At 72.5% G+C, this 113,090-nt stretch carries 110 protein-coding genes, 3 pseudogenes and 1 riboswitch (1 of these 114 running past the window's edge); of the genes and pseudogenes, 69 read left to right on the top strand and 44 right to left on the bottom strand.

The genetic code is table 11. From position 1 onward, the window contains the following. The 3 genes in view from pstA to phoU are tightly spaced (at most 58 nt apart) and all read left to right on the top strand, a layout consistent with a single transcriptional unit that may run on beyond the window. On the top strand, positions 1–478 hold the 3' portion of the coding sequence (gene pstA / locus KIT14_24285) for a phosphate ABC transporter permease PstA (GenBank protein ID MCW5893645.1). 428 nt of this gene lie to the left of the window's left edge; 478 of the gene's 906 nt are visible here — the last part of the coding sequence; its start codon lies beyond the left edge, outside the window; its stop codon occupies positions 476–478. Between the two features lie 58 nt (positions 479–536). Next, positions 537–1,334, top strand: a complete 798-nt coding sequence (locus KIT14_24280) for a phosphate ABC transporter ATP-binding protein (protein ID MCW5893644.1) — start codon at positions 537–539, stop codon at positions 1,332–1,334. Then, complete coding sequence (phoU, locus tag KIT14_24275; GenBank protein ID MCW5893643.1) at positions 1,334–2,017, top strand: phosphate signaling complex protein PhoU; 684 nt, start codon at positions 1,334–1,336, stop codon at positions 2,015–2,017. The genes KIT14_24280 and phoU overlap by 1 nt, the downstream gene beginning before the upstream one ends. Positions 2,018–2,100: 83 nt before the next feature. On the opposite strand, the gene KIT14_24270 is transcribed toward phoU, so the two are convergent. Both KIT14_24270 and KIT14_24265 read right to left on the bottom strand, forming a co-directional pair. Next, complete coding sequence (locus KIT14_24270) at positions 2,101–3,936, bottom strand: PAS domain-containing protein (protein MCW5893642.1); 1,836 nt, start codon at positions 3,934–3,936, stop codon at positions 2,101–2,103. Next, the gene (locus KIT14_24265; protein ID MCW5893641.1) at positions 3,899–4,609 is read right to left on the bottom strand and encodes a response regulator transcription factor; all 711 of its coding nucleotides are present in this window, start codon (positions 4,607–4,609) and stop codon (positions 3,899–3,901) included. The genes KIT14_24270 and KIT14_24265 overlap by 38 nt, the downstream gene beginning before the upstream one ends. Positions 4,610–4,779: 170 nt before the next feature. Between KIT14_24265 and KIT14_24260 the strand changes: the two genes are divergently transcribed. The 3 genes from KIT14_24260 (at position 4,780) to KIT14_24250 (ending at position 10,341) form a co-directional block, all read left to right on the top strand. Next, positions 4,780–5,529, top strand: coding sequence for a gamma-glutamyl-gamma-aminobutyrate hydrolase family protein (locus KIT14_24260; GenBank protein MCW5893640.1), 750 nt, complete (start codon positions 4,780–4,782; stop codon positions 5,527–5,529). Between the two features lie 163 nt (positions 5,530–5,692). Then, positions 5,693–7,093, top strand: coding sequence for a hypothetical protein (locus KIT14_24255; GenBank protein MCW5893639.1), 1,401 nt, complete (start codon positions 5,693–5,695; stop codon positions 7,091–7,093). Between the two features lie 236 nt (positions 7,094–7,329). Continuing rightward, the gene (locus tag KIT14_24250) at positions 7,330–10,341 is read left to right on the top strand and encodes a hypothetical protein (protein ID MCW5893638.1); all 3,012 of its coding nucleotides are present in this window, start codon (positions 7,330–7,332) and stop codon (positions 10,339–10,341) included. Positions 10,342–10,347: 6 nt separating this feature from the next. On the opposite strand, the gene KIT14_24245 is transcribed toward KIT14_24250, so the two are convergent. The 5 genes from KIT14_24245 to KIT14_24225 all read right to left on the bottom strand — a co-directional run bounded on the left by KIT14_24245 (position 10,348) and on the right by KIT14_24225 (position 14,269). Next, positions 10,348–11,130 (bottom strand): SDR family oxidoreductase, encoded by a 783-nt coding sequence (locus KIT14_24245; protein MCW5893637.1) that lies wholly within the window; start codon positions 11,128–11,130, stop codon positions 10,348–10,350. Positions 11,131–11,265: 135 nt separating this feature from the next. Next, complete coding sequence (locus KIT14_24240; GenBank protein ID MCW5893636.1) at positions 11,266–11,745, bottom strand: hypothetical protein; 480 nt, start codon at positions 11,743–11,745, stop codon at positions 11,266–11,268. Between the two features lie 269 nt (positions 11,746–12,014). Continuing rightward, on the bottom strand, positions 12,015–12,911 hold the full coding sequence (corA, locus tag KIT14_24235) for a magnesium/cobalt transporter CorA (GenBank protein MCW5893635.1): 897 nt from the start codon (positions 12,909–12,911) through the stop codon (positions 12,015–12,017). Positions 12,912–12,992: 81 nt separating this feature from the next. Then, on the bottom strand, positions 12,993–13,460 hold the full coding sequence (locus KIT14_24230; protein MCW5893634.1) for a hypothetical protein: 468 nt from the start codon (positions 13,458–13,460) through the stop codon (positions 12,993–12,995). Further along, entirely contained in the window at positions 13,457–14,269 is an 813-nt protein-coding gene (locus KIT14_24225; protein ID MCW5893633.1) for a hypothetical protein, read from the bottom strand. The genes KIT14_24230 and KIT14_24225 overlap by 4 nt, the downstream gene beginning before the upstream one ends. 145 nt (positions 14,270–14,414) lie before the next feature. Between KIT14_24225 and KIT14_24220 the strand changes: the two genes are divergently transcribed. The 13 genes and pseudogenes from KIT14_24220 to KIT14_24160 all read left to right on the top strand — a co-directional run bounded on the left by KIT14_24220 (position 14,415) and on the right by KIT14_24160 (position 25,514). After that, positions 14,415–15,476, top strand: coding sequence for a patatin-like phospholipase family protein (locus tag KIT14_24220; protein MCW5893632.1), 1,062 nt, complete (start codon positions 14,415–14,417; stop codon positions 15,474–15,476). Positions 15,477–15,583: 107 nt separating this feature from the next. Continuing rightward, complete coding sequence (locus KIT14_24215; protein ID MCW5893631.1) at positions 15,584–16,408, top strand: hypothetical protein; 825 nt, start codon at positions 15,584–15,586, stop codon at positions 16,406–16,408. Between the two features lie 10 nt (positions 16,409–16,418). Beyond that, positions 16,419–18,470: a type II secretion system secretin GspD gene (gene gspD / locus KIT14_24210; protein MCW5893630.1), complete on the top strand. Its 2,052-nt coding sequence runs from the start codon at positions 16,419–16,421 to the stop codon at positions 18,468–18,470. 79 nt (positions 18,471–18,549) lie between these two features. After that, a complete protein-coding gene (gene tadA, locus KIT14_24205) occupies positions 18,550–19,935 on the top strand; it encodes a Flp pilus assembly complex ATPase component TadA (protein MCW5893629.1) in 1,386 nt (461 codons plus the stop codon). Next, complete coding sequence (locus KIT14_24200) at positions 19,935–20,246, top strand: hypothetical protein (GenBank protein MCW5893628.1); 312 nt, start codon at positions 19,935–19,937, stop codon at positions 20,244–20,246. Before tadA ends, KIT14_24200 begins: the two co-directional genes overlap by 1 nt. Further along, positions 20,170–20,487: pseudogene (locus KIT14_24195) on the top strand (type II secretion system F family protein). The gene KIT14_24200 and the pseudogene KIT14_24195 overlap by 77 nt, the downstream one beginning before the upstream one ends. After that, a pseudogene (locus KIT14_24190) lies at positions 20,423–20,887 on the top strand (type II secretion system F family protein). Before KIT14_24195 ends, KIT14_24190 begins: the two co-directional pseudogenes overlap by 65 nt. 229 nt (positions 20,888–21,116) lie before the next feature. Then, positions 21,117–21,863 (top strand): prepilin-type N-terminal cleavage/methylation domain-containing protein, encoded by a 747-nt coding sequence (locus KIT14_24185; GenBank protein MCW5893627.1) that lies wholly within the window; start codon positions 21,117–21,119, stop codon positions 21,861–21,863. 693 nt (positions 21,864–22,556) lie between these two features. After that, positions 22,557–22,976, top strand: a complete 420-nt coding sequence (locus KIT14_24180) for a PilN domain-containing protein (GenBank protein ID MCW5893626.1) — start codon at positions 22,557–22,559, stop codon at positions 22,974–22,976. Then, positions 22,973–23,524: a hypothetical protein gene (locus KIT14_24175; GenBank protein MCW5893625.1), complete on the top strand. Its 552-nt coding sequence runs from the start codon at positions 22,973–22,975 to the stop codon at positions 23,522–23,524. Before KIT14_24180 ends, KIT14_24175 begins: the two co-directional genes overlap by 4 nt. Beyond that, the gene (gene gspN, locus KIT14_24170) at positions 23,521–24,354 is read left to right on the top strand and encodes a type II secretion system protein GspN (protein ID MCW5893624.1); all 834 of its coding nucleotides are present in this window, start codon (positions 23,521–23,523) and stop codon (positions 24,352–24,354) included. Before KIT14_24175 ends, gspN begins: the two co-directional genes overlap by 4 nt. Beyond that, a complete protein-coding gene (locus KIT14_24165; protein ID MCW5893623.1) occupies positions 24,329–24,691 on the top strand; it encodes a prepilin-type N-terminal cleavage/methylation domain-containing protein in 363 nt (120 codons plus the stop codon). Before gspN ends, KIT14_24165 begins: the two co-directional genes overlap by 26 nt. Further along, positions 24,675–25,514 carry a general secretion pathway protein GspK gene (locus tag KIT14_24160; GenBank protein ID MCW5893622.1) on the top strand — a complete coding sequence of 280 codons (840 nt, stop codon included), beginning with the start codon at positions 24,675–24,677 and terminating at the stop codon, positions 25,512–25,514. Before KIT14_24165 ends, KIT14_24160 begins: the two co-directional genes overlap by 17 nt. Before the next feature lie 4 nt (positions 25,515–25,518). Here KIT14_24160 and lpxC read toward each other — a convergent pair whose 3' ends face one another. From lpxC to KIT14_24145, 3 genes are all read right to left on the bottom strand, one after another. Further along, entirely contained in the window at positions 25,519–26,805 is a 1,287-nt protein-coding gene (lpxC, locus tag KIT14_24155; GenBank protein ID MCW5893621.1) for a UDP-3-O-[3-hydroxymyristoyl] N-acetylglucosamine deacetylase, read from the bottom strand. 14 nt (positions 26,806–26,819) lie between these two features. Beyond that, positions 26,820–29,069: a HAMP domain-containing protein gene (locus KIT14_24150; GenBank protein ID MCW5893620.1), complete on the bottom strand. Its 2,250-nt coding sequence runs from the start codon at positions 29,067–29,069 to the stop codon at positions 26,820–26,822. 87 nt (positions 29,070–29,156) lie between these two features. After that, positions 29,157–29,372 carry a DUF2905 domain-containing protein gene (locus KIT14_24145; GenBank protein MCW5893619.1) on the bottom strand — a complete coding sequence of 72 codons (216 nt, stop codon included), beginning with the start codon at positions 29,370–29,372 and terminating at the stop codon, positions 29,157–29,159. Positions 29,373–29,465: 93 nt separating this feature from the next. Here KIT14_24145 and KIT14_24140 point away from each other — a divergent pair, with 93 nt between their 5' ends. Further along, entirely contained in the window at positions 29,466–30,773 is a 1,308-nt protein-coding gene (locus KIT14_24140) for an NAD(P)/FAD-dependent oxidoreductase (GenBank protein ID MCW5893618.1), read from the top strand. Beyond that, positions 30,770–31,735 (top strand): sigma-70 family RNA polymerase sigma factor, encoded by a 966-nt coding sequence (locus KIT14_24135; protein MCW5893617.1) that lies wholly within the window; start codon positions 30,770–30,772, stop codon positions 31,733–31,735. The genes KIT14_24140 and KIT14_24135 overlap by 4 nt, the downstream gene beginning before the upstream one ends. Positions 31,736–31,791: 56 nt before the next feature. Here KIT14_24135 and KIT14_24130 read toward each other — a convergent pair whose 3' ends face one another. From KIT14_24130 to KIT14_24110, 5 genes are read right to left on the bottom strand one after another with little or no spacing between them, the layout of a single operon-like run. Then, positions 31,792–33,198 (bottom strand): glycosyltransferase family 39 protein, encoded by a 1,407-nt coding sequence (locus KIT14_24130; protein ID MCW5893616.1) that lies wholly within the window; start codon positions 33,196–33,198, stop codon positions 31,792–31,794. Between the two features lie 26 nt (positions 33,199–33,224). Next, on the bottom strand, positions 33,225–34,265 hold the full coding sequence (gene ruvB, locus KIT14_24125) for a Holliday junction branch migration DNA helicase RuvB (GenBank protein MCW5893615.1): 1,041 nt from the start codon (positions 34,263–34,265) through the stop codon (positions 33,225–33,227). Beyond that, positions 34,265–34,858: a Holliday junction branch migration protein RuvA gene (gene ruvA, locus KIT14_24120; GenBank protein MCW5893614.1), complete on the bottom strand. Its 594-nt coding sequence runs from the start codon at positions 34,856–34,858 to the stop codon at positions 34,265–34,267. The genes ruvB and ruvA overlap by 1 nt, the downstream gene beginning before the upstream one ends. Beyond that, the gene (gene ruvC / locus KIT14_24115) at positions 34,855–35,358 is read right to left on the bottom strand and encodes a crossover junction endodeoxyribonuclease RuvC (protein ID MCW5893613.1); all 504 of its coding nucleotides are present in this window, start codon (positions 35,356–35,358) and stop codon (positions 34,855–34,857) included. The genes ruvA and ruvC overlap by 4 nt, the downstream gene beginning before the upstream one ends. A 27-nt stretch (positions 35,359–35,385) precedes the next feature. Then, a complete protein-coding gene (locus KIT14_24110; protein ID MCW5893612.1) occupies positions 35,386–36,135 on the bottom strand; it encodes a YebC/PmpR family DNA-binding transcriptional regulator in 750 nt (249 codons plus the stop codon). 132 nt (positions 36,136–36,267) lie between these two features. On the opposite strand from KIT14_24110, the gene KIT14_24105 reads away from it, so the two are divergent. Both KIT14_24105 and KIT14_24100 read left to right on the top strand, forming a co-directional pair. Continuing rightward, a complete protein-coding gene (locus KIT14_24105) occupies positions 36,268–37,002 on the top strand; it encodes a septal ring lytic transglycosylase RlpA family protein (protein ID MCW5893611.1) in 735 nt (244 codons plus the stop codon). Further along, entirely contained in the window at positions 36,999–38,264 is a 1,266-nt protein-coding gene (locus tag KIT14_24100; GenBank protein MCW5893610.1) for a hypothetical protein, read from the top strand. The genes KIT14_24105 and KIT14_24100 overlap by 4 nt, the downstream gene beginning before the upstream one ends. 11 nt (positions 38,265–38,275) lie before the next feature. On the opposite strand, the gene KIT14_24095 is transcribed toward KIT14_24100, so the two are convergent. The 8 genes and pseudogenes from KIT14_24095 to KIT14_24060 form a co-directional block, all read right to left on the bottom strand. Then, complete coding sequence (locus KIT14_24095; GenBank protein ID MCW5893609.1) at positions 38,276–38,929, bottom strand: MBL fold metallo-hydrolase; 654 nt, start codon at positions 38,927–38,929, stop codon at positions 38,276–38,278. Continuing rightward, positions 38,857–39,162, bottom strand: a pseudogene (locus tag KIT14_24090) (MBL fold metallo-hydrolase). Before KIT14_24090 ends, KIT14_24095 begins: the two are co-directional and overlap by 73 nt. A 243-nt stretch (positions 39,163–39,405) precedes the next feature. Continuing rightward, positions 39,406–40,536, bottom strand: coding sequence for a glycosyltransferase (locus tag KIT14_24085; GenBank protein ID MCW5893608.1), 1,131 nt, complete (start codon positions 40,534–40,536; stop codon positions 39,406–39,408). Next, positions 40,533–41,294 (bottom strand): hypothetical protein, encoded by a 762-nt coding sequence (locus KIT14_24080; GenBank protein ID MCW5893607.1) that lies wholly within the window; start codon positions 41,292–41,294, stop codon positions 40,533–40,535. The genes KIT14_24085 and KIT14_24080 overlap by 4 nt, the downstream gene beginning before the upstream one ends. Beyond that, positions 41,291–41,626, bottom strand: coding sequence for an NUDIX domain-containing protein (locus KIT14_24075; protein ID MCW5893606.1), 336 nt, complete (start codon positions 41,624–41,626; stop codon positions 41,291–41,293). Before KIT14_24075 ends, KIT14_24080 begins: the two co-directional genes overlap by 4 nt. A gap of 26 nt (positions 41,627–41,652) precedes the next feature. After that, complete coding sequence (gene cutA, locus KIT14_24070; protein MCW5893605.1) at positions 41,653–43,017, bottom strand: divalent cation tolerance protein CutA; 1,365 nt, start codon at positions 43,015–43,017, stop codon at positions 41,653–41,655. Then, a complete protein-coding gene (gene plsX / locus KIT14_24065; GenBank protein MCW5893604.1) occupies positions 43,014–44,030 on the bottom strand; it encodes a phosphate acyltransferase PlsX in 1,017 nt (338 codons plus the stop codon). The genes cutA and plsX overlap by 4 nt, the downstream gene beginning before the upstream one ends. Beyond that, positions 44,030–44,272 carry a glutaredoxin family protein gene (locus tag KIT14_24060; protein ID MCW5893603.1) on the bottom strand — a complete coding sequence of 81 codons (243 nt, stop codon included), beginning with the start codon at positions 44,270–44,272 and terminating at the stop codon, positions 44,030–44,032. Before KIT14_24060 ends, plsX begins: the two co-directional genes overlap by 1 nt. 79 nt (positions 44,273–44,351) lie before the next feature. On the opposite strand from KIT14_24060, the gene rplU reads away from it, so the two are divergent. From rplU to KIT14_24035, 5 genes are all read left to right on the top strand, one after another. Next, positions 44,352–44,663 (top strand): 50S ribosomal protein L21, encoded by a 312-nt coding sequence (rplU, locus tag KIT14_24055; protein MCW5893602.1) that lies wholly within the window; start codon positions 44,352–44,354, stop codon positions 44,661–44,663. 12 nt (positions 44,664–44,675) lie between these two features. After that, positions 44,676–44,942: a 50S ribosomal protein L27 gene (rpmA, locus tag KIT14_24050; GenBank protein ID MCW5893601.1), complete on the top strand. Its 267-nt coding sequence runs from the start codon at positions 44,676–44,678 to the stop codon at positions 44,940–44,942. A 328-nt stretch (positions 44,943–45,270) separates the two neighbouring features. Further along, positions 45,271–46,314, top strand: a complete 1,044-nt coding sequence (obgE, locus tag KIT14_24045) for a GTPase ObgE (GenBank protein MCW5893600.1) — start codon at positions 45,271–45,273, stop codon at positions 46,312–46,314. Continuing rightward, positions 46,311–47,471, top strand: a complete 1,161-nt coding sequence (proB, locus tag KIT14_24040) for a glutamate 5-kinase (GenBank protein MCW5893599.1) — start codon at positions 46,311–46,313, stop codon at positions 47,469–47,471. The genes obgE and proB overlap by 4 nt, the downstream gene beginning before the upstream one ends. Positions 47,472–47,520: 49 nt before the next feature. After that, entirely contained in the window at positions 47,521–48,420 is a 900-nt protein-coding gene (locus KIT14_24035; protein ID MCW5893598.1) for a TIGR03619 family F420-dependent LLM class oxidoreductase, read from the top strand. Between the two features lie 3 nt (positions 48,421–48,423). Here KIT14_24035 and KIT14_24030 read toward each other — a convergent pair whose 3' ends face one another. Beyond that, a complete protein-coding gene (locus tag KIT14_24030) occupies positions 48,424–49,401 on the bottom strand; it encodes a TIGR03619 family F420-dependent LLM class oxidoreductase (GenBank protein ID MCW5893597.1) in 978 nt (325 codons plus the stop codon). Positions 49,402–49,480: 79 nt separating this feature from the next. On the opposite strand from KIT14_24030, the gene KIT14_24025 reads away from it, so the two are divergent. The 19 genes from KIT14_24025 to KIT14_23935 all read left to right on the top strand — a co-directional run bounded on the left by KIT14_24025 (position 49,481) and on the right by KIT14_23935 (position 69,056). Beyond that, the gene (locus KIT14_24025; GenBank protein ID MCW5893596.1) at positions 49,481–50,752 is read left to right on the top strand and encodes a glutamate-5-semialdehyde dehydrogenase; all 1,272 of its coding nucleotides are present in this window, start codon (positions 49,481–49,483) and stop codon (positions 50,750–50,752) included. An 11-nt stretch (positions 50,753–50,763) separates the two neighbouring features. Then, positions 50,764–51,438 carry a nicotinate-nucleotide adenylyltransferase gene (nadD, locus tag KIT14_24020; GenBank protein MCW5893595.1) on the top strand — a complete coding sequence of 225 codons (675 nt, stop codon included), beginning with the start codon at positions 50,764–50,766 and terminating at the stop codon, positions 51,436–51,438. After that, positions 51,435–51,833, top strand: a complete 399-nt coding sequence (gene rsfS / locus KIT14_24015; GenBank protein MCW5893594.1) for a ribosome silencing factor — start codon at positions 51,435–51,437, stop codon at positions 51,831–51,833. Before nadD ends, rsfS begins: the two co-directional genes overlap by 4 nt. Before the next feature lie 11 nt (positions 51,834–51,844). Then, positions 51,845–53,164, top strand: a complete 1,320-nt coding sequence (locus tag KIT14_24010; GenBank protein ID MCW5893593.1) for a DUF1049 domain-containing protein — start codon at positions 51,845–51,847, stop codon at positions 53,162–53,164. 86 nt (positions 53,165–53,250) lie between these two features. Further along, the gene (locus tag KIT14_24005; GenBank protein ID MCW5893592.1) at positions 53,251–53,904 is read left to right on the top strand and encodes a cytochrome c3 family protein; all 654 of its coding nucleotides are present in this window, start codon (positions 53,251–53,253) and stop codon (positions 53,902–53,904) included. After that, positions 53,883–56,960, top strand: a complete 3,078-nt coding sequence (locus KIT14_24000; GenBank protein ID MCW5893591.1) for a TAT-variant-translocated molybdopterin oxidoreductase — start codon at positions 53,883–53,885, stop codon at positions 56,958–56,960. Before KIT14_24005 ends, KIT14_24000 begins: the two co-directional genes overlap by 22 nt. Next, complete coding sequence (gene nrfD, locus KIT14_23995; GenBank protein ID MCW5893590.1) at positions 56,957–58,351, top strand: polysulfide reductase NrfD; 1,395 nt, start codon at positions 56,957–56,959, stop codon at positions 58,349–58,351. Before KIT14_24000 ends, nrfD begins: the two co-directional genes overlap by 4 nt. Continuing rightward, positions 58,348–58,884 carry a DUF3341 domain-containing protein gene (locus tag KIT14_23990; protein MCW5893589.1) on the top strand — a complete coding sequence of 179 codons (537 nt, stop codon included), beginning with the start codon at positions 58,348–58,350 and terminating at the stop codon, positions 58,882–58,884. The genes nrfD and KIT14_23990 overlap by 4 nt, the downstream gene beginning before the upstream one ends. Beyond that, on the top strand, positions 58,884–59,465 hold the full coding sequence (locus KIT14_23985; GenBank protein MCW5893588.1) for a cytochrome c: 582 nt from the start codon (positions 58,884–58,886) through the stop codon (positions 59,463–59,465). The genes KIT14_23990 and KIT14_23985 overlap by 1 nt, the downstream gene beginning before the upstream one ends. Further along, the gene (locus KIT14_23980; protein MCW5893587.1) at positions 59,465–60,646 is read left to right on the top strand and encodes a hypothetical protein; all 1,182 of its coding nucleotides are present in this window, start codon (positions 59,465–59,467) and stop codon (positions 60,644–60,646) included. Before KIT14_23985 ends, KIT14_23980 begins: the two co-directional genes overlap by 1 nt. A 3-nt stretch (positions 60,647–60,649) precedes the next feature. Next, a complete protein-coding gene (locus KIT14_23975) occupies positions 60,650–61,042 on the top strand; it encodes a hypothetical protein (protein MCW5893586.1) in 393 nt (130 codons plus the stop codon). Further along, a complete protein-coding gene (locus KIT14_23970; protein ID MCW5893585.1) occupies positions 61,039–61,929 on the top strand; it encodes an SCO family protein in 891 nt (296 codons plus the stop codon). Before KIT14_23975 ends, KIT14_23970 begins: the two co-directional genes overlap by 4 nt. After that, positions 61,926–62,903 (top strand): cytochrome c oxidase subunit II, encoded by a 978-nt coding sequence (gene coxB / locus KIT14_23965; GenBank protein MCW5893584.1) that lies wholly within the window; start codon positions 61,926–61,928, stop codon positions 62,901–62,903. Before KIT14_23970 ends, coxB begins: the two co-directional genes overlap by 4 nt. Next, positions 62,903–64,570, top strand: coding sequence for a cytochrome c oxidase subunit I (ctaD, locus tag KIT14_23960; protein ID MCW5893583.1), 1,668 nt, complete (start codon positions 62,903–62,905; stop codon positions 64,568–64,570). Before coxB ends, ctaD begins: the two co-directional genes overlap by 1 nt. Continuing rightward, positions 64,563–65,231: a cytochrome c oxidase subunit 3 family protein gene (locus KIT14_23955; GenBank protein MCW5893582.1), complete on the top strand. Its 669-nt coding sequence runs from the start codon at positions 64,563–64,565 to the stop codon at positions 65,229–65,231. The genes ctaD and KIT14_23955 overlap by 8 nt, the downstream gene beginning before the upstream one ends. Before the next feature lie 10 nt (positions 65,232–65,241). Then, positions 65,242–65,568: a cytochrome C oxidase subunit IV family protein gene (locus tag KIT14_23950; GenBank protein ID MCW5893581.1), complete on the top strand. Its 327-nt coding sequence runs from the start codon at positions 65,242–65,244 to the stop codon at positions 65,566–65,568. Positions 65,569–65,701: 133 nt separating this feature from the next. Beyond that, positions 65,702–66,370, top strand: coding sequence for a succinate dehydrogenase cytochrome b subunit (locus tag KIT14_23945; protein MCW5893580.1), 669 nt, complete (start codon positions 65,702–65,704; stop codon positions 66,368–66,370). After that, positions 66,367–68,280, top strand: a complete 1,914-nt coding sequence (locus tag KIT14_23940; GenBank protein MCW5893579.1) for a fumarate reductase/succinate dehydrogenase flavoprotein subunit — start codon at positions 66,367–66,369, stop codon at positions 68,278–68,280. Before KIT14_23945 ends, KIT14_23940 begins: the two co-directional genes overlap by 4 nt. 29 nt (positions 68,281–68,309) lie before the next feature. Next, complete coding sequence (locus KIT14_23935; protein ID MCW5893578.1) at positions 68,310–69,056, top strand: succinate dehydrogenase/fumarate reductase iron-sulfur subunit; 747 nt, start codon at positions 68,310–68,312, stop codon at positions 69,054–69,056. Positions 69,057–69,162: 106 nt separating this feature from the next. On the opposite strand, the gene KIT14_23930 is transcribed toward KIT14_23935, so the two are convergent. The 4 genes from KIT14_23930 to fabF all read right to left on the bottom strand — a co-directional run bounded on the left by KIT14_23930 (position 69,163) and on the right by fabF (position 73,045). Next, positions 69,163–69,330: a hypothetical protein gene (locus tag KIT14_23930; GenBank protein MCW5893577.1), complete on the bottom strand. Its 168-nt coding sequence runs from the start codon at positions 69,328–69,330 to the stop codon at positions 69,163–69,165. 312 nt (positions 69,331–69,642) lie between these two features. Then, on the bottom strand, positions 69,643–70,791 hold the full coding sequence (locus KIT14_23925) for an ArsA family ATPase (protein ID MCW5893576.1): 1,149 nt from the start codon (positions 70,789–70,791) through the stop codon (positions 69,643–69,645). Beyond that, the gene (locus KIT14_23920) at positions 70,788–71,786 is read right to left on the bottom strand and encodes a P-loop NTPase (GenBank protein MCW5893575.1); all 999 of its coding nucleotides are present in this window, start codon (positions 71,784–71,786) and stop codon (positions 70,788–70,790) included. Before KIT14_23920 ends, KIT14_23925 begins: the two co-directional genes overlap by 4 nt. Beyond that, positions 71,783–73,045 (bottom strand): beta-ketoacyl-ACP synthase II, encoded by a 1,263-nt coding sequence (gene fabF / locus KIT14_23915; GenBank protein ID MCW5893574.1) that lies wholly within the window; start codon positions 73,043–73,045, stop codon positions 71,783–71,785. Before fabF ends, KIT14_23920 begins: the two co-directional genes overlap by 4 nt. A gap of 102 nt (positions 73,046–73,147) precedes the next feature. Here fabF and KIT14_23910 point away from each other — a divergent pair, with 102 nt between their 5' ends. The 10 genes from KIT14_23910 (at position 73,148) to KIT14_23865 (ending at position 81,174) form a co-directional block, all read left to right on the top strand. Next, complete coding sequence (locus KIT14_23910) at positions 73,148–74,029, top strand: outer membrane protein assembly factor BamD (GenBank protein ID MCW5893573.1); 882 nt, start codon at positions 73,148–73,150, stop codon at positions 74,027–74,029. Between the two features lie 79 nt (positions 74,030–74,108). Further along, a riboswitch (SAM riboswitch) is annotated at positions 74,109–74,222 on the top strand. Positions 74,223–74,263: 41 nt separating this feature from the next. Next, the gene (locus KIT14_23905; GenBank protein MCW5893572.1) at positions 74,264–74,992 is read left to right on the top strand and encodes a HesA/MoeB/ThiF family protein; all 729 of its coding nucleotides are present in this window, start codon (positions 74,264–74,266) and stop codon (positions 74,990–74,992) included. Further along, positions 74,989–76,242: a threonine synthase gene (locus KIT14_23900; protein MCW5893571.1), complete on the top strand. Its 1,254-nt coding sequence runs from the start codon at positions 74,989–74,991 to the stop codon at positions 76,240–76,242. Before KIT14_23905 ends, KIT14_23900 begins: the two co-directional genes overlap by 4 nt. Before the next feature lie 51 nt (positions 76,243–76,293). Then, complete coding sequence (locus tag KIT14_23895) at positions 76,294–76,569, top strand: MoaD/ThiS family protein (GenBank protein ID MCW5893570.1); 276 nt, start codon at positions 76,294–76,296, stop codon at positions 76,567–76,569. 13 nt (positions 76,570–76,582) lie between these two features. Then, complete coding sequence (locus KIT14_23890; GenBank protein MCW5893569.1) at positions 76,583–77,560, top strand: cysteine synthase family protein; 978 nt, start codon at positions 76,583–76,585, stop codon at positions 77,558–77,560. Next, the gene (locus KIT14_23885) at positions 77,557–77,841 is read left to right on the top strand and encodes an NIL domain-containing protein (GenBank protein ID MCW5893568.1); all 285 of its coding nucleotides are present in this window, start codon (positions 77,557–77,559) and stop codon (positions 77,839–77,841) included. Before KIT14_23890 ends, KIT14_23885 begins: the two co-directional genes overlap by 4 nt. Continuing rightward, the gene (locus tag KIT14_23880) at positions 77,842–78,411 is read left to right on the top strand and encodes a hypothetical protein (protein ID MCW5893567.1); all 570 of its coding nucleotides are present in this window, start codon (positions 77,842–77,844) and stop codon (positions 78,409–78,411) included. Beyond that, positions 78,408–79,598, top strand: a complete 1,191-nt coding sequence (locus KIT14_23875; protein ID MCW5893566.1) for a hypothetical protein — start codon at positions 78,408–78,410, stop codon at positions 79,596–79,598. The genes KIT14_23880 and KIT14_23875 overlap by 4 nt, the downstream gene beginning before the upstream one ends. Positions 79,599–79,685: 87 nt before the next feature. Beyond that, complete coding sequence (locus KIT14_23870) at positions 79,686–80,942, top strand: sulfate adenylyltransferase (protein MCW5893565.1); 1,257 nt, start codon at positions 79,686–79,688, stop codon at positions 80,940–80,942. A 55-nt stretch (positions 80,943–80,997) separates the two neighbouring features. Then, complete coding sequence (locus KIT14_23865) at positions 80,998–81,174, top strand: hypothetical protein (protein MCW5893564.1); 177 nt, start codon at positions 80,998–81,000, stop codon at positions 81,172–81,174. A gap of 245 nt (positions 81,175–81,419) precedes the next feature. On the opposite strand, the gene KIT14_23860 is transcribed toward KIT14_23865, so the two are convergent. From KIT14_23860 to polA, 5 genes are read right to left on the bottom strand one after another with little or no spacing between them, the layout of a single operon-like run. Continuing rightward, positions 81,420–81,722, bottom strand: coding sequence for a hypothetical protein (locus KIT14_23860; protein MCW5893563.1), 303 nt, complete (start codon positions 81,720–81,722; stop codon positions 81,420–81,422). 8 nt (positions 81,723–81,730) lie between these two features. Then, entirely contained in the window at positions 81,731–82,252 is a 522-nt protein-coding gene (locus tag KIT14_23855; protein MCW5893562.1) for a hypothetical protein, read from the bottom strand. Continuing rightward, on the bottom strand, positions 82,249–82,746 hold the full coding sequence (locus tag KIT14_23850) for a zf-HC2 domain-containing protein (protein MCW5893561.1): 498 nt from the start codon (positions 82,744–82,746) through the stop codon (positions 82,249–82,251). Before KIT14_23850 ends, KIT14_23855 begins: the two co-directional genes overlap by 4 nt. 22 nt (positions 82,747–82,768) lie before the next feature. Continuing rightward, entirely contained in the window at positions 82,769–83,353 is a 585-nt protein-coding gene (locus tag KIT14_23845) for a sigma-70 family RNA polymerase sigma factor (protein ID MCW5893560.1), read from the bottom strand. Between the two features lie 56 nt (positions 83,354–83,409). Beyond that, positions 83,410–86,019: a DNA polymerase I gene (gene polA, locus KIT14_23840; GenBank protein MCW5893559.1), complete on the bottom strand. Its 2,610-nt coding sequence runs from the start codon at positions 86,017–86,019 to the stop codon at positions 83,410–83,412. A 124-nt stretch (positions 86,020–86,143) separates the two neighbouring features. Between polA and KIT14_23835 the strand changes: the two genes are divergently transcribed. From KIT14_23835 to KIT14_23805, 7 genes are all read left to right on the top strand, one after another. After that, a complete protein-coding gene (locus KIT14_23835; GenBank protein MCW5893558.1) occupies positions 86,144–86,872 on the top strand; it encodes an ATP-binding cassette domain-containing protein in 729 nt (242 codons plus the stop codon). Next, a complete protein-coding gene (locus tag KIT14_23830) occupies positions 86,872–87,645 on the top strand; it encodes an ABC transporter permease subunit (protein ID MCW5893557.1) in 774 nt (257 codons plus the stop codon). The genes KIT14_23835 and KIT14_23830 overlap by 1 nt, the downstream gene beginning before the upstream one ends. Positions 87,646–87,649: 4 nt before the next feature. Next, positions 87,650–89,212: a GldG family protein gene (locus KIT14_23825; protein MCW5893556.1), complete on the top strand. Its 1,563-nt coding sequence runs from the start codon at positions 87,650–87,652 to the stop codon at positions 89,210–89,212. Then, a complete protein-coding gene (locus tag KIT14_23820; GenBank protein MCW5893555.1) occupies positions 89,191–90,645 on the top strand; it encodes a DUF4340 domain-containing protein in 1,455 nt (484 codons plus the stop codon). Before KIT14_23825 ends, KIT14_23820 begins: the two co-directional genes overlap by 22 nt. A gap of 130 nt (positions 90,646–90,775) precedes the next feature. Next, positions 90,776–92,203, top strand: a complete 1,428-nt coding sequence (locus tag KIT14_23815; protein MCW5893554.1) for an MBOAT family protein — start codon at positions 90,776–90,778, stop codon at positions 92,201–92,203. Between the two features lie 2 nt (positions 92,204–92,205). Beyond that, on the top strand, positions 92,206–93,375 hold the full coding sequence (locus tag KIT14_23810; GenBank protein ID MCW5893553.1) for a hypothetical protein: 1,170 nt from the start codon (positions 92,206–92,208) through the stop codon (positions 93,373–93,375). 132 nt (positions 93,376–93,507) lie between these two features. Continuing rightward, on the top strand, positions 93,508–96,240 hold the full coding sequence (locus tag KIT14_23805) for a right-handed parallel beta-helix repeat-containing protein (protein MCW5893552.1): 2,733 nt from the start codon (positions 93,508–93,510) through the stop codon (positions 96,238–96,240). A 34-nt stretch (positions 96,241–96,274) separates the two neighbouring features. Here the strand turns inward: KIT14_23805 and KIT14_23800 are convergent, their stop codons facing one another. Genes KIT14_23800 through KIT14_23785 form a run of 4 tightly spaced genes read right to left on the bottom strand, consistent with a single transcriptional unit; the run spans position 96,275 to position 99,606 of the window. Continuing rightward, positions 96,275–97,054 (bottom strand): adenylate/guanylate cyclase domain-containing protein, encoded by a 780-nt coding sequence (locus tag KIT14_23800; protein ID MCW5893551.1) that lies wholly within the window; start codon positions 97,052–97,054, stop codon positions 96,275–96,277. Continuing rightward, positions 97,048–98,151: a carboxymuconolactone decarboxylase family protein gene (locus tag KIT14_23795; GenBank protein MCW5893550.1), complete on the bottom strand. Its 1,104-nt coding sequence runs from the start codon at positions 98,149–98,151 to the stop codon at positions 97,048–97,050. The genes KIT14_23800 and KIT14_23795 overlap by 7 nt, the downstream gene beginning before the upstream one ends. 34 nt (positions 98,152–98,185) lie before the next feature. After that, positions 98,186–99,217: a histidinol-phosphate transaminase gene (hisC, locus tag KIT14_23790; GenBank protein MCW5893549.1), complete on the bottom strand. Its 1,032-nt coding sequence runs from the start codon at positions 99,215–99,217 to the stop codon at positions 98,186–98,188. A 23-nt stretch (positions 99,218–99,240) separates the two neighbouring features. Continuing rightward, positions 99,241–99,606 (bottom strand): hypothetical protein, encoded by a 366-nt coding sequence (locus KIT14_23785; protein ID MCW5893548.1) that lies wholly within the window; start codon positions 99,604–99,606, stop codon positions 99,241–99,243. Between the two features lie 268 nt (positions 99,607–99,874). Between KIT14_23785 and KIT14_23780 the strand changes: the two genes are divergently transcribed. From KIT14_23780 to KIT14_23765, 4 genes are all read left to right on the top strand, one after another. Further along, positions 99,875–100,132, top strand: a complete 258-nt coding sequence (locus KIT14_23780) for a type II toxin-antitoxin system RelE/ParE family toxin (protein ID MCW5893547.1) — start codon at positions 99,875–99,877, stop codon at positions 100,130–100,132. A gap of 62 nt (positions 100,133–100,194) precedes the next feature. Then, positions 100,195–102,849, top strand: coding sequence for a hypothetical protein (locus KIT14_23775; protein ID MCW5893546.1), 2,655 nt, complete (start codon positions 100,195–100,197; stop codon positions 102,847–102,849). Between the two features lie 156 nt (positions 102,850–103,005). Next, on the top strand, positions 103,006–103,818 hold the full coding sequence (locus tag KIT14_23770; GenBank protein ID MCW5893545.1) for a hypothetical protein: 813 nt from the start codon (positions 103,006–103,008) through the stop codon (positions 103,816–103,818). A gap of 146 nt (positions 103,819–103,964) precedes the next feature. Then, entirely contained in the window at positions 103,965–104,414 is a 450-nt protein-coding gene (locus KIT14_23765) for a hypothetical protein (protein MCW5893544.1), read from the top strand. A gap of 13 nt (positions 104,415–104,427) precedes the next feature. Here the strand turns inward: KIT14_23765 and KIT14_23760 are convergent, their stop codons facing one another. Then, the gene (locus KIT14_23760; protein ID MCW5893543.1) at positions 104,428–104,583 is read right to left on the bottom strand and encodes a response regulator transcription factor; all 156 of its coding nucleotides are present in this window, start codon (positions 104,581–104,583) and stop codon (positions 104,428–104,430) included. Positions 104,584–104,950: 367 nt separating this feature from the next. Here KIT14_23760 and KIT14_23755 point away from each other — a divergent pair, with 367 nt between their 5' ends. Beyond that, on the top strand, positions 104,951–105,478 hold the full coding sequence (locus KIT14_23755) for a hypothetical protein (GenBank protein ID MCW5893542.1): 528 nt from the start codon (positions 104,951–104,953) through the stop codon (positions 105,476–105,478). On the opposite strand, the gene KIT14_23750 is transcribed toward KIT14_23755, so the two are convergent. From KIT14_23750 to KIT14_23725, 6 genes are all read right to left on the bottom strand, one after another. Further along, on the bottom strand, positions 105,453–107,348 hold the full coding sequence (locus KIT14_23750; protein MCW5893541.1) for a sulfatase-like hydrolase/transferase: 1,896 nt from the start codon (positions 107,346–107,348) through the stop codon (positions 105,453–105,455). The genes KIT14_23755 and KIT14_23750 overlap by 26 nt on opposite strands. A 33-nt stretch (positions 107,349–107,381) precedes the next feature. Next, on the bottom strand, positions 107,382–107,771 hold the full coding sequence (locus KIT14_23745; protein MCW5893540.1) for a DUF814 domain-containing protein: 390 nt from the start codon (positions 107,769–107,771) through the stop codon (positions 107,382–107,384). Between the two features lie 50 nt (positions 107,772–107,821). Then, positions 107,822–110,365 carry a HAMP domain-containing protein gene (locus KIT14_23740; GenBank protein ID MCW5893539.1) on the bottom strand — a complete coding sequence of 848 codons (2,544 nt, stop codon included), beginning with the start codon at positions 110,363–110,365 and terminating at the stop codon, positions 107,822–107,824. 20 nt (positions 110,366–110,385) lie between these two features. Further along, on the bottom strand, positions 110,386–111,789 hold the full coding sequence (locus KIT14_23735) for a M48 family metalloprotease (protein ID MCW5893538.1): 1,404 nt from the start codon (positions 111,787–111,789) through the stop codon (positions 110,386–110,388). After that, the gene (gene hemB / locus KIT14_23730; GenBank protein MCW5893537.1) at positions 111,786–112,766 is read right to left on the bottom strand and encodes a porphobilinogen synthase; all 981 of its coding nucleotides are present in this window, start codon (positions 112,764–112,766) and stop codon (positions 111,786–111,788) included. Before hemB ends, KIT14_23735 begins: the two co-directional genes overlap by 4 nt. Beyond that, the coding region (locus tag KIT14_23725; GenBank protein ID MCW5893536.1) for a uroporphyrinogen-III synthase at positions 112,763–113,090 on the bottom strand (328 nt) is incomplete at its 5' end. The genes KIT14_23725 and hemB, both read right to left, overlap by 4 nt.

The following is a 113,090-nucleotide window of genomic DNA, read 5'->3' as shown; positions in this document are numbered from 1 at the left end:
GACCGGCGGACGCAGCGTGCTCGCCGGGTCGCTGACCATGTCGCTTCTGGTGATGCCGATCCTCATCATCGCGTCGCGCGAGGCGCTGCGCGCCGTGCCGGATTCGCTGCGCCAGGGCGGCTACGCGCTCGGGGCCACCCGCTGGCAGGTCGTGAGCCGGCTCGTCGTCCCGGCCGCCCTCCCCGGCATCCTGACGGGCACCATCCTGGCGCTCGCCCGGGCCATCGGCGAGACGGCGCCGCTGATCACGATCGGCGCGCTCACCTACGTCGCCTTCGTACCGGAGCTGTCGCTGAGCGGCCTCCAGACGCCGTTCACCGCGCTCCCGATCCAGATCTTCAACTGGATCTCGCGCCCCCAGGCCGAGTTCCACGTCAACGCGGCGGCCGGCATCGTCGTGCTCCTCGTCGTGCTCATCACCATGAACGCCGCCGCGGTGGTGATCCGCAACCGCACCCAGCGGCGCGGCTTCGACTGAGGTTTTCGGCCTTGGCAGCGTCGGGAGCCCGGTCTATCCTCGGCAAACGTCCGAACCCATGAGCGCCAACGCCGCCCACGTCGCCCCGCTCGCGTCCGACTGCTCCATCAAGATGTCGGTGCGCGATCTCGCCGTCCACTACGGCCCCTCTCTCGGCCTCGACCGCCTCTCGCTCGAGATCCCGGAGCACCGCGTGACGGCGCTCATCGGGCCCTCGGGATGCGGCAAGTCGACGTTCCTGCGCTGCCTCAACCGCATGAACGACCACATCCCGAACGTGCGTATCGACGGCCAGGTGTTCCTCGACGATCAGCCGATCTACTCGCCCGAGGTCGATCCCGTCGTGCTCCGCCGCCAGGTCGGCATGGTCTTCCAGAAGTCCAACCCGTTTCCGAAGTCGATCTTCGAGAACGTGGCGTTCGGACCGCGTATCCACGGCATCCGCGACCGCCATGCGCTCCAGGAGATCGCCGAGCGCAGCCTGCGCCAGGCGGCGCTGTGGGACGAGGTGGCCGATCGGCTGGAGAAGTCGGCGCTCGAGCTCTCCGGCGGCCAGCAGCAGCGCCTCTGCATCGCGCGCGCGCTCGCGGTCGAGCCCGAGGTCCTCCTCATGGACGAGCCCGCGTCGGCACTCGACCCGATCGCCACCGCCAAGATCGAGGAGCTGATCCAGGAGCTGAAGGAACGCTACACGATCGTGATCGTCACCCACAACATGCAGCAGGCGGCGCGCGTCTCGGACTACACCGCCTACTTCTACCTCGGCCGCCTCATCGAATTCGGGCCTACCGACCGGCTCTTCACCACCCCGGCGCGGCCCGAGACCGAAGACTACATCACGGGACGGTTCGGCTGATGCCGCAGCACACGGATCGCGCGTTCGAGAGCCAGCTCGCCCAGCTGCGCAAGCACGTCCTCGAGATGGGCGGGCTCGTCGAGAGCCAGATCGCACACGCGATCAAGGCCCTCACGGAGCGCGACGAGACGCTCGCGAAGCAGACGATCGAGCGCGATCACACCGTGAACCGGCTCGACGTCGAGGTCGACGAGCTGTCGATCCGCCTCCTCGCCCTGCACCAGCCCGCGGCGCGCGACCTGCGCCTCATCACCACGGCCCTCAAGATCACCACCGACCTCGAGCGCATCGGCGACCTCGCGACGCACATCGCCGAGCGCGCCCTCGAGCTCGCGGCCGAGCTGCCGATCAAGCCCTACATCGACATCCCGCGCATGGCCGAGCTGGCCAGCACCATGGTCCACCAGAGCCTCGACGCCTTCGTCAACGAGGACGTCGAGCTGGCCCTGCGCGTCCTCGACGCCGACGACGCGATCGACAAGCTGCACGGGCAGCTCTTCCGCGAGCTGCTGGGGTTCATGGTCGAGGATCCGACCGCGATCAGCCGCGGCATGCGCATGCTGTTCGTGTCGAAATACCTCGAGCGGATCGCGGACCATGCGACGAACATCGCCGAGATGGTCGTGTTCCTGGTGAAGGGGCAGTCGATCCGCCACATGGACACCGTGCCGCGGGATCTGTAGCGGCGGGGGCGCGGGGGGCCCCGGGGGGCCGTGGAGCGCCGTGCGGGCTCCCGTCCGCGCGCCAAGGGCGCGCCCGATACCGACTAACGCCGGACCAGGCTGAGTTGGGTGCGTTGCTCCTGTGGGGGGGCGGCAGCAGGGAAGAAGACGCGGACCGTGGTGCCTTGGCCGAGGGCGCTCGAAATGGCGAGCGAGCCGCCGTGGGCCTGGACGATGTGCTTCACGATGGCGAGGCCGAGGCCGGTGCCGCCGAGCTCGCGGGAGCGGGCTTTGTCGACGCGGAAGAAGCGCTCCGTCAGACGCGGGAGATCCTGCGCGGGGATGCCGATGCCGGAGTCCTCGATGGCGATCTCGACCATGCCGGCGTGCTCGGGGCCTGCGGCCGCCATGGCGCGGACGAGGACGTGGCCATCCTTCGGCGTGTACTTGATGGCGTTGTCGACGAGGTTGATGAGCACCTGGCGCAGGCGGTCGCCGTCGGCCTGCACCATCGCGAGGCCGGGGGCGACCTGGGCTTCGACGCGGACGCCGGCGCGGGCGACGGGCTCGGCGAAGATCTGCAGGACGTCGTCGACGACGGGGCCCATCGCCACCGCACCGATGCGCAGCGGCGTACGGCCGAGCTCGAGGTCGGAGAGGGTCAGCAGATCGTCGATGAGACGGCCCAGCCGCTCGGAGTGACGGTCGATCACGGCAAGGAAGCGGCGGGCGGTTTCGCGGTCGTCGCCGGCGGCGCCGAGCAGGGTCTCGGCGTAGCCCTTGATGGCGGTGAGCGGCGTGCGCAGCTCGTGCGAGACGTTGGCGACGAAGTCGCGCCGGATGACCTCGAGTCGGCGCAGCTCGGTGACGTCGTGCAGCACGATGACGAAGCCGAACACCTGCCCGTCGGCGGCGCGCAGGCGGGCGCCGTTCACCTGGAGCGTCGGCCCCTGCCCGCCCCCGAGCGTGACGTCGCGCGACGCGATCGCCGCGCCCGCCTCGAGCTCGCGCAGCAGGTCGCCCAGCGCGGGATCACGCGTCAGGTCGACCAGCGGGCGACCGGGCGTGGCGTCGTCGATCGCGATGCCGAGCACCTCGCGGGCGCGGGCGTTCATGAGGACGACGTTCCCGCGCATGTCGGTGACGAGCACGCCCTCGACCATGCCGCGCAGGATGGCTTCGAGCCGTTCCTGCTCCACGCGCAGCTCGGCGATCGTGCCCGCCACCCGCCGCGCCATCTCGCTCAGCTGCGCCTCCAGCCCGCCGAGATCGTCGCGCCGCTCCGGTGCGAGGTACGGCGCCGGCTCGCCGGCGGCGAGCCGGCTCGCGAAGCCGACGAGCCGCTGAAGCCGGCGCAGCATGCGGGCCGACAGCAGGACGGCCACGAGCACCGCGAGCGCGAGCGCCACTGCAACGACGACGAGCGCCAGCCGACGCGCCCACGCCGCGCCGGCGCTCAACACGTCCGCCGGCATCGCCACGCGGATGACGCGCACCGCACCGTCGCGTTGCTGCCGCACGGCGGCGTAGACGAGATGCGCCTGCGCCGTATCGCTCCAGCGCGTCGCCGTGCCCGACCCCATGGTCAGCGCCTGCCGAACTTCGGGCCGATCGGCGTGCGAGCCCAGCTCCGACGACGCCCGCGAGGACTCGCACAAGACCGCGCCATCCGCACCGAGCACCGTGACGCGCACCTCGAGCCCCGACGACAGCTGCGCGCAGGCGTCGTCGAGCGCCGTGCCGCCGTCCCAGGGCAGCAGCTCGCCGGCGACGCGCGCCTCCGCGGCGAGCCGGCGCGCCACCGTGTCGACCTGCTCGCGCTCGAGCACGACCGAGACGTACGGACCCGCCGCCGCCCCGACGAGCACGACGAGGGCGGGCGCGAGGAACTGGAGAACGAGCTTAGGGCTCCAGCGCTTCGGGATTGAATTTGTATCCAACGCCGCGGACGGTGACGATGAGCTCCGGCGCGGCATCGTCCCGCTCGATCCGTTTGCGGAGGCGACGGATGTGGACGTCGACCGTCCGGGGCTCGACGTGTACGTCCTGCCCCCACACGAGGTCCAGCAGCTGGAGGCGGTCGTAGACACGATAGGGGTTGCGGACGAAGAACTTCAGCAGCTCGAACTCGCGCAGCGAGAGGTTCGCCGGCTTGCCCTCGATGAAGACCTCGTAGGTGTCGAAGTCCATGCGCAGACGACCGCGCTCGAACGTCTCGTGGGGCTGCGGAACCTCCTCGCCATGGGTCCGGCGGAGCACCGCCTTCACGCGCGCGACCAGCTCGCGCGGGCTGAACGGCTTCGTGATGTAGTCGTCGGCGCCGAGCTCGAGGCCGATGACGCGGTCGACCTCCGCCGCCCGCGCGGTCAGCATGATGATGGGGGTGTTGTGCGTCGCCTCGGCGTTGCGCAGCCGGCGGCAGACCTCGAGGCCGTCGGTCCCCGGCAGCATGAGATCGAGCACCACGAGGGCGGGACGCTCGACGGCGACCTGGGCCAGCGCGGCCTCGCCCGTGTCCGCCTCGCGCACCGCGTACCCTTCCTGCGCCAGATGGAACCGGACGAGCTCGCGGATGTCGCGCTCGTCCTCCACAACCAGAATCGTCCGCTTCACTGCCACGGCGTTACTCGCGGTTGAACGCTTACCCGGGTGCTGTGACCCTCGCGTTACGGCGGCGTGAACGTTGCCCGGGCGCTGTCTACCGAGGGAGACCGCGCGGAGCAAGGGTTCTTCCGTGCAGGACACGCCTTGACTGGCGTCGAGGGCTTCTGAAATGAAAGCCCATGGCTCGGCGGGGTGAGGACGGGGATGCCTCTGGGGAGGGAACGTCCTGGCTCGTGCTGCGGAACGCGCCGGCCGAGGGTCTCGGGCTCCTCGCGAACGCCATGCGCGATTACGGGGTGCATCATCGCACGCTCGATCCGCCGCGCGGCGACGCGCTCCCGAAGGACCTGCGCGGGATCGGCGGCTTGATCGTCCTCGGCGGTCCGCAGGCCGCGTACGACGTCGACAAGCACCCCTGGCTCGCCGCCGAGGCCGCGCTGATCGAGCGCGCCGCCACCGCCGGACGTCCCGTGCTCGGCGTGTGCCTCGGCGCGCAGCTGATCGCCCAGGTGCTCGGCGGACGCGTCTTCGCCGGCGAGCGGCGCGAGGTCGGCTGGCTGCCGATCACGCTCACCGCCGACGGCCAGGACGACCCGCTCCTCGCCGGCGCGCCCACGCAGCTCACCGTCTTCCACCTCCACGGCGACACCTACGAGCTCCCGCCCGACGGCGTGAACCTGGCGACGTCGGCCGCCTACGAGCAGCAGGCGTTCCGCTGGGGCGACCTCGTCTACGGCTTCCAGTTCCACCTCGAGTTCACCGAGGCGATCATCGGCCGCCTCGCGACCGAGCCCGACTCGCAGCGCTACATCGCGGACGCCGGCGCCGACGCGAAGCAGCTCGTCGCCGAAGCGCCGAAGCGCGTGGCGGCGCTGACCGAAGTCGCCGAGCAGGTCTTCGGACGCTTCTTTCAGCAGTGCGGGCTCTGACGCGGCCCTGAGCGACCGTCGGGTGGCATCGACGCCGCGCCGCCGTTAGACCGCTACGGTGGCGTTCGTCGTCCGACCGGGTACGACGCCGGTCGTGCTGGTGGCCCCGCACGGAGCACGGCGGGACCCAGCCCGCCGCCCCTGGGGTACCGGCCCGCTGCGGATGAACGACCTCCACACGGCCGACCTCGCCGCCGCGCTCGCCGACGCGAGCGGCGCAGCGGCGCTGATCAACGTCGACGTGGACCGCAACGACGTCGACCTGAACCGGCTCTCGGCCGCCCACGACGCGATGCCGCGGTTCCTCGAAGCGCTCGCCGATCTCGTCGAGGCGGCCTGCGCACGCCACGGGCGGGCGACGCTCGTCACCGTGCACGGATGGAACGTCGTCGAGCCCCGCGTCGACGTCGGCCTCGGCTGCCTGCCCGGCGCGGAGCCGCTCGCGGTGCCGCCGACGGCGGCGGTATCGCCGGCGTTCGCGCGCACCGGGGTCGGCGCCCTCGTCCGCGCCTGCGACGCGCACGACATCCACGCGACCGTCGGCGCTCGCTATCCGGCCCGCGCGCGCGAGAACCTGGTCCAGCTCTTCACGCGCCGGCACCGCGACGACCCGCGCCCGCTCGTGCGACGCCTGGTGGCGTCGCACGAGCGCTGCGACGCCCTCCAGCTCGAGCTCGGCATCCCGCTGCGCTGGCCCGGCGCCTGGCGCGACCGACTCGCCGGCGCCTGGGCCGCGGCGCTGCCCGCCCTGTGCGGCGCGGCGGCCCCCGTGGACGACGTCCTCGCCGTGCCCCTCGCGGCGCCCGCGCCGCGTGCCCTGTCGCTCGCGGGCCGCGACGCGCGCGCGCTCCTCGCCGTCGACCCGCTCGGCGCCCGCCTGCTGCTCTTCCCCGGCGACGGCACGCTGCTCCTGTTCACCGCGGAGCACGCGGGCAGCGCGCATCCCGCGCTCGGCCTGCACATCGTCGACGACGGCGACGGCGTCGTGGCGTCGTTCCGCGGCCCGGTCGCACGCTGCCCCGACACCACGCCCTTCGTCGACCTCGAGCACGGACTCGCGCGTGCGACGATCGTCGACGACGTCCACCTCGCGCTGCGCTTCGCGCCCGACCTGACGGCCGACGGCGGCCGCTTCGGCGTCGTGCGCGGAGCCGTACACGTCGGCCCGCAGCGCATCGCGCTCGACGGCACGGGCTTCCTCGGCACGGCGATGCGCGGCGCCGGCACGCGCGGCGATCTCCGCCTGACGCTGCGGCTCGGCCCCGAGCGCGCCGTCGCGGTCACCGTCTCGGCCGGCGGCGCCGCCGAGGGCAGCGTCGCCGGGCCTGCCGGCACACGCCGCGTCCGCTCGGGCCGCGCCGTGCTCGGCCCCGCCCACGATCCGCTCGGCCGCATCCGCGTCGCCCTGGCTCTCGACGACGAGACGCTGAGGCTCGATCTCGTCGCCGTCGACCGCCTACCGGTGGTGCGCAGCAGCGCACCACCGAACCGGCACCTGTGGGCCTCGTGCCGGCTGGCGGACCATGCGCAAGCCGTGGGATGGTGCGAGCTGGCGGCCAGCTGACCCCGAGGGCAGAGTCGTGCACCCCCGCCACAGCCATGCATCCGTGCCCAGCACGACCCCCCGAAACATCGCGATCTCGCACGCGGTTCGCGGGCACCCGGGTTGCTCGATACGGGCAGCCCGTGCTGTCCCCAAGCCTGCATCGCAGTCGCGCGGCGGCCCTCCTCTGTCTGGCGGCCGCTCTCTGTTTCGGCCCGCTCCCGGCCCGTGCAGCCTCGAAGATCACCATCGCCGCGATGGGCGACGCCGCGCCGGGCGGCGGCGTGTTCGCCGGCCCCAGCTTCGTCGGTACGCCGTCGGCGGCCGGCGACGGTTGGATCGCCTTCCGAGCTCTGGTCGCGGAGGGCAACACGACCGAGCAGATCGTCGCCACGAACCTGCGTACGCGCGAGCGGCGCGTGGTCGCCAACCTCGGCCAGACGGTCAACGGCCAGGTCGGACGGCTGAAGCAGTTCCTCGGCCGGCCCACCGTCAACGCGCGTGGCGAGGTCGCCTTCGCGGCCATCGTCACGCCGCCCGACGGGGTGAAGCAGGATCCGCTGGCGCCCACGCCGGGCGGCATCTTCCTGTCGACGGGCGGGCCGAGCTGGCATCTCGACGTCGTCGCGGCGCCGGGGCTCGACACCGGGCTCGGCATCCTCGACCTCACCACGACGGTCAACGTGCTCGCGGAAGGCGGCAGCGACAGCCCCGAGCGCACGCCCGCGCTGAACGACGCGGGTGACGTGGCCTTCGTCGCCAGCACTCTCGACAGGACAACCTCCGGCGCCGCGATCTTCGTCCGCCGCGCCGGCGGGCCGCTCACGCACCTGGTCAAGCTCGGCGACCCCTTCGGCGACGGGAAGTTCAGCATCCTCGGGCCGCCGGCGCTGAACAACACGGGCGCGCTGGCCTTCCGCGGGCTCGCGGACGGGAACGGCCTCCTCGACGGCATCTTCAAGGTCCAGGCCGGCGCGACGACGTTGCTCGCCGCCAACGGCATCGTTCCGCAGCGGCCTTCCGCGCCGTTCCCGAACGACCAGCAGCTGTTCGAGTTCGGCGATACGGTCACACTGAACGACGCCGGGGACGTGCTCTTCACCGCCGGCCCGCTCTTCGACTTCTCCGACGACGCGAGCCAGAACGACGAAGGCGGCGCGGGCGTCGTGGTCTGGCGCGGCGGCGCGACCTATCTGGTGGGGTTCCCCGGCCAGCCGATCGCGGGTCGCGGCCGCATCACGAGCATCCAGCTCGGCCCCGACGGCGGCTCGCGTCTCGCACCGCCGGCCTTCGCGGCCGACGGCCAGATCATCTTCTTCGCCTCGCTGAACGGCGGCAGCAGTGAGATGATCATCCGCACCGGCCTCCTCGACCAGGCGCCGGGAGCCGTCGTCAATCTCGGCGGTCCCACTGCCGATACGACTCCGGTCGGAGGCACGTACCTCACCGCCGCCTCGGCGCCCGTCGTCGACGCCCTCGGCACCGTGGTGTTCTTCGCCCGCATCGCCGGCAGTCCGGTGAGCCAGGCGGTGATCGCGCTGCCGCCCGATCGCCCCGGCGAAGCGATCAACATCGGCGATCCGGCGGCCGGCGGCAGCGACGGCTTCTTCGGCGGCCCGCCGTTCTTCGCGCCCGTGCTGAACGACGCCGACGACGTGGTCTTCAAGAGCTTCGTCGCCCGCGGACCGGCGCTCGGTATCTTCCGCTGGCGCGCCGGCCAGCTCGAGGCCCTGGTGCGCGTGGGCGACATCGCTCCGATCAAGGACGGGCGCGCGATCACCAACCTGGTCGGTGATCCGAGCCTGAACGCGAGCGGCGACATCGCCTTCGCCGCCACCGCGGTCGGCGTCGCCCGCGGCATCTACACCGCCGGCAGCGGCGGACTTCGTGCCGTCGCCCTGCCCGGTCAGCCGCTCGAGCCTCCCGACCCGTCGCGCAAGGACGCCTACTACCGCACGCTGGCTCCGAATCCGGCGATCGGCGACACCGGCGCCGTCGTCTTCCGCGGCACCATCGAGTACGACGACCCGTTCGATCCGATCTTCTCGAGCATCAAGGAGGAGGTCGTGCTCCTCGCCGACGCGAGCGGCGTGCGCATCCTGGCGGCCCGTGGCCAGGACTCGGGCGTGGGCGAGAAGTTCTTCAAGTTCCGCGATCCGAGCACCCGCGGTGGGCCGGTCGTCTTCCGCGCTCCGCTCGGCGACATGGTCGAGAAGAGCACGGGTCTCTTCCTGGCCGATCCGTCGGGCATCGCGCCGCTCGCCGTCAAGGGCGCGGACATCGGCGGCATGACGATCACCGACCTCACGGGCCGGGCCCAGATCGACGCCGCCGGCAACGTCGTGTTCGGCGGCAAGCTGCGGCGCCCGGGCAGTACCGAGGTCGCGGCCCTCGTGCGCCGCACACCGGCCGGCTTCACCTCGATCGTCGAGACCCGGCAGACGGGGCCGATGGGAGGCCGCTTCCGCAGCCTCGGCCGCCCGACGGCGGCGAGCAACGGCAACATCGCCTTTCGCGGTAACTTCGAGCCCTTCACGGGCGGCACCGCGGGCTTCTTCCTTTCCACGCCGGCAGGGCTCTCCCAGCTCGTCCGCGTCGGCGAAGGCGCCGCCACGACGGTCGGCGGCCGCATCACCACCCTCAACCAGTCCGGCTCGCTCAACGCCCGCGACCACCTCGCCTTCCTGGCCGGCATCGGCGGCGGGAGGACCCGCAGCGCCATCTTCCTGGCGGCTCCGACGACGACGGCCGTCTCGAACCTGCGCGTCCGGCGCAAGCTGCCCTCGAACGATCTCGATTTCGTCCCCAAGGATCGCATCGTGGTCAACGCGACGCTGGCGCCGGCGACGAACCTCCCCGGCCTCACGAGCGCGCCGACGCAGGGAGGCAAATCGCGCCGCCGCCGCGAGCGCCTGCGTCCGCAGGCGGTGAGCATCGCCGTCGGCGACCTGCGCGGGACGCTCTGGTCCGTCAACCTGCCGGCCAGCTCGATCGACGCCCGCGGCCGGGCGCTGGTCGCGAAGGCCGGCGTGGAGCAGCCGATCGCCGGACTGCGGGTGCGAATCGCGAAGAACGGGACGATCCGTGTGAAGGCGCGCTCGACCCCGCTCGACTTCGCCTTCTCCTCGAGCGTCTCGCGTCCGTTCGACGAGGTGGGGATGCCGAAGCTGTTCCCTCCGTTCAACGTGCGGGTCGACGTCGGCGCGGACGGAGGCTCCGCCCCGGTGCCCTGCAACCCGAAGAAGCTCAGCTTCCGCTGCGGCCGCTGACCTCGGTCACATCGTGCCGAGCGCCGCGGGGCGCTTGAACGCCGTCCAGCCGCGATCGCACGTCAGCACCGCTCCCGTGAAGCTGCGGGCCGCGTCGGACGCGAGGAAGACCACCACGTCCGCGATCTCGTCGACGCTCTGCAGCCCGGTCGCGTGGTCGCGGGCGAAGGCCGCCTTGAACGTCTCGTCGCCGAAGATGAGCGCGTTCATCGGCGTGTCGACGTAGCCCGGGCAGATCGCGTTCACGCGGATGCCGAGCTGGCCGCAGGCGGGCGCCAGCGAGCGCGTGAGCCCGGCGACGCCCGCCTTCGAAGCGGCGTAGGCGTCCATCATGCCGAGCGGCTGCACCGCCATCGACGAGGCCGTGTTGACGATCGCGGCGCCCGGCCGCCCCGCCATGGCCGGGATGGCGTACTTGCAGCACAGGTAGACGCTCGTGAGGTTCGTGCGGATCACCCAGTCCCAGTCGTCCTCGTCGATGGCGGGGACGAAGCCGTCGCGGCCGACCGGCGCGACGCCGGCGTTGTTGTAGAGGACGTCGAGACCGCCGAAGCGGGCCACGGTCTCGTCGACCAGCCGCTTCGCCTGGGCGCGATCGCCGGCGTCGGCGGGAATCGCGATCGCCTCGCCGCCCGCGGCGCGGATGGCGGCCGCGGTCTCCTCGGTCGCGTCGGGGCGGAGATCGCTCACCGCGACGCGGGCGCCGGCGGCGGCGAGCGCGAGGGCGCCGGCACGGCCGAGGCCCGAGCCGGCTCCGGTGACGACGGCGATGCGACCGGTGAGCGACATCGGCCGGCCATACCACGCGCCGCGGCCGAACGAGAACGCCGGACGACGCGTCCTGCGTCGCCCGGCGTCGCCCTGAAGGCGGCGTCGCACGGGGCGACGCCGCCGAGGGGACGAAGCGAGCTCCTCAGTGCAGGGCTAACGCTTGCTCGCGCAGGCCTGGAGGCAGTTGCTGAACACGTTGCCGCAGGCCTGGAGGGCCGGCTGCACCGTCAGGGCGCAGGCCTGGCGGCAGGTGAACTGATCGAGACGCGCCTGGCTCGCGCAGTCGAGGCGGGCTTCCGGAGTATCCTTGAGACGACAGGCGTCGAGTGCGGCCGAGAAGGTACCGGCGCAGCCGTCGTTACAGCCCACCTGCACCGAAGCAGGACCGGACTGGCAACCCGCCTGCTCCTGCGAGCACGCCGTCGCGCACGCCGCCCCGGGACCGAAGCAGCCCTCGAAGGTCGTCTGGAACGTCTGGCGACACGCCGCGATCGCGTCTATCCGGCAGGTCTTCAGCGCCCCGCGTGAGTTCTTGATGCAGGTTCGCGTCTCCTGCGTCAGCGCGCTGGCGCTCTGCACGCTCAGCATCACGCCGAGCGCGGCGACCGCGAGTACGGTCAATCGTCGAGTCATTCTGTCTTCCTCCTTAGTCGATTCGAGTCGCAGCGGAGGACCCCCCTCCAGACGAGCGGGCCGTACCTACCGCAGACATCCTGCGACGGTAAAGCAGAAGCGGTGCCAAGAAGGATGGAAATTATCTCGACGGATCCACGTCGGAGCGCGTCGTCATGCGTCGACGGTTCGTGCGCGCACGCAGACGTTTGCAGTGGCGTTCGCGAACGCCACGTCGGCTCGTCGAAGGTCGTACGACCTTCGGGCCTACGACCTTCGGGCAGCGACGCTCAGAGCCAGCCGATGCGGCGGAAGTTCCAGAACAGCGCGCCGGCGCCGGTGAGCATCGACGCGAGCGCGAGCGGATAGCCCCACGGCACCTTCAGCTCCGGCATCGAGTCGAAGTTCATGCCCCAGATGCCGGCCATCATCGTCGGCAGCGCGAGGATCGCGGCCCATGCGGCGAGCGCCTTCATGACCTCGTTCTGGCGGATGCCGACGAGGGCGAGGTTGGCCTCCAGCGCCCCCGTCAGCAGCTCGCGCAGGCCGTCCGCGGTCTCGTTGATCCGCACCACGTGGTCGTAGACGTCGCGGAAGTACGGCCGCGTCTCGTCGCCGACGAGGCGGCTGTCGAAGCGCACCAGCCGGTTGCAGACCTCGACCAGGGGCGACACCGCCCGCTTGAGGCCGATCAGCTGGCGCTTCAGCCGGTAGATGCGCCGGGTGATGTCGCCGCGGCCCTTCTCGCCGAAGATCACCTTCTCGAGCTGCTCGACCTCCTCCTCGAGCTCGTCGAGGACCGGGAAGTAGTGGTCCACGACGAAGTCCATGATCGCATAGAGGACGAAGTCCGTGCCGTGGACGAGGAGGTGCGGGTTCGACTGGCAGCGCAGCCGGACCGACGAGTACGACGGCGACTTCCCGTGGCGCACCGAGACGACGTACTTGCGCCCGATGAAGAGGTGCGTCTCGCCCTTGTCGACCGCGCGCCGCGTCCCGTCCCACTGCGCCGTACGCAGGACGACGAACAGCGACTCGCCGTACTCCTCGAGCTTGGGCCGCTGGTGGGCGCTGTGGGCGTCCTCGACGGCCAGGTCGTGCAGCCCCAGCTCGGCCTGGACCGCGCGCAGCTCCTCCTCGCTCGGCTCGTAGAGCCCGACCCAGACGAAGGTGTCGTCCTTCGCCATCCACTGGTCCAGCTCGTCGATCCCGACGTCGGCGACCCGGCAGCCCGCGATGTAGGCAGCGCAGTCGACGAGCACCGCCGGCTACTCCCGCCCCGCACAGTCGAGCAGGCACTGCTTGAAGGCCGCGTTGCAGCGCTGCTTCGCGGGCGCCGCCTTCTCCGAGCAGCGGTTCTTGCACTTGAGCGCCTGGAGACGGGCCGTCGCCTGGCAGGCCTTGGTGTCGACCTCGACCTTGCATCCCTGGATCGCCGCCTTCAGGTCGGCGCTGCAGGCGATGCGGCAGCCCTCGAGGTTCGCGAGCGGGTCGACCTGGCACTTCCCCTCGTCGGTCTGGCAGCCGCGGAGGCAGGTGTTGTCGGCGCCGAAGCAGCGCTTCAGGTCGGCGTCGAAGGCCTCGTCGCACTGCTCGCGGGCACGTTTCAGGCACTGGCCCTGCTGGCGGCGCGACTCGTTGAGACACTGCCGCCGGTCGCCGGCCGCAGCGGCGCCGCCGGGCGCGGCGGCGAGGAGGACGGCGACGACGAGCCCGCACCACACGGCCCGGGTCACGGCAGCGCCTCCACCGGCGGCGTGGTCGGGGTGACGGCCGCCGGGCCGGTCGTGGTCGTCACCGCCGCGGGCGGGCTCGTCGAGGTGGTCGTCGGGGCGGCGAAGGCCCAGGCGACGGTCGCCTCCGCCTTCGCCGGGATCGACACCCGCTCCGTGCGCCGGCCGAGGGTCTCGTGCCACAGCTCGACGTCGTACTCGCCGGGCGGCAGGTCGGCGATGGTGAAGGCGCCGTCGGGTCCGGTGACGGCGTAGTACGGCTGGTCCATCGCCAGCCAGTAGGCGCGCATCCAGGGGTGGGCGTCGCACTTCACCACGATCGGCCACTCCGGCTTCTCGACGATCCAGTCGATCTTCTTCTGGAACTTCGGCATGGCGCGGTTCGCCTCGGGGTTCGTCTTGCCCATGACGTGCACGTTGTGGAGCACGCCGTCGGGGTTCAGCACGGCGATCGTGCTGCCCGCCGGGAACGCCAGGACGCGCGGCGCGTACTCGCAGCCGCGCTGGTCGAAGGTCACGGGCTGGGCGGGGATCTCGAGCGCCCGTCCCTTCGTCGCCTTCACCACCACGGCCACGTTGGCGATGCCGCCGGCGGGGCCGACGATCAGGTCGGCGCGGGTCTTCTGCTCGCCGCAGACCGCCTTGTCCTTCGTCACCGCGAACGCCTCCGGTGCGGGCGCGGAGCCCGCCAGCGTGATCGTGCCGCGCAGCGTCCCGCCGTCGGTCACCGCCTCCACCTCGTAGGCGCCGCCGTCCACGGCGACGGCCAGGACCGCCAACGCGACCCCGGCGACCAGCCCCCAGCTCCTCATCGTGTCCGCCTCCTTGCTCCCCGGAACATTCCCGGACGCGGCCCGGCACTCAAGCTCTCGCGCGACTCCGCCGAGATTCCGGCAGGCTATGCCATCGGGTCAATACGGGCCGGCTCGCCGGGCGCTCGTCCTGGCCGGTGGTGGCGTGGTCGGCGGCCTCTACGAGCTCGGGGCCCTCATCGCCCTCGACGGCCTCTTCCAGGACTTCGGCGCCCGCGACTTCGACCTCTACGTGGGCACCAGCGCCGGCGCCCTGGTCTCGGCCCTGGTGGCCAACGACGTCTCCCCCCTGCGCATCCGCGAGACCCTGGAGGGCGACCCCAGCACGCTGCCGCGCCTGTCGGGCTCGCGCTTCCTGTCGATCCCCTGGGCGAGCCACCTCGGCACCCTCCCCCGCCTCGCCGCGGCGCTCCCCGGCGTCGCCCGCGACCTGTGGAACAACTGGCGTGACGTCCTCGTGCTCGACACCCTGGCCGGCCTCGTCCGGCACCTCCCGGCCGGCATCTTCTGCCTGGACGGCCTCGAGGCCTACGTGCGCGAGATGCTCACCCGCGACGGCCGCTCCGACGACTTCCGCCGCCTCCGCCGGCGCCTCCTCATCCCGGCCACCGTGCTCGACACCGGCGCCATCCACGTCTTCGGCGGCACGCGTACCGAGCGCACGCCGATCTCACGCGCGGTCGCGGCGTCAGCGGCGATCCCGATCGTCTTCGAGCCGGTGCGCATCGACGGGGTCGACTACGTCGACGGCGCGGTCACGAAGACCGCGCACGCCGGCCTCGCCATCGAGCGCGGCGCACGGCTCGTCGTGCTGGTGAACCCGCTGCGGCCGCTCATCATGGGCGACGTCGCCGGCGGCATCCGCGAGGGCGGCCCGCTCACCATCGCCAGCCAGTCGTTCCGCATCGCGCTCCAGCGCCGCCTGCGCGAGGGCCTGAAGCGTCACGCCTGGGAGCACCCCGACGCCGACGTCGTGCTCTTCGAGCCCTACGAGGCCGACCTCGACCTCTTCGACGTGCCGCTCATGACCTACGGCCTGCGCCAGGAGGTCGTGCGCCGCGGCTACCGCACCACGGTGAAGACCGTCCTCAACGACTACGACCGCTACCGGGCGATCTTCGGCCGGCACGGCGTGGCCCTGGCGCCCCGCGCCGAGATCGAGCACCGCGCGCATCGCTGGAGCACCGCGGCCCGCAAGGTCGCGTAGCACGCGGTCTCCGCCCGCTCGGCGAGGCCACGGGCGGATCGCGCCGGAGGCGCGTCCGGGCACTGGTCAAGCGGCGTGGGAGGCGCTAAACCCCCACGCCTCGCTCCATGCCAGCCTTCCCCACGCGGCTCGCGATCGAGGTCGCCCTGCTCGCGTGCGTCGTCGCCCTGCTCGCGGTGGGCGTGAGCACGACGCTGCGGCTCGCGACCTGGTCGGTCCCTCCGGCGGCGATCGCCCGCTCCCGCCCGGCCGCACCGGCGCCGCTCGAGCAGTACGCGGTGATCGCCGCGCGCGACCTCTTCAATCCGGTCGCGCCGCAGGTCGCCGGCGCCGACACCGGCGGCCTGCGCCTGCGCGGCGTCGGCTTCCACGGCGGCATCGCGCACGCGATCATCGACGACGACGCCACCGGCCGCCAGGAGCTCTACCGCGTCGGCGACGCGCTCCGCGCCGCCCGCATCGCCGCGATCGCCTGGGATCAGGTGACGCTGCGCGCGCCCGGCGGCGAGACCGTCCTCGAGCTGGCCACGGCCGAGGCCGCGCCCGCGGACGCGGCGCCCGTCCCGATCGTCGCCGCCGCGACCCCGGGCGCGACCATCCGCCGCACCGGTGCCGACGCCTGGATCGTCGACCGGCGCGAGCTCGCCGGCGCGGTCGACAACATGAGCGGCCTGCTCACCCAGCTGCGCGCGGTGGCCGAGGTCGAGGACGGGCGCCCGAACGGCTTCCGCCTCTTCCAGATCAAGGACGACAGCATTTTCCGTCGCCTCGGGCTCGAGGACGGCGACGTCGTCCAGCGCGTCAACGGCACCGCCGTGGGCGACCCGGCGACGCTGCTCGCTTTCCTCCAGCGCCTGCGCACCGAGCCGCGCGTGGCCCTCGACATCGTGCGCGCCGGGGCGCCCCGCACGCTGGTGTACGATCTGCGATGAGCCGCCTGCGATGAGCCGCCGCCTCCCGGTCCTGCTCCTCGGCGCGCTGCAGCTCGCCGTTCCGGCCGTCGCCCGCGGCGCCGACGAGGCCACCGTCGCGCTCAACTTCCAGGACGTCGAGCTGCCCGTGCTGGCGCGCTTCGTGAGCGAGGTCACCGGCCGCAACTTCATCGTCGACGACCGCGTGCGCGGCAAGGTGACGATCATCTCGCCGACCCGCATCACGCCCGAGGAGGCCTACCTCGTCTTCCAGTCGGTCCTCCAGGTGAAAGGCTTCACGACCGTGCCGAGCGGCGGCTTCACGAAGATCGTGCCGGCGGATACGGCGCGCGAGAGCGCCGTGCCGATCGGCCGCGGCCGCGGCGACGAGTTCGTCACCCGCATCCTCGTGCCGCGCCAGGCCGAGGTCGCGACGCTGGTCCCGGTCCTCCAGCCGCTGGTGTCGAAGGAGGGCGTGCTCACCGCCTATCCCGACACGAACCGCATCGTCGTGGTCGACGGCGCCGCCAACGTCGAGCGCCTCGCCGCGCTCATGGACGAGCTCGACGGGCCGGCGGGCAGCCGCCACGTCGAGACCGCGTCGCTGCGCCACGCGCCCGCCGCCGACATGGCCGACCGGCTGCGCGACGCCCTCGTCGCCGAAGGCAGCGGTGCGACCTTGCGGGTGGTGCCCGACCCGCGCACGAACTCGCTGCTCCTCGTCGGCCCTCCGTCCGAGGTGCGGCGCGCCCGCACGCTGGTGGCGCGGCTCGACGTCGCGACCCCGGCGGTCGCCTCGCAGCTGCACGTCTACCGCCTCAAGTACGCCCAGGCCGACGCGCTCGTGCGCGTGCTCTCGCAGCTCCTCGGCCTGCCCGCACCGCCGCCCGAGCCCGAGAAGGCGCGCGGCAGCCTGCTCTCCCGCAGCCGCTCGAAGGAGATCGTCGTGCCCTACGGCTACGACGCCGGCCTCGGCGAGCCGCCGCTGCAGCCGCCGCCGGCGCGGGCCGAGCCGGTCAGCGCCGGGCACGCCGGCGCCGTCCCGCTCGAAGCGCCGGTGCGGCTCACTGCCGATCCGGCGACCAACGCCCTCATCGTGAGCGCCACCTCGGCCGACTGGCAGACGCTGCGCCGCGTGGTCGCCGAGCTCGACGTGCGCCGCCGCCAGGTCTTCGTCGAGGCGATCATCGTCGAGACCACGGCCGACAAGCTGCGCGCGCTCGGCGTCGAGCTCCAGGGCGCGGCGTCGACCGGGGCGGGCGTCGGCATCGGGCAGGTGAACCTCTCCGCGCTCGGCACCGCGGTGCAGGACCCGACCTCGCTGCCGGGCCTGATCCTCGCCGCCGCCAGCAGCCAGACCGTGCGCCTGCCGAACGGCAAGGAGGTGCCGGCGTACACGGCGCTGCTCACGGCCCTGCAGACCGATAGCGAGATCAACGTGCTGTCGGCGCCCAACATGGTGACGACCGACAACGAGGAGGCCGAGATCGTCGTCGGCCGCAACGTCCCGTTCGTCGCCAGCCGCGCGACCAGCGCCTCGAACCTCTCGAACCTCTTCACCACGATCGAGCGCCACGACGTCGGCATCACGCTGCGGCTGACGCCGCAGATCACCGCCGACGACTACGTGCGCATGACGCTGTTCGAGGAGGTGTCGGACATCGACCCCGTCCCCGATCCCGCCGTCGGCGACCCGAACCTCGTCGGCCCGACCACCACCGTGCGCTCGGCGAGCACCGTCGTCGGCGCGCGTCACGCGCAGACGGTGGTCATCGGCGGGCTCCTCGCCGACACCATCCGGCTGCGCGACCGCGGCGTGCCGTTCATGCAGGACATCCCCGTCCTGGGCGCCCTCTTCCGCCGCGAGGAGCGCACGCGCGTGAAGACGAACCTCCTCGTCTTCCTGACCCCGCACGTGCTCGCCACCGACGCCCAGCTCACCGAGCACGCCCGCGCGCAACGCGAGCGTATGCCGCGCCTGCTGCGCGACGGCTCGATCATGCGCGGCCCGACCTGGGACGACCCGCCGCCGCCCGACGCGGGCGACTGGCCCGACGACACCCCGCCCACCGAGGCGCCATGAGCGCGCCCGTGCACGCGGCCACGCTGCCGCGGCGCGTGCCGCCGCCGCCCCGGCGCGCACGCTGCTCGCCGCCGTGCCGATGCAGTGGGCGCGCCGGCACCTCGTGCTGCCGCTCGCCGACGAGCCCGACGCCGTCCGCGTCGCGATCGCCGACCCGGGCTCGGCGCTGGCGGCGCTGGACGACCTGCGCTTCGTCTTCGGCCGCCCCGTCCGCATCCAGCGCATGGCCGCCGACGCCCTGCGCGCCGCCATCGACCGGGCCTACGACGACGCCGCCGGCGCGGCGGCGAGCGACGCCGCGCTCGGCGAGCGCCTGGAGCTGCCCGAGGCGCCGCTCGAGGACGTGCCCGACCTGCTCGAAGCCGGCGACGACGCGCCCGCGATCCGCTTCGTCAACGCCGTCCTCTGCGAGGCGGTGCGCGCCGGCGCCAGCGACGTCCACGTCGAGCCGTCGGAGCGGCGCGTGGGCGTGCGCTTCCGCATCGACGGCGTGCTGCACGACGTGGTCGAGGCGCCGCTCGCGCTGCACGGCGCGGTGGTCGCGCGGACCAAGATCATGGCCGGCCTCGACATCGCCGAGCGCCGCCTGCCGCAGGACGGCCGCATCGCCGTGCGCGTCGGCGGGCGCGACGTCGACGTGCGCGTCTCGGTCGTGCCCACCACCGGCGGCGAGCGCCTCGTCCTGCGCCTGCTCGACCGCGCCAGCATCCGCCGCGACCTCGGCGCGCTCGGGCTCGGCGCCGCCGCCCTCGCCGGCTTCGAGACCCTGCTCGCCCGCAGCCACGGCTTCGTCCTCGTCACCGGGCCCACCGGCAGCGGCAAGACGACGACCCTCTACGCCGCGCTCGCACGTCTCGCCGCCGGGACGCGCAACGTCCTCACGATCGAAGATCCGGTCGAGTACCGGCTCGCCGGCATCGGCCAGATGGAGGTGCGCCCGCGCATCGGCCTCGACTTCGCCGCCGGCCTGCGTGCGATCCTGCGGCAAGACCCCGATGTCATCCTGGTGGGCGAGATCCGCGACCGCGAGACGATGGAGATCGCGATCCGCGCCGCGCTGACCGGGCACCTCGTGCTCGCGACGCTGCACACCTCGGACGCCGCCGGCGCCCTCACGCGCCTGCTCGACATGGGCGCCGAGCCCTACCTCGTCGCCTCGGCGGTGACCGGCGTGCTGGCGCAGCGTCTCGTGCGCGTACGCTGCGCCGACTGCGACGGCCGCGGCTGCGGCGGCTGTCGCGGCACCGGCTACCGCGGTCGCACCGGCCTCTACGAGCTGCTGCTCCCCGACGACGGCCTGCGCGCGCGTCTCCTCGAGCGCGCCGACACGGCGACCCTGCGCCGCCACGCGGGCGCCGCCGGCCTGCGCACGCTCGACGACGACGGCCGCGACAAGATCGCCGCCGGCGTCACCACCGCCGCCGAGGTGCGCCGGGTGATCGAGGACGGCGAGGTGCGCGGCTGATGCCCGTCTTCGCCTACCGCGCCTTCACCGACGCCGGCCGCGCCACGCAGGGCGTGATCGACGCCGACAGTCGCCAGGGCGCGTGGGAGGCGCTGCGCGCCCGCGGCGTCTTCCCAACCGTGCTCGACGAGAGCCGGGCCGCGGGCGGCGGCCGCGTCGCCGCGGCCGAGGTCGCGGGCCTCCTGCGCCAGCTCGCGGTGCCGTGCGCGGCGGCGTGCCGCGCTCGCCGAGGCGCTGGAGGACGCCGCCGCGGCCACCCGCGAGCGCACGCTCGACGCGGCCCTGACCCTGGCCCGCGCCCGCGTGCGTGAAGGCGGCACGCTGGCCGACGCCTTCGCCGCCAGCCCGCACGTCTTTCCGCCCGCCTGGTGCGCGCTGATCCGCGCCGGCGAGACCGGCGGCACGCTCGGCGACGTCCTCCTGCGCGTCGCCGTCCACGCCGAGGCGATGGCGGCGCTGCGCGCGCGCCTGCGCGCCGCCCTCGTCTATCCCGCCGTGGTCGGCGTCGTCACGCTCGGCACGCTGGTCGCGCTGCTGGTGTGGGTCGTGCCGCAGATGGGCGCGCTCGCGGCCGAGACCGGGGCACGCCTGCCGCCGGCGAGCCGCGCGCTCCTCGCGCTCGCGGGCGGGCTCGAGGCGACCTGGTGGCTGGCGATCGCCGCCGTCGCCGGGACGGCCGCGCTCGCGACCTGGCTGCGCACGCCCGCCGGCCGCGCGCGGCGCGACGCCCTTCGTCCGCCTTCCCGTCGCCGGTCCCATCGCCGTCGCCGCCGCGCACGCCCGCGCGCTGCGCACGCTCGGCACGCTGCTCGCGAGCGGCGTGCGGCTGGAGGACGCGCTCGAGCTGGCGGCGGCTGCGACCGGCGGCGGCCCGGCGGCCGACGCCGTGCGGGCGGCGCGCGACGCCGCCCGCACCGGCGGGGCGCTCGCACCGGCCCCAACGCGCATCCCATCGTGGCGCCGTCGGTCGTGCGGCTGGTCGCCACCGGCGAGCGCGGCGGCACGCTGCCCGAGGCGCTCGAGCACGCGGCAGCGGCACAGGACGCGGAGGTCGAGCGCCGCGTGGTCGCGGCGACGGCGCTGCTCGAGCCGGCGCTCGTCCTCGCGCTCGGCGCCGCGGTGCTCGTCGTCGTGCTGACGGTGCTGGTCCCGCTCCTCTCGCTGGATCCGTTCACCACCCCATGAGACACGCGCGCCCCAGCCCCCGCCGCGCCGGCTTCACGCTGCTCGAGCTGTCGCTCGCCCTCGCCGCCACCGCGGCCTTGCTCCTGCTCGCGGCGAGCGCCGTGCGCGAGGCCGACGCCGCGCGGGCCCGCACGGCCGCGCGCACGGCGGCGCTGGCGCAGACCGAGGACGCCCTCCAGGCGCTGCGCGACGACCTCGCCGCCTGCGTCGTCGAAGCCCTTGCCGTGTCGGGCGCGGCGCCGGCGACGACCTTTTGCCTCGCGCTGCGCGAGCCGGTGCCGGCGGTGGTCACCTGGGGCCCGAGGACGGCGCGCTGGTGCGCCGGGCACGCGTCGGCCGGGGCGGCGGCGCCGCGGGAGCCCGACGTGCGGCCTGCAGGCGTCGTGACGGGCTGCGGGCTAGCTGCGCGGGCGCCGACGGTTGGGCGCCTGACTGCACCGGCGCCGTTCGCGCCGTCGCGTCGTGTCGAGGTCCAGCTTTTCTCGGCGAGCGGCGCGCCGCTCGCGGTCCACGTGCGCCTGCGGGACGACAGGGCTGACGATGGCGCGGCGCCTGGAGATCGGCCTCGACCTGGCCCCACGCGCTGCGCATCGCGCGCGCCGAGCGCACGCTCGGCGGCGGCTGCGGCCGCTCGGCGTCGAGCGGCACGCGGCGGTGCCGACGACGGCGACGCGATCCCCGCGGCGCTGGCCGCCGAGCGACCCGCGGCGGTGCACGTCGCCCTTTTGCGCCCCAGCGTGTGACCCACCGCATCCTGGAGCTGCCCTTCGGCGATCGCAGCCGTCTCGCCGAGGTCGCCCCGCTCGAGCTGCTGGGACGCCTCCCTTCCACGCCGGACGGCACCCGCGTCGCGAGCACGCGGGTCGACGCCGGCGCCGGCCGCGGCCGCGTCCTGCCGCCGCCGTGCGCGACGCGGACCCTCGACGCGATCCGCGCCCGCCTTCGCGCGCGCCACGGTTCGCCTGCCGGCCGCATCGAGTCCTCGCGCCGCTGCCGGCCTGGGTTGAGCCGGCGCGCGGCTCGCCGACGCGACCCTCGTCGTCGCCGCCGACGGCGCGCACAGCGCCGTCACCTGCCGGCGCGCCGGGCGACTCACCGCGCTGCGCGGGCTCGACGCAGCCGACCTGCGCTCGCGGCCGAGCTCGCGTGGACGCTGGCCGCGCTCTCGACGCGCCCGGCGCCGCTGCTCGTCGCCGGCCTGGACGCCGGGGCGCTCGTCGCCGCCCTCGACGCCGCCGGCCGCGCCGCGCCGGCTCGCCGACGCGCTCGACACGGCCGACGCGACGCCGGCGCGGTCGCGCTCGGCCTCGTCACCGACGCCGCGGTCACCAGCGCCCGTCCTGACCGCCACCCCGCGGGCGGACGCGGCTGGCGCCCGCGCCTGCGTGCCGTCTCGCCGTCGCCGCCGTCCTCCTCGGCGTCCTCGACCCGCTTCCGTGCACGTCGACCTCGCCCGCCGCGAGGCGGCGCTCGCGCGCGCGGCCGACGCCGCCGCCGCCGCGGCCCTGCCCAACGTGCCGCCGGCCGAGGCGCGCGCGCGGCTCGGCGAGGCGTCCGAGCTGCGACGCCGCGTCGGCACGCCGTCGCACTCCGTGCTGGAGGTGCTGCGCGACCTCAGCAGCCGCGTGCCCGCGGCGTTGGCGCTCGATCTCGACGAGGTCGGCATCGACGGCGAGACCGTGCGCATGCACGGCCGCTGCGCCGCGTTCGACGCCGTCGACGCGCTCCGCCGCGCGCTCGCGGCGTCGCCGTTCGTGCGCGAGGTGATCGCGGAGGAGACGCGCAGCACCGTCGACGGCCGGGGCGTGGAGTTCCGGCTGCGCATCGAGCGCTGGGCGGGAGGGGCACCGTCGTGAGCGTCCTCGTCGCCGGCCGCAGCTGGCTCGCCGGCCGCGCCCCGCGCGAGCGGGCGCTCGTCCTCGCCGTCGCCGGGGCCGCCGCGCTCGGGCTCGCGCTGCTCGTCGCCGGCGCGGTGCGTGACGACCTCGCGGCGCGACGGGGACGCGTCGAGGCCGCGATGCGCGAGCTGGCGCGCATCCGGGCGCTCGCCGCCGAGATCGCCGCGACCCCGGCCGCGGGCGATCCCGTTGCCGCCGGCTCGCTCCTGACGCGCCTCGAGACCACCGCCGACGCCGTCGTCGGCCGCCAGCGCATCGCCGGCATGGCACCGGTCGCCGGCGGCCGGACGGCGGGCGGGCTGCGCGAGGAGGGCGTGACGCTGCGGCTGGCCGGCGCCTCGCTCGACGAGACGGTGCGCCTGCTGCACACGCTCGGCGAGGCCAGCCCGCCGCTCGGGGTGAGCCGCCTCGACCTCCAGAAGCATCCCGACGACGGCCGTCGCTTCGACGTCGTGCTCGAGATCCGCACGCTCGTGCGCGATACCCAGCCGGGAGTCCCCCGATGAGATGGCTGCGCCGCTTCCTGATCGCGCTGGTGGTCTTCACCGTCGTCCTGGCGGTCACCTTCCCGACCGACACGGTGATCCGCTGGGTGCTCGATCGGGTGATCCCGCCCGGCACCCAGGTCCTCACGTTCTCGCACGCGCGGCTGCGCCCGTGGGGCATCATCTTCGACGACCTCGTCGTGCGCTCGCCCGAGGGTCGCGAGGTGCTGGCGGCGACGTACTTCCGCTTCCGGCCGTCCTGGCTCGCCTTCCTGCACGACCCCCTCGGGCGCCCCTGGCACGTCAGCGCCGAGATGTGCCTCGGCGAGATCGGCGGCTCGTTCGACCTGCAGAACAACGTGCGCACGTTCGACGTCGACTGGAAGAACGTCGACCTCGCCACCTGCCTGCCGATGTTCGGCCAGCCGCTGCCGCTCTCGGGCCGCACCACCGGCGAGACACGCCTCGTCCTGCCGGTGACGAGCCCGGCGGAGGGCGACGGCGAGCTCGAGATACGGCACGTCACCTTCGAGCCGCCGCTGCCGCAGTTCGAGGACCTGCCGCTGCGCGCCGACCGCGCCGGGCTGCGCTGGACGCTGAAGGATCAGCGCCTCGTCGTCGGCGACGTCGGCGCCGAGGGCCCCGACCTCCAGCTGACGGCCCAGGGCGAGATGCGCCTGGCGCAGAGCTTCGAGCAGAGCACGCTGCGCCTCCGCGTCACGCTGACGCCGCAGCCCGGCGCGCCGCCGCGTCTCCTGCGCCTGCTCGAGAACCTGCCGCGCGGCGCGAACGGCACGCGCGACTTCCTCATCGTGGGGACGCTCAATGTGCCCGAGATCGCGCGCCCGTAGCCGCGGCTTCGGCCTCGTCGAGGTGCTGGTCGCCTGCCTCGTGCTCGCCGCGGGGGTGACCGCGGCGCAGCGCCTCGTGGCGGCCCGCGTCGACGGGCTCGCGCACGACGCGGCGCGACTGCGGGCCGCGCGGGCCGCCGAGGGCGTCCTGACGGCGGCCGCGCTCGCGACGCCGGGCCCCGGGACCCATCCGGGCAGCGTCCAGGGGCTGCGTGCCGAGACCGAGATCGCCGGCACGCCGCACCCCGCCCTGCGCCTCGTCCGCGTGCGCGTCTGGCCCGACGACGGCGGCGAGCCGGTCGAGCTCGTGGAGGTGATGCGTGTCCCGCCCGGCTGAGCGCGGCGCCGCGCTGGTCGCCGTCACGGCGGCGCTCGCGGCGCTGGTCGTGGTCGCGCTCGGCGTCCTCGCCGGCACGCTGCGCGCCGAGCGCCGCACGCGTGCCGCGCTGGCGACGCTCCAGGCCGACGCCCTCGCGCGCTCGGCCGCCGCCACCGCCGCCGCCCTGCTCGCGGACTGGACGGCGCTCGACCAGCCCGACGACGTCCACGCGCCGTGGGCGCAGCCGATCGCGCCGCAGGAACTCGGCGGCGGCCGCGTCGAGGTCATCGTCGAGGACGAGGCCCGCCGCCTCGATCTCGGCACCGCCGAACCCGACGCCCTGCCCCGCCTGCTCGAGGCCCTGGCGCTCGACCGCGCGCTCGCCGACGCGATCGCCGACTGGACCGATCCCGACGACCGCCCGCGCCCGTACGGCGCGGAGCGCGCAGCCTACCGCGACGGCACGCCGCCGCCGAACGCCCCGCTCCGCAGCGTCGGCGAGCTCGGGCTCGTGCGCGGCGTCGACGCGCGCACGCTGGCGCGCCTGCGGCCGTTCGTCACCGTCGCCGGCGAGGCCGGCGTCAACCCGAACACGGCCCCGCGCGAGGTGCTGCTCGCCTGGCTCGGCGACGCCGCCCGCGCCGACGAGATCCTCGCCCGCCGCGCGACCGTGCCGATCGCCTGCGACGATCTCCCCCGCTGCACGACGCGCGCGCGCAACTTCGCGCTCGCGATCACCGTGCGCGTCGGCTCCGTCCGCCGCCGCGTCGACGCCACGGTGTGGGCCGCGGCGGGACGTGCCGACGTGGTGGCCTGGCGGCTGGTGCCGCCGCCGGCGTAGCCGCCTACGCGCCGCGCAGCGGCGGCAGGCCGAAGCGCTCGCGCAGGATCCGCAGCAGCGCGGCGTTGTCGCCGTGGCCCGTCCGGCGCGCCGAGATGCGGCCGCGGATCGGACGGCCGAGCAGGTAGAAGTCGCCGAGCACGTCGAGGATCTTGTGGCGCACGAACTCGTCGGCGAAGCGCAGCGGCGCGTTCACGACGCCCTCGTCGCCGACCAGGATGAAGTTGTTGAGCCGTCCGCCGGCGGCGAGACCCATCGCCTCGAGCGTCTCGATCTCCTTCACGAAGCCGAACGTGCGCGCCGGCGCGATCTCGTCGCGGAAGGCCTCGGGACCGGTCAGGCGGAAGGTGTACTCCTGACGGCCGACGGGCTGTGGGTAGTCGAGGACGTAGTGGACCTCGAAGCAGTCGGCAGGCTCGATGGAGATGCCCTTCTGGCTCGGGTCGTCGGAGCCGACGGCGTAGCGGCGGTCGACGGCGAGCTCCTCGATGGTGGCGTCCTGGTCGACGATACCGCCCTCGGCGACGAGGTCGCAGAGCTCGAGGGCGGAGCCGTCGAGGATCGGCACCTCGGCGTGCATCTTCACGAGCAGATTCGTGATGCCGTGCGCGTGCAGCGCGGCCATCAGATGCTCGACGGTCTTCGCGACCATGCCGCCGCGCACGAGCGTCGTCGCATAGCCGGTCGAGTCGACGTGGTCGACGAGCGCGGGAACCGTGTCGGCGCTCGTGATCGCGCCGAAGACGATGCCGCTGCCCGGGGGCAGCGGCTGGAGGATCACGCCGGTACGGACCCCCGAGTGGAGCCCCTGGCCGTTCACCACCACGCTGCGGGCGATCGTGCGCTGCGGCAGCGCCCGCGGCGGCGCCACGGCGGGCTCGCTGGCGGCGGCGAGCGGCTCGACCTCGGCGACGGCCGCCTCGGCGAGCGGGCCGCCGAGCGCGCGGCCGACGACCTTCAGCAACGCGTCGAGCTGGAACGGCTTCTCGAGGAAGTCGAACGCGCCCAGCTGGATGACGCGCACGGCGGTCTCGATCGTGCCGTGGCCGGAGATGACGATGATGGGCAGCTCGGGCACCTGGCTGCGCATGCGCTGCACCAGCTCGACGCCGTCCATCTCCGGCATCCAGATGTCGACGATCGCCAGGCGCGGCACCTGGTGCGCGAGCGCATCCAGCGCCGCGCGGCCGTTGTCGGCCTCCACCACGTCGAACCCCTCGTCCGTCAGCACGCCGCGCAGCGTCTGGCGGATCTTCGCCTCGTCATCCACCACCAGGATCGTCTCGGACATCGTTTCTCCTTCCCTCAGGACCCGTATGCCCCATGGCGCGCACGCGCCACCAGCTGGGCGGGGTCGGTCCGCACCGGGAACTCCATCACGAAGCGGGTCCCCTGCGGGGCGTCCTCGCGGACGCGGATGAAGCCCTTGTGGTCGGCCACGATGGCCTGCACGATCGCGAGGCCGAGGCCGGTGCCGTCGGGCTTGGTCGAGTAGTAGGGCTCGAAGAGGCGCGCGCGCGCCTCGGCCGAGAGGCCGACGCCGTCGTCGGCGATCTCGAGCCGCGCGATGCCGAGCCCGGCATCGTACGTGGTCTGGAGCGACACGCGGCGGCGCTCGCCCGGCTCCGTCGCGGGGCGGGCCGTGCAGGCGGCGACGGCGTTGTCGAGGATGTTGATGATGGCGCGCTTCAGCCCCTCGCGGTCGAGCTCGATCGGCGGCAGACCGGCGTCGGGCGTCCACACGAAGTCGATGGCGGGATGGCCTTCGCGGAACAGAACCAGCGCGTCCTCGACGACGCGGTTCAGGTCCTGGGGCGTGTGCTCGGCCTGCGGCATGCGCGCGAAGGTCTGGAACTCGTTGACCAGCGCCTTCAGGTCTTCCACCTGCTGCACGATGGTGCGCGTGCACTCGTCGAAGACGCCGCCGTCGCGCAGCGTGGGACCGTAGCGCCGGCGCAGGCGCTGGGCGGCGAGCTGGATCGGCGTCAGCGGGTTCTTGATCTCGTGCGCGATGCGGCGCGCGACCTCGCGCCACGCCTCCATGCGCTCGACGCGCAGGAGGTGCGTCACGTCCTCGAGGAAGAGCAGCAGGCCCTGCGTGTGGCCCGCCTCGTCGACCAGCGGCGAGCCGGTGAGCAGCACCGCGAGCTCGCTGCCGTCGGGGCGGCGGAGCGCGAGCTGCTGCTCGTGCTTGGTCGGCGCCGACGCGAGCAGCGCCCCGACCTCGTCGCGCAGCGCGCGGTGGACGTCGCCCTCGAGCAGGCTCGTCAGCTGGCGGCCGATGACGGCGCCCGGCGAGAGTCCGAGCAGCTGGCGCCCGGCGCGGTTGATCGTGGTCACGCGGCCGGCGGGGTCGAGCGCGATGACGCCCGCGCCGATGTTCGCGAGCACGGTCTCGAGCGCGCGGCGGCGGGCGTCGAGCTCGGCGCGGCTCGCCTTGATGTCGCCCGTCATGTGGTTGAACGCCTTCACCAGCGTGCCGAGCTCGTCGTCGCCTTCGCCGGGTATGCGGAGGTCGAGGTCGCCTTGGGCGACGGCGCGTGTGCCTTCGGCGAGACGTTGGATGGGCACCGTGATGCCGCGTGCGACCCAGAGCCCCACCCACGTCGCCGAGAAGAGGACGACGAGGCTCACGAGCACGAGCGTGATGGTGTAGGCGGTGCGGATCGGGCGGCGCTGGATCTTGAGGCGCAGGTACTCGCCGAACGAGCGGTCGATCTCCTCGCGGCGCTTGACGACGCTCTTCGGCACCCAGGCGTCGACCACCACGACGGCGACGATGCGCCCGCCCTCGTCGACCGGCACGGCGGCGCGGATGACGTCGGCCTGGCCGACCGCGTCGACCGCCGTCGCCTCCTCGCCGTTGAAGGCGCGCTTCACGAGCGGCGACCACGGCTCGGCGCCCATCTTGCGCTCGGGCAGCTTCGGGCGGCGGCTGCGTGCGAGCGGCTGGCCGTCGGCGAACACCTCGAGGAGGTCGACCTGGTACTCCTCGCGGCGCTCGGCGAGGAACTGGCGCAGCGCTTGCCGGCTGCCCGGGTCGAGGAGCTTCGAGCCCGCGAGCCGCGCCGCCGTCTGGCGTGCGAACCCGAGCGAGTTCGCGGCGAGATCCTCGTAGTAGGCGTGCGCGACGTCGAGCGAGCCCTCGAGCGCGCTCTCGACCTGATCGTTGAACCAGCCCTCGATCGAGTTGGAGACGAACACCTGCGCGACCAGGAAGAGCAGCGTCGCGGGCAGCAGCGCGATGCCGATGAACGCCACCACGAGCCGCGTGCGCAGGTGCGAGCCGAGGATGCGCCGGCGCCGGTCGAGGAACAGCTTCACCAGGTTCCGGCCCACCAGGAAGACCAGGAGGACCAGGAGGATCAGGTTCAGGTTGATGAGGAGGACGAGGATCGCGTCGGTGCCGAGGGAGCCGCTGCTCGCGAACTGCGGCAGGCGGGTCTCGAACAGTGCGAACGCGATGACGGCCAGCGCCGTGGCGAGGATGATCCCCGCCTCCCGCCAGCGGCGTCGCACGTCCGGGGCGGACCCCGGCTCGGCTGACTCCGACATGAGCCGCGCGATGATAGGGGGGCGAGGGGTCGAAGGCAAGGCGCCTTCGAGCAGGTAACTGTGCGTAAAACCTGAAAACTCGACTCGCTAGCGGCGGAAGAGCAGGTTCAGGAGGAGGGTCAGGACGAGGCTCACCACGATCGAGGTGACGATCGGGAAGTAGAACGTGCCCCGCTCCCGCTGCACCACGACGTCCCCCGGCAGGCGGCCGAGCCATGGGAAGCGCGCTCCGACGAGCAGGAGGACGCCGATCGCGATCGCGACCACCCCGAGCAGGATCAGCACGCGTCCGACGTCCTGCACCGCTCCGGCTTGCCAGCGCCCCGGGGCCGCGGCAAGCCGCCTGTAACCTCCGGACCGCCCCGCGCGTGGAGTGGGCAGAAGGAGGAACGACCCATGGACGACTACATTCCTGCCGCGGACTGCGCGGTGATCGGCGGCGGCCTTTCCGGCCTCGCGGCGGCGGCGCTGGTCGCCCGCGGCGGCGCGCGCGTCGTGCTGCTGGAGCGGGCACCCGCCCCCGGCGGGCGCGCCGCGACCCGCGTCGAAGAAGGCTTCCACCTGAACCTCGGCCCGCACGCGCTCTACCGCGGCGGCCCGGCCGAGACGCTGCTGCGCGAGCTGGACGTCGCCATCGACGGCGGCATGCCGCCCGTCTCGGGGGCCTTCGCGCTCGACCGCGGGCACACGCACGCCCTCCCCGGCGGCCTCGTCTCGCTGCTCACGACCGGCCTCTTCGGCCTCGGCGCGAAGCTCGAGACGGCACGCCTGCTGGCCGGCCTCGGCCGCGTCGATCCCGAGCCGTGGCAGGCGCGGCCGCTCGCCGAGTGGGTGGCGACGAGCGTGCAGCATCCCGACGTGCGCCGCCTCGTGCTCGCGCTGACGCGCGTCAGCAGCTACGCCAACGCGCCCGACGCCCACAGCGCCGGCGCCGCCATCGGGCAGCTCCAGCACGCGCTCCGCCGCGGCGTCCTCTACCTGCACGGCGGCTGGCAGACGCTGGTCGACGGTCTGCGCGACGCCGCCGTCCGCGCCGGCGTCGAGATACGCACCGGCGCCGCGGCGACCGCGCTCCTGCGCGACGCCGCCGGCGACGTCATGGCCGTCCGCCTGCGCGACGGCACGACGATCCCCGCCCGCAGCGCCATCCTCGCCCTGCCCGCCGCCGACGCCGCGCCGCTTCTCCCCGAGGGCGAGGTGCGCCGGGCGGCGGCGGAGGCCGTCCCCGTGCGCGCCGCGTGCCTCGACGTCGCGCTGCGCGCGCTGCCGCGGCCGGGCGCCGTCTTCGCGCTCGGCGTCGACACGCCGTCGTACCTGTCGGTGCACACCGCGGTGGCGCGCCTCGCGCCTGCCGGCGGCGCCGTCGTGCACGTCATGCGCTATCTCGAGCCCGATCCGCCGCCGGCGAAGGTCGTCGAGCAGTCGCTCGAGGCGACGCTCGACCTCGTCCAGCCGGGATGGCGCGCCGCGGTCGTCACGCGGCGCTTCCTGCCGGGCATGCTTGCGGCCAGCGCCCTCGTGCGCGCCGCGCAGGGCGGCCTCCGCGGCCGTCCCGGGCCGCAGGTCACCGGCGCCGCCAACTGCGCCGTCGCCGGCGACTGGGTCGGGCCCGAGGGCTGCCTCGCGGACGCGAGCCTGGCGAGCGCGCGGCGAGCCGCGGCTCTGGTGACGGCGCGCCTGCGCCCGGCGGCAGCCGCCGCATGACGGCGCCCCCGGCAGCGGCGGCGGACGCGGTATTCGCTGCGCACGAGCGCCACCTCTGGGCGCTGTGCTACCGCATGTCCGGCGTCGCCGCCGACGCCGACGACCTCGTGCAGGAGACGTTCCTGCGCTTCGTCGAGCGCCCGCCGCGCGACCCGGCGGGGCCGCTGCGCCCCTGGCTGGTGCGGGTGGCGATGAATCTGGCGCGCGATCTCCTCCGTCGTCGGCGGCGGCGGCGCTACGTCGGCCCGTGGCTGCCGGCAGCCGTCGAGACGGATGCGGCGGAGGCGTCCGTGCACGAGCCGTCGCACGAGCCGGCGTCGACCGAGGGCCGCTACGACCTGCTCGAGAGCGTCGGCTTCGCGTTCCTGCTCGCGCTGGAGGCGCTGACGCCGCAGCAGCGCGCCGTGCTGCTTCTCCGCGACGTGTTCGATTATCCCGTGCGCGCCGCCGCCGCCGCGCTCGGCACCAGCGAAGCGAACGTGAAGGTGCTGCACCACCGCGCCCGCCGCCGCATGGCCGCCTACGACCGTACCCGCCGCCCGCCCACGCGGGACCTCGCCGACGCCACCCGGGTGGCCCTCGTGACGTTCGTCGCCGGCATCACGCGCGGCGACGTCGCCGCGGTCGAGGCGCTGCTCGCCGCCGACGTGCGCGCGATCAGCGACGGGGCCGGCGAGTTCCATGCCGCGCGGCGCATCGTCGTCGGCCGCACGCGCGTCGCACGCTTCTTCATCGGCCTCGCCCGCCGCCGGCCGGCGACGCTCGCCACGACCCTCCGCACGGTGAACGGCCTGCCCGCGCTGGTCGTCGAGTTCGGCCCCGGGCTCCGCGGCGACCCGCCCCGCGGCGTGATCCGGCTCGACCTCGACGCCGACGGCCGCATCGCCGCGGTGCACGCCGTCCTCGCGACGCGCAAGCTCGCGGCGGTGCGCTTCGCCGACCCGCCTCCCGTGGGTCGGTAGTCGCGCTCGGGCCGCGCGACACGGGTGCTAGCCGACGCGAACCGCCGCGGAGCCGCTCACGGCGCCGGCGCGCTCCACAGCGAGACGCCCACGCCGCGCCCCGGCCACTGGCGCTCGCGCACGTGGCCGGTCGCGCCCAGACGCGCCTCCAGCGCGTCCAGGTCCGAGCCGCGGTCGGCGCGCCCGACGCGGACGTGCGAGGTGACGAGCCAGACCCGGGGCTCGGCCGCGAGCGCGGCGACACGGCCGGCCACCGGCGGCGACGCGCCGACGGCGGCGAGCTCGTCCACGATCAGGACCTGCCGCGGGCGCACGCCGGCGGGCTGGCGGGCGAGGTAGTACGCCAGCGTCGCGCAGCCGGGCGCCGTCCAGCAGGTGTAGACGTCGCCGGGCTGCGCCCCCGCGGCGATGACGCGGGCCGCGCCGCGCCAATCCTCCTTCGGCATGTGCTTCCACAACCGCTCCAGGCCCTGCGCCTGCACGGCGAGCAGGGCCGCGAGCAGCGCGCCGCACAGCGGCCAGGCGCCGAGGCGCGCGACGCCGGCACCGGCCAGCAGCGTCGCCGCCGGCAGCGCCACCAGGAGATAGCGATCGAGGAACACCGGCTTGCGGAACGAGACGAGCCACGCCAGCAGCGGCGGCAGGGTCGCCCACGCGACCACCAGCGCCGTCTCCCACCGGCGCGTGCCGTAGAAGACGCCGGCGGCGCCGAGCAGCCATGCGAGCGCCGCCAGGGCGAGGCCGAGCGTCTCGCCGTAGCCCGAGAAGCCCAGCAGCACCCAGCGCACGTCGCCCGCGGTCGGCGGCCGCAGCCAGTCGATCTGGCCGGCGTCCTGGGTGAGGACGAAGCCGATGAGCGGCAGGGCGGCGACGACGATCAGCGCCGCCGCCGGAGCGACGTACCGCCACGGCACGCGCGACGGCCCGCGCAGCAGGATCGCCACGCCGTGCGCGACGCCGACCAGCGCCGCGAAGAAGTGCAGGTAGAGCCCGACCACGAGCGCCCCGGCCCACGCGGCCCAGGCCGCCGGGCGACCGCCGTCGAGCCCGCGCACCAGCGCCAGCGTCGCGAGCGTGACGGCGAGCATGACGACGCCGTAGGTGCGCGCCTCCTGGCCGTACTGCACGGCGAGCGGATGCGTCGCGAACAGGATCGCCGCCGCGCCGGCCGCCACGCGGCCGAGGAGCCGGCGGCCGAGCCCCCACAGGACCGGCACGGTCGCGATCACCGCGGCGCCCGCCAGCCCCCGCACCCACGCCTCGGAGTCGCCGCAGTGCAGCCACAGGCGCAGGAGCAGGTAGTACAGCCCGGCGTTGATCTCGCGGGTGCGCACGATCCGCCACAGCTCGTCGGCCGGCGCCCGGGCGAAGTAGACGCTCAGCCCCTCGTCGAACCAGAGGCTCTTCTCGCCGATGTCGTGGAGGATGCACGCCGCCGCCAGCAGCGTGGCGCCGAGCGGCACGAGGACGTCCGCCGCGCGGCGCGCGCTCAGAGCAGCTTGCCCTGGACGGGCGCGGCAGGCGTGCCCGGACGACGCCCGAAGTGCTCCCACGCGAGCACCGTCGCGACCCGACCCTTCGGCGTGCGCGCGAGGAACCCCTCCTGGATGAGGAACGGCTCGTACACGTCCTCGATCGTGTCGCGCTCCTCGCCGATGGCCGCGGCCAGCGTGTCGAGCCCGACGGGACCGCCGGAGAACTTGTCGATGATCGTGAGCAGCAGCGCGCGATCCATGCGATCGAAGCCGGCCTCGTCGACGTCGAGCAGGCGGAGCGCGTCGCGCGCGACGTCGCGCGTGACGCGGCCGCTCGCCCGCACCTCCGCGAAGTCGCGCACGCGGCGCAGGAGCCGGTTGGCGATGCGCGGCGTGCCGCGCGAGCGGCGCGCGATCTCGGCTCCGCCGTCGGGATCGAGGGCGACGCCCAGGATGCGCGCCGAGCGCACGAGGATGCGCTCGAGATCGGCGGTGGCGTAGAAGTCGAGGCGGAAGGTGGCGCCGAAGCGATCGCGCAGGGCCGAGGTGAGGAGCCCCGCGCGTGTGGTCGCACCGACGAGACAGAAGCGCTGGAGCGGCAGGCGGATCGAGCGCGCGGTCGGCCCCTGCCCGACCACGAGGTCGAGCTGGAAGTCCTCCATGGCCGGGTAGAGGGTCTCCTCGACGACGTGGCTCAGGCGATGGATCTCGTCGATGAAGAAGACCTGCCCGCGCTCGAGGTTCGTCAGCAGCGCCGCGAGGTCGCCGGGGCGCTCGAGCACGGGGCCCGAGGTCGGCCGCACGGCGGCGCCCAGCTCCGAGGCGATGACGTGCGCCATCGACGTCTTGCCGAGCCCGGGCGGCCCGCACAGCAGCACGTGATCGAGCACGTCGCCCCGCGCCCGCGCGGCGGCGATCTGCACGCGGAGGTTCTCGCGCACGTGCTCCTGCCCGACGTACTCGTCGAGCGTGCGCGGCCGCAGCGGCATCTCGCTGACGAGGTCCTCGTCGAGCGCCTCGGGAGCGATCGGGCCGTCGGTCGCGCGCGCAGCCATCAGCCGCCGAGCCCCTGGAGCGCCGCACGGACGACGTCCTCGAGCGTACCCTGCGTGCGGCCGACCTGGCGCACGGCACGCTCGGCCTCGCTGCGCGCATAGCCGAGGTTCACGAGCACCGACACGGCCTCCTCCGTTTCGCCGCCGGGCGCGTCGAGCGGCAGGCGCGGCGAACCGGACGAGACGGCCAGCGCCGCCGCCGCCTCGCGGCACTCGACGACGATGCGCTCCGCGGTGCGCCGGCCGATGCCCGGGATGGCCTCCAGTCGCGCGCGGTCGCCGGCCGCGACGGTGCGCGCCAGCTCGTCGGCGGGCATGCCGGAGAGCACGGCCAGCGCGAGCCGCGGGCCGATGCCCTTCACCCGCCGCAGGAGATGGAAAAGCGTGCGCTCCCGCGCCGTGCCGAAGCCGAAGAGCTCGATGGCGTCCTCGCGCACCTCGGTGTGGATCAGGAGGTGGACCGCCTGCCCGACGGGCGGCAGCGCGGCGAGCGTCTGGAGCGACACGTGGACGGCATAGCCGACGCCCCCGGCGTCGACCACCACGAGGTCGGGCTCGCGCTCGAGGAGCGTCCCGGCGAGACGTGCGATCACCGCCGCACCCCCGCCCGCGCCAGCGCGGCCAGGTACGGCGCCTGCTGGAGATGGCAGAGCGCGAGGGCCAGCGCGTCGGCGGCGTCGACGGCGGGACGCTCGCCGAGGCGGAGCATCGCGGTCACGCCGCGGCCGACGCTGTCCTTGTCGGCGCCGCCGTGGCCGACCGCGGCGAGCTTCACCTGCGCCGGGGCATACTCGTGCAAGGTCACGCCCGCGGCGGCGACCGCGGCCAGCACCGCCCCGCGGGTCTCGCCGAGCCGGAACGCGCTCTGCACGTTGCGTGCGACGAACGCCCGCTCGAGGGCCACGGCGTCGGGCGTCCACTCGCGGACCAGCACGGCGATGGCCGCGTGCAGCCGGGCGAGACGCGGGGCGACGGCGTCACGCGCGTCGAGCACGATCGTGCCGCTCGCGACGTGGCACAGGCGCGACCCTGCCTGCTCGACCACGCCCCACCCCGTCCGCCGGGACCCGGGGTCGATCCCCAGTGCCCGCACCGCCACCTCCCCGCCGCGACCGCGGCGTCAGGCCGAGAGCCGCTCCAGCTCCTCCGCCGCGATGTCCGCGTTCGACGACACCTTCTGGACGTCGTCGTGATCGTCGAGCGCCTCGAGCAGGCGCACCATCTGCTCCGCCGGCTTGCCGGTGATCGCCTGCGTCGACGAGGGGATCATCGTCACCTCGGCCGAGGCGAGCGCGACGTTCGCCGCCTCGAGCGCCTCCTTCACGCCGACGAAGCCCTCCGGCGTGGTGTAGACCTCGAGCATCTCGCCCGCGTCGGTGACGTCCTCGGCGCCCGCCTCGAGGGCGATCTCCATCACCGCGTCCTCGTCGATGCCGGCGCGCTCGACGGCGATGAGGCCGCGCTTGGTGAACATCCAGCCGACGCTGCCGGTGGTGCCGAGATTGCCGCCGTGCTTGTCGAAGACGTTGCGGATCTCGGCGACCGTGCGGTTGCGGTTGTCGGTGACGACCTCGACCATCACCGCGGCACCGCCCGCCCCGTACCCCTCGTAGATGATCTCCTCGTAGCTGACGCCCTCGAGCTCCCCGGTGCCCTTCTTGATGGCGCGCTCGATCGTATCGTTGGGCATGCTGCTCTTGCGCGCCTCGAGGACGGCCGTGCGCAGCCGCGGGTTGCCCTTCGGGTCACCGCCGCCCATGCGCGCGGCAACCGTGATCTCCTTGATGAGCTTCGTGAAGACCTTACCGCGCTTGGCGTCCTTGGCGGCCTTCTTGTGCTTGATCGTGCTCCATTTGGAATGGCCCGACATGAACGCCTCCGAACCCGGCGGCGCGGCGCACGCGCTCGGCCGGCAGAATGGGCGGGAGGTAGCACAGGGCCGAATGCGGAACAACCTCGCGACCTTGCGCCCTGGGTACGGCGCGGGCACAATCCCGCCCGGATGTGGTGGGGTGGAGCGGCGGGGCTGCTCGTGGCGGTGCTCGTGGCGTCGGGCTGCTCGCTCGGCGGACGCGCGACGCCGCCGCCCGTCATCGGCGGCACGCAGGAGGGCGTCGCGTCGTGGTACGGGCCCGGCTTCCACGGCAAGCGCACCGCCAACGGCGAGATCTACGATCAGCACGACATGACCGCCGCACACCCGTCCCTGCCGCTCGGCACGCGCGTCCTCGTGACGAACCTCTCGAACGGGCGCGCCGTCGAAGTACGCATCAACGACCGCGGGCCGTTCGTCGGGCGGCGCGTGATCGACCTGTCCTACGCGGCGGCGCGGTCGATCGACATGATCGGTCCGGGTACGGCCCGCGTACGCATCGGCGTCATCACCAACGACACCGACACGCGCCTCGCCGCGGCGACACCCGCCGCCGGCATCGTCCCCGCCGCCGCCCGGCCGCGCACGGTGCCGCCCGCCGCGCAGGTGCCGTCCGAGCTGCCGCGTGCCGCCTTCGTGGTCCAGGTGGCGACCTTCAGCGACCCGAACAGCGCCGAGCACCTGCGCCGCACGATCGCGCTCCGCTTCCCCGACGCCTACGTCGATCCGCTCGACACCGCCGACGGCCGCTACCATCGCGTACGCATCGGGCCCTACCCGCTCCGCCGCGTGGCGGTCGCGCGCGCCGAGCTGATCAACCGCCTCGGCTGGCCGGCGATCATCATGGAGCACCCCGGCCCGTGACCCGCGCCGCCCGTCGGGCGGTCGTCCTGGTCCTGGTCGGCTGCGCGCTCGCGGGCACCGCCTGCGGTCCGGGTCCCGTCGTGCGTCGCGGGGTCGTGAACCCGAGCGCGCTGCGCCAGGTCGAGGACCGGCTCGTGCGCGCGCGCGGCCTGCCGCTGCGCCAGCCGGTCGAGACCCGTGCGCTCGACGACGCCGCCCTCTCCGCGGCGCTCGCCCAGGAGCTCGACGCGAGCTTCCCCGGCAACGACCTCGCGACGCTCGAGGCGGTCTACGTCCGGCTCGGCCTGCTGCCGGCCGGGACGGCGCTGCGCCCCGCGCTGCAGACGTTCTACGAGGGCCAGGTGGCCGCCTACTACGATCAGCGCCGCAAGCAGCTGACGCTCGCGAGCGGCCAGCTCGAGGAGGCCCGGGCCGGCCTCGGCCTCCTCACGACGCTCACCGGCCGCGACGTCGTCGGCGAGACGTTCGTCGCCCACGAGCTCATGCACGCGATCCAGGACCAGCACTGGCCGCTCCCGCTCGATCCGGAGCCGCTCGTCGACGCCCATTCCGATCGGCTGCTCGCCCGCCGCGCGCTCCTCGAAGGCGACGCCGTGCTCGCGTCGCTGGCCGCGCTCGCCGGCACGCTGCCGGACGACGACGCCCGCGCCGCGATCCTCACCGCGCTCGATCGGCTACCGGACGAGCTCGCGACGACCTACCCCGACGTGCCCGCAGTGCTGCGCGAGCAGCTCGCGTTCCAGTACGCGGCCGGCGCGCACTTCGTCGACCGCGGCCTCACGCTCGGCGGCTGGGCCGCCGTCGACCGCGCGCACGACGACCCGCCGACCTCGACCGAGCAGATACTGCACCCCGAGCGCTACTTCGCCGAGCGCGACCGTCCCACCGCGATCACGCTCGGCGGCACCGCCGACCTCGAGCGCGCCGGCTGGCAGAAGCGCCTGGAGGACACGCTCGGCGAGCTCGACGTCGCGATCCTCGCGACGCACGCGCTGCCGCCCGGCGAAGCGGCCGAGGTGGCGGCCGGCTGGGACGGCGATCGCCTGCGCGCGCTCCAGCGCGGCGACGATTGGCTGCTCGTGTGGATGACGACCTGGGACTCGCCGGCGGACGCCGCGGCGTTCGCGGCCGCGGCGCCGCGCCTCGTCCCCGGCGCGGTCGTCGACCATCGCGGCGAGCGCGTGCTCGTCCTCGTCGGCGACGGCGGCGACCGCGATCTGCGCGCGCGCGTCTGGGCGACGACGCGCTTCGCACCCGAGTGAGCGGCGGCGCGTCAGGCCGGGCGCCAGCGGCCGTCGGCGGTGACCGCTGCGCCGCCGTCGCGTGCAAGCTTCGTGAGATGCGCCTGCACCGTCAGCGCCGCCGCCCAGCGCAGCCCCGGGTGCAGGTCCGGGTAGCAGTGCGCGACGAGCGCGGGGATCGTCTCCACGCCGGCGGCGACCGCGGCCGCGATCTGCGCCTCGCGCGCACGGCGATGCGCCAGATACCGGTCCAGGACCGCGGTCGGATCGGCGAGGGGCGGCCCGTGCCCCGGGAAGATCGTCGCCGCGCCGAGCCCGCGCAGCCGCTCGAGCGACGCCAGGTACGCCTGCATGTCGCCGTCCGGCGGCGCGATGACGGTCGTGCCCGTGGAGAGGACGGTGTCGCCGGTGAACAGCCAGCCGCGCGTGGGCTCGAAGAGGCAGCAGTGCCCCGACTCGTGCCCGGGCGTGTGGACGACGCGCAGCGTGCCCTCGGCCCACGGGATCTCGTCGCCGTCGTGGAGCAGCCGCTCCGGCGCGAGCGGCGTCCCGGCGACCGCGAACGCCGCCCGGCTGGCGTGGAGCGCGACCGTGCCGCCGCAGCGGGCGCGCCATGCCGCAGCGCCGCCGACTCGGGCAGCCCGTGGTGCCCCGTGCCGCCGATCGGGCCGCAGCGGGCGCGCCATGCCGCAGCGCCGCCGACGTGGTCGGGGTGCACGTGCGTCAGCACGAGTCGCCGGGGGCGCGCGCCGCTCGCGTCCAGCCGGCGGACGTTCTCGGCGTCGAGCGGCGCGCAGTCGATCTGCACGGCGGCGTCGCCGTCGCCGAGGACGTACTGGTTCGTGCCGGGCCCGGTCATGAGCCCGGGGTTCGGCGCGAGCACCACGCGCAGGCCGGGCGGGAGCGGCGTCGGGCTCATGCCGTCCGCCCGCCGTGCAGCAGCCGCAGCGCGACGCGCGCCAGACGGCCGACGCCCGGCACGCGCAGCATCCCGTCGCGCAGACGCACGGTGAGCGAGCGGCGCAGCGCGGCGTGCTCCTCGGCCAGCTCGTGGTGGCGACGGGTCAGGCGCTCGTGGCGCTGGCCGAGCGCGTGCAGCTCGCCGAGCAGCCGCTGGCGCTCGTTGCCGGCGTCGCGCCGGTCGGCGCGCAGGCGGGCGACGTCACAGCGGAGCTCGTCGCGCGCCGCCGCCGGCCGCCTCCGCCGCCGCCAGCCGGCCGTCGTGCCGCTCGCGCGCCAGCGCGTCGGCCTCGCGCTGCAGCCGTTGCTTCACCATCGCACCGAGCCACGCGAGGTAGGACGCCGTGGCCGCCCCTTCCGCCGCCGCGTCGACCGGCAGCGGCGCCGCGACGGCCTCGCGATAGAGGCCCTCGAGGACGTCGATGGCGGCGTCGAGCCCGGCCTCCGCGCGCACCCGGCGCGAGACCTCGGCGACGTCGGCCGCGTTCCAGCGCGCGATCTCCGCGGCCAGCAGCTCCGGTGTGAGCGGTCGCCCGAGCGTCCGCACGCCGAGGTTCAGACGGCGCAGCGCCGCGAGCACGTCGCTGGTGACGAGGCCGCCCGTGCCGCGGGCGTCGCACAGGATCACGCCGGCGCCGACCGCGAGCGCTTCGAGCGCCGAGCGCGCCTTCGCGAACACCAGATCGTAACGCGGCAGCAGCGCCTCGGGCGCGGGCGTCGGGTTTCCCGCGCCGTAGCCCACGACGTCGACGACCGGCACGCCGGCGCGCGCGCAGGCCGCGCGGACGACCGGCACCCAGGTGTCCTCGCTCGCCGTGTAGCCGAACACGAGCGCGCGCTGCGGCCGCGTGGGCGGCGGCGTCGCACGCGCCGGGAAGCGGTGCAGATCGACGAAGTTGAGCAGCAGGCGCGTGCGCGCCGGTGCGATGCCGTGCTCGCAGACGAGGCGGTCGCGGCACACCTCGTCGACGGCCACCCAGGCGTGGATGCGCGGATGGAGCGGCGGCGCCTCCTGCCACGGCAGCCAGCCGTGGCACACCGAGATCGCCGGGACGCCGGGGAAGCGCAGCAGCGCGCTCATGGTTTCGAGGTGGTGATGCCCGTGGATCACGTCGGGCGGCGTGGCGAGCGCGCCCAGCTCCGAGACGACCGGGACCGTCGCCCGCCGCAGCTCGTCCGCCAGCTCGCCGAGGACCGGGCTGTAGACCACCGGCCGGTGGCCGCGCGCCTGGAGCGCGAGCGCGACGTCGCGCACCCACAGCTCCGTGCCCGCGCGGATGGCGAGCGCGCCGTTGGTGAGGAGCACGCGCAGCGAGGTCGCGTCCGCGCTCACGCCGCCCCCCTCGTGCGCTCCAGCGCCGCCGCGAGCGGGCGGACGTGCTCGTCCTGGCGGATCACCCGCGTGTAGACGCCGCTCGCCACGCGCACCGCTCCGTAGGCTTCGTAGAGCACCTGCGCCGGCAGCACCGCGGGTCCGGCCGAGACGGGACGCAGGCACTCGCCCAGGTGCGCCGCGACGCCGTCGCGTGCGAGCTGATAGGCGACGTCCGCCGCCAGCTCCGGATAGTCGCGCACGGCGGTACGCTTGCGGGCGAGCGCGTCGCCGTCGAGCAGAAAGGTGATCGCCCCCGGCGGCGGCGCCGGCTCGGGGGGACCGTCGAGAAGGAAATCGAAGCGGCGCGGCGGCCCGCCGCCGCGCCGCCGTGCAGCGACGCGCGCGGCGGCATCGGCGAGCAGCCGGCACACGTCGTGGGCCGGGTTCGTGCCCTCGATCGCGTCGCTCGCCAGCAGCGTGACGCCGGCGGCGGCCAGCGCATCGCCGAGCCGCGCGACGAGCGCGAGGAACGGCGCGTGGTCGCCGGCGAGCAGCGCAGCGTAGAGCGCCCGGTCGGTGAACGGCGCCTGGATCGGCCCGAGGGTCGCACCGGCGTGCGCGAGCAGACGGTGCATCGACGCCAGACGCGAGACGCCCCCCGCACCCGATCCGTCGGTGAGCACGCAGACGAGGGGCCGCGTCTGCTCGACCCAGTGCCAGACGCGCAGCTCGTGACCGGGATGCGCGACGAAGAGCGCGGTGCGCTCGGAGGTCACATCGGCTCCGGCTGCCCGAGCAGCGCCGCCGCAGGTCGCCCGAGCCGGCGCTCGTTCGTGTGGCGCATCATCGCCGCGGCCTCGTCCCAGCGGACGTCGTCCGTCCCGCAGCCGCGGGCGGCGACGCGGCCCGACGGCTGCTCGATCGCCGCGTCCAGACCCGTCTCCTCCCGCACCTCGCGTACGGCCGCCTGCTCGTCGTGCTCACCCGCTTCGACATGCCCGTTCGGGAGGCTCCAGACGAGCGCACCGTCCTCGAGTCGCCGCCGGGCTGCCGGCGGCACGCGCCGGCCGGCGCCCTCGCGGCGGTCGACGAGAGCGCCCGCGGACACCTCGCGTGGAGCGGCCCCCGCCGGGCTCAGCCGCGGCGGTCTGTCGCGTCTGCGAGCCACGCCAGGTACGGCGCCGAGCCGGCTTCGACCGGCAGCGCGATGATCTCCGGAACCTCGTAGGAGTGCAGGGCCCGCACGCGCGCCTCGACCGCGGCGAGGTCGGCCGCGCGCGCCTTCAGGACGAGGAGGTACTCGGCCGCGTCCTCGACCGCGCCCTGCCAGCGATAGATGGAGCGCACCGGCCCGACCACGTTGGCACAGGCGACGAGCCGCTCGCCGACGAGCGTGCGCGCCAGCCGCTCGGCCTCCTCCGCGCTGCCGGCGGTGACGAGCACGACGACGAACGGCGTCACGACCGAGCCTCCACCGCGACCGGCGCGCGCGGCGGCCGCAGGCGCGCCAGCACGGCCTCCCAGTCGAGCGGCGCCGCGGGCGGCGTGCCACGGGGCGCGCGGCAGGTGCGTCTTCACCCATTCGATCCAGCGCGGGCCCGGCACCGGCGGCAGCAAGCCGGCGTCGCGCAGCGGCAGCGCGAGCCGCCGCGCCGCCGCGCTCTCGAGGAGCCCGCGCCGCACGCAGTCGGCGAGCGAGTTCTCGAGCCGGCGCGGCGTGTAGCCGCTGCGCGCGACGAGGGCGCGCGCGACGGCCGCGACGTCCTCGACCGCGAGCCAGCCGTCGGCGGCCAGCACCACCGCGGTCTGGAAGTAGTTGAACGTCGGCACGAGCCGCGGCCCGAGCAGGCGGAAGACCGCCGGAGGCGTGCGCCGCTCGAGGTTGATGAAGAGGCGCTCGACGCCGCCGCGCCCCTGCGCTTCGCGCGCGAGGCCGACGACGGCGAGCACCGCCTCCGGTGCGACGCCGAGGCGGGCCAGGATCGGCGTCAGGTCGTCGGGTGCGAGCGTTCCGGCGAGCACGTCGGCGTAGAGCGAATACGTGAGCGGGTCGGACTCCCAGTCGTCGCCGAAGAGGAGCTCGCGCGTCTCCGCGGGGACCGCGAGCCGTCCGGCGAGGAGCTCGCGCAGCTTGAAGCCGACGTGCTCGCGCAGGCGCGTGAACTGCCCGCGGGTCAGATGCTGGAGCTGGTCCTTGAAGACGATGCCGTCGTAGGGAACGCCGTCGAGTGCGAGCTTGTCGCGGATGGCCCTGCCGATCTGCGGCGGGCTCGCCGACACGAAGTGGATGCCGATCGCGCGCCCCGTGCGGGACGCCGCAGCCTTGAGACCCTTCAGCACCTCCGGCACGCCGGGCACCTCGACCTTGTCCTCGCCGCGCTCGCGCACGGTGCGCCAGAGCTGGCGGAGCGTATCGAACTCGCTGCGCAGGTAGGTCTTGTCGAGGTCCCAGCGGCAGAGCAACGGCGGCGGAAGCGTGCGGCGGCGCAGGAGGCTCATCGCAGGGCTCCGAGGGCGTCGGCGATCTCGGCGGGCACGCGGTCGCGTACCGCCTTGGCCGCGACCTTGACGGCGTTGCCGAGCGTCTTCGCCGCGGCGTCGTGATGGCAGGTGAGCAGCAGCTGGCGGAAGCCGAGCACCGGCGCACCGCCGTAGCGGCTGTCGTCGGTGAGCTGCTGGGCGCGCTCGACCCCCTGCGAGAGGAGGCGCAGCCCCACCCGCCACATGAGCCGCCGCTCGGCCGCCGCGCGCGCGACGTCGTCGAGGATCGCCGCCACGCCCTCGAACAGCTTGATCGCCACGGCGCCGACCATGCCCTCGCACACGACCACGTCGGCGGTTCCACGCACGAGATCGTCGCCCTCGACGTTGCCGACGAACTGGAGGCTCGGCTGCTGGCGCAGCCGGCGGTGCGCCTCGATGAGCACCTCCCCGCCCCGCGTCTCCTCCTTGCCCATGTTGAGGAGCCCGACGCGCGGGCTCGGGATCTTCGAGATGCGCCGCGCCCACGCGCCGCCCATGACGGCGAACTGGACCAGCTCGGCCGGCTCGCAGTGCACGGTCGCGCCGGTGTCGAGAAGGAGCCCGAGCGGATCCTGGCCCGGATACTCCGTGTGCCGCGGCAGAACGCCGGCGAGCGCCGCGCGGCGAATGCCCGGAAGCAGCTCGAAGTGGCGCGTCGCGCCGAGAATCGCCGCCCCCGGGTTGCCCGCCGACACCAGCGCCTCGGCGCGGCCCTCGGCCACCGCACGCAGGCCGACGAGGAGCGACGCGTCCTTGCGCAGGCGCAGCGCCTCCTTGGGGTCGTCGTCGCGGGCCAGCGCGTCGCGACAGTGGAGGACGCCGATGCGCTCCGGATTGTAGGCAACCTCCTCGAGCGCGGCCTGGATGCGGGTCTCGTCGCCGACCAACAGGCAGTCGATCTCCGTCTGGAGCGAGATCTCGGCCACGCCACGGACAGCCTCGACAGGCGCCCGCTCGCCGGCCATCGCATCGACGGCGATGGTCGGCATCAGCCCCGCTCCTGTGCGAGGCGCTCGCGCAGCGCCCGCGGCGTCACGCGGTGCGCGAACGCCATGCGCCCGTTCACGAGCAGCACGGGCACGTCGAGCCCGTAGCGCGCCGCCAGCGTGGCGTCCCCGTCCACGTCGATCTCCTCGAGCACCGCGCCGAACTCCGGGCCCACCGTGCGCACCACCGCCAGCATCTCCTCGCACAGATGGCAGTCGGTTCGGCTGTACAGCGTGAGCCGCATCCCCATCCTGGTTGACACCCCGCAGGGCCTCAAGTACAGACGGCGGCTCGGCGCGGCAAGCGCGCGCCGCCTTCCCTGCATGAGCTACGCCGTCATTCGTACCGGAGGAAAGCAGTATCGCGTCGAGCCCGGCGCCCTCGTGCGCGTCGAGCGCCTCGAGGGTGAGATCGGCACTGCCGTCGAGTTCGGCGAAGTGCTGCTGTCGGGCGACGGCGACACCGTGCGCGTCGGCGCTCCGATGATCGACGGGATGGTCGTCCGCGGCCAGATCGTCGCCCAGGAGCGCGACAAGAAGGTGCTCATCTTCAAGAAGAAGCGCCGCAAGAACTATCGGCGGCGCCGCGGACACCGGCAGTATCTCACCACCGTCCGCGTCACCGAGATCGCCTGAGGAGCACGCCCCATGGCTCACAAAAAGGGACAGGGCTCCAGCCGCAACGGCCGCGACTCCAACGGGCAGCGGCGTGGTGTGAAGGTCTACGGCGACCAGCACGTGATCGCGGGCAACATCCTGGTGCGGCAGGTCGGCACCCGCATCCATCCCGGCCCGAACGTGGGCGTGGGCCGCGACTGGACGCTGTTCGCCCTCGTCGAGGGCACGGTCAAGTACGAGCGCATGGGCAAGGACCGCACGCGCGTGCGCATCGTCCCTGCCGCCGCCCCGAGCTGACGGCGCCCCGCCCGTCCGGGCATCTCGGTCACCGGCGGCGGACCGCTCGGAGCATCGCCAGGGCGCTGGCGTCCGCACGTAGCGTGATCGTGCCGATGACGTCGGTCACGAGGCTTCTCCACGCCCGGCGTCCCCTCGGGACCCCGCGGACCGGCCGCGCCGGCGTCACCCTTCGGGCCGGCGGTAGCCGTCGCGCCCCGCGGTCCCGGTGGGCCGACGACGCCGAGCCGAAACGCGGAGCCGTTCGAGGCGGATGGGTACCCCGGGGCGGCCGCGAGCTCCGTACCCTTGGTGCCCCCGGAAGCGTCGGCTACGATGCCCGCCGGCCATGAAATTCGTCGACGAGGTACGCATCAAGGTCGAGGCCGGCGACGGCGGCGACGGATGCACCAGCTTCCGGCGGGAGAAGTACGTCCCGCACGGCGGCCCGAACGGCGGCGACGGCGGCAGCGGCGGCAACGTCGTGCTGCGCGTCGATCCCGGGCTCGCCACGCTCGTCGACCTCTCCTACCCGCAGACGCTGCGCGCCGGGCGCGGCGAGCACGGGCGCGGCAAGGACCAGTACGGCGCCGGCGGCGCCGACCTCGTGCTCCGCGTTCCGCCGGGCACGCTGGTCTACGACGCCGACACCGAGGAGCAGCTCGCCGATCTGCGCGCCGCCGGCGACGAGGCGATCGTCGCACGCGGCGGCCACGGCGGCCGCGGCAACATGCACTTCGCGACCGCGACCAACCGCGCCCCGCGCCGCTCCGAGCCGGGCATCCCCGGCGAGAGGAAGACGCTGCAGCTCGAGCTGCGCATCCTCGCGGACGCCGGTCTCCTCGGCTTTCCGAACGTGGGCAAGTCGACGCTGATCCGCGCCGTCTCGGCGGCACGCCCGCGCGTCGCCGACTACCCGTTCACGACGCTCGTGCCGCACCTGGGCGTCGTGCGCATCGACGAGGACGCCAGCTTCGTGCTCGCCGACGTGCCGGGTCTGCTGCCCGGCGCGCACGAGGGGCACGGCCTCGGTACGCGCTTCCTGCGCCACCTCGCGCGGACGGCGGTGCTCGTCCATCTGCTCGACGTCTCCGGCATCACCGGGCGCGATCCGCTCGACGACTACGACACGCTCTGCCGCGAGCTCGCGCTGGCAAGCCCGGCGCTGGCGGCGAAGCCGCAGATCGTCGTCGCGGGCAAGCTGGACCTCGCCGAGACGCGCGAGCGTCTGTCCGAGGTCACGGCACGCTTCGCCGCGCGCGGCATCGAGCTGCTCGCGGTCTCGGGCGCCACCGGCGAGGGCACGCGCGCGCTCGTCGCACGCGTCGCCGCCGCCGTCGCGGCCGCCCGGCGCGCGGCCGTCGCGGCCGACGCAGCCGCAGAGCCCGCATGAGCGTCGACACCGAGCAGGTCGCGCACAAGGCCGCCCTCCTGCGCCGTGCCCGCCGCATCGTGGTGAAGGTGGGCAGCAACGTGCTCGCCGGCCCGACCGGGCTGCGCCTCGCGCGCGTGCGCGGGCTCGCGACCGACATCGCCGCCGCAAACGCCGCCGGGCGCGACGTCGTCCTCGTCAGCTCGGGCGCGGTCGCCGCGGGGGCCGCCCGCCTGGGCGGGCGCAAGGGCCGCCTCGAGTGGCGTCAGGCCGCGGCCGCCGTCGGCCAGCCGGCGCTGATGGCGGCCTACGTGCGCGCCTTCCGTCGCCATACGCGCGAGGTCGCGCAGGTCCTGCTCACGCACGCCGACCTCGCCGACCGCCGCCGCTACCTCAACGCGCGCCATACGCTGCGCACGCTGCTCGGCCTCGGCGTCGTGCCCATCGTCAACGAGAACGACACCGTCGCGGTCGAGGAGCTCCAGCTCGGCGACAACGACAACCTCTCGGCGCTGACGGCGACGCTGGTCGAAGCCGACCTGCTCGTGATCCTCTCCGACGTCGCCGGCGTCTTCGACGCCGACCCGCGCCTCGTGCCCGGGGCGCAGCGCCTGCCGGTCGTCGCGGCGACCGATCCGCGGCTCGGCCAGATCGCCGGCCCGGCCCTCCCGGGCGTCGGCACCGGCGGCATGGCGTCGAAGGTGGCGGCGGCGCGCAAGGCCGCGTGGGCCGGCATCTCGACGGTGATCGCCGACGGCTCGCGGCGCGGCATGCTGGGCGCGGTGCTCGATCCCGCCCGCGAGGTGGGGACGCTGCTGCTCGCCGACGGCGATCGCCTCGCGCGGCGCAAGCACTGGATCGCGCACGCGCTGCGGCCGGCAGGCACGCTGCACCTCGACGCCGGCGCCGAGCGCGCCCTCGCCCAGGGCGGGCGCAGCCTGCTGCCGTCGGGCGTGCGCGACGTCGACGGCACCTTCGGCGTCGGCGACTGCGTGCGCTGCGTCGGTCCGGGCGGCGACGAGGTCGCGCGCGGCCTCGTCAACTACGCCGCCGGCGACGTCGCCAAGATCATGGGTGCGCACACGCGCGAGATCGAGAAGCGCCTCGGCTACAAGGGCAGCGACGAGGTGATCCACCGCGACGATCTCGTCGTGCTCGCCGCGCGCGCCGCCAGCTGACGCCGCGCGCCTGGCGCGCGGGCCGGCGTCTTTGCTAGCAGTCGCGGCGATGCGCTTCGCCGTCTCGCTGCCGACCGACCGACTCGCCCACGCCCCGGAGTTCGTCACCGGGGACGCCGTCGCGGAGATCGCGCGTGCCGCCGAGGCGTGCGGCTTCGGCGCCTGCTACGTGACCGACCATCCGTTCCCCCCGCACAAGTGGCTGCACGGGGGTGGCCACCACGCGCTCGATCCGTTCGTGGCGCTGTCGTTCGCGGCCGCCGCGACGACGACGCTGCGCGTGCAGACGCACATCCTCGTCGTGCCCTACCGCAACCCGTTCGTCGCCGCGAAGGCGATCCTCAGCCTCGACGTGCTCTCGGGCGGGCGCGTCACCGTCGGCGTCGCGGCCGGCTACCTGAAGGGCGAGTTCGCCGCGCTGGGGGCCGACTTCGAGGGCCGCAACGACGTCACCGACGAGTACCTGCGCGCCATGACCGCGGCCTGGGCCGGCGACGACGTCCACTTCGAGGGTCGCGGCTACGCCGCGCGCGGCAACAGCACCGGCTTCCGTCCGGTGCAACGGCCGCGGCCGCCGATCTGGGTGGGCGGCAACAGCCGCACCGCCATCCGCCGCGCGGTCGCGCTCGGCGACGGCTGGGTGCCCTTCCCCAACACCGCCGCGATGGCGCCCTTCACGCGCACGCCCGTCCTCGAGACCACGAGCGATCTCGCGCAGCGTCTCGCCTTCGCACGCGCGTACGCGGCCGAGATCGGCCGCACCGCACCGCTCGACGTGTGCACGGCGCTCCTGCCGACGCACGACGCGCCGCCGGCCGACACGCGCGAGCGCGCCGCGGCCCTCGAAGCGCTCGGCGTCACCTGGCTGACGGTCGGCTTCCCGGCGGAGACGCGGCGCGACTACCGCGCAGCGATGGAGCGCTTCGCACGCGAGGTACTCGCGCCGTAGCCGTCAGACGCGCGGCACGACCTCCTCGCCGAAGCGCTGCAACATCGCCTCGCCGGCGAACGAGATCACGAGCTGCGCGATGCCCCACTCCGTGCGCCGGCGGCGGATCTCGGCGACGATCTCCTCGGGCGTGCCGAGGAGCATCGTCGGCGAGCGCAGCGTCGCCTCGATCGAGCCGCCGAAGAGACCGCTGAACATGATCGCCCGCTCCCGCGTCTCGTCGGGCGAGTCGGTGACCATGGCCGTGAAGCAGACGTTGCTGAGCGTGATCGTCTCCGGGTCGCGGCCCGCGGCACGCGCCTCGTCGCGTACGAAGGCGACGCGGGCGCGGAAGCGCGCGTCGGTGAACTTCGCCACCTGGTCGAGGGCGATGTAGCCCTTGCGCCCGGTCTCGGCGATGACGTTCACGATGTCGGCATGGCGCGCGGCGATGCGCAGAAGGCCCTTGCCGGCGCCGCCCAGGAGGATGGGCGGGTGCGGGTGCTGCACCGGCTTCGGATGCGCGATGGCGCCGCCCAGGCGGTAGAACTCGCCCTGGTGCGTCGTCGTCTCCTCGGTCCACAGGCGGCGCATCACGGCGAGCGACTCGTCGAGCATGCGCAGGCGCGTCGTGACGTCGGGGAACGGGATGCCCGTCATCTCGAACTCGCGCTCGGTCCAGCCGGCACCGATGCCGGCGACGACGCGACCGCCGCTCAGGTGGTCGAGCGTGGTGAGCGCGCGCGCCGTCTCCACCGGATGGCGGAAGAGGTTGCACAACACCAGGTGACCGATGCGAGCCCGCGTCGTGGCGCTTGCCAGGACGGCGGCGGCGAGCATCGGGTCCCACACGAGCGCGCTCGGGTCGTGCTGATGCTCCGGACCCTCGTAGAGATAGTGGTCGGGGAGCGCGAGGAAGCCGAAGCCGAGGCCCTCCGCCTGCTGCGCCACGTCGCGCAGGCGCGGCAGCTCGAGCGCGTTCACCTGGAGGCCGAATTCCATGCCGTCGGACGTAGACCGGGCGTGCGCGACGAGGCAACTGCGGTGGCACGGGCGGCAGCCCTGCGGTAGGGTCGCGCGCATGCTCCCGCCCCTGCCCGCCGACGCCGAGCGCGCCGCCGACGCGCTCTCGGCCGCGGCCCGCGACGCCATCCGCGTCCTCGCCGGCGCGTCGAGCGCCGACAAGGACCGCGCGCTGCGCGACGGCGCCGCCGGCCTGCGCGCGGCCGAGACGCGCCTGCTCGCCGCCAACGCCGAGGACCTCGAGCGCGGCCGCGCTGCCGGCGAGTCGGCCGCCTTCCTCGATCGGCTCACGCTGAACCCGGCGCGCATCGAGGCGATGGCGCGCGGCCTCGAGGAGATCGCCGCCCTGCCCGATCCCGTCGGCGAGACCATCGCCGCCTGGCGCCGCCCGAACGGGCTCGAGATCGACCAGGTGCGCGTCCCCATCGGCGTCGTGCTGACCATCTACGAGTCGCGCCCCAACGTCACCGCCGACTCGGCGGCGCTCTGCCTCAAGACCGCCAACGCGGTGCTGCTGAAGGGCGGCTCGGAGTCGCAGGCGACGAGCGGCGCCATCGCCGACGTGCTGCGCACGGCGGTGGCCGGCGCGGGGCTGCCCGAGGCCGCGGTGCAGCTCGTGTCGGGCGGGCGCGACGTCGTGCGCGGGCTCCTGCGCCGCGACGACCGCATCGACGTCGTGATCGCGCGCGGCGGCGAGGCGCTGAAGCGCACGATCATGGCCGAGAGTCGCATCCCGGTCGTGAAGCACTTCGAGGGCATCTGCCATCTCTACGTCGACGCCGCCGCCGACCTCGCGATGGCGGAGCGCATCTGTCTCAACGGCAAGGTGCAGCGCCCGAGCGTCTGCAACGCGCTCGAGAACCTCGTCGTGCACGAAGCCGTCGCCCCGCGCTTCCTGCCCCGCATGGTCGCGCAGCTGCGCGAGCACGGCTGCGAGGTGCGCGGCGACGCGGCGGTACGCGCGATCGTGGCCGACGTCGTGCCGGCGACCGACGCCGACTGGGACACCGAGTACCTCGACCTGGTGCTCAGCGTGAAGGTCGTGCCGTCGCTCGACGTCGCGCTCGACTTCATCGCCGCGCACGGCACGCAGCTCGCCGAGGCCATCGTCACCGACGACTACCGCGCCGCGGAGCGCTTCCTCCACACCGTCGACGCGGCCGCGGTCTACGTGAACGCGTCGACCCGCTTCACCGACGGCTACGAGTTCGGCTTCGGCGCCGAGGTGGGCATCAGCACCAACCGGCTGCACGCCCGCGGACCGATGGGCCTGCGTGAGCTCACGACCTACAAGTACTGCGTACGCGGGTCGGGCCAGGTGCGGGCGTAGCGAGACGGCCGGTGCGCGGCGGCATCGGCGTCCTCGGCGGCACCTTCGACCCGATCCACGTCGCGCACCTGCGCGTCGCGCTCGAGGTCCGGGAGGCGTGCGGACTCGACGAGGTGCGCCTGGTGCCCTCGGCCCTTCCCCCGCACAAGGCCGCCGCGGGCGTCTCCTCCGCGGCGCATCGGCTGCGCATGGTCGAGCTGGCGACGGCGGACGTGTCGGGGCTCGTCCCCTGGGACGTCGAGCTGCGCCGGAACGGGCCCTCGTACACCGTCGACACGCTGCGGGCGCTGCGAACGGAGGTGGGACCCGAGACCCGCGCGGTGTTCGTGCTCGGACGCGACGCGTTCGCGGAGCTCGACACGTGGCGCGAGCCGGGCGCGATCCTCGCGCTGGCCGACACCGTCGTGGTGACGCGTCCGCCGTGGCCCATGGGCCTCTCCATCGAGGATTTCCCCGTTGCCCTGCGCCATACCCTTGGTTATGATCGCGCCAGTGAGGCGATACGCCACGAGTCGGGTCGCGGGGTGACGTTGCTCCGGATCGCCGCGCTCGACGTCTCCGCCACCGACCTTCGCGCCCGCGTCGCCGCCGGGCGCTCCATCCGCTACCTCGTCCCCGACACCGTCGCCGCGTACGTGGCGCAGCACGGGCTGTACCGCCGCCGGGAGGGCCCCGGCCCCGCATGACGCTTTCAACCTGGGATCGCACGCTGGCCTGCGCGCGCGCCGCGCTCGACAAGAAAGCCCTCGACCTGGTCGTGCTCGACACCGCCGAGCTCACCTCGATCGGCGACTACTTCGTCCTCTGCAGCGGTCGCTCCGACACGCAGGTCCAGGCGATCGCCGACGGCATCCAGGCCGAGCTCACCGCTCAGGGCGTGCGACCGCTCTCGGTCGAGGGCTACGCGCACGGCCAGTGGGTGCTGATCGACTTCGGCGACGTCGTCGTGCACGTGTTCCAGGTGCCCGTGCGCGAGTTCTACGACCTCGATCGCCTCTGGGCGCGCGCACCGCGTGTCGAGCTGCCCGAGCCGTACCTGACCCAGGCCCGCAGTCAGAAGACCGGTACCGAGCACGCCTGAGACCGGCTGCGATGGCGTACTGGCTGGTCGCCACCCTCGCCGCCGGGCTCGCGGTCGCCGCGGGCTGGCTCTACCTCCTCAACGCGACCCCGGTGGTCCTCACGTGGGGACCGGAGCGCACCCTCACCCTGCCGCTCGGTGCGGTGGTGCTCGCGGCGTTCGCGGTGGGGGCGCTCGTCGTCGGCCTCGTCGCGCTCGCCGGCGCCCTCGCCCGCCGCTGGCGAGCTGTGCGGGCGCGACGACAGGCGCGCCGCGCGGCACGCCGCGAAGCCGCGACGGCGCGCGCCCAGGAGCTCGTGTGGACGGGCGAGTACGCGCAGGCACGCTCGGAGCTGCTGCGACGGCCGGACGAGCTGGCGGCCGACCGGACTCGGGTCGGCCTTCTCGCCGAGGCGCACCTCCACGAGAGCGATCCGGCGGCGGCGCGGCGCGTGCTCGAGGACGCGCAGGCGCGCCACGAGCCCGACGCCCACCTGCTCGATCTGCTCGCCACCGCGGCGCAGGAGAGCGGCGACCTGCGCGGGGCCGCGGAGGCGCTCGAGCGAGCCCGTCGCCTGCGCCCGGGCAGCCCACGCCTGCTGCGCCGGCTGCGCGAGCTGCGCGTCGCGAGCGGCGACTTCACCGGCGCGGTCGTCGCGCAGCAGGAGCTGCTGCTCGGCCTGCGTGCGCCCGCAGCGCTCGCGGCCGAGGAGCGCGTCATGCGCGGGCTTCGCTACGAAGCGGCGTGCGCCGAGTCCGACGAGCGCAGCGCGGCGAAGCGTCTCGCGGCGATCGCGGGCGAAACCCCCGACTTCACCCCCGCCTGGGTAGCGGCCGGCGACCGCTGGCTCGCGGCGGGACGCCCCGCCGTCGCGCGCCGCACGTGGCTGCGTGGCCTGCGCCGGTATCCGCAGGCGGTGCTCCTCGAGCGGCTCGAGCGTCACGACGACGCCCTGGGCGTGCCCGATCGCATGGGCAGCGTGTATCGCGCACTGCGACGCCACCATCCCGACGACGCGACGACGGCCCTCTTCCACGTCCGCTGGCTCCTGCGTCGCGACGCGCTCGACGAGGCGGCACGCGCGCTCGAGACGCTTCCGCCGGGCGCGCAGGACACGCCGGCGGCGGCGATCCTGGCCGGCGAGCTGGCTCGACGGCGCGGCGACACGGCCGCGGCGACGACCGCGTGGGCCCGCGCTCTCGGCCCCGACCTCGGGTTCTTCGCACCGCTCACGTGCGCGCGGTGCGGACATTCCACGACGCAGTGGGCAGGGACTTGCACAAGGTGTGGGGAATGGAACACCTTGCGCGCCGCCGTCGTGCAAAACTCCCTCGAAACGAGGTCGGTATGAGCCACGCTTATTCGTCCGGCAAGGTGATCTCAGGGCCCGATTCGTTGAATGCGGATCGTCACCTTGTAGACTGCGCGCGCTAACGCATGGCCCAGATATTCAAGCGGCGTTCGAACGTACTGGCACGGGTCATCATCGTCGGGGGCGGCGCCCTCGCAGGCGGAGCCCTCGTCCTCTTGATGACGGTGATCGCCCGATCGAGCTACGTGACGGGGCAGTTCGAGGCGATCGAGCAGCCGATCCAGTTCAGCCACAAGCACCACGCCGGCGAGCTCGGGATCGACTGCCGCTACTGCCACACCCAGGTCGAGCAGGCGGCCTTCGCCGGCATCCCGCCGACGAAGACCTGCATCAACTGCCACAGCCAGATCTGGACCGAGGCGCCCATCCTCGAGCCGGTGCGCGCGAGCTATCGCGACGACAAGCCGCTCAAGTGGATCCGCATCCACGACCTGCCGGACTTCGCCTACTTCAACCACAGCGTCCACGTGCACAAGGGCATCGGGTGCGCGACGTGTCACGGGCGCATCGACGAGATGAATCAGGTCTACCAGCAGAGCTCGTTGCAGATGGAGTGGTGTCTCGACTGCCACCGCAACCCGGAACAGTACATCCGGCCGCGCGACCAGGTCTTCAACATGGCGTGGCGTCCGGACGGTGATCAGCTGACCCTCGGTCGCGAGCTGGTGAAGGCCTACGACGTCCACCCGCGCACCGACTGCGACACCTGCCACCGCTAGCCCCGCGAGGAGACGACGTGAGCACCACCCCGACCCCGCCCGTGATCGACCTGGGCGAGATCCGGCGCCGCCTTCGTGAGGACGGCAGCCGTGACCCCTGGCGGAGCCTCGAGGAGGTCGCCGGCACCGACGAGTTCGTGCGCTGGCTCGAGGCCGAGTACCCGCGGCAGGCCGCCGGGCTCCAGCCCGGCGTCGAGCGTCGCGACTTCCTGAAGCTCATGAGCGCCTCGCTCGCGCTCGCCGGCGTCGGCGGCGCCTGCACGCGGCAGCCCGAGGAGCACATCGTCCCCTACGTGAAGCAGCCCGAGGGGATGATCCTGGGCGTGCCGGCGTACTACGCCACCGCGATGCCGCTCGACGGCTTCGGCGTCGGCCTCCTCGCCGAGAGCCACGAGGGCCGGCCGACGAAGGTCGAGGGCAACCCCGCCCACCCGTCCAGCCTCGGTGGGACGGACGCGGCGACGCAGGGCTCCGTCCTCGGCCTCTACGATCCCGACCGCTCGCAGGTGATCCTCAGCGCCGGGCAGATCCGCACCTGGAACGGCTTCCTCGCCGAGATGGCGACCGTGCGCCAGGCGCAGCAGCAGACCGGCGGCGCCGGGTTCCGCATCCTCAGTGGCACGGTGACGTCGCCGACGCTGGCCGGCCAGATCGAAGAGCTGCTCGCCGCGATGCCGAACGCGCGCTGGCACCAGTGGCAGCCCGTGACGCGCGACAACGCACAACGCGGGGCGCAGGCGGCGTTCGGTACCGACGTCTCCACGCACTACCGGCTCGCCAACGCGCAGGTCGCGCTCTTCCTCGACGCCGACGTCTTCGGCCAGGGCCCCGCCCGGTTGCGGCTGTCGCGCGAGTGGGCGCAGGCGCGCCGCCCCGCGAAGGGCAAGGCGCCGATGCGCACCTACGCCATCGAGAGCACGCTCACGACCGCGGGCAGCGTGGCCGATCACCGCCTCGCGGTCCGCGCCGCCGACGTCGAGGCACTCGCCCGCGCGCTCGCCGGCCGCCTGGGCGTCGCCGCCCGGCCGATCGACACGCCGGTCGTGAAGGCGCACGCCGCCTTCCTCGACACGCTCGCGAAGGACCTCGCCGCGCACCGCGGGGCCGCCGTCGTCATCCCGGGCGACGGCCAGCCGCCGGCGGTCCACGCGCTCGCCCACGCCCTCAACGCGGCGCTGGGCGCCGTCGGCCAGACCGTCGTCTACACCGAGCCGGTCGAGGCGCGGCCGATGAATCAGCTCGCGTCCCTGCGCGCGCTGTGCGCCGACATCGACGCCGGCAGGGTCGACTGCCTCGTCATCCTCGGCGGCAACCCCGTCTATACGGCCCCGGTCGACCTCGACTTCGCGACCCGCCTCCAGAAGATCCCGCTGCGCGTCCACCTGAGCCCGTACGACGACGAGACCTCGCTCCTCTGCCAGTGGCACATCCCCGAGGCGCACTACCTCGAGAGCTGGAGCGACGTGCGCGCCGACGACGGGACCGTCGCGCTGATCCAGCCCCTCATCGCCCCGCTCTACAACGGACGCACGGCGCACGAGGTGATCGGCGCCTTCGGCGACGCGCCGGCGCGGTCGACCTACGACGCCGTGAAGGACCACTGGAAGTCCGTGCGCGGCGAGACCGACTTCGAGACCTTCTGGCGCCAGGCGCTGCACGACGGCGTCGTGCCGCACACGGCGGCGCCGGCGACGGCCGTGGGCGTGGGACACTGGGACACGGGCGCGCTCCCGGCGCCCGCCGAGGGCCTCGAGCTCGTGTTCCGGAACGATCCCTACGTGCACGACGGCGCCTTCAGCAACAATCCGTGGCTCCGCGAGCTGCCCCGTCCGCTCACCAAGCTGACGTGGGACAACGTCGCGCTGGTCGCGCCGGCCACCGCCGAGAAGCTCGGCCTCGCGACCGAGAACCTCGTCGAGCTGAGCTTCGAGGGGCGGACGATCACCGCGCCCGTGTGGGTCCAGCCCGGGCAGGCGCCCGACTCGATCGCGATCCAGCTCGGCTTCGGCCGCACACGCGGTGGTCAGGTGGCGACCGGGCTCGGCTTCAACGCCTACGCCGTACGCACCGGCGACGCGATCGACTTCGGCGCCGGCCTCGCCGTGAAGAAGCTGAAGGGCAAGTACGTGCTCGCCTGCACGCAGAGCCATCAGCGCATGGAGGGCCGCCCGCTCGTCCGCTACGCCAGCTTCGACACCTGGCAGCGGGATCCGTCGTTCGCGCAGCACGCGGTCCACGAGCCCGGCCCCGACATGACCATGTACCCGAACTACGACTACAGTCGTGGGAACGCCTGGGGCATGACCATCGACCTCGGATCCTGCACGGGCTGCATGGCGTGCGTCGCGGCCTGCGTCGCCGAGAACAACATCGCCGTGGTCGGCAAGGAGATGGTCGCCTGGGGCCGCGAGATGCACTGGCTCCGCATCGACCGCTACTTCCACGGCGATCTCGACCAGCCCGAGGTCCTGCACCAGCCGGTGCCGTGCATGCACTGCGAGAACGCGCCGTGCGAGGTCGTCTGCCCGGTCAACGCGACGGTGCACAGCAGCGAAGGCCTCAACGACATGGTCTACAACCGCTGCGTCGGCACCCGCTACTGCTCGAACAACTGCCCCTACAAGGTGCGGCGGTTCAACTTCTTCCTCTTCTCCGACTGGACGACCGAGAGCCTCAAGATGGGCCGCAACCCGGACGTCACCGTGCGCAGCCGCGGCGTCATGGAGAAGTGCACGTACTGCGTGCAGCGGATCGAAGAGTCGCGCCACGCGGCGATCCGCGAGGATCGCGCGATCCGCGACGGCGAGATCGTCACCGCCTGCCAGCAGGCGTGCCCCTCCGACGCGATCGTCTTCGGCAACATCAACGATCCGGAGAGCCGGGTGGCCAAGCTGAAGGCCGACCCGCGCAACTACGGCATCCTCACCGACCTCAACACGCGCCCCCGCACGACCTACCTCGCGCGCGTGACCAACCCGAACCCGGCCCTGGCGCCGGCCACGGACGAGGGAGGCGGGCACGGACACGGCCACGCCGCCCCGGGAGCGCACTCGTGAGACCGGAGCCGCTCGTCACGACGGAGCCCGAGGCTCCCCCGAACCCGCTGATCGGACCGGGTCACACGATCCGGAGCATCACCGACAAGATCAGCGAAATCGTCTTGGGCGGGAAGACGCCCTACTCCTGGTTCATCGGCTTCGGCATCGGCTTCCTGCTGCTGAACCTGATGCTGCTCACGATCACGAACCTGCTCTTCCGCGGGATCGGCATCTGGGGCCCCAACGTTCCCGTCGGCTGGGGCTTCGACATCATCAACTTCGTCTGGTGGATCGGCATCGGCCACGCCGGCACGCTGATCTCGGCGATCCTCCTCCTGCTGCGTCAGACGTGGCGGCAGTCGATCAACCGCTTCGCCGAGGCGATGACGCTCTTCGCGGTGGCCGCCGCCGGCATGTACCCGCTGCTGCACACCGGCCGTCCGTGGCTCGACTACTGGCTGTTCCCCTACCCGAACACGATGGGGATCTGGCCGAACTTCCGCAGCCCCCTCATCTGGGACGTGTTCGCGATCTCGACCTACGCGACCGTCTCGATGCTCTTCTGGTACGTCGGCCTCATCCCCGACCTCGCGACGCTGCGCGATCGCGCGAAGAGCAAAGTGAGCGCGATGCTCTACGGCGCCTTCGCGCTCGGCTGGCGCGGCTCGGCGCGACACTGGTCGCGGTACGAGACGGCGTCGCTCCTCCTGGCCGCGCTCTCCACGCCGCTAGTGCTGTCCGTGCACACGATCGTGTCGTTCGACTTCGCCGTCGGCCTGATCCCCGGCTGGCACGCGACGGTCTTCCCGCCCTACTTCGTCGCCGGCGCCATCTACGCCGGCTTTGCGATGGTGCTGACGCTGGCGATCCCACTGCGCTGGATCTACGGCCTCAACGACTTCATCACCGACAAGCACCTCAACCTGATGGGCCGGGTGACGCTCGCGACGGGCCTCGTCGTCGCCTACGGCTACATGGTCGAGGCCTTCATGGCCTGGTACAGCGGCAACATCTACGAGGCGTACATGATGTACAACCGCTTCGTAGGCCCCTACGCGGCGATGTACTGGGCGCTGATCCTCTGCAACGTCCTCGTGCCGCAGGCCCTGTGGTTCCAGCGCGTGCGCAGCAGCACGGTCGCCCTGATGGTCGTGGCGATGTTCGTGAACGTCGGCATGTGGCTCGAGCGCTACGTCATCATCGTCGTCAGCCTGAGCCGCGACTTCATGCCGTCCTCGTGGGGCCTCTACGAGGGAACCCGGTGGGACTACGGCATGTTCATCGGCACGATGGGCCTCTTCCTCACCATGTTCTTCCTGTTCATCCGCTTCCTGCCGATGATCTCCATCTTCGAGATGCGGAACATGGTCCCTGACGGGCAGCTCAAAGAGGAGGATCACGCGGCATGACGCGCGCGCCGATCTTCGGGATCATGGCGGAGTTCGCCGACCTCTCGGGGTTGATGCGGGCCGCCCACCACACCTGGCAGGCGGGCTACCGCCGCGTCGACGCCTACACGCCCTTCCCCGTCGAGGAGCTGGGCGAGATGTTCGAAGGGCATCACAGCCGGCTCCCGCTCCTCGTGCTCCTGGGCGGCATCATCGGCGGCGTCGGCGGCTTCGCGCTCTGCTACTGGACCTCGGTCATCGACTACCCGATCGTCGTCGGCGGCCGCCCGTTCAACAGCTGGCCGAGCTTCATCCCGATCACCTTCGAGTGCACGATCCTCGGGGCCGCGCTCGCGGCCGTGGTCGGCATGATCGTGCTCAACGGGCTGCCCCTGCACTATCACCCCGTCTTCAACGTGCCGGGCTTCGAGCGCGCCACGCAGGACCGCTTCTTCCTCTGCATCGAGTCCGACGATCCGCTGTTCGATCGTGAGGCGACGCGCCGGTTCCTCGAGCGCCAGACGCCCACCAAGGTCTCCGAGGTGGAACACTGATGGCCCGCCGTCCCCTGCTCGCCCTCCTGGCGCTGTGCCTGCCCTTCGGCGTGGCCTGCCGCTCGGACATGCAGAATCAGCCGAAGTACCTGCCGCTCCAGCCGAGCGGCCTGTTCGCGAACGGCGATTCGTCGCGGCCGCTCATCGACGGGACGGTGGCGCGCAACAGCATCATCACGCCGACGCCGTGGAGTTCCGGCAAGGACGCCGGCGGCGACTTCGTGCGCGAGGCGCCGGTGCCCGTCACCACCGACCTCGTCGCCCGCGGCCACCAGCGCTACGACATCTACTGCTCGCCCTGCCACGACCGCACCGGCGCCGGCGGCGGCATGATCGTGCTGCGCGGCTACAAGCGTCCGCCGTCGTTCCACGTCGAGCGGCTGCGCAACGAGCCCGACGGCTACTACTTCGACGTCATCACCAACGGCTTCGGCATCATGCCGAACTACGCCCAGCAGATCCCCATCGCCGACCGCTGGGCGATCACGACGTACATCCGAGCGCTTCAGCTGAGCCAGACGGCGACCCTGGCCGACGTCCCCGCCGCCGAGCGGACCAAGCTGGACGCGGAGGCCCACTGATGCGCCCGGTGCCCCAGCTCACCCTTCCGGCCGACCATCCCCTGTACCGTCTGCAGCGGGGCGCCCTTGGCGTCGGCGGCATCGCGATCGTGGTCTGCGCCGCGCTCGGCATCGCCGCGAACGACCCGACGCCCCTCCTGCGCTCCTACCTCGTCGCCTACGTCTTCTGGACGGGCCTCGCCCTCGGCTGCCTCGGCGTGCTCATGATCCATCACGTGACGGGCGGCGCGTGGGGCATGGCGATCCGGCGACTCCTCGAGTCCGGCGCCCGCACCCTGCCGCTGATGGCGCTCCTCTTCGTCCCGATCGCGCTCGGCCTGCCCCGGATCTACGAGTGGGCGCAGCCGGAGCACGTCGCGCACGACCCGGTGCTCCAGCACAAGGCGCTCTACCTGAACGTCCCCTTCTTCCTCGGACGCGCGGTCGTCTACTTCCTCGCCTGGATACTGATGGTGCGGGCCCTCACCCGCTGGTCGCTGCTCCAGGACACCACCACGGATCCGAAGCCGGGCGCGCGCCTGGAGCTGCTGTCGCGCGGCGGCCTCGTCCTCATGGTGCTGACCATGAGCTTCGCCGGCATCGACTGGCTGATGTCGCTCGAGCCGCACTGGTTCTCGACCATCTACGGCATCCTCTTCATCGGCGGCTGCGGGCTCTCGGCCTTCGCGCTCATGATCCCGATGGCGGCGCTGCTCGCGAACAATCCGCCGGTGCGCGGCATCATCAAGGTCGATCAGGTCGCCGACCTCGGCAAGCTGATGCTCGCCTTCGTGATGCTGTGGGCCTACTTCAGCTTCTCGCAGTTCCTCATCATCTGGTCGGGCAACCTCCCCGAGGAGATTCCCTGGTACCTGAAGCGAACGTCGAACGGCTGGCAGTACTTCGCGATCTTCATCGTGATCTTCCACTTCGCCCTGCCCTTCGCGCTGCTGCTGTCGCGGTCGTTGAAGCGCAGCGCCGCGAAGCTCGCGGCGGTCGCGGTGGCGCTCATCGTCGTGCGCATGTGCGACGTGTTCTTCCTCGTGCAGCCGGTCTTCCGTCCCGAGGGCTTCTCGATCCGCATGATCGACGTCGCCTCGCTCCTCGGCGTCGGCGGCCTGTGGATATGGTTCTTCGTGCGCCAGCTCGAGGGGCGCCCGCTGCTGCCGCTGCGGGACCCGTCGGTGCCGGTGCTGGAGTAGACGATGCAGCATCCCGTCGACCCCCAAACCGATCCCTCGCTCGGCCACGAGCTGCGCGACGTCCGCTTCGGCTCCGTCTACGGCGCGGCGGCCGGCGTCGTCGTCCTCGTGGTGGTCTCGTTCGCGCTCATGTGGGGCATGCTGAAGCTGCTCGTCTGGCGCGAGGACGTCATGAGCCCGCCCGCGAGCCCGCTCGCCCAGTCCTACGCGCGGCGCGAACCGCCGGAGCCCCGCCTCCAGATCGATCCCATCGGCGATCTCGCTGCCCTGCGGGCGCGCGAGGTCGCGCAGCTTGCGGGCTACGGCTGGGTCGACCGGCAGGCGGGCGTCGTGCGCATCCCGATCGACCGCGCCATGGAGCTGCTCGTCGCACGCCGCGGAGGAGCCGCGCGGTGAGACGCGCCCCCTTGGTCCTCGCCGCCGCCCTGGCGTGCACGCTGGCGGGCGGGCGCCCGGCCGGCGCCTTCAAGGACGGTACGCCCGGCGCGGGCGGTGCCGCACCCGGGGCCGTCGGCGGCCCGAAGGCCTCCGACGGCCGGCCGGAGATCCTCCGCGACGTCACCTTCGATCAGAAGCTCGGCACCACGCTCGACCTCGACGCGGTCTTCCGCGACGAGGACGGCAAGCCGATCACGCTGCGCGAGGCGTCCGGCGGTAAGCCGATGCTGCTGGTGCCGGCGTACTACGAGTGCCCGATGCTGTGCACCATCGTCCTCAACGGCGTCGTGCGCATGATGCGCGCCCTGCCCTTCGACGCCGGCGACACCTACACGACGGTCACGTTCAGCTTCGACCCGAACGAGGGCGCCGAGCTGGCCAAGAAGAAGCAGGCGACTTACCTCGAGAACTACCGGCGGCCGAACGGGGCGAAGGGCTGGCGCTTCCTCACCGGCGACGCGGAGAGCATCCGCACGGTGACCGAGGCCATCGGCTTCCGCTACGCGTGGGACGAGGCGAGCAGGCAGTTCGCGCATGCGAGCGGCATCGTCGTCGTCACCCCGGAGGGTCGGCTGTCGCACTACTTCTACGGGGTCGAGTTCGCGCCCCGTGACGTGCGCCTGGCGCTCGTCGAGGCTTCCGAGGAGCGCATCGGCACGTTCGTCGATCAGCTGCTCCTCTTCTGCTTCCACTACGACCCCGCGACCGGGCGCTACAGCAAGGTGGCGATGAGCGCCGTGCGCGCCGGCGGGGTCCTGACGCTGCTCGCGATCGGCAGCTTCCTCTTCGTCATGATCCGTCGCGAGCGCCGCGCTCAGCCGGACCGGGAGGTCCGCTCGTCATGAATGACTTCCGGTTGTTCCCCGTGCAGGCGTCGACCCTGGCGCCGCAGGTCGACTACCTCTTCTTCTTCCTCGTCGCCCTGACGGTCTTCTTCACCGTGGCGATCGCGGCGACGATCGTCGCGTTCATGATCCGCTTCAAGCGGCGCAGCCACGACGAGCGGCCGCACGGCATCCACGGCTCGAACCTGCTCGAGTTCGCCTGGTCGATCATCCCCTTCATCATCTCGATCGGCATCTTCGGCTGGGGCGCCGTGCTGTACGCCAACATCCGCCGGCCGCCCGACGACGCGCTGTACGTGAACGTCGTCGGCAAGCAGTGGATGTGGAAGGTCCAGCACATGGAGGGCCGGCGGGAGATCAACGAGCTCCACATCCCGGTCGGCAAGCCCGTGCAGGTGACGCTGGCGTCCGAGGACGTGATCCACAGCTTCTACGTGCCGGCGTTCCGCACCAAGATGGACGCCGTGCCGGGTCGCTACACCCTCACCTGGTTCGAGGCGACGCAGCCCGGCGAGTATCACCTGTTCTGCGCCGAGTACTGCGGCACGCTGCACTCCGGGATGATCGGCAAGATCATCGCGATGGACCCGCCCGCCTTCCAGGCGTGGCTGGCCGGCGACAAGGGCGTCTCCGTCGCGGAGGCGGGCGCGCAGCTCTTCCAGCAGCAGGGCTGCGCCTCGTGCCACCTCGGGGGGCCGGGCGCCCGCGGCCCGCTGCTCGGCGGCATCTTCGGCAAGACGGTGAAACTGACCGACGGACGCACGGTCACCGTCGACGACAACTACCTGCGCGAGTCGATCCTCAACCCGCAGGCGAAGCTCGTCGAGGGCTATCAGCCGATCATGCCGACCTTCCAGGGTCTGCTCAGCGAGGAGAGCGTGATGCAGCTCATCGCATACGTGAAGTCGCTGCCGCCCGCGGGCGCGGAGGCGCCGTCGAGTGCGAAGGCGCACTCAGGCGCGGAGGCCCACTGATGAACACCGCCATCGACACGCGGCCGAAGGACGAGCCCACGACCTATCTCAACGCGGACTACACCGTCCGCTCGTGGCTGCTCACCGTCGACCACAAGCGGATCGCGATCCTCTACCTCGTCTCGATCTCGATCTTCTTCCTGGTCGGCGCCATCTTCGCCGGTCTGATCCGGCTCGAGCTGCTCACGCCGCGCGGCGACCTCGTCCAGAGCGACACCTACAACAAGCTCTTCACCATGCACGGCGTGGTGATGATCTTCTTCTTCCTGGTCCCGTCGATCCCGGCGGTGCTCGGCAACTTCCTGATCCCGCTGATGATCGGAGCGCGCGACCTCGCCTTCCCGCGCATCAACCTCCTCAGCTGGTACATCTTCATGATCGGCGCCGGCTTCGCGCTGTACGCCATGATCACGGGCGGCCTCGACACCGGTTGGACCTTCTACACGCCGTTCAGCACCTCGGCCTCGACGACCAACGTCATCCCGGCCGCGCTCGGCGTCTTCATCACCGGCTTCTCGTCGATCCTCACGGGCCTCAACTTCATCGTGACGATCCACACGATGCGGGCGCCCGGCCTCACCTGGATGCGCCTGCCCCTCTTCGTGTGGGCGCACTATGCGACGAGCCTGATCATGATCCTCGGCACTCCGGTGCTGGCGATCACCATCCTGCTCGTGGCCGTCGAGCGCGGGCTGCACCTCGGCTTCTTCGATCCGAAGCTCGGCGGCGACCCGATCCTGTTCCAGCACCTGTTCTGGTTCTACTCGCACCCCGCCGTCTACATCATGATCCTCCCGGGCATGGGCGTGATCAGCGAGCTGGTCACGGCCTTCTCGCGCAAGCGCGTGTTCGGCTACGCGTTCATCGCGGTCTCGAGCCTCATGATCGCCGTGCTCGGCTTCGTCGTGTGGGGCCACCACATGTTCACGAGCGGCCAGTCGGTCTACGTCGGCATGGTGTTCTCCTTCCTGTCGATGGCCGTCGCGATTCCCTCGGCGGTGAAGGTCTTCAACTGGACGGCCACGCTCTACAAGGGTTCCGTCTCTTGGGACTCGCCGATGCTGTACGCGCTCGGCTTCATCGGCCTGTTCACGATCGGCGGCCTCACCGGCCTCTTCCTCGCGACGCTCGGCCTCGACGTGCACGTGCACGACACGTACTTCGTCGTCGCGCACTTCCACTACGTGATGGTGGGCGGTGCGATCATGGCCTACCTCGGCGGCATCCACTTCTGGTGGCCGAAGATCACCGGCCGGATGTACCCCGAGGCGCTGGCGAAGGTCGCGGGCGTGATCGTGTTCCTCGGGTTCAACCTCACGTTCTTCCCGCAGTTCATCGTGGGCTACCTCGGCATGCCGCGGCGCTACCACGTGTATCCGGACGAGTTCCAGGTGCTGAACGTGATGTCGACGGCCGGCGCGACCATCCTCGGGATCGGGTACCTGCTGCCGATGCTCTACCTGCCCTGGTCGCTGCGCTTCGGAGAGCGCGCCATCGCGAATCCGTGGGGCGCCGCGGGCCTCGAGTGGGAGACGGCCTCGCCGCCGCCCACCGAGAACTTCGTCCGCACGCCGATCGTCACCGCCGAGGCCTACGACTACGAGACGTCGGTGCAATTCCCGCCCGCTCCGGCGAACGGGTCCATGAAGGAGGCCGCCGTTGGCTGAGCTCGCTGCACACGCGCACCACGACGTCAACGTCGCGCATCAGTTCGACGACGCCGAGCAGCAGAAGGAGTCCGTCACCGTCGGGATGTGGGCATTCCTCGTCAACGAGGTGATGTTCTTCGGCGGGCTGTTCGGCCTCTACATCGTCTACCGCTTCCTCCACCCCACCGCGTTCCAGCACGCGTCGCACCACCTCGACGTCACGCTCGGCACCTTCAACACCGCCGTCCTGATCGGCTCGAGCCTCACGATGGCGCTCGCCGTCCACGCGGCGCAGATGAGCCACAACCGCTTCCGCCAGATCTTCTGGGTGATGGCGACCGTCGTGCTCGGCAGCGTGTTCCTCGGCGTGAAGGTCTACGAGTACTACCACAAGTGGGTGGACCACCTGATCCCGGGTCCGAACTTCCACTGGCCGGACGCCGGCGAAGCGCACGCCGTGCAGATATTCTACTCGCTCTACTTCGCGATGACCGGTCTGCACGCGCTGCACATGATCATCGGCGTCGGCATCATGGCCTGGCTCATGTGGGCGATGTGGAAGGGCCGCTTCGGGCCGGCCTACCACAACCCGGTCGAGGTCTGCGGCCTGTACTGGCACTTCGTCGACATCGTCTGGATCTTCCTCTTCCCCCTCCTCTACCTCATCGGTCGTCACTGAGGCTGCGCACATGAGCTCCGCCAAGTCCGTCGCCCACGAAGCCGAGCACGCGTCCGAGCACGTCGTCGGGATCGGGATGTATCTCGCGATCTTCGTCTCCCTGATGGTGCTGACGGCGATCACGACCGCCGTCGCCTACGTCGATCTCGGCGCGCTCAACAACGTCGTCATGCTCGGCATTGCCGTGCTGAAGGCGACGCTCGTCGTGCTGTTCTTCATGCACGTCCGGTTCAACAGCCGGCTGACGCAGATGTTCGCCCTCTGTGGGTTCGTATGGATCCTGCTGCTCTTCGCCTTCACGGTCGGCGACGTGGCGACCCGCGGCATCCTGCGCTGACCGCAGTATTCGCGTTGCTAATGTGAGCGCGGCGGCGTTTTGCTTTGGATATTCATGTCCCCTGCCCTAGCATCGTAGCCACGTGCGGCGGGCGCGCCGGAGATGAGAGCGCACGCTGCGGAGGACAAGACGGGTGTCTCGGGTGCTGAAATTCCTGACCGGTACCATCGGTCAGAAGGTCCTGATGGGCCTCACGGGGCTCGCCCTGATCGGGTTCCTCGCGACCCACATGAGCGCGAACCTGCTCGTCTTCGTCGGACCCGGCGCCTACAACGCCTACAGCCACTCGCTCACCTCCAACCCGCTCATCTATCTGGCAGAGGCCGGCCTGGCGGCGCTCTTCGTCGCCCATCTGGTGAGCGGCATTCGCGTCTGGCTGCGCAATCGTGCGGCGCGCCCCGTCGCCTACCAGATGAAGAAGCGCGCGGGACACACGAGCCACAAGAGTCTCGCGTCGACGACGATGATCCTCACCGGGCTCGTCCTGCTCGTCTTCGTGCCGCTGCACATCCGGATGTTCAAGTTCGGCCCCCACTACGAGACCCCGGGCGAGCCGGGCATCCGTGACCTCCACCGCCTGGTGATCGAGGATTTCCAGAACCCGTTGCTCGTCGCCTGGTACGTGCTGGCGATGGGCGTCGTCGGCTTCCACCTCTGGCACGGGTTCGGCAGCGCCTTCGACTCGCTCGGCGTGGCGCATCGTCCCGCGATCCGGCGCACGGGGCAGATCGTCGCCCTCGCGATCGCCGGCGGCTTCACGCTCGTTCCCGTCGTCGTGTTCTTCACCGGAGGTCGGCTGTGACGCTGGACGGCAGGGTCCCCTCCGGTCCGCTCGAGGGCAAGTGGGAGCGGCACAAGTTCGACATGAAGCTGGTGAACCCGGCCAACCGCCGGAAGCACACCGTCATCGTCGTCGGCACCGGCCTCGCGGGCGCATCGGCGGCCGCGTCGCTGGGCGAGCTCGGATACAACGTCCTCGCCTTCACCATCCTCGACAGCCCGCGCCGGTCGCACTCGATCGCGGCCCAGGGTGGCATCAACGCCGCGAAGAACTACAAGAACGACGGCGACTCGGTGCACCGCCTCTTCTACGACACGGTGAAGGGCGGCGACTTCCGGGCCCGCGAGGCGAACGTCCACCGCCTGGCCGAGATCAGCGTCCACATCATCGACCAGTGCGTCGCCCAGGGCGTCCCGTTCGCGCGCGAATACGGCGGGCTGCTCGACAACCGGTCTTTCGGCGGCGCCCAGGTGTCGCGCACCTTCTACGCGCGCGGCCAGACGGGCCAGCAGCTCCTCCTCGGCGCCTACCAGGCGATGATGCGCCAGGTCGACCGCGGCCAGGTGAAGCTCTTCGCGCGGCGCGAGATGCTCGATCTCGTCCTCGTCGACGGCCGCGCCCGCGGCATCGTCACGCGCGACCTCGTCACCGGCGAGCTGGAGCGGTGGTCGGCCGACGCCGTGCTCCTCTGCACCGGCGGCTACGGCAACGTCTTCTTCCTGTCGACGAACGCCGGCAACTCGAACGTCACGGCCAACTGGCGCTGCACCCGCCGCGGCGCGTACTTCGCGAACCCGTGCTTCACGCAGATCCACCCGACCTGCATCCCGGTGACCGGCGACTACCAGGCCAAGCTCACCCTCATGAGCGAGAGCCTGCGCAACGACGGCCGCGTGTGGGTCCCGAAGCAGGCCAGGGACCAGCGCCCGCCGCAGCAGATCCCGGAGGCGGAGCGGGACTACTACCTCGAGCGCCGCTACCCGAGCTTCGGCAATCTCGTTCCCCGCGACGTCGCCTCGCGCGCCGCGAAGGCGGTCTGCGACGAGGGCCGCGGCGTCGGCGCGACGGGGCTCGCCGTCTACCTGGATTTCGCCGACGCCATCAAACGGCTCGGCGAGAAGACGATCCGCGAGCGCTACGGCAACCTGTTCGACATGTATCGGCACATCACGGGCGAGAATCCGTACGAGGTGCCGATGCGCATCTACCCCGCCGTCCACTATACGATGGGCGGCCTGTGGGTGGACTACGAGCTCATGAGCAACGTCCCCGGCCTCTTCGTGCTGGGCGAGGCGAATTTCTCCGACCACGGCGCCAACCGTCTCGGCGCGAGCGCTCTCATGCAGGGCCTCGCCGACGGCTACTTCGTGATCCCGTACACGCTCGCCAACTACATCGCGAGCAACAAGCTGCCCGCGGTCGCGACCGACCATGCGGCGTTCGCGGAGGCGGCGGCGAGCGTGCAGCAGCGCATCGAGACGGTGCTCGCCGTGAACGGCAGCCGCACCGTACAGGACTTCCACCGCGAGCTCGGCAAGCTCATGTGGGACTATGTCGGCATGTCGCGCACCGACGCGGGGCTGCGCACCGCCCTCGCCCGCGTGCGCCAGCTCCAGCAGGAGTACTGGCAGGACGTGCGCGTGCCCGGCGACCGCAACAACCTGAACAAGCAGCTGGAGCTCGCGTTGCGCGTCGCCGACTTCCTCGAGTTCGCCGAGGTCATGACCTTCGACGCGCTCCATCGCAGCGAATCGTGCGGCGGACATTTCCGCGAGGAGAGCCAGACGCCCGACGGCGAGGCCAAGCGCGACGACGAGCACTTCTGCTACGTCGCCGCCTGGGAATTCCGCGGCGCCGGCACCGATCCGGTCCTGCACCAGGAGCCCCTCACCTTCGAGAACGTCCACCTGGCGCAGCGGAGCTACGCGTAGGAGCCCCGGCCGTGCACGACGCCAAGCACATCGCCCTGAACCTCAAGGTGTGGCGCCAGGCCAACGCGGCCGACGCCGGGCGCCTGGTCGACTATCGTCTCGAGGGCCTCTCGCCCGACATGTCGTTCCTCGAGATGCTGGACGTCCTCAACGAGAAGCTGATCCGCGAGGGCAAGGATCCGGTCGCGTTCGACTACGACTGCCGCGAAGGCATCTGCGGCTCGTGCGGCGTCATGGTGAACGGCGTGGCGCACGGCCCCGAGCCGGCTTCGACCACCTGCCAGCTCTACATCCGCTCCTTCCGCGACGGCGACACCGTCGTCGTCGAGCCGTTCCGGGCCCGCGCCTTCCCGGTCGTGAAGGATCTGGTCGTCGACCGCAGCGCCTTCGACCGCATCATCGCCGCCGGCGGCTACGTCTCGGTCGACACCGGCAGTGCGCCCGAAGCCAACATGATCGCGGTTCCGAAGGCGGAGTCCGACGCTGCCATGGACGCCGCCCAGTGCATCGGCTGCGGCGCGTGCGTCGCCGCGTGCAAGAACGCCTCGGCGGTCCTCTTCACCGGCGCCAAGATCGACCACCTCGTTCGCCTCCCCCAGGGTACTCCCGAACGCGAGCGGCGGGTCGCCCGGATGGTCGGGCAGATGGAGACGGAAAGCTTCGGAGCCTGCTCGAACGAGGGCGAGTGCCAGGCGGTGTGCCCGAAGAGCATCTCGGTGCGGGTCATCCAGCGGATGAGCCGCGAGTACGTACGCGCGTCGCTGAAGGGCTACTGACCGGGCAACGCCGACGACCCGACGCCGCACGCACCCGCTCCGCCGAACGAGACGTGCGACGCCGGCCGCCGGGTCCGGCGTCCCTCCCGAGACGCCCGCGCACCGCTCACTGATGGGGGCGGTGCGGCTCCTGCTGCGACTGCCCGCCGCGGCCCGGCTCCTGGCGCTGCTGGCCCTGCCGGCCCTGGTCGGGGCGTTGCTGCTCCTTGCGCTGCGGATCCTGGCGGTGCGGCTGGCCGCCCGGGGTCTGCGGATTGTTCTTCTCCTGATTCATCGTGCGTCTCCTGTCGCGGGTCGATTTCGCGGGCATGAGGCCCGCACGGTCCTTCGATGCGAGCCGCATGCCAGTCGTCGATCCCGGCGAAGCGCAACCCGTCCTACAGGGCGAGCGTCTCGTCGGCACCGGGTCACGCGGCCGTTTCCGGCGGCTGGGCGCGAGGCGCGCCGTGACCTTGCCTCCCGCGGCCGTCCCGGGTTCTACAAACGACCCGGCGCACGGTCGGCGACGCCGGTGCGCCGCTCGCCCCGTGACCGCCGCGCACGACGAGGCAGCCTGCCCCGCCCGCCGCACGCCGCACGCCCCGGCCTACGCCTGACCGAACAACGAGCGGTGCATGGCCGCGAGCGCACCGAGGTCGTGCACGTCGCGCCCGAAATCGGGAACGCGTACCAGCGGCACGCCGCGGCGCAGGCCGCGCCGGAAGAGATCGAGCCGGAGCTGCTCACCGCGCGCGAGCACCTGGTAGTCGACGAAGTTCGCGGCGAGGGCGCGCGCTGCCGTGCCGGGATCGCCGAGCGCGGCGGCGACCGCCTGCTCCACGTCCTCACGCGCCTCGGGTCCGACCTCGACGCGACCGCCGCGCCGGAACTCCTCGTGCATGCGGTTCACCACCACCGCGCGCAGCGGCATGCGCAGCTCCGCCATCTTGGCGCCGAGATACTCGGCGTCGCCGAGCACCTCCTCCTCGGCGCTCGTCACGACGACGAAGGCCGTCTCCGGACCGCGCAGGACCTCGTGCGCGCGATCGACTCGCGCCTGGAAGTTGTCGAAGAGCCCGCTCATGCTGGTGAAGAAGTCGGATATCTCGGCGAGCGCGGAGATGCCGGTCGCCTGCTCGAGCCGCTGGAGCAGGAAGCTCATGGTGCGGTTCACCACACGCAACGCCGACCAGCCGGCGTTCAACGGGCGCATGAACCACTTGAGCACGCTCTTGTCGAGGAAGTCGCCGAGCCGCTGCGGCGCCTCGAGGAAGTCGAGGGCGTGCCGCGTGGGCGGCGTGTCGACGACGATGAGGTCCCAGTCCCCGCCGTCCACCAGCTCGCAGAGCTGCTCCACGGCCATGTACTCCTGCGAGCCCGCGAACGTCTGCGAAAGGTGCTGGTAAAACGGGTTCGCGAGGATGCGCTCCCTGGCCTCGGCCGGCGCATGGCGCTCGACCAGCGCGTCCCAGGCGCCCTTCTGGTCGAGCATCATGGCCCACAGCTCGCCGCGCGCCGCGAGCCCCCCGGAGGCGAGCAGGTCCGGCGGGATGCGGTGCGGCTCGCTGCCGAGGTCCTTCAAGCCGAGCGAGACGGCGAGCCGGCGCGCCGGGTCGATGGTGAGCACGACCGTCCGCCGGCCCTCGAGGGCGCCCCACAGCCCCAGCGACGCAGCGACCGTCGTCTTGCCGACGCCGCCGCTGCCGGCGGAGACGATGACGTGATGGCTGCGGACCACGTCGGCGAGCGTCGTCATCGCGCAGCCCCGGCGGCGGCGGGGGCGCCGAGCGCGGTGGCGACGCCGTCTGCGAGCACGCGCGACAGACGCTCGAGCGTCGCCGCGTCGAACTCCTCGACGAACACGAACGGCAGCTCGACGAGCGGCGCGTCGCCGAGCTCCGCGCGCAGGCGCCCGAGGTAGTGCGCGTGGATCGCGGCCCAGCCGCTCTCCTCGCGGGCGCGCGCCGCGACCCCGTGGAGCAACGCCCGCCCCTCGCCGTCCGTCGCCTGCGCGGCGGCGTCGAGGCGGCCCAGCAACGCCTCGTCGAAGTGACGACCGCGGACGCGGTTGGCGACGACGAGGCCGCGCGGCATGCCGAGCTGGTCGCGCAGCTGGGCCTCGGTCTCGAGCGTCTCGGTGACCGGCATCTCCTCGGGCAGGGTCACGAGATGGACGGCCGTGAGCGTCGGATCCTGGAGCAGCGACACGATGCGCGCCGCCTCGCGCTGGACGAGCCCGGCGCCGAAGGTGTCGCGGGCGGCCTGCGGCATGCGCAGCACCTGGAGGCTGTGGCCGGTCGCCGGGGCGTCGACCACGAGCACGTCCCACACGGGCCTGCCGTCCTCCTCCCGCGTCGCCTCGAACCAGATCTTGCCGACGGTCATGAGCTCCTTCAGCCCCGGAGCCGCGGCGACGAAGTACTGATAGACGCGGCTCGAGAAGATGGACTGCAGGAGCCGCTTCACCGGCACGATCATGCCGAGGTACTCCTCGAGCGCGGCGCGACCCTCGATGGACGTCACGTGCAGATTCGGCGCCACCCGTACGATCGCGCCGGCGGGGGGCGGCGTGGCCAACCCGAGCAGGCGGGGCAGACGGCCCGCGGCGTCCATCTCGACGGCGAGCGTACGCAGCCCGCGCCGCGCCTGGAGCCGCGCGAGCGCGGCGGTCACGGTCGTCTTGCCCACGCCGCCCTTGCCGACCACGACGTGGAGGCGGCGGTCGAGCAGCGGCCGCGACGGCGGGCTCACGCCGTGGGTTGCCCGAACACCAGCGTGACGTTGGTGCCGCCGAAGCCGAACGAGTTCGACAGCGCCGCCCCCACCCGAACCTCGCGAGCACGGTTCGGCACGTAGTCGAGGTCGCACCCGGGATCGGGCTCGTCGAGGTTGATCGTCGGCGGCAGCACGCCGCGACGAAGCGCCAGCACCGTGAAGGCCGCCTCGACCGCTCCGGCCGCACCGAGGAGGTGCCCCGTCATCGACTTCGTCGAGCTGACGGCGACCCGGTAGGCGTGCGCACCGAAGACCGTCTTCAGGGCGTCGGTCTCGGCCTGGTCGTTGTAGGGCGTGCTGGTGCCGTGCGCGTTCACGTAGCCGACGGCATCGGACGCGAGACCGGCGTCGTCGAGCGCCTGCTGCATGCAGCTCGCGGCTCCGCCGCCCTGCGGCGACGGCTGGGTGATGTGGTACGCGTCGCAATTGGCGCCCCACCCGAGCACCTCCGCCAGGATGGGAGCGCCGCGCGCCTGCGCGTGCTCGAGGGCCTCCAGCACCATGATGCCGGCGCCTTCGGCGACGACGAAGCCCTCGCGGCGCGCGTCGAACGGGCGACTGGCACGCTCGGGCTCGTCGTTGAAGCTGGTGGCGAGCGCACGCATCGCCAGGAAGCCGCCCACGCCGAGGAGGCCGATCGGCGCCTCGGCCCCGCCGGCGAGCACGACGTCCTGCCGGCCCTCGCGGATGAAGCCCACCGCGTCGCCGATGGCGTGCGCGCCGGAGGCGCAGGCGCTGGTCGTGCAGTAGCTCGGGCCGCGCGCGCCGAAGCGCAGCGAGATCTGGCCCGCGGCCATGTTCGGGATGAGGCGCGGCACGAAGAACGGCGACACCTTCTTGATGTCGAGCGCGGCGAGGTGGCCGTGCGCATCCTCGAGCGTCGATAGGCCGCCCATCCCCACGCCCACGATGGCGCCCACACGCTCCGGGCGGGTGAGCGGCAACGGCAGCCGGGCGTCGTCCACCGCCATCTGCGCCGCGGCGACGGCGTAGTGGATGAAGACGTCCATCTTCTTGAGGTCCTTCTTCTCGACCCACTGGGCCGCGTCGAAGTCGCGAACCTCGCCGGCGACACGGGCCGGCAGCCGGGCGGCGTCGAAGCGGGTGATGCCGCGCACCCCGGATCGGCCTGCGACGAGCGCCTCCCAGTTGCGCTCGGTGCCGGTACCGAGGGGCGTGACCAGACCGACGCCGGTCACGACCACCCGTCGTCGGGTGCCGTTTGGTCCGTGCAAGTCGGGCACAGTAGGAGCCGCCTTGGGGGGAGTCAAGGTGAAGTCCGCGGCCGGACTTCCATCGCGTTGACTCCCCGCAGACCATCCTCTAGCACGTCGCCCATGCGGCGCACCCTGCCGGTCGTCCTCGTGGTCTCGGTCCTGCTCGCACTCGCCGGGTGCGCAGGCAAGAAGCCGATCACGCCGGCCGCCGACCTGTGGACGCAGGGGAGCGAGGCGATGGACCAGGAGTCCTGGGACCTCGCGATCGAGAAGTACAAGGCGCTGCTCGATCAGTACCCGTTCGATCCGAACGCCGAGCAGGCCGAGCTGCGGATCGCGCAGGCGTACTACTTCTCGAACCGCTACCCCGAGGCGATCGCGGCGTTCGGCGACTTCGAGCGCATGCACCCGACCAGTCCCAACCTCGCCGAGATCGAGTATCGCCGCGGCCTCGCCTACCTGGCCCAGCACAAGACGCCCGACCGCGACCAGCAGGCGGTCACGAACGCCCTCGGCTCGTTCCAGAACATCGTCGATCGCTACCCGGGAACCCCGTGGGCCGACCGCGCGACGCTGCGCATCCGCGAGTGCCGCGAGAGCCTGGCCGAGCACGACGCCGGCATCGCCACGTTCTACCTCCGGCGCGGCAGCCTCCGCGCCGCCGAGGCACGCCTGCGCGGCCTCCTGCGCCAGTATCCGGACACCGACGCGACGGCGCAGACACTATGGGTCTTCGCTGCGGCCTGGAGGGATCGGGACGAGCCCGAGGAGGCCCACCTCGCACTCGCTACCCTCGCCTACCACCGGCCCGAGCTGCCGATCGCGGCCGAGGCCCGGGACAAGCTGGCGACCACGGGTGGCGTCCCCGCGCAGGATCCGATGCCGGCCCTCGTCGCCCGCATCGATGCCCTCGCCTACACCCCGGAGCGGCTCGCCGTGCCGAGTACGGTGTCGTCGTACCCCGAGCGGGCGGGGGCCGGACAGCCCGGCGCCGGGCGGTGAGCACGCGCCTCGGCCCGACTTCGCATTGACACGCCGGCGTGAATCGGGCTACCTCGCGACCGAGAGACAGACGCACGACATCTTATCCAGAGTGGCGGAGGGACCGGCCCAGCGAAGCCACAGCAACCGGCGAACGACCGGTGCTAATTCCGACGCGGCGAGCGCCCCCCGCGGGCCCCGCGAAAGATAAATGTTCGCATGCTGGTGAGACCGTCACACGTCTGACGAGCCAGCATGCCCCATCCCGACACCTTCAGCCTCGACCATGGCCGCGCCCTCGTGATCGGCGTCGGCGGTCTCGGCAGCCCGGCGGCCATGGCCCTCGCGGCGGCGGGGGTCGGCACGCTCGGTCTCATGGACCCAGACGTCGTCGAGATCTCGAACCTGCACCGCCAGCCGCTCTACGACGAGGCGGATGTCGGGCGTCCCAAGGTGCTGGCAGCCGCCGCGCGGCTGCACGACCGGCACCCTGCCCTCGCCATCGAAACCGAGGTCCGCCGCTTCGGCGCCGACGACGAGGCGCTGCTCGCCGGCTGGGACGTCGTCCTCGACGGCACCGACACGATCGCCGCCAAGTTCACGGTCAACGATGCAGCGGTGGCGGCGGAGGTGCCGCTCATACACGCCGGCGCGCTCGGCTGGCGCACCCAGCTGCTGACGGTGCTGCCGCACGGCAGCGCCTGCTACCGCTGCCTCTTCGAGGAGGCCCCGCCCGCCGACGAGGTACCGTCCTGCCAGGAGGCCGGCGTGCTCGGGCCTGCCGTCGTCCTGGCCGGGACCCTCCAGGCCGGCGAGGCGGTCCGCATCCTCGCCCATCTCGAGCCGGCGTTCCGCGATCGGCTCCTCACCATCGACACCCGGACCGGGACGTGGCGCAGCGTCCCGCTGTCGCGCGATCCCAACTGCGCCGCCTGCGGCGACCGCCACGAGGTCCGGGCCGCGCAAAGGAGTAATCACCCATGAGCTACGTGACGGGACTGCGCTGCCGCGAGTGCGGCGCCGAAACGCCGGTCGCGCCGCTGCACGTCTGCGAAACCTGCTTCGGGCCGCTGGAGGTCGTCTACGACTATGCGGCCATCGGCAAGGTGCTGACGCGCGAGCTGATCGAGAGCCGGCCGCGCAACCTCTGGCGCTACCGCGAGCTGCTCCCTGTCGAGGGCGAGCCCCGCATCGGCATGCACTCCGGCTACACGCCGCTCGTGCGCGCCGACCGCCTCGCCGAGGTTCTGGGCGTGCAGGAGCTCTGGGTGAAGGACGACTCCGTCAACCACCCGACGTTCTCCTACAAGGATCGCGTCGTCTCGGTGGCGATCTCGAAGGCCGTCGAATTCGGCTTCGACACGGTGTCGTGTGCGTCGACCGGCAACCTCGCCAACTCGGTGTCGGCGCACGCCGCCCGCGCGGGGCTCAACTGCTACATCTTCATCCCGGACGACCTCGAGCAGGGCAAGGTCATCGGCTCGACGATCTACGGGCCGCGCGCCGTCGCCATCCGCGGCAACTACGACGACGTGAACCGCCTGTGCAGCGAGATCGCCGACAAGTACGGCTGGGCCTTCGTCAACATCAACGTGCGGCCCTACTATACCGAGGGCGCCAAGACGTTCGGCTTCGAGGTCGCCGAGCAGCTCGGCTGGAAGCTGCCGCAGCACATCGTCGTCCCCACGGCCGGCGGCACGATCCTCCCGAAGGTCGCGAAGGCCTTCAAGGAGCTCCGCGACCTCGGCCTCGTCGAGGGCGACTTCAAGATCTACTCGGCGCAGGCAGGCGGCTGCGCACCGGTCGTGCAGGCCCTGCATCGCCAGACGGATCTCATCGCGCCCGTGAAGCCGCAGACGATCGCCAAGTCGATCGCCATCGGCAACCCGGCCGACGGCTTCTACGTGCTGAAGGCCGTGCGCGAGTCCGGCGGCTGGGGCGAGTCGGTCACCGACGAGGAGATCGTCGAGGGCATCAAGCTCCTCGCCCGCACCGAGGGCATCTTCACCGAGCCCGCGGGCGGCACCACGGTCGCCGTCACCAAGAAGCTCATCGAGCAGGGACGCATCCCGCGCGACGAGTCGATCGTCATCAGCATCACCGGCAACGGGTACAAGACGCTCGAGGCGGTCACGGGCAACGTCGAGCAGCCGTTCCGCATTCCCGCCCGGCTCGCCGACTTCGACGAGCTCTATGCCAGGCTCCGCGGCACCCGCGAGGCCACGGCCGTCTGACCACAGCCGCCGGCCGATCGCGGCTGGCAACCCAGGAGAGGACCCGACACTATGACCCAGGTTCGAGTGCCGACGCCGCTGCGCAAGTTCACCGGCGGGGCCGAAGCCGTGGAAGCCCAGGGAGCCGACGTGGCCGCGCTCATCCGTGATCTCGACAGCCGTCACCCGGGCATCCGCGATCGCATCTGCGACGAGCAGGGGGCCGTGCGCCGCTTCGTCAACATCTTCGTCAACGGTGAGGACATCCGCTTCCTTCAGAACCTCGAGACGCCGGTGAAGTCCGGCGACGAGATCTCGATCGTGCCGGCGATCGCCGGCGGACGGTGAGCGTCCGCGCACGATGAACCCCGCGGTCGCCCATGCCGCCCTCGCCGGCCCGCTCGGGCCGCGCGAGGGAGCGCTCGTCGCACCCTCGGTGCTGACGCTCGTCGGCAACACGCCGCTGTGCGAGCTGCGGCGCGTGCGCGACGGCGTGCCGCCGGGGGTGCGCATCTTCGCCAAGCTGGAGGGCTTCAACCCGGGCGGCTCGGTGAAGGACCGCGCCGCGCTGCGCATGGTCCAGGACGGCATCGAGACCGGCCGCCTGGTCCCCGGCAAGACCATCCTCGACTCGACCTCGGGCAACACCGGCATCGCGCTGGCGATGATCGGCGCGGCGCTCGGCTATCCCGTCGAGCTCGTGATGCCGGAAAACGTCAGCCGCGAGCGCAAGGACGTCATCACCGCGTTCGGGGCGACGATCGTCTTCTCCGACCCGCTCGAGGGCTCCGACGGCGCCATCCGTCTCTGCCGCACGCGCCTCGCCGAGGCGCCCGAACGCTACTTCAAGCCGGATCAGTACAACAACGAGGCCAATCCCCGCGCGCACGTCGAGAGCACCGGGCCGGAGATATGGCGACAGACCGCGGGCGCCGTGACCCACTTCGTCGCCAGCATCGGCACCGGCGGGACGATCATGGGCACCGGACGCTATCTGAAGCAGCAGAACCCCGCGATCGAGGTGATCGCCGCCGAGCCCGACGACGCCTTCCACGGCATCGAGGGCCTGAAGCACATGGCCTCGTCGATCGTGCCGGGCATCTTCCACGAGCAGGAGCTCGACCGGAAGCTCGGCATCTCCACCGACGACGCCTACAACATGGTCTACCGCCTGGGCCGCGAGGAAGGTCTGCTCGTGGGGCAGTCCTGCGGCGCCGCCCACTGCGCCGCGCTGCAGGTGGCGCGTGACCTCGAGGAGGGCACCGTGGTCGTGCTGTTCCCGGATTTCGGCGATCGCTATCTCTCCACGAACCTCTGGCTCGGGTGGCAGAAGCGATGAGCCGATCCCCGCGTCTCGCACGCGGCGGCACGAGCCGTCCGCAGCACAAAACCAAGCTGTACCTCACCTACCCGAGCCGTCTCGTGAAGGAGCCGCTCATCTACCAGCTGAGCCGCCAGTTCGATCTGGTCTTCAACATCCGCCAGGCGAGCGTCAACGAGGACATCGGCATCATCGCGATCGAGCTCGACGGCGCCAAGGACGCCATCGAGCGCGGTATCGCCTGGCTGCGCGAGCAGGGCGTGACCGTCGAGCCGATCGAGAAGAACGTGATCGAATAGATGCTGGACGACGCCGCGATCGAGCGCTGGAGCCGTCAGATCCTGCTGCCCGAGGTGGGCGGCACGGGACAGGATCTCCTCAACGCCGCCCACGTCGTCGTGGCGGGCGACGGCCCGGCCGCGGCGCTCGCACGCATCCTCGTGCAGCGCGCCGGGCCGATACTGGTCGAGGACGCGGGCGACGCGACCGTCCTGGTCGACGTCTCGGACGACCCGACGACCCGCGCACGCCTCGCCGACCATGCGCTCATGACCGGCGTCCCGCTCGTGTGCGGACACGGCATCGGCACCGTGGGGGCGGTCGCGACGCTCGTCGGGCGGCCTTGCGGCCACTGCTGGGATCCGGCGCCGAGCGGCGCCACGACGCCGTCGGCGGACGCCACCGCCACCGGCGCGCTGCGCCACGTCGCCCCCATGGCCCTCGGGGCCCTCGTCGCGGCCGAGGCCCTCTATGCCCTCCTGCTCGAGCCGGGCATGGGCCGGGTACAGCATCTCGACCTCGTCGCCGGCACGTTCGCCGGACCGCTCGAGGCCACCGGCGTCTGCGGGCGCTGCGGAGCCGACGCGTGAGCGCGGCGACCGACCCTCTGCGCTGGAAGCTCGGCGTCGCCGCGGGCGGGCTCCAGCTCGACTCCAGCGCCGGCGTGCTGGCAGCGGGACGACCTCCCGACACCATCGACCTCGTGCTACCCGACGGCATGCAGGTCGCCGCGCCGCTCGACGGTGCCGACAGCGCAACGCCCTATCGCCTCGCCGCCGAGTCCGGCCGCTATTTCCTCTCCGACCTGCGCCGGGCCGACGTTCGGCTCGAGGTACGCCCCGGGCGGACGCCGCGTTTCGCGAACGAACGGACCGGCCGCGGCATCCCGATGCAAAGTCTCGCGACCGTGCACGGCACGCATCTCGTCGTGCACCCGGGCGGTGCGTGCGGCTTCTCCGCCGCCGGCGCGCCGTGCCGCTTCTGTACCGAGGGCGCGCGCGGCACTGCGCACGGCGACGTCACGCCCGCCGACGTCGTCGAGGTCGTACGCGCCGCGTTCGACGAGGGCGCCGCCGAGCTGGTCCTGTTCAACTCGAGCGTCTTCGATGCGGACGACGGCGGCATCGCCCATCTGACCCCGCTCATCGAGGCGGTGCGCAAGCACTTCGACACGCTCGTCGTCGTGCAGACGCATCCGCCGCGCGACCTGCGCTGGATCGACCGCACGTACGCCATGGGCGTCGACGCCATCAGCTACAACCTCGAGGTCTTCGACGCCGAGCAGCTGGGACGACACTGCGTCGGGCGGGCACGCTACATCGGCCGCGATCGCTACCTCGAAGCCCTCGCCCACGCCGCGACCGTCTTCCCGCGCGGCACCGTCTGGACGGAGCTCGTGGCGGGCCTCGACGACCCGCAGACGCTCGTGACCGCCGTCGACACCCTGGTCGAAGCGGACGTTCAGCCGGTGATCGTCGTGCGCCGCACGCCGGCCACCCGCAGGCTCGACCCGGAGGCGCTGACGCCGGTGCTCCAGCACCTGTTCCGGCGCGTCCGCGAGCGCGGCATCCCGACCAGCTGGCTGCGCGACCTGACGCTCGGCGTGACCCCGCTCGAGGCGCGCTTCGCCGCGGGCGAGGACGCCCGGCTCTCGGTGGCGGTCCAGTCGTTCACCCGTTCGGGCCTGGGCGCCCTCGCCGCTCGCGGGCTCGCCCGCCTGCGCCGCCGTCTCCGGGTCCGTAGCGTCAGCGAGTCGTTCGACTCGGCCCACCTCTGAGCACGGCCGGCGCGTTTGAGCCGGCCACCCGATTCCCCTAGCCTGCACGGTTTCGACACACCGAGACCAGGAAGAAAGGACAGCCGTATGCCCGATCTCATCCCGCCCCATGGTGGACTCACCGAGCCGCTCGATCTCACCGTGCCGACCGCCGAGCAGGCCGCCTTCCGCGACAAGGCCGCGTCCCTGCCGAAGGTGCCCGTCTCCGACGCCGATCTCTCCAGCGTCTACCGTTTCGGCGACGGCGGCCTGAGCCCGCTGCGGGGCCCGATGGACCAGGCGACCTACGACCGCGTGCTCGACGAGGCGTGCATCGAGTCGAACGGCGCCAAGTACGCCTGGACGATTCCGATCTCGCTGCCGGTGACCAGCGCGCTCGCCGGCACGATCGAGCCCGGCCAGACCGTCGCGCTCACCAATGCGGCGGGCGAGCTCGTCGCAACGCTCGACGTCACGTCGGTGTTCGCGTGGGACAAGCCCCGCTACCTGAAGAATGTCTACGGCACCGAGCGCACCGATCATCCGGGCGCCGACATGGTGCTCAGGAACGACGCCGACAAGACGCACCTCGTCGGCGGCACGATCCGCGTCCTGCCGCAGCCGAAGAACCCGGCGTTCGGCAAGTACGTGCTCTCGCCGCGTGAGGTCCGCGCGCTGTTCCGCGAGAAGGGCTGGAAGCGCGTGGTCGCGTTCCAGACGCGCAACCCGCTCCACCGTGCGCACGAGTACGCGCTCGTCTACGGCCTCGAGACCCTGATCCGCCAGGGGCACGACGCCGGCGCCGTCTTGAACCCGCTCGTCGGCGAGACCAAGGGCGACGACGTGAACGCCGCCGTGCGCATGCAGACCTATGAAGCGCTGATCACGCAGCGCGGCCTCGGCGAGGGCGACAGCGACGCCGCGCTGTGGGGCCCACGCAACGAGTCGGTGCCGGACCGCGTCCTGCTGCTCGGGCTCGACATCAAGATGTTCTACGGCGGCCCGAAGGAAGCCGTGATGCACGGCATCTACCGCCAGAACTTCGGCTTCACCGACATCGTCATCGGCCGCAAGCACGCCGACGCGCCCTACGCCGACGGCTCCGCCATCTGGGGCGACTTCGACGCGCAGGAGATCTTCTCGAAGCTCGGCGGCGACCTGAAGATCCAGCCGCTGAAGGTCGGATTCGCGGCGTTCTACGAGTCGATGGGTCGCGTCGACCTCACCGACAACCACCCCGGCGAGAAGCCGGTCTCGATCTCCGGCAAGGACGTCCGCCAGACGCTCCAGGCAGGCAAGGAAGTCGACCCGCGCATCATGCGTCCGTCGACCTCGCGCATCCTCGCCGCCGCGATGAAGCAGTAGCACCGGGAGCGGGACGCCGATGCGCGTGGACGTCACCTGCCGCAAATGCGGCGGCATGAAACGTCTCGACGTCGGCGCCCCCGCCCCCGGCCAGAGCGTCGAGGAGCACCTCCACCTCCTCCGCGAACGCCTCACCCACCGCCCGAGCTTCTCCTGCTTCGGCGGTCACACCGAGCTCCGGCCCCCCGTCCCCGACTTCTGGACCGTCGACTGGTCGACGCTCGGCGACTAGTGTCCCGAGTCCGAAGTTCGTTGCCAAAGATCGGGCGGGATCGCGCCGCCCGGCGAGGCGCGACGACGAGGCATGGCCGTCGCCATGGTGAGGAGACGCAACGCAGCCGGGCGGCGTGAGACCGCCCGAGATTTGGTGACGAACTTCAGACTCGGGACACTAGATCGCCGGGGCACGCAGAGCGGGATCGGCAGCGTCGTGCAGGCGGAACGACGCGAAGCGAGCGGCCCCGCGGACGCGGGACGTCAGCGCGACGCCGCCGCCCCGAGCGGGTTCAGCTCGACGGACACGCCGAACACCTCGACCAGCAGCATCCAGAGCGCGAACAGCGTCACCACCAGCGTCCCCAGGGCCGTCACCGCAAGCCCCGAGAGCAACGCGATCGAGAGCAGCCCGCCGAGGGCCACCGCCGGCTGGAGGAACTCCGGCTGATTCCACGGCGCCACGGGCTGGAGCAGCGGCATCACGCCACGCTCGCTCACCTCGCCCCACAGCGCGTCGGCAACACCGCTCAGCTGCCGTCCGACCTCCTCGAGCCACGTCGTCATCGCCGTCGTCAGTGCTCCGCGCTCGGATGCTCGGCCTTGAGAAGCACCAGATAGGCGCTGTCCGAGCTTCCCGGACCAGGGGCGCTGCCCGCCTCGGCCGGCTCGAGACCGCCCAGCACGCCGTCGTGCCCCATCGAGAACACCATGGTGTGTTGGTTCGGAAGGCGCAAGGTGGTCTGCAGGAACTGCCGGCTCTGCTCGAGGAGGCGGACCTGCATCACGATCCGCCCGCGGTCGATCATCTTCGGCTGGAGGACGATGGTGCGCTCGCCCGGCAGCGGGATCACCTGCGTCTCGCGCCACGGCAGCGTGCGCGTGATGGTGACGAGGAGCTGGTAGTTGCGGAAGCCGGCGAGCCGGCGCAGCCGCGCCTTCAGCTGCGCGACGCGCGGATCGCAGACGCCCGAGTTGCTCGCGAGGACGGCCTGGATCTCGACCTGGATCGGTCCCGGCGGCGGCAAGGCGTGGCAGACCGCGCCGAGGCCGCTCACGAGGCCCAGCACGGCCACCCCGACCTGCGCGCGGGTCACCGCGCCTCGTTTCCGTCACCGAGCGCGATCAGGGTGAAACCCTTCTGGTCGCGCCGCACGGAGACCTGATGGCGATTCTCGACGGCGAGCCGGTCGATGGCGGCGACCTGCCGCACCGGCTGCTGCTGGACGACGTGGGACGTCGTCATCTGCACGTCGGGACGCGGCCCGTCGAGCAACGCGACCAGGACGGCGGCGGCAGCGAGCCCCGAGCCCCAGAGCGGCAGCGCGCGCAGCCGGCGTCGCCGGGTGACCTCCGCGTCGTGCGCGTCGAGGCCCTTCGCGACTCCGGCCCAGACCTGGGTCATGTCGAGCGTCGCGAGCGCGGCCTCGGCTTCGGCGCGCAACGCATCACCGAGGTCGCTCAGCTCGCGGATGCGCGTTTCGCAGGCGCTACAACCGCCGGCGTGTCGTGCGACCGCCAGCAGCATCGGGGGAGGAAGCTCCGTGTCGAGAAAGCGGTGGATGTGCTGCTGGACGTCGTCGCAGGTCATGGGCGGCCCATCTGGAGGTTCGTCAGCGCAGGCTGCGCAACCGCTCCTGGAGCTGGCGTCGCGCGTAGTGGAGTCGGCTCATCACGGTGCCCTTCGGGCACCCGAGAACCTCGCTGATCTCCTCGTAGGAGAGCCCATCCACTTCGCGCAGGAGTATGACGGCGCGATGCTCGGGGGTCAACTCGGAGATGGCTCGGGCGAGGCCCGCAGAGATCTCCGCATCGCGGGCCCGCTGGAAGGGCTCGTCGGGTTCGCTGCCTTCGAGCGCGGCGGCAGGAATTTCCTCGCCCGTCGCCTCGCCATCGTTGCCGCGAGCATCGATGGGGACGTGGACGAGCTTCGCATCCCGCCGCTGATGATCGATACAGAGGTTGGCGGCGATGCGGTACACCCACGTGTAGAACGACGAATCGCCTTTGAACCGGTCCAGGCTCTGGTAGGCCTTGGTGAAGGTTTCTTGGACCACGTCGAGGGCGTCTTCCCTGTTCCTGAGCATTCCGAGCGCCAGAGCCGCCACCTTGCGCTGGTAGCGCTCGACCAGGGTCCGGAAGGCATCACGATCACCCTCCCGGGCCCGCCGTACGAGCTCCCAGTCGCTAGGCGCCACGGCCCGCTCGGCTTTCAGACGCCCCGACGATGGACCTATTCACCCGATCACGTGTGTCAGTGGACCTCGGCCCAGTTCGCCCCGATTCGTACCTCGGCCCGCAAGGGAACCCGCAGCGGCCAGACCTCCTCCATGACGGTCCGCACGAGACCCGCCGCCCGTTCCGCCTCCGCATCCGGGGCCTCCAGCACCAGCTCATCGTGCACCTGCAATAGCATCTGCGCTCGGAATCCCTCTGCACGCAGCCGGCGGCGCACCTCGAGCATGGCGAGCTTGATCAGATCGGCCGCCGACCCCTGGATCGGCGTATTGGTCGCCGCGCGCTCCGCGAACTGCCGCACGGCCGCATCGCGGGCGCCGATCTCGGGCAGGTAGCGGCGCCGGCCGAGGACGGTCGTAACGAAGCCGCAACGCCGCGCGCCGGCGATGGTGTCATCGATGAAGCGGCGCACGCGCGGGTAGCGCGTGAAGTAGCCCTCGATGTAGGCCTCGGCCTCGGCCAGCGAGACGCCGAGCTCGCGCGCCGCACGCGACGGGCCCATGCCATAGACGAGCCCGTAGTTGATCACCTTGGCCAACCGCCGCCCCTCGGCCGGCGGCAGCTCCTTGAAGACCTCGGCCGCCGTCGTCGCGTGCACGTCCGCCTCGGCTGCGAACGCGGCGCACAAGCCGGGGTCGTCGGCGAGATGGGCGAGCAGGCGCAGCTCGATCTGCGAGTAGTCGGCCGAGATCAGGCGCTGGCCGGGCGGTGCGACGAACGCGGCGCGGATGCGCCGGCCCTCCTCGCTGCGCACCGGAATGTTCTGCAGATTGGGATCGGAGCTCGAGAGCCGTCCCGTCGCCGCCACGGTCTGATTGAACGACGTGTGCAGACGACCGCTGTGCGGATCGACCAGCGCCGGCAGCGCATCGACGTACGTCGACTTGAGCTTCGAGAGCTGGCGCCACTCGAGGATCTTGCCCGGCAGCGGGTGCTCGCGCGCGAGCCGCGTCAGCACGTCGACATCGGTGGACAAGCCGGTCTTCCCGCGGCGGATGCCGCGCGTCGGGATCTTGAGCCGCTCGAAGAGCACCTCGCGCAGCTGCGGCGGCGAGCCGATGTTGAACGGGCCGCCGGCGAGCTCGTGGATCTCCGCCATCAGCCGGGCGAGCGACGCCTCGAGCTCCCCCCCGAGCCGCGTGAGCACCGGCACATCGAGGGCCACGCCGGCGAGCTCCATCTCGGCGAGGACCTCGGCGAGCGGCATCTCGACGTCACGGAAGAGCCGCTCCATCTCGTGCGCGCGGAGACGCTCCGAGAGGATGGGCACGAGACCATGGGCAGCGCGGGCCGCCCGCGCCGCGTTCGCAACGGCGTCCTCGTCCTCGGCACGCGGATGGCCGAGCAGCTCCTCGGCCAACGCGCCGATGCCGTGATCGGCGGCTGAGGGGTTGAGACAGTACGACGCCAGGCCGAGGTCGAACGCCGGCCCCCCGAGGCGTACGCCGCGCCGCGCGAGGGCGACGCGCGTCGCCTTCAGGTCGGCGCCGACCTTGGTGACCGCGAGGTCGTTCAGCACCGGCGCCAACGCCAGGAGCGCGCCGCTCGTGTCCGGGTCGCGCGCGACGACGACCGGATCGCTCGGCCCCGCGAGCGCGAGCACCGCGAGCGCCGCCGTGGTGGCGCGTGCGCCCTCGAGCACCGGCACGATCGCGACCGCCGACGCTGCCGCCAGCGTGCGCGCCGCCGTGGAGGCGGTCGCCGCGTCGACCTCGGTCGTCACGATCGCGACGGTCTCGCCGGCGACGCCGAGCTCGCGCAGGAGCGAGTGGATCTCGAGCTCCACCAGCAGTGGCCGCAGATGCTCCCGATCGGGCCCGCTCCAGCGCAGCGCCTCGAGCTCGAGCTCGAGCGGCAGATCGCACTGGATCGTGGCGAGCCGCTTGGAGAGCTGCGCCGTCTCGGCCTCGCGCGCAAGCGTCTCGGCCACCTTCTTCGCGCCGCGAATGCCGGTGCTCGGAACTTCGTCGAGCGAGGCGAGGATACGTTCGACCGGCCCGAGCTTCTGCACGAGCGCCATCGCCGTCTTCTCGCCCACGCCGGTGACACCGGGGATGTCGTCGATGGCGTCGCCCATGAGCCCGAGCACGTCGGGGACCAGGGCCGGCGGAACCCCGAAGCGCTCGACCACCTCGGCCGGCCCGAAGCGGCGATCGCGCATCGGGTCGAGCAGGCTCGTGCGCTCGTCGACGACCTGCATCATGTCCTTGTCGCCGGTGACGACCACGGTCGAGACGCCGGCGCGGCTCGCCTGCGTCACGAGCGTGCCGATGACGTCGTCCGCCTCGACCCCGGGCTCCTCGATCACCGGCAGCCGCAGCGCCTCGACCAGCCGGCGGATGTACGGGATCTGGGAGCGCAGCTCGTCCGGCATCCTCGCCCGCGAGGCCTTGTAGCCGTCGAACATGGCGTCGCGAAAGGTGGCGCGCCCCGGGGCGTCGAACACCACGGCGACGTGGTCGGGCCGTTCTTCGCGGATCAGCTTCGCGACCATCTTCGCGAATCCGAAGATGGCGTTCGTCGGCTGCCCGCGCGTCGTCGACAGCGCCGGGAGCGCATGGAACGCGCGATACACGTACCCGCTGCCGTCGATCAGATGCAGCCGCGGTGCGGTCGGAGATGGCATGTCGGAATGCGCGCGGGCGGGGAGGGACGGCGACGACCGGGGGGGACATTTCTTGACATCGTGCGGGCGCGTCGATAATAGCGCCCCGAATTTTCCGCCTCCGTCTGCGTCTCAGTCGAACTACATGATCGAAGTCGCAAACCTGAGCAAACGGTACGGCGACCTCACGGCCGTCACGAACGTCACGTTCACGGCGGAGCCCGGCGAGATACTGGGCTTCCTCGGTCCCAACGGGGCCGGGAAGACCACCACGCTGCGGATCATCACCGGCTACATGCCGGCGACGTCCGGCTCGGTCCGCGTCTGCGGCTTCGACGTGTTCGAGCAGTCGGACGAGGTGCGGCGACGCATCGGCTACCTGCCCGAGAACCCGCCACTCTACAACGAGATGACGGTCGTCCCGTACCTGCGCTTCGTCGCCAAGCTGCGGGGCATGAGCCGCGTCGACATCGAAACGGGGCTCGACCGCGTGCTCGACGCCTGCGGCCTCCGCAACGTCACCGGTCGCCTCCTCGGCCACCTGTCGAAGGGCTACCGGCAGCGCGTCGGCCTGGCGCAGGCGCTGATCCACGACCCCGAAGTGCTGATCCTCGACGAGCCGACCAACGGTCTCGACCCGGGGCAGATCCGCGACATGCTCGGCTTCATCCGCGGCCTCGGCGCCAAACACACCATCATGTTGTCGACGCACATCCTCTCGCAGGTCCTGAGCGCCTGCCAGAAGGTCGTCATCATCAACGAGGGCCGCGTGGTCGTCGAAGAGCAGCTGGCGACGCTCACCCAGGGCCGCACCCTCGAGGACGTCTACACGCAGGTGATCGCCCGCGGCGCCCACGAGGAGCCCGCCGCCTGATGCGCAACGCCTTCACGATCGCCGGACGCGAGGTGCGCTCGTACTTCTCCTCGCCCACCGCCTACGTGCTGCTGGCGGCGTTCCTGGCGCTCGCAGGCTACTTCTTCTGGGCCCTGCTGAGCGCGTTCAACCAGGCGCTGCAGATCTACAGCATGATGCGCCAACCGGAGATGCTCGAGCGCTTCAACTTGAACGAGATGGTGCTCCGCCCGATGCTGCACAACATGTCGGTGCTGCTCATCTTCATCGTTCCGGCGCTGACGATGCGCATGTTCCCCGAGGAGAAGCGCGCCGGCACCTACGAGCTGCTGCTGACGGCACCCGTGAAGGTCGGCGAGATCGTCCTCGGCAAGTTCCTCGGCGGCCTCGTGCTGGTCGTCCTCATGATCGGGCTCTCGGGCTTCTTCGGCCTCCTGCTGATGGCGTACGGCAATCCCGAGGTCCCGATGATGCTGATCGGCTACCTGGGGCTCTTCCTGGTCGCCGTCGCCTTCCTGGCGATCGGCACGCTGGTCTCGTCGTTCACCGACAACGTGGTGGTGGCCTACGTCGGCACCCTGTTCGCCCTGATGGTGCTCTACACGATCGGATGGGTGGGCGAGTCGGTGTCGGGCCCGTGGGCATCGATCATCAAGTACGTCTCGGTCACCGAGCACTTCACGGAGATCTCGAAGGGCGTCCTCGACTCGAAGGACATCGTCTACTTCACGACACTCCTCCTCGTCTCCCTCTTCCTCACCTACCGCTCGGTGGAATCGGTCCGCTGGAGATAGGCCGATGGGACGCTCTGCCTCGCTGCTGGGCCTCCTCGGGCTCCTGCTGCTCGCCTTCGGCCTCCTCGGCGCCATGTTCGTGGCGGCGCCGTTCCAGGACGGCTACGTCCTCCTGAACCTCATCCTCGGCGCCGCCTTCATGATCGCCTACCTCGCCTTCGGATTCGAGGGCTTCAAGTCGGCGGTCGGCCAGCGTTCCACGAAGTACGGCGCGAGCGCAGCCATCTACTCGCTGCTCTTCGTCGCGCTGATCGGCATCCTCAACTACTTCGGCACGCGCTACCACGTCCGCCGGGACTTCACGGAGGCCGGCGTCTACACCCTCTCGCCGCAGGCGAAGAAGGTGACCGAGGCGCTCGACGAGCCGCTGCGGATGACCGCCTTCGTGGAGGGCGGCATCGAGCCGCAGCTGCGCTCCCTGCTCGACAACTACCACGACGCCAATCCGTCCAAGGTCGAGACCTCCCTGGTCGATCCCGACAAGGAGCCGGCCCTCGTCGAGCAGATGAAGATCACGACCGTGCCGAGCGTGGCCCTCCAGTACGGCAAGGAGAGCTTCGTCGTCACCCAGCCGTCCGAAGAGACGATCACCAACGGCATCATCCGGGTGGCGCGCAGCACCAAGAAGGTCGTCTACTTCACCGAGGGCTTCGGTGAGGCCCCGATCGATGCCCCCGACGACCCGAAGGGCTTCTCGTCCGCGAAGCTGGCGCTCGAGCAGGAGAACTACGAGGTGAAGAGCCTCCTCCTGCCCTCCGTGGAGCAGATCCCCGACGACGCCAGCGTCGTCGTCATGGCCGGACCGACGCGCACGCTCACGCCCGCCGCCGTGGCCGCGGTCGACGCCTACCTCCGCCGCGGCGGCCGGCTGCTGGCGATGCTCGGTCCGCGCGCGAACGACCCGGAGCTCTACGCGCTGCTCGACCGCTGGGGCGCCAAGGTCGGCAGCGACATCGTCGTCGACACCGAGGTACGCCTGTTCGAGGGCCCGCGGCTCGGCGTCGTGCCGCTCAGCCGGACCTACGGCCAGCACCCGATCACCCAGAGCTTCCGTGACTTCACGGTCTTCCCGCAGACGTGCACGGTGGAGCCGGTCGAGGGCAAGCCGGGCCTCACCGCCACCAGCCTGGTCAAGACCAGCGATGCCAGCTGGGCCGAGACGAACGTCGCGGGTGTGTTCGAGCAGGGCGTCGCCGCGCTCGACGCCGATGACCGCAAGGGCCCGCTCTCGATCGGCGTCGCCGTCGATGCCAAGCCGAAGGACATGGGACTCGAGCCGCCGGCGACGGCCGACGAGTCCCGCCTGGTCGTCTTCGGGACGCGCGGCTTCGCCGACAACCAGCAGCTGGTGCAGTCGCGCCTCAACGCCGATCTCTTCCTCAACTCCGTCGGCTGGCTCGTCGGGCAGGAGGAGCTCGTCTCCATCCGCAGCAAGACGGTCCGCGCGTCGCGCGCCGACATCACCCCGGCGCAGGCGGCGCAGATATTCTACCTCTCCGTCCTCATCATCCCGGAGCTGCTGATCGCCCTCGGCATCTGGGTGTGGTGGCGCCGGAGATCGGCGTGAAGCTCGGGCGCATCGCCGTCCTCGCCCTGCTCGTCGTCGCGCTCGGCATCTACGTGTGGCGCGTCGAGCTGCCGAAGGCCGAGCAGGAAGCCGAAGGAACCAGGCTGGTCGACGTCCAGGAAGACGCGATCGACAAGATCGACCTCACCTTCCCCGACCGTCACATCGTCCTCGCCAAGCAGGACGGCCACTGGCGGCTCGAGCAGCCGCTCGACGCGCCCGCCGATGAGAGCGCCGTGAAGGGCCTGCTCACCGCCCTCACGACCGCGAAGGTGTCGAAGACGCTCGACGGTGAGACCGGTAACCTCGCGGTGTTCGGCCTCGACACCGGCACCCCGACCGTCGTGCTCACCGTGGGCAAGGATGCGACCGCGCCGATCCAGGTCGGCAAGGGCACGCAGATCGGCGGCAAGGTCTACGTCCGCCGCGGCGACGGCCCGGTCATGCTCGTGGCGTCGCCGCTGAAGGTCGGGCTCGACAAGCAGGTGAAGGACCTGCGCGACAAGCAGATCATGTCCTTCACCGACGATCAGGTGGAGCGCATCGACGTCACGCCGGCCGACGGCCCGCCGAGCGCCCTCGTACGCAAGGATCGCGACGCCTGGGTCGTCGAGCCCGGCGACCACGTCGCCGACCCCACCGAGGTGCGCACCTACCTCGCCTCGCTGCGCTCCGCCCGCGCCGTCGACTTCCCCGCCGACGTCGACACGGCCCAGGCCGGGCTCGACACGCCGCGCCTCACCGTCACCGCGACGCTGAAAGACGGCGCGCCGGCACAGACGCTGCTGCTCGGCGGCGAGCACACGGACGGCAGCGCCAAGCAGACGTACGTGAAGCGCGCCGACCAGCCGACCATCTACGCGCTCGGCGAGTGGTCCTGGCGGGCGCTCGCGAAGGACGCCGCCCAGTTCCGCGACAAGACGCTCCTCGGCTTCGCCCCCGAGCGCGTGGGCCGCGTCACCATCGAGCGCAAGACGGGGATCGGCGCGACGCTGACCCGCACGCCCACCGGGTGGTCGGTCGAGGGCGGCGATGCGACGGCGCCGGTCCGGGGGGGCGCGATCACGCGCCTGCTCGACGACCTCCGCGACCTCCGCGGCTCCGCCATCGTCGCCGAGCCGCCCGGCGACCTCGGACCCTTCGGTCTCGATGCCCCGGACCTGCGCTTCACGCTCGTCGACACGGCTGGGAAGAGCCTCGGCACCGTGCTGCTGGCGCGCGTCGGCGAGGAGCACTACGGCATGCGCGAGGGCGGCCCTACCGTGTTCGCGGTGCGCGACTACATGTACACGCGCCTCGACAAGCAGGCGGCCGACTTCCGCGGCCCGGAGACCGTGGCGCCCGCCCCCGAGGGCGCCGGCCTCCCGCCCGGCATGGCGATCCCCGGCCTCGGCGTCCCGGGCGCCGACGACGAAGACCCCGACGCCGAGTAGCGCCGAGGCGCGTCGCCCGCGGCGCGCGACCTACTGACCCGTTCGTGGCGCCAGCGCGTGCGCCGGCGCCACGCGACGGGCCTTGCGCGTTGCGCCGAGGCGGGTTCCGTGCCAAGGCAGCGCGACTCCGATGGTCTTCGCGTCACCGGTGTTTCTGTTCCTGTTCCTGCCGCTGCTCCTGGTTCTCCACGCTGGGACGCCGCACGCCTGGCGAAACGGCCTGCTCCTCGCTGCCAGTCTATTCTTCTATGCCTGGGGGGAGATCCGTTTCCTCTGGGTGATGCTGCTCTCGATCGTCGCCAACTACGGCTTCGGCCTGGCCATGGCACGGCGCCCGGACAGCCGCGCGCTCTTCGTCGTCGCGACCGGTGCGAACCTCCTCTTGCTCGCGGCCTTCAAGTACGCCGACTTCCTCGTCGCGAACGTGAACCGGCTCGGCGCCCTGGCCGGCCTGCCCGTGCTCCCGATGCCGCACGTACACCTGCCCATCGGCATCTCGTTCTTCACCTTCCACAGCCTCTCGTACCTGTGGGACGTGCGCCTCGGGAAGGTCCCGGCCCAGCGACGGCTCGTCGACTTCGCGCTCTACATCGCGCTCTTCCCGCAGCTCATCGCCGGGCCGATCATTCGCTACCACTACCTGGCGCCGCAGCTCGCCGCGCGCACCCTCGACGTCGACGGAGCCGCGGAAGGCATTCGGCGCTTCGTCGTCGGGCTGGCGAAGAAGATGCTGATCGCCAACGTCGTCGCGGTGCCGGTCGACGCCATCTACGCGCTTCCGCCCGGCGAGATCACGGCGGCGCTCGCCTGGTTCGGGGCAGCCTGCTACATGCTGCAAATCTACTTCGATTTCTCCGGCTACTCGGACATGGCCATCGGCCTCGCGCGCCTGTTCGGCTTCGTCTTCCCGGAGAACTTCGCCTATCCGTACGTGGCCACGTCCATCACCGACTTCTGGCGCCGCTGGCACATCACGCTCTCCACCTGGTTCCGCGACTACCTCTACGTTCCGCTCGGCGGGAACCGCACCGGCGCCGCACGCACGTACCGCAACCTGGCGACCGTCTTCTTCCTCTGCGGGCTCTGGCACGGGGCGAGCTGGACGTTCGTGGTGTGGGGCCTCTACCACGGCGCGTTCCTGATCCTAGAGCGCACCCCGTTCGGGCGCCTGCTCCAGCGCACCCCGCGCGTCGTGCAGCACGCCTATGCCTCGCTCGTCGTCCTCGTCGGCTGGGTGTTCTTCCGTGCCGACTCCTGGCCGCAGGCCGCGGCGATGCTCCGCGCGATGGTCGGCCTGGGCGCCGCCGAGAGCGTCCAGTTCCACGTCGCCCTCTACGCCGACCACCTCGTGCTCCTGGCCATGGCCGCGGGCATCGTCGCCGCGACGCCGCTCGCCCCCGCCGCGCGGGCGTCGCTCGCGCGCCTGAAGGAGCGCGCGCCGCAGCATGCGTTGGTCGGCGAGTTCGTCGGCTTCGCCGCGGTCGCCGGCCTCTTCCTCCTCGCCGCCGCACGCCTCGCGGCAGGGACCTACAACCCCTTCATCTACTTCCGCTTCTGACGGTGCCGACCCGCCCTCGCCATCCGCGCGTCCTCCAGCACGTCACCATCGCGGTGTTCGCCGTCGCGCTCGTGGTGCCGATCGCCGTCAACGTCTTCGGGCGATCCGGGTTCATGGCGGAGAATCGCCGGCCGGAGCCGCCCCCGACGTTCGCACTAGACCTCGACACGCTGGCGCAGTTCCCCGCAGCCTTCGAGCGCTGGTTCGGCGACCGCTTCGGGCTGCGCGACGTGCTGGTCCGACTGCACGCCCGCCTCCTCGTCCAGGGGCTCCGGGTCTCACCGTCGCCGAGCGTCGTCCTCGGGCGCGACGGATGGATGTATCTCGCGACCGACTACACGATGATCGACTATCGACGGCTGGCCCCGTTTCCGCGTCCCCTCCTGACGAGGTGGGTGGAGAGCCTCGAGGGCGCCGACCGATGGCTCCGCGCGCGCGGGAGCCGTCTCGTGGTCGTCATCGCCCCCAACGGGCAGACGATCTACCCGGAGTACGTTCCCCGCTCCTACAACCGTCTCCATCGACCGTCGCGACTCGGACAGCTCGCGCGGCACCTGGCATCGAGCCCGGTCGAGTTCGTCGACCTGCGACGACTTCTGCGCGACGCGAAAGCCCGCGAGCGGGTCTGGCACATGACGGACAGCCACTGGAACGACCGGGGCGCTTTCGTCGCGTCGCAGGCCGTCATCGAGCGCGTCCGCACCTTTCTACCGGCGGTCCCGCCGCTCGGGCGCGACGCCTACGAGGCGCGCGAAGCGCTGGATCTGGGCGGGGATCTGACCGGCATGCTCGGCCTGCGCGACGTCCTCCTCGAGCGCCACCAGCGTCTGATCCCCCGCCGCCCGCCGCGCGCGAGGCCGGCCGAGGCCAACGTCGCGTTCGACCCCGGCAAGCTCGACGTCTGGGCCCACCCCAGCGCGACCGAGATCGACGATCCCGCCGCGCCGCGTGCCGTGATGTTCCGGGATTCGTTCGGGACCGCGATGATGCCGTTCCTGTCGGAGCGCTTCCGGCGCATCGTCTACGTCACCGGATATCGGCTCGATCCCGAGATCATCGCACGCGAACGCCCCGACGTCGTGATCCTGGAGATCGTCGAGCGGCGGCTGCTCGTCGTCGATCCGGTCGAGGACGTGGCGCGCGCGCAGATGGCGCCGGCGCAGACGCCGTGAGCCGTGCTAGTTCAGACGCGCGACGCACGGGCGCCGCACACCGACGTCATCATGGTCGTTTCCACACTCCGCAGCGGCCATCGACCCGAAAGCACTTGCCCCACCGCCTGGCATCGACCTTGCTCCATCGCCTTGGTGATGCCCTTCGCGCGACTGCTCCTCGGCGTGGTGCTGCTCTCGAGCCACGCCCGAGCGGCCACGGTAGCGGTGCCCGGCGACTATCCCACCGTCCAGGCCGCCCTGGCCGGCGCTCTCGACGGCTCGGTGATCCAGCTGGCGGACGGCCACTACGCCGAGGCGCTCGGCATCGACAACTGCGATCGCGCGCTCACGCTGCGTGGCAACCTCGACGACCCGAGTCGGGTCGTCGTCGATGCCACCGGCAAGGGCGACGCCGCCCTTCGCGTCACGGGCTGCGGTGCCGACTTCGTGGTCGAAGGGCTGACGTTCACCGGGGGTACCGGACTCCACGGGAACGGCGGCGGGCTGTTCATCGCCCATTCCCAGGCCGTCTTCCGACGCTGCCGGTTCACCGGGAACCATGCCGGCGGCGACGGGGGCGCCATCTACGCCCTCAGCGCGGGCGGCGTCTTCGAAGACTGCGAGTTCACCGCCAACACCGCGGGCCGGCTCGGCGGCGCCATCCTCCTGCACGGCGACGTGACGGCGCCGTCGACGACGCTCTTCTCGCGCTGCACCATCTCCGGGAACGCAGCGGGCGTCACAGAGCCCTCGTGGGGTTGGGGCGGCGGCGTCTACATGGACAACTCGTCCCCGACGTTCGTCGGCTGTACGATCAGCGACAACCACGGCCACTTCGCCGGCGGCGGCGCCGCGGTCGTCGGGATGGCGGGCAGCACCACCGAGCCCATCTTCCGGGACACCCTGCTCACGGGCAACGTCGTGTCTCCCGCTCCCCCGGCGAACGAGGGCCAAGGCGGCGGTCTGCACATCGAGCGCGACGCGCGGGTCACGCTCGATCGCGTCGTCGTCCGCGGCAACCACGCGAACTCCGGCGGCGGCCTCAGCACCTACCTGGCGACCTACGACATCGTCGACTCGGTGATCGCCGACAACGTCGCCGAGATGAACCTCCCCCTCGGGGCGGGCGGCTGGGGCGGAGGCGTGTTCGCGATCTCCGTCATCGTGCCCGAGCTCCACTGGCACCTCGGCGCCAGCGTCACGCTCACGCGCAGCGTGATCCGCGGCAACCTGGCGACGTGGGCAGGCGGGATGCTGGTGCAGGGCGACTTCGGCGGCATGACGACGAATCGCGCCGCGCTGACGATGCGCAGGTCGATCGTCGCGGACAACACGGCGCTCGACTACGGCGGCGGCGTGCTCCTCGATCGTGCCGACGCGGTCGTCGAGGAGACCCTCGTCCTCGCGAACCGGACGCAGACGTCCTGGGGCGCGGGCATGCTCGGCGTCGGCAGCGCGTCGATGCGCATCACGGACAGCGTGTTCGCGGGCAACCACGCCGCCGGGATCGGCGGCGGGGTGATGCTCGCCGCGGGCTCGTACCTCGAGCTGGACCGTGCCCGCTTCCTCGGCAACCTCGCGGACCACACCGCCGGCGGCAGTGCGATCGGCGTGACCGACCAGGCCGGCCCCACGACGGCGCAATCCGCCGGCTGGGTGCGCAACTCCTACTTCCATCAGGACGTCGGCGCGTCGGAGATCTTCGAGGCGAGCTGCAATCCCGCCTCCGCGAGCCGCATCACCTACGACGACAACCGATTCACGACGAGTGACGTGGTCTACGGCCGCAATTGCCACCCCGACGCGAGGACGCCGACGGCCTTCGACGCCGTCCCCGGAAAGGCGTCGGGCAGCACCAGCGGCGGCACCAGCTTCACCGCGTTCCGCGCGGCCCCGACGACCATCTCGTCGGGCCAGCCGAGCACGCTCGCCTGGGCGATGACGTCCACCGAGAACCGTTCCATCGGCGAGGGCGTGGGAGCCGTGGCCACCCCATTCGGCATCGCCAACGTGAGCCCCGCCATCACGACGACGTACGAGCTGAAGGAGCGGACCTCGACCCTCGCCGCGGCGACGGTGACGGTCACGTGTGCCACCTTGGGTACCGCGATCGCGGCCTCGCCCACGAACGGCGACACGCGCATCACGCCCGCTGGTCCCGTCCTCACCTGGTACGCCGCGAGCGGCGCGAGCTCGTACGACATCTACTTCGATTCCGCCGGCACGGCGACGACGCGCGTCGCCTCGGGGCTCACCGGCACGTCCTTCGCCCCCGGAAGGCTCGAGCGCGGCACGAGGTACCACTGGCGGGTGGTCGCGCAGAGCCCGGCATGCGAAGCCCCCAGCACCAGCCCGGTCTTCACGTTCACGACGTGCTCCAGCGACTCGTGCGATTTCGAGGACGACTTCGGCGACGGCGACGCGAGCGACTGGGTCCGGCGCGGCAAGGGATCGGCGACGGTGACCGACGGACGCCTGATCCTCACCGGCCGGCCGCAGATCCGTGTCCTCGCGCCGGTCCCGCCGCAGGCCGACGGCACGTTCAGCGTCACGCTCGAGCTGCTCGCCGGCCGACAGGTTCGCCTGCTCACCGGCGTCGCGGACGCGTCGCACTACCGCGAGCTCGTCATCAAGAAGAGCGGACGCTGGAAGCTGCGCGAGCGCAGCGGCCGGCGGCGCCGAACGATCGGCTCCGCCCGCAGACCCCTCGCCGGGGTCACGACGGTCACGATCAGCACGAGCGGGAAGACCGTCGCGGTGACGGTCGACGGCGCGAGCCTCCTCACCGGCGAGACGGCGAAGGCCGCGACCGGACAGCTCGGCATCCAGGCGATCCGGAGCACGGTCGCGGTCGACGACGTCCGGATCGGTACCGGCGGCTGACCGCGAGCGCCCGCGCGAGCCGATCCGTGCCCCGCTACTCCGCCGGCGCCGCGACGCCGGCCTCGACGGCGAACGTCGAGACCGGCTCTGCCACCCCGGGGACCATCGCCGGCGGGAGCGCGCGCAGGCGGACGCGCGGATCGAGCACGTCGCGCACCGCCGATGTCACGAGCACGTCCGTCCCGTGCTCGCGCGTGAGCCGCTCGACCCGGGACGCCAGGTTCACCGTAGCGCCGATCACGCCGTACTCGACGAGCAGATCGGTGCCGAGCAGCCCGGCGACGACCGGGCCGCGGTGGATGCCCACGGCGATCGCGAGCGGCGGGAGCCCCTGGTCGCGCAGGCGCGCGTTGTAGCCGCGCACCGCGGCACGCATCGCCAGCGCGGCGCGCACGGCGTCGTCGGTCTGCCAGGGGTTCGCCTCCAGCGCTCCGAACAGCGCGAGGAAGCCGTCGCCGAGGAACTTCGCCAGGTGACCGCGGTGGGCGGCGACGGCGTCGGCCATCGCCGCGAACCAGCCGTTCAGCATCCGCACGAGATCGCTCGGGGGCATGGTCTCGGCGAGCGCGGTGAAGCCGCGCAGGTCGGCGAAGAGCACCGTCACCTCCTTGGTGACGGGCATCGTCGACACGCCGCGGGCGATGATGTCCTCGACCACCTCCGCGGGCGCGAAGCGCGTGAAGCTCTGCTGCAGCCTCTCCAGCTCGCGCGACGCGGTCGCCAGCCGCTCCGCCAGCGCCGTAGCCCGTCGACGCGCCCGGAGCGCGACCACGGCGAGCGCCGCCGCGACGGCGCCGAGCAGCGCGGTCAGCACGCGTCGAGCATGGCGCCGATGCGCACGGCGCCGTTCGCGAGCGCGAGGAAGCCGACCAGCTCGACGGTCTCGTCCGCGCCGAGCGTCGTCGCCGCCGCCCGCAGCCGCTCCTGGATCACGGGCACCTGGTAGTGCACCGACTCGCGCGCCAGCGCGAGCAGCTGCGCCTCGCGGGCGTCGACGCCGGGGCCGCCGAGGTGTGCGAGCACGCCTGCGACCTCGACGGGCGCCACGCCCTCGCGCCAGAGCGCGTCCACGGCCTCCCGCTCGTTCGCCGGGCAGCCGAGCGCGCGCGCCACGACGCCCCAGCAGAGGAGCTTCGTTCGGCGCGGGAGGATCGACGAGGCGAACGCGGCGTCGATCGCCTCGCGCAGCGCGGCCGCAGCCGGCACCTCGCCGAGGGCCGCGACCACCGCGTCGCCGACGCCGCCCGTCGCCGCGGGCGCGGGCATGGGCCGGCCGCGCGGATGCGCGAAGCGTCGCCGAACGAGCCGCGAGACCAGCGGCATGAGGAGCCGGCCGAGCGGATGCTCGGCCGCGAGCTCGAAGCTCTCCGGCGGCATCGCGACGAGAGTGGAGAGGCGATTCGCGTAGACCACGGCGCCGGCGGCGAAGACGAGCTCGGGCACGGCCGCGGCCGGGAAGCCGCCGTCGACGAGCGCCGTGCGGTCGGCGGCGCCCGGCCGGGGCTGTGCCCGTGACACCCGGCGGGCGAAGCCCAGCGCCGCCCGCTCGATCGGCGAGACGTCGGCACGATCGAGGTCGTGCGCCAGCCGATCGATCTCGGCCTCGCGATAGCCGAGGATGCGCAGCAGCGTGCGCTGGGTCCCGAAGCAGTAGCGACACGAGTTGTCCTGGCTCACGACGAGCGTCGCCAGCTCCCAGAGACGCGACGGCAGGTGGGCGAGAGGCGCACCCAGGAGCCCGATGTTGCAGCGCACGACCCACGGCGCCGGTGCGAGGACGCCCGCCCAGATCGGCACCGTCCCGAGGTGCCGGCGTACCTCGCGCGCCAGCTCGGGAGGCGGCGGATCCGTGGGCAGCGGACACGCGCCCCACGGCATGTCCTCGCGGACGCTCGGGCTCGGCTCGGCCACCTCTCGCGCTGCTAGCGCCGCCCCCCGGGGCGCGTCAACCCGCGGCGAGCGCGGCGAGAAAGGCGTCGGTCTCCTCGTCGGTGCCGACGGTGATGCGCAGCGCATCGGCGAGCCCCGGCACCGCGAAGTGACGCACGAGGATGCCCTGCTCGGCGAGCCGGCGCAGGACCGGCCCCTGGTCGACCCCGGGGCGTCGCGCGAGGACGAAGTTGGCCGACGACGGCGGCACCGCGAACCCGCGCGCGACCAGAGCCTCGGTGAGCCGGGCACGTGTCGCCCGGATGCGCGCGACGTTCGCCTGCATGTGCGCGACGTCCTCGAGCGCCGCCGTCGCCGCCGCCTGGCTCACGCGGTTCAGGTTGTACGAGTCCTTCACCGTGTGCAGCCCCGCGAGCAGCTCCGGATGCCCGAACGCGAGCCCGACCCGCATGCCGGCGAGCGAGAACGACTTCGAGAACGTGCGCAGCACGAGGACGTTCGCATGGCGCCCGACGAGGCCGAGCGCGTTGGTGTCGGCGAAGTCGCCGTAGGCTTCGTCGACGACGAGGATGCCCGGCAGCATCGCGGCGAGCTCGGCGATCGCCTCGGGTCCGACGAGCGTGCCGGACGGTGCGTTGGGATTGCACAGGAACGTGACCCGCGCACCCGTGGCGGCGAGCGCGCCGGGAATGCGCCAGTCCGCCGGCCACGGCACGGGGACGACCACTCCGCCCTGCACCGCCACCAGCGTCTCGTAGAGGCTGTAGGTCGGCACCGGGAACGCCACGCGATCGCCGGCGTCGACGGTGGCGCGCAGGAGCAGCGCGAGGAGCTCGTCCGAGCCGTTGCCGGCGAGGATGTGATCGGCCGGCACGCCGTACACCCGAGACGCCGCGGCGCGAAGCGCCTGCGCCGTGGGATCGGGGTAGAGCCGCACGTCGGCGTCGGCCGCGGCCGCGATCGCCGCGAGCACGCGCGGCGACGGCGGATACGGGTTCTCGTTGGTGTTGAGCTTGACGACGCGGCGCCCCGGCGCCGGTTGCTCGCCTGGAACGTACGGCACCGCGGCACGCACCGCGGGCCGCAGCCAATCCGAGGGCCGGGCCAGGGCTACCGGGCCACCGTCAGACGCGCGGAGGCGTCCAGGCCGTTCGGATCGTCGGGACGTAGGTGGCGGTCGGCCACATGGATGGCCTGGCGCGTGCGCTCGGGCAGACCGGTCAGGACGTCGACCAGGTGGGCCCAGCGCTCGCGATCGGCCTCGCCGAGCTCATAGAGGCGGATCGCGCCGTCGACGTCCTTGCGACGCAGACAGCCGTCGGCCATCGACAGCATCCGCTCGCGCGGCAGGGGTACTCCGCCCAGCTCGCAGACCCGGACGACGTCCTGGACCCGGTGACGCTCCATCAAACGATCCGCCAGACGTGACCAATCGCCAGGATCGACCGCTGCCGCGTTGCGGACGAAGAGCCGCATGGCGGCGTCGAGGAACCCTCGCTCGAGATATCGCCTGGCGACGAGGACTTCGGAAGCACTGGCAGGCATCGATGCGCACCCCTTTCGAGCACCCGCGTCCGCTCCACCCGCGTCATCCCGCAACGCGCGTCAAGGTACTGACGCACCTCCAGAAACGCAAGGCGAGGCTGCCGCAGCGGCGCGCAAGGCATGCCTGTAAGGCAGGTGCGTGACCGGGCTTCCCACACTCAAGCCCGTCGCGTGCGGTGCCGATAGCTCTCCCGACTGTATGACGGGGAAGCTCAACATCACGTACAGCGCCTACCGTGAGCTCGAGCTCGTCCCGCAGACGCCGCTCCGGGCAATCGGCGAGGCGATCATCCAGCTCGCCGACGATCCGCATCCGCCGGGGTCGTCGGAGCTCCAGGGCGTCGGCGGCTGCCACTACCTCGCGATCGACGACTACTACATCCTCTACTACGTCGACGACGAGGACGGTCTGACGGTGCTCGGCGTCCTCCAGGGCCCGTACCACCCGCTGCACTGAGGCACTGCCGGCGCGACCGGCCGGTCTTGCCGCTGGCGCGACGGCGACGCTAGGGTCGCGCGATGCGCCGGTCGTGGCTCGTCGCCCTGCTCTTCGCCGTCTCGCTCGTCCCCGCGCACGCGGCGAGCGTGCGCATCTTCGCCGTCGGCAACGCGCAGCGGCTCGACGACGCGCTCACCTACCAGTCGTTCCGCGACAAGATGGCGGCGCTCATGGACGCCGCGCATCCGCAGCGGGCGAGCCTCGTGCAGGCGGGCGTCGACGACGTCGCCAGCCACCTTCGGGCCGTCGATCCGCTCGCGCCCGAGCACGCGCTCGTCGTGTTCCCCGAGAGCGTCGGGCTGATCGCCGCCTTCATCGGCAGCCGCGGCGCCGGCGCGCGGCTCCAGGCCTCGGCGCCGCTCGCGATCGCGAGCCTGTTCGAGCCCTACGGCGCCCAGGTGGCGCACTACCAGGCGAAGTACCCGGGCCAGCCGCCGGTGCGCTACCTCGTCCTCGCCCTGACCGATACGCTCCACCGCGCCTTCACGGAGACCTTCCGCGAGCTCGCGGTCGCGCACGGCGTCCACATCGCCGCCTGCGCCGATCTGGCCCCCGCCCGCCGCATCGATGCGGCGGCCGATCCTGCGCTCGTCGACCTCCTGCGCGATCCGGACGAGCCGGAGCGGACGTACGCCTACGAGGCGACGTCGGCGCGGCCGGTGAACTCCACGTACGTGTTCGCGCCCGACGGCGCGATCCTCGTGCCCGACGGCCACGGCGGCACCCTGCGCGCGCCCGCGGAGACCGGCGGCGTCATCCGTGGCTCGACGGACAAGGCCTATCTGACGCCGATCGAGCAACCGCCGCCCGGCGAGCCGCTCGGCCTCGCCCTCGGCGCCGGCCCCGTCCGCGACCTGGAGGTGCTCGATACCCCGGTCGGCCGGCTCGCGATCGTGATCTCGAAGGACGCATGGATGCCCGACGTCAACGCGCGCTTCGCCGCCAAGGGTGCCAACCTGATCCTCCAGCCCGAGGCCTTCAGCTCGTGGGCCTACGACACCGCCGAGTGGTCGCCCGACGTCTTCAAGGAGGGCGGCTTCGCGAACCTCCAGCGCAATCCCGGCTGGGCGGCGAACGTGAACGCCAGCCTCACCGGCAACCTGCTCGACATCACCTTCGACGGCCAGTCGGCGATCCTCGGCCGGCGCACCAAGACGCTGCCCGGCCCGCTCGGGGCCGAGAACGCCTGGATCGGCCAGAATCCCGACACCGGGTTCCGCGCGATCGCGCCGTGGATCGTGCCCGATCCCGGGCTCGGCGACCCCAGCCTGACGCTGGCGCAGCGCCGCGCGCAGCTGGCCGCACAGGGAGCCCACCTGCTCCCCGGCTCGGGCATACCCTGCCCCGGCCCGCGCGTCCCCGGAGCCTGCGAGAACGGCTACCGCGAAGCCGTGGTCTGGCACGACGTGACCCTGCCCGACGGCGACGGCACCGGCGCCGTCGACGCCACCCGCGAGACGCCGCCGCACTTCTCGGCGAGCGTTCGTGTGACGTCCGCGGGCGGGCCGGCCCGCCGCGCGCCGCGCGTGGCGACGCGCGGCAAGCGCGTCTTCGTCGTGTGGCACGAGGCATCCGCGGGCGAGCTGCCCAACGTCTTCCTCGCCGTCGGCAAGCACGGCGGCGCCCGCTTCGGCGCACCGATCCGCGTCAGCGGCAACGCCCGCGGCAGCGTCCACGAGACGTTTCCGGCCATCGCGGTGCGGGGCAAGCGGGTCGCCGTCGTGTGGCAGGAGTTCGCCGACGGACGCAGCGACGACCGCGGCCGCATCATGCTGCGCTGGCTCGACGCCCGCGGCCGCGCCAAAGGCGCCGCGGTGCGGGTCGACGACGACGACACCGCCGGCAAGTGGCTGCCGGCAATCGCCTTCGCCGGCACGACGCCCGTCGTCACCTGGATCGACGAGCGCGACCCCGGGCCCGAGGGCGAGGCGTTCGAGCACGTCTATGTCGCGCGCGCCGTCGCGAACGACCGCTTCGCACCGGCGGTGCGCGTCGATCAGGGTGCCCCGGTCCCGCTCTCGACCCACCAGGACAACAAGTGGGCGCCCACCATCGCCGCCGCCGGGCGGCAGGTGTGGATCGCCTGGGTCGACTTCCGCAGCAACAACTGGGACGTCTACCTGGCGCGCAGCGACGACGCCGGCGCCACCTTCGGCGCCAACGTGCGCCTCGACGACTTCCCGGCCTACGAGCGCATCCACGACACGCCGTCCGTCGTCGCCGACGGCCAGGGCCGCGTCGTCGTGGGGTGGACGGACGTCCGTGCGCGCGAGGCCGACCCGAACCTGTTCGCCGCGGTGAGCACCGACGCCGGTGCCACCTTCGCCGCCAACGTCCAGATCGACGACTCGCGCGTGGACTTCGACCCGAACCGCGACACGCCGACGAGCCAGTGGCTGCCGTCGCTGGCGCTGGCGAAGGGCACGGTCTTCGCAGCCTGGCAGGACGATCGCCTCGGCAATGCCGACGTCTTCTTCGCGCGCAGCACCGACGGGGGCACGACCTGGGGCGCGTCGGAGCGTGTCGACGACACGGGCACGGGGCCGAGCCATCAGAGCCGCCCGTCGTTGGCGCTCGCGGGGCGCGGGAAGCAGCGGCGCTGCCTGGTCGCGTGGGAAGACGATCGCGACGGCACCACCGGCGTGTACCTCGCGCGGCGGGCCTGCGGGCGCTAGCCGGCGATGCTCTGCGACCAACGGCCCGGCGCCCGGGTGCCGAAGCGCGCGCACCTGCAAGCGACTGCACGCGAGCCAGACGCCATGCCCCAGCGCGCGTACCGCGCCCTGGCATCCAGCTTGCTTCCCTAGGTGGGGATGCGGACCCGTCGTACGATGCTGCCCTGGTGCCTGCTCTCCGTCCTGCTGAGCGCCAGCGCGGCCGACGCCGTCCAGCTCTGCGTGCGCGTCGACGGCCCCACCGGCGCGGTGCGCAACGGAGCCTCCATCCGACTGCGCGCGGCGTGCCGCGCCCGCGAGAAGGCCCTGCCGCTGAGCTTCGCGAATGGCGAGACGACGGTGCTCGTCCAGGGCGCCAACCTCCAGATCGTCGACGGCTCCGGAAGCACCTACGGTGCCTCCAACGGGCGCGGCAATCTGATCGTCGGCTACGACGAGGGCCGCTGCATCGAGGACGGCGCCGTCGTCGGCACCTGCACCACCGCCGGCGCGCCATGTGCCGCCAGCGGCGTGTGCAACGTCGCGGACAAGACCGGATCGCACAACGTCGTGGTCGGGCCGGCCAACCGCTACCCGAGCACGGGCGGGATCGTCGGTGGGCAGGTAAACACCGTCAGCGGCGAAGGCGGGGCGGCACTCGGCGGCCTCGAGAACGTCGTCAGCGGCGCGCTGGCGGCCACGACCGGCGGCTACCGCAACCGCGCACGCGGCGTCGCCGCCGCCGTCACGGCGGGCAGCGACGCGGTGGTGCTCGGCGACCAGGCGGTGGTCGTCGGCGGCCGCGGCAACAGCGCGCCGGGTGGGGCCGCCGTCGTCACCGGCGGAGACGGCAACGTGGCGCGCGGCGAGGCCGCGGTCGTCGGCGGCGGGCTGGAGAACGTCGCCAGGGGGGCCTACTCGGTCGTCTGCGGCGGCGTCGGCGAGGAGACGAACGAGCTCTTCGAGGTCGTCTGTCGCCCGACACCCTGAGCCGCCGACCTGGACGCCGCGGCGGCGCCGCACGCGGTCGCCCGCGCACCTCGACGACCCGTCGCGCGAGGGCGGCGCCATGGTCCTCCGGTCGTCGAGGCCCCCGAACGCTTCAGCGACCGGCGCATCTCGGGCATGGTGGAGCCATGCCTCCCTGCGGCCTCTACCGCACCACCACCGCGCTCGACGGCCACGTACCGGTCGGGCGTCTCGTCTACTTCCACGATCACGGCAACCCGGGGCCCGGCATCTACCTGCCGCGTGCCTGGGCACTCAACCGCGCCCAGTGGCACGACACCGGCCACACCGTGTCGCCCGAGTTCGCGGCCACGCTGGATCCGCTCGCCCCCGAAGGCCTCTACCGGGTACGCGAGACCTTCACCTGCTGCGCCCAGGCGTGCCGCACCTACGAGCCCGAGCTCCTCGTCCAGCTCGGCTACAACGCCGAGGCCGGCGCCCTCCTCTTCCTCCCGGAGTGGACGCCGTCGGGGCTCGCCATTCCCGAGCTCGGCGTCGCCATCGACGCCGACCGCCTCCGCGCGCTCGCCCCGTTGCGCGTCGTCCAGGGCACCGAACCGCACGGCGCGCCGCAGTGAGCGGCGTGGCGCGTCAGCCGCCGAGGCCGGCGTCGAGCACGTAGCGGATCAGCTGCACGTTGTTCTCGAGCCCGAGCTTCAGGAGCAGACGCGCACGGTACGTGCTGACCGTCTTCACGCTGAGGCAGAGCCGCTTCGCGATCTGCGACGGCGTCGCCCCCGCCCCCATCAGGCGCAGCACCTCGAACTCGCGGTCGGACAGGGCCTCGTGCGGGGCCTTCGCCTCGCCGCCGGCGACCACCACCCCGACCAGGTGCTCGGCGAAGGACGGCCGGCGCCGTCAGGAGCTGCGCCCGCGCCCCCCATGGCAGCAGCCCCGCCGTCGCGATGACGATGAGGATGCAGAAGAGCGCGCTGCTCCCGTGCTCGTCGACGAGCACGGACGACACGCTCGTCACGGCCGCCACCAGGACGACCCACAGGGCGGTGCCGAGCACGAGCCCGCGTGACGAGGCGGTGTAGCTGCGACGCCAGGCCCACGCCGCCCCGAGGCCGAGCAACGCCTTCAGTCCGAGCAGCATGCCCACGACCGGACGATGGGCGAACGGATCGACGGCGACGCCGAGCACACCGACGACGACCACGACGATCAGTATCCCGAGGCGGCTGCGCTGCGCGAGCAGCGCACGGTCGTCGCGACGGCGCCGTGCGAGGACGGCGCTGCCGACGGCACCGTCCTGCCCGACATCGGGGCGCAACAGCTCCGAGCCGGCGAGATCCCAGCCGAAGCCGAAGACGGATTCGCACCACGAGCGGAAGAAGGAGCCAGCCTGCGGACGCCGCATGAAGCCATCCCAGTTGGGCACCACTTTCGTGAGATCGCAATGAAAAACGACGCGCCGCGTGGCGCATCGCCGCATCTGGCGTCGCGATTCGCCCCCAGGGCACCGCCGGCGATCGCTCCCTGCGGCAGGGCCTACGGCGGTTGCGTCCCCGACCCGCCGCATGGGCGCGATCCCGCCGCCCCCGCGGGTTGCCCACACGGCGCCGGCGCTGCCGCGTCGTGCGGCACGCCCCCGCGCGCCGCACCGTCGCCGGTCAGTTCAGATAGCCGAGCGCCTTGAGGCGCTTGCCCATCTCGTCGTCGATCTTCGCTTCGGCGGCCGTCGCCTTGTGTGCATCGGCCCACTTGAGCGTGTCGGTCATCTGCGACTGCAGCTTCGCGGCCTCGGTCGCGTCCTGCGCCACGAGATCCTTCTGCTCCGGATAGTCCGTCGAGAGATCGTACAGCTCGCTCGCCACGCGCTGGTCCTGCTGCTTGTGGATCAGCTTGTGCTTGTCGTCGACGACGCTGCGGGTGGCGCCGAAGCGGTAGATGAGCTCGGAGAAGGCCTGCGGATTGCGCGGCACCGTGTCGCCCTTCGCGAGCGGCACGAGGCTCCTGCCGGCGGCCGTCGGCTTCGGCGGCGCGCTCGCCAGCTCGAGCACCGTCGGCAGGATGTCGACGCTCATCACCGGCGTCCCGATGCGCGACGGCTGGAAGGCCTTCGGGTAGCGGATGATGAGCGGGACGTGGATCAGCTCGTTGTAGAGCCCCTGCCCGTGGCCCCAGTTCTTGTGCTCGTAGAACTCCTCGCCATGGTCGGCGACCACGATGACGATGGTGTCGTCGAGGATGCCGAGCGACTTCAGCTTGCCCAGCAGCTTCTGGAAGACGGTGTCGACGAAGAGGATGTCGCCGTCGTAGCGCGCGATCATGTCCTCGCGCTGCGCCTCCGGGATCGCCTGCCCCTCGTCGAACGGGAAGTAGCTCTTCTTCGGGTAGTAGGTCACCGGCTTCGCCGACTTGTCGGGGACCCACTTGTCGTACGGCGGCGGCGGATCGTACGGGTGATGCGGGCTCATGTAGTGGACGTGCATGTAGAAGGGCCGGTCGTGGTTCGCGTCGAGCCAGCGCGACGCCTCCGTCGTCAGCACCTCGTCGCGCGCCGTCGTCGACAGCTCCCCCTGCACGAGCAGCTTCACCTTGTTGTATATCCAGTTGCGGCCGCCCGTCTGCTTCGAGATCCGCTTGAGCGCGTTCATGAAGAGCGTCACGCGTGCGAAGCGCTCGTCGTAGATCGAGTAGAAATGATCGACGCCGCGCCCGAAGCCGTAGTCGGGCGTGATCCACGGGTTCCCCGAGAGCACGGCGGTCCGGTAGCCCTGGTCGCGCAGCAGCTGCGTCACGATGGTCTCGGACTCGGGCAGCTTCTGCTGCTCGAGGTTCGTCTGATGCATGCTCGGGTAGTGGCCCGTCAGCAGCGAGGCCATCGCCGGCTTCGTCCAGCTCGACTGCGAGAAGGCCTGCTCGAAGAGGACGGCGTCCGCGGCGAAGGCGTCGATGTTCGGGCTCGTCGGCCGCGAGTACCCGTAGGTGCCGAGGTGATCGGCCCGCAGCGTGTCGATGAGCACGAGGACGATGTTCGGGCGCGAGCCGGACGCGAGCGTCGCGGCGTTCTGCGGCGCCTCGGGGCCGCCGGTGAAGCCGCGCGCCGCCCCCACGCCGCCCGCGCCGAGCAGCACGACGAGGAGCGCGACGAGCCCGCCACCGGGCTGCCGGAAGAGCCGCGTCAGCGGCCACAGCAGCACCAGCGCGGCGACGGCGATGCCGATCACGCCCGGCAGACGCATCCCGGACGTCGGCGACAGCGTACGCAGATAGGCTTCCGCGCCGAGGATACAGCCGCCGCCGGCGAGCAGCAGGCCGCGGATCCAGCCGCCCGCGTTGCGCCACCCGAGCAGCGCGGCGAGCGCATGGAGCACCACCGCGCCGCCGAAGGCCGTCGCGAGGTAGAGCCCGATCAGCCAGGCGACGCCGGAGCCGCGCAGGCTACCGGGATTCCACACCGCCACCTGCCAGAGATCGACGGCGGCGAGGACGCCGCCCACCGTGACCGTGGTGCGCAGCACTTCGGGAACGAAGCCGGTCGTTCCCCGCTGTTGCATGGGCATCGGGAATCGGAGCTTACCGACGCCCCCGGTGGTTCACAAACCGGCGGACTGAGTGCCGCGAGGGTACACTTTGATGGCGGTCCAGCGACGCAGCATGACCTTGCCTGCAGGGAACCCCTTGGGCTTCGACACGTCGGCGACGCGGCAGACGTGCACCGCGACCTTCCCGCGTGCGTCCCGCGCCTTCGAGTGCCACGCGGCGAGCTCCGCGGCGCGCGCGAGCACCGTGTCCGGCGGCTCGCCTGCCTCGGGCGGGATGCGCACGACGACGTGGCTGCCCGAGTAGTCGGCGACGTGCAGCCAGAGATCCTGCGGCTCGCCGACCTCGAACGTCAGGACGTCGTTCTCGGCGTCGCCGCGCCCGACGAGGACGGTCCAGCCGTCGACGTCGAGCATCTTGTAGGGACGTCCCTTGCTGCCCACGGCCGCCGGTCAGCCCCCGCGCCGGCGGCGGGCGCCGCGCCCTGTCTCGCTCACCGCGCTTGTCTACGGACGCCCGCCGAGCCGGTCAAGCCGATGCCGTCGGGCGCGTCGGTGGCCTCGCCGTCGGCCACGGCGTCGAGCGGGATCGTCAGCGTGATGCGAACGCCTTCGCGCGACCGCGAGCGGATGTCGATGCGCCCCCGGTAGTGCGCGACGCGCTCGCGCATGCCGAGCAGCCCGAGGCCGCCGAGCTGCGGTGCGCGCCGGAAGCGCTCGACGTCGAAGCCGACGCCGTCGTCGGCGACCACGAGCGTCACCTCGCGCGGGCCGACGTCGAGCTGCACCAGCACGTGGCGCGCCTGCGCATGGTTGGCGACGTTGGTGAGCGCTTCCTGCGTGACGCGATAGAGCAGCACCTCGAGCGCCGGCGGCAGGCGCGTCTCCGGCGGCGGCGTACGCAGCTCGACGGCCAGGTCGGTGCGCGATGCGAAGCGCTCGGTGAGGAACTGCAGCGTCGGCACGAGACCGAAGTCGTCGAGCATCGAGGGCCGCAGGAGCTGCGACATCGTCCGCACCTCCTGCACGAGCTCGATCACCTGCTCGCGCACGCCGCGCAGGCGCGCGCGCAGCGCCGTCACGTCCTCGACGTCGCTGCGCTCGAGGAGCGCGATGTCGAGCTTGATCGCCGTCAGGATCTGGCCGACGCCGTCGTGCAGGTCGCGCGACAGGCGGCGCAGCGTCTCTTCTTGCACCTGGACGCGCATCTGCGACAGCTTGCGCAGCTCGGTCTCGTGGCGGCGCGCCGTCTCGAAGAGGCTCGCGTTGGCGAGCGCCGCGGCGGCCTGGCTCGCGATCGCCTCGGCCAGCTCGAGATCGCGCGCCGCGAGCGGCCGCTCGACGGCCGCGAGCACGACGCCGAGGAGCTGATCCTTGTAGAGCAGCGGCAGCACGACGGTCGATCCGCCGCCGAGCTCCGCCGTGACCGCGGCCGGCGTCGCGGCCGGCGGCGCCGGCAGCACGGCCGGCTTGCGCCCCGGCGGGCAGAGCCCCGCGAGGTCCGGCGGCGCGTCGAGCGGCAGGCTCGTGCCCGGGATGCCCGAGACGATGACATACGCGTCGACGACGTCGTCCAGCTCCGGCGGATACCAGAGCACGCAGAGACGCCGCAGCCCCAGCGTCACCCGGACCTTGTCGGCGACGAGCGGCAGGACGGCGGCGATCTCGAGCGTCGACGACGTCGTCCGCGCCAGGTCGTAGAGCGTCGCGATGTCGCGCGTCGCCTGCGCGACCCGGCGCTCGAGCTCGGCACTGTGCTGCTCGAGCTCGCCCCGCGCCTCCTCGAGCCGCGCCGTCATGCGGTTGAACGCCACCGCCAGCTCGCCGACCTCGTCGTTGGTGCGGATCGGGACGACCTCCCAGGGACCGCTCGGCCGGCGCGCGATCGAGGACGCGAGTCGCGTCAGCACCGCCACCGGCCGCGTCAGCCGGCGCGAGAGCAGAAAGCCCTGCAGCAGCGCCAACGCCAGGCTCAGGAGCAGCACCGCCCCGCCGCGCGCGAGCAGGCGTCCCAGCTCCTCCTCGAAGTCGGCCCGGCGAACGACCGAGACCACGCGCAGGTTCCCGTCGCCGACCGTGGCCCAGGCGACGATGCGCGGCGTCTCGACGCGGTCGATGGCGTACGACGCGCCGCCGGCCTCGATCGCATGCAGCAACGCCGGCCGAACGCCGAGCGCGGCGAGGCGACCGATCGCCTGCGATCCCGCCGCCACCGCCCCGTCGCGCTGCACCAGCAGCGCCACCCCGTGCGGGCCGAGCTGCATGCGCGTGGCGGCGTCGCGCCACCAGGCCGCGTCGGCCCGATGCTCCGAGCCGGCGGCGGTGAGCTCGCCCGCGAGCACGCGCGTCTCGGAGAGGACGCGGCGGCCGACCTCCTCCTCGAGCGTACGCTCGGCGCGGCTGTAGGCGATCGTCCCGAGCAGCAACGTCGTCGTGATGACGAGCACGAGGCCGCCCGCGAACACCTTCTGCGACAGCGGGATGGTGCGACCGGCGCGCGGCGCCTGGGGGCGCAGCGCCCCCAGGCGCCGCAGCAGCGGCTCGAGCCGCGACTCGAGATAGAGGAAGACGAACAGCGCGCCGACGAGGCCGGTGACGAGACCGAGGGCCATCACCTTCACGCACTCGGTCCACGGCAGCGCGGCGAAGACGCGCAGCTGGATCGCGCCCGCGAGGTAGCCGGCCAGCGAGCCCACCAGCAGCACGCCGGCGACGCGGATCGGATAGTCGAGCACCGTGCGCTCGAGACCCGCGACCGCGTCTGGATCGCCGCTGCCGCCGGAACCGAGCACGCGGTCCCAGTCGCGCTCGACCTTCCCGAGCCAGCGCACCGGCGGCACGAGCGCCACGAAGCAGGCGACGAACGGAACCTCCCAGGCGTAGCAGAACAGCACCCAGCGCGCCTGCTCCTCGTCGAGCAGCCAGGCGAAGAACGAGTACGGCATACCGAGGCCCCACCAGGTGGCGCTGGCCACCAGGGCGACGGCGAGGATCGCGCGCCGGAACTGTCTCGGGTGCGGAAGCGGCGGAGCGGACACGAAGCCGGCCCGCTCCCCGCTCAGGGCGCCGCGCCGAGGCCGCGGCGGCCGGCACGCGCCCGCATGCGATCGCGGACGATCGGCTCGAGCACGTCCAGCGCCGCCTCGACCTCCGCGTGCTGCGCGCTGCCCTTGTCGAGCAGCGGCTCGGTACGCTCGAAGAAGCGGTACGCCTGCTCCAGATCGCCGCGCAGCTGCGCGGCGACGGCGAGCTGGTACAGCCCCTGGGCCTCGTCGCCCTTGCGCCCGAGCGCGAGCCCGATCAGACGATGCGCCTCGTCGAGATCGGGCGAGAGGCGGATCGCGCGCTGCCACTCGCGCATCGCCTTCTCCTGGTCGCCGAGCTCGGCGTACGCCTTGCCCAGCTCGAGGTGCGACCAGCCGTCGCCGGGCGAGCGGGCGAGATGCCGCTCGAGCGCGACCCGTCCGAGCTCGGGCTCCTTCAGCGACACGTAGACCGCGCCGAGCGGCCGATCGAGGCGGGCCCCCATGCCGAGGGCGCGGGCCTTCTCGAACGCAACCCGCGCGCCGTCCGGCTTGCCGACCGTTTGGAGCACCCGGCCGAGGAGAAACTGCGCTTCCGCGTCGTTGGGGCGGTCGGCCGCGAGGCGCTGGTAGCGCGGCACGACCACCTCGTTCGGCTGATCGATGGCCTCGGCGACGGCGCGCACCTCGGCCAGCTCGGGGCTGGCCTGCGGGCGGCCCGGCGGCGTGCGCAGCTTCTGCGCCCGGATCACGCTCTCGGTGTGCGCGACGCGGTCCTCGGTGACCGGGTGGCTCAGCATGTAGGGCGGCACCCCCGTCGGGTTGAGCCGCTGCTCGACGAGGAGCGCCTTGAAGAAGCCGCCCAGGGCGTTCGGGTCGTAGCCGCCCTCGCTGGCGATGCGCAGGCCGAGGAAGTCGGCCTCCTGCTCGAACTCGCGCGAGAACTTGAGCTGCGCCGTCTGCGCCGCGGCGATCCCGGCCGCGCCGAGGACCGGGTTCACGAGCGACAGCAGCACGCCCGCCAGCGCCGCCGCCGACCACATCTGGCCCGCCACCTGCTGGCGGACGATGTGATGCGCATGGACGTGCGCGATCTCGTGGCCGAGCACGCCGACCAGCTCGTCGTCGTTCTTCGCCTTCTCGAGCAGGCCGGTGAAGACGAAGATGTAGCCGCCGGGGACCGCGAACGCGTTCAGCGCGGGATGGGCGACGACGAAGAACTGGTAGTCGAACTGCTGGGCGCCGAGCGTCTCGACGAGGCGGGCGCCGAGCCGCTGCACGTAGCCGGTGACGGCGGGATCGTCGACCAGCGGCAGGCCGCCGCGCGCCTCGAGCATGAAGCGTTCGCCCAGCACGCGCTCGGTGTCGGCACGCACGGGCAGCGCCGGCACGAGCAGCACCGCCACCAACAGCGCCGCCACGCCCCGCGGTGCCCTCATCGGCCGGCGAGCCTCCGCGCCACGTCGCCGGCCCAGTAGGTGATGACGACGTCGGCACCGGCGCGGCGGATCGCGAGCAGGGTCTCGTCGACGACGCGCGTCTCGTCGATCCACCCGGCCGCCGCCGCGGCCTTCACCATGGCGTACTCGCCGCTCACCTGATACGCCGCGACCGGCCAGGCGAAGCGCTCCTTCACGCGCCGGATCACGTCGAGGTACGGCAGCGCCGGCTTCACCATCACGATGTCGGCGCCCTCCTCGATGTCCATCGCGACCTCGCGCAGCGCCTCATCGGCGTTCGCGGCGTCCATCTGGTAGGCGCGCCGGTCGCCGAAGGCGGGCGTCGACTCGGCCGCCTCGCGAAACGGGCCGTAGAGCGCCGACGCGAACTTCGCGGCGTACGACATGATCGGCACGTCGGCGAAGCCGTGCGCGTCGAGCGCGCCGCGGATGGCACCGACGCGACCGTCCATCATGTCCGAGGGCGCGACGACGTCGGCGCCGGCACGCGCATGCGCGAGCGCCTCGTCGGCGAGGATCGCGAGCGTCGGGTCGTTGTCGACGGCGTCGTCGCGCAGAACGCCGCAGTGGCCGTGATCGGTGTACTCGCAGAGACAGACGTCGGTGATGCGCAGCAGGCCCGGCGCCGCCCGACGGACGGCCTCGAGCGCGCGCGGCACGATCCCCTCGGGGTCGACGGCACCCGAGCCGCGCGCGTCCTTGGCTTCCGGCACGCCGAACAGGAGGACGGCGGTCACGCCGACGTCGGCCAACCGCCGGCACTCCTCGGCGACGCGGTCGACCGAGCGTTGCGCGACGCCCGGCATGGTCGACACCGGCTTCTCGACGCCGCGGCCGGGGACCACGAAGAGCGGCTGCACCAGCTGCTCCGCGGCGAGGCGGGTCTCACGCACCAACCGCCGCAGGGCTTCCGTGCGGCGCAGGCGCCGGGGTCGATAGGCCGGAAACCGGCTCATCCGGACCCTCGGCTTAGATGATCCCCCCCGGGATTGCAAAAATGCTCCGCCAGCGCGTCGGCCAGCGCGGGCGCCGTGTAGGACGCCGGACAGACGTCGACTCGCAGCCCCACGTCGCGGGCCGCGTCGGCGGTCACGGGGCCGATGCACGCGACGACGGGACGCGGGCGCGCCGCCAACGCGGCCATGGCGTCGCGACCGAGGGCGCGGGCAAAGTGGCGCACCGTCGAGCTCGCGGTGAACGTGACGGCGTCGACCGCGTCCTCGTCGAGCGCCCGGCGCAGCTCGGCCAGGGCCTCGGCCGGCGGCGGCACGGCGCGGTAC

The organism is bacterium, from assembly GCA_026129405.1.
Taxonomy (GTDB): Bacteria; Desulfobacterota; Binatia; order DP-6; family DP-6; genus JAHCID01.
Note: the sequence above shows the minus strand (reverse complement) of the source record. Positions and strands in the feature narration are given on the sequence as shown.

Excerpts from the sequence above, each read along its gene's own strand:
- KIT14_24280 (MCW5893644.1), top strand. The coding sequence starts at position 537 with ATGAGCGCCAACGCCGCCCACGTCGCCCCGCTCGCGTCCGACTGCTCC.
- phoU (MCW5893643.1), top strand. The coding sequence starts at position 1,334 with ATGCCGCAGCACACGGATCGCGCGTTCGAGAGCCAGCTCGCCCAGCTG.
- KIT14_24260 (MCW5893640.1), top strand. The coding sequence starts at position 4,780 with ATGGCTCGGCGGGGTGAGGACGGGGATGCCTCTGGGGAGGGAACGTCC.
- KIT14_24255 (MCW5893639.1), top strand. The coding sequence starts at position 5,693 with ATGAACGACCTCCACACGGCCGACCTCGCCGCCGCGCTCGCCGACGCG.
- KIT14_24250 (MCW5893638.1), top strand. The coding sequence starts at position 7,330 with ATGGGCGACGCCGCGCCGGGCGGCGGCGTGTTCGCCGGCCCCAGCTTC.
- KIT14_24245 (MCW5893637.1), bottom strand. The coding sequence starts at position 11,130 with ATGTCGCTCACCGGTCGCATCGCCGTCGTCACCGGAGCCGGCTCGGGC.
- KIT14_24240 (MCW5893636.1), bottom strand. The coding sequence starts at position 11,745 with ATGACTCGACGATTGACCGTACTCGCGGTCGCCGCGCTCGGCGTGATG.
- corA (MCW5893635.1), bottom strand. The coding sequence starts at position 12,911 with ATGGCGAAGGACGACACCTTCGTCTGGGTCGGGCTCTACGAGCCGAGC.
- KIT14_24225 (MCW5893633.1), bottom strand. The coding sequence starts at position 14,269 with ATGAGGAGCTGGGGGCTGGTCGCCGGGGTCGCGTTGGCGGTCCTGGCC.
- KIT14_24215 (MCW5893631.1), top strand. The coding sequence starts at position 15,584 with ATGCCAGCCTTCCCCACGCGGCTCGCGATCGAGGTCGCCCTGCTCGCG.
- gspD (MCW5893630.1), top strand. The coding sequence starts at position 16,419 with ATGAGCCGCCGCCTCCCGGTCCTGCTCCTCGGCGCGCTGCAGCTCGCC.
- tadA (MCW5893629.1), top strand. The coding sequence starts at position 18,550 with ATGCAGTGGGCGCGCCGGCACCTCGTGCTGCCGCTCGCCGACGAGCCC.
- KIT14_24200 (MCW5893628.1), top strand. The coding sequence starts at position 19,935 with ATGCCCGTCTTCGCCTACCGCGCCTTCACCGACGCCGGCCGCGCCACG.
- KIT14_24185 (MCW5893627.1), top strand. The coding sequence starts at position 21,117 with ATGAGACACGCGCGCCCCAGCCCCCGCCGCGCCGGCTTCACGCTGCTC.
- gspN (MCW5893624.1), top strand. The coding sequence starts at position 23,521 with ATGAGATGGCTGCGCCGCTTCCTGATCGCGCTGGTGGTCTTCACCGTC.
- KIT14_24165 (MCW5893623.1), top strand. The coding sequence starts at position 24,329 with ATGTGCCCGAGATCGCGCGCCCGTAGCCGCGGCTTCGGCCTCGTCGAG.
- lpxC (MCW5893621.1), bottom strand. The coding sequence starts at position 26,805 with ATGTCCGAGACGATCCTGGTGGTGGATGACGAGGCGAAGATCCGCCAG.
- KIT14_24150 (MCW5893620.1), bottom strand. The coding sequence starts at position 29,069 with ATGTCGGAGTCAGCCGAGCCGGGGTCCGCCCCGGACGTGCGACGCCGC.
- KIT14_24140 (MCW5893618.1), top strand. The coding sequence starts at position 29,466 with ATGGACGACTACATTCCTGCCGCGGACTGCGCGGTGATCGGCGGCGGC.
- KIT14_24135 (MCW5893617.1), top strand. The coding sequence starts at position 30,770 with ATGACGGCGCCCCCGGCAGCGGCGGCGGACGCGGTATTCGCTGCGCAC.
- ruvB (MCW5893615.1), bottom strand. The coding sequence starts at position 34,265 with ATGGCTGCGCGCGCGACCGACGGCCCGATCGCTCCCGAGGCGCTCGAC.
- KIT14_24110 (MCW5893612.1), bottom strand. The coding sequence starts at position 36,135 with ATGTCGGGCCATTCCAAATGGAGCACGATCAAGCACAAGAAGGCCGCC.
- KIT14_24105 (MCW5893611.1), top strand. The coding sequence starts at position 36,268 with ATGTGGTGGGGTGGAGCGGCGGGGCTGCTCGTGGCGGTGCTCGTGGCG.
- KIT14_24095 (MCW5893609.1), bottom strand. The coding sequence starts at position 38,929 with ATGGCGCGCCCGCTGCGGCCCGATCGGCGGCACGGGGCACCACGGGCT.
- cutA (MCW5893605.1), bottom strand. The coding sequence starts at position 43,017 with ATGAGCCTCCTGCGCCGCCGCACGCTTCCGCCGCCGTTGCTCTGCCGC.
- plsX (MCW5893604.1), bottom strand. The coding sequence starts at position 44,030 with ATGCCGACCATCGCCGTCGATGCGATGGCCGGCGAGCGGGCGCCTGTC.
- KIT14_24060 (MCW5893603.1), bottom strand. The coding sequence starts at position 44,272 with ATGCGGCTCACGCTGTACAGCCGAACCGACTGCCATCTGTGCGAGGAG.
- rplU (MCW5893602.1), top strand. The coding sequence starts at position 44,352 with ATGAGCTACGCCGTCATTCGTACCGGAGGAAAGCAGTATCGCGTCGAG.
- rpmA (MCW5893601.1), top strand. The coding sequence starts at position 44,676 with ATGGCTCACAAAAAGGGACAGGGCTCCAGCCGCAACGGCCGCGACTCC.
- obgE (MCW5893600.1), top strand. The coding sequence starts at position 45,271 with ATGAAATTCGTCGACGAGGTACGCATCAAGGTCGAGGCCGGCGACGGC.
- proB (MCW5893599.1), top strand. The coding sequence starts at position 46,311 with ATGAGCGTCGACACCGAGCAGGTCGCGCACAAGGCCGCCCTCCTGCGC.
- KIT14_24035 (MCW5893598.1), top strand. The coding sequence starts at position 47,521 with ATGCGCTTCGCCGTCTCGCTGCCGACCGACCGACTCGCCCACGCCCCG.
- KIT14_24030 (MCW5893597.1), bottom strand. The coding sequence starts at position 49,401 with ATGGAATTCGGCCTCCAGGTGAACGCGCTCGAGCTGCCGCGCCTGCGC.
- KIT14_24025 (MCW5893596.1), top strand. The coding sequence starts at position 49,481 with ATGCTCCCGCCCCTGCCCGCCGACGCCGAGCGCGCCGCCGACGCGCTC.
- rsfS (MCW5893594.1), top strand. The coding sequence starts at position 51,435 with ATGACGCTTTCAACCTGGGATCGCACGCTGGCCTGCGCGCGCGCCGCG.
- KIT14_24010 (MCW5893593.1), top strand. The coding sequence starts at position 51,845 with ATGGCGTACTGGCTGGTCGCCACCCTCGCCGCCGGGCTCGCGGTCGCC.
- KIT14_24005 (MCW5893592.1), top strand. The coding sequence starts at position 53,251 with ATGGCCCAGATATTCAAGCGGCGTTCGAACGTACTGGCACGGGTCATC.
- KIT14_23990 (MCW5893589.1), top strand. The coding sequence starts at position 58,348 with ATGACGCGCGCGCCGATCTTCGGGATCATGGCGGAGTTCGCCGACCTC.
- KIT14_23985 (MCW5893588.1), top strand. The coding sequence starts at position 58,884 with ATGGCCCGCCGTCCCCTGCTCGCCCTCCTGGCGCTGTGCCTGCCCTTC.
- KIT14_23980 (MCW5893587.1), top strand. The coding sequence starts at position 59,465 with ATGCGCCCGGTGCCCCAGCTCACCCTTCCGGCCGACCATCCCCTGTAC.
- KIT14_23975 (MCW5893586.1), top strand. The coding sequence starts at position 60,650 with ATGCAGCATCCCGTCGACCCCCAAACCGATCCCTCGCTCGGCCACGAG.
- coxB (MCW5893584.1), top strand. The coding sequence starts at position 61,926 with ATGAATGACTTCCGGTTGTTCCCCGTGCAGGCGTCGACCCTGGCGCCG.
- ctaD (MCW5893583.1), top strand. The coding sequence starts at position 62,903 with ATGAACACCGCCATCGACACGCGGCCGAAGGACGAGCCCACGACCTAT.
- KIT14_23950 (MCW5893581.1), top strand. The coding sequence starts at position 65,242 with ATGAGCTCCGCCAAGTCCGTCGCCCACGAAGCCGAGCACGCGTCCGAG.
- KIT14_23930 (MCW5893577.1), bottom strand. The coding sequence starts at position 69,330 with ATGAATCAGGAGAAGAACAATCCGCAGACCCCGGGCGGCCAGCCGCAC.
- KIT14_23925 (MCW5893576.1), bottom strand. The coding sequence starts at position 70,791 with ATGACGACGCTCGCCGACGTGGTCCGCAGCCATCACGTCATCGTCTCC.
- KIT14_23910 (MCW5893573.1), top strand. The coding sequence starts at position 73,148 with ATGCGGCGCACCCTGCCGGTCGTCCTCGTGGTCTCGGTCCTGCTCGCA.
- KIT14_23905 (MCW5893572.1), top strand. The coding sequence starts at position 74,264 with ATGCCCCATCCCGACACCTTCAGCCTCGACCATGGCCGCGCCCTCGTG.
- KIT14_23900 (MCW5893571.1), top strand. The coding sequence starts at position 74,989 with ATGAGCTACGTGACGGGACTGCGCTGCCGCGAGTGCGGCGCCGAAACG.
- KIT14_23895 (MCW5893570.1), top strand. The coding sequence starts at position 76,294 with ATGACCCAGGTTCGAGTGCCGACGCCGCTGCGCAAGTTCACCGGCGGG.
- KIT14_23890 (MCW5893569.1), top strand. The coding sequence starts at position 76,583 with ATGAACCCCGCGGTCGCCCATGCCGCCCTCGCCGGCCCGCTCGGGCCG.
- KIT14_23885 (MCW5893568.1), top strand. The coding sequence starts at position 77,557 with ATGAGCCGATCCCCGCGTCTCGCACGCGGCGGCACGAGCCGTCCGCAG.
- KIT14_23880 (MCW5893567.1), top strand. The coding sequence starts at position 77,842 with ATGCTGGACGACGCCGCGATCGAGCGCTGGAGCCGTCAGATCCTGCTG.
- KIT14_23870 (MCW5893565.1), top strand. The coding sequence starts at position 79,686 with ATGCCCGATCTCATCCCGCCCCATGGTGGACTCACCGAGCCGCTCGAT.
- KIT14_23865 (MCW5893564.1), top strand. The coding sequence starts at position 80,998 with ATGAAACGTCTCGACGTCGGCGCCCCCGCCCCCGGCCAGAGCGTCGAG.
- KIT14_23860 (MCW5893563.1), bottom strand. The coding sequence starts at position 81,722 with ATGACGACGTGGCTCGAGGAGGTCGGACGGCAGCTGAGCGGTGTTGCC.
- KIT14_23850 (MCW5893561.1), bottom strand. The coding sequence starts at position 82,746 with ATGACCTGCGACGACGTCCAGCAGCACATCCACCGCTTTCTCGACACG.
- polA (MCW5893559.1), bottom strand. The coding sequence starts at position 86,019 with ATGCCATCTCCGACCGCACCGCGGCTGCATCTGATCGACGGCAGCGGG.
- KIT14_23835 (MCW5893558.1), top strand. The coding sequence starts at position 86,144 with ATGATCGAAGTCGCAAACCTGAGCAAACGGTACGGCGACCTCACGGCC.
- KIT14_23830 (MCW5893557.1), top strand. The coding sequence starts at position 86,872 with ATGCGCAACGCCTTCACGATCGCCGGACGCGAGGTGCGCTCGTACTTC.
- KIT14_23825 (MCW5893556.1), top strand. The coding sequence starts at position 87,650 with ATGGGACGCTCTGCCTCGCTGCTGGGCCTCCTCGGGCTCCTGCTGCTC.
- KIT14_23815 (MCW5893554.1), top strand. The coding sequence starts at position 90,776 with ATGGTCTTCGCGTCACCGGTGTTTCTGTTCCTGTTCCTGCCGCTGCTC.
- KIT14_23785 (MCW5893548.1), bottom strand. The coding sequence starts at position 99,606 with ATGCGGCTCTTCGTCCGCAACGCGGCAGCGGTCGATCCTGGCGATTGG.
- KIT14_23780 (MCW5893547.1), top strand. The coding sequence starts at position 99,875 with ATGACGGGGAAGCTCAACATCACGTACAGCGCCTACCGTGAGCTCGAG.
- KIT14_23775 (MCW5893546.1), top strand. The coding sequence starts at position 100,195 with ATGCGCCGGTCGTGGCTCGTCGCCCTGCTCTTCGCCGTCTCGCTCGTC.
- KIT14_23770 (MCW5893545.1), top strand. The coding sequence starts at position 103,006 with ATGCTGCCCTGGTGCCTGCTCTCCGTCCTGCTGAGCGCCAGCGCGGCC.
- KIT14_23765 (MCW5893544.1), top strand. The coding sequence starts at position 103,965 with ATGCCTCCCTGCGGCCTCTACCGCACCACCACCGCGCTCGACGGCCAC.
- KIT14_23760 (MCW5893543.1), bottom strand. The coding sequence starts at position 104,583 with ATGGGGGCGGGGGCGACGCCGTCGCAGATCGCGAAGCGGCTCTGCCTC.
- KIT14_23755 (MCW5893542.1), top strand. The coding sequence starts at position 104,951 with ATGGGCGAACGGATCGACGGCGACGCCGAGCACACCGACGACGACCAC.
- KIT14_23750 (MCW5893541.1), bottom strand. The coding sequence starts at position 107,348 with ATGCCCATGCAACAGCGGGGAACGACCGGCTTCGTTCCCGAAGTGCTG.
- KIT14_23735 (MCW5893538.1), bottom strand. The coding sequence starts at position 111,789 with ATGAGGGCACCGCGGGGCGTGGCGGCGCTGTTGGTGGCGGTGCTGCTC.
- hemB (MCW5893537.1), bottom strand. The coding sequence starts at position 112,766 with ATGAGCCGGTTTCCGGCCTATCGACCCCGGCGCCTGCGCCGCACGGAA.